Origin of the sequence: Bacillus sp. FSL W8-0629, assembly GCF_038593225.1 — a bacterium.
Taxonomy (GTDB): Bacteria; Bacillota; Bacilli; order Bacillales; family Bacillaceae; genus Bacillus; species Bacillus altitudinis.
In genome coordinates, this window is record NZ_CP151975.1 from 1,232,563 (window position 1) to 1,346,209 (window position 113,647).

Annotated in this window: 124 protein-coding genes, 7 riboswitches and 1 other annotated feature (2 of these 132 running past the window's edge); of the genes, 93 read left to right on the forward strand and 31 right to left on the reverse strand. The window is 41.0% G+C overall.

The annotated features are described in order from the left end of the window. On the reverse strand, positions 1-877 hold the 5' portion of the coding sequence (locus tag NSQ17_RS06260; protein ID WP_342467962.1) for an FAD-dependent monooxygenase. 593 nt of this gene lie to the left of the window's left edge; only the first 877 of its 1,470 coding nucleotides appear in the window; its start codon is at positions 875-877; its stop codon lies beyond the left edge, outside the window. A gap of 221 nt (positions 878-1,098) precedes the next feature. On the opposite strand from NSQ17_RS06260, the gene NSQ17_RS06265 reads away from it, so the two are divergent. After that, on the forward strand, positions 1,099-1,923 hold the full coding sequence (locus tag NSQ17_RS06265) for a methyl-accepting chemotaxis protein (protein ID WP_342467963.1): 825 nt from the start codon (positions 1,099-1,101) through the stop codon (positions 1,921-1,923). A 39-nt stretch (positions 1,924-1,962) separates the two neighbouring features. Here the strand turns inward: NSQ17_RS06265 and NSQ17_RS06270 are convergent, their stop codons facing one another. After that, positions 1,963-2,334, reverse strand: coding sequence for a DUF5412 domain-containing protein (locus NSQ17_RS06270; RefSeq protein ID WP_047945589.1), 372 nt, complete (start codon positions 2,332-2,334; stop codon positions 1,963-1,965). A 244-nt stretch (positions 2,335-2,578) separates the two neighbouring features. Here NSQ17_RS06270 and NSQ17_RS06275 point away from each other — a divergent pair, with 244 nt between their 5' ends. Further along, on the forward strand, positions 2,579-3,202 hold the full coding sequence (locus tag NSQ17_RS06275; protein ID WP_024719586.1) for a poly-gamma-glutamate hydrolase family protein: 624 nt from the start codon (positions 2,579-2,581) through the stop codon (positions 3,200-3,202). On the opposite strand, the gene NSQ17_RS06280 is transcribed toward NSQ17_RS06275, so the two are convergent. Further along, positions 3,193-3,777 carry an ImmA/IrrE family metallo-endopeptidase gene (locus NSQ17_RS06280; protein WP_041507425.1) on the reverse strand — a complete coding sequence of 195 codons (585 nt, stop codon included), beginning with the start codon at positions 3,775-3,777 and terminating at the stop codon, positions 3,193-3,195. The genes NSQ17_RS06275 and NSQ17_RS06280 overlap by 10 nt on opposite strands. A 311-nt stretch (positions 3,778-4,088) precedes the next feature. Between NSQ17_RS06280 and NSQ17_RS06285 the strand changes: the two genes are divergently transcribed. Then, entirely contained in the window at positions 4,089-4,988 is a 900-nt protein-coding gene (locus NSQ17_RS06285) for an N-acetylmuramoyl-L-alanine amidase (protein ID WP_017359601.1), read from the forward strand. Here NSQ17_RS06285 and NSQ17_RS06290 read toward each other — a convergent pair. The 6 genes from NSQ17_RS06290 to NSQ17_RS06315 form a co-directional block, all read right to left on the reverse strand. Continuing rightward, positions 4,977-5,108 (reverse strand): hypothetical protein, encoded by a 132-nt coding sequence (locus NSQ17_RS06290; protein WP_256734188.1) that lies wholly within the window; start codon positions 5,106-5,108, stop codon positions 4,977-4,979. The two genes, NSQ17_RS06285 and NSQ17_RS06290, sit on opposite strands and share 12 nt — an antisense overlap. A 99-nt stretch (positions 5,109-5,207) precedes the next feature. After that, positions 5,208-5,384: a type II toxin-antitoxin system SpoIISB family antitoxin gene (locus NSQ17_RS06295; RefSeq protein WP_008346289.1), complete on the reverse strand. Its 177-nt coding sequence runs from the start codon at positions 5,382-5,384 to the stop codon at positions 5,208-5,210. Next, positions 5,353-6,123, reverse strand: a complete 771-nt coding sequence (locus NSQ17_RS06300) for a type II toxin-antitoxin system SpoIISA family toxin (RefSeq protein WP_024719591.1) — start codon at positions 6,121-6,123, stop codon at positions 5,353-5,355. Before NSQ17_RS06300 ends, NSQ17_RS06295 begins: the two co-directional genes overlap by 32 nt. A 145-nt stretch (positions 6,124-6,268) precedes the next feature. Continuing rightward, positions 6,269-7,267, reverse strand: coding sequence for an inorganic phosphate transporter (locus tag NSQ17_RS06305; RefSeq protein ID WP_024719592.1), 999 nt, complete (start codon positions 7,265-7,267; stop codon positions 6,269-6,271). Between the two features lie 15 nt (positions 7,268-7,282). After that, entirely contained in the window at positions 7,283-7,900 is a 618-nt protein-coding gene (locus NSQ17_RS06310) for a DUF47 domain-containing protein (protein ID WP_017359157.1), read from the reverse strand. Positions 7,901-8,106: 206 nt separating this feature from the next. After that, entirely contained in the window at positions 8,107-8,565 is a 459-nt protein-coding gene (locus NSQ17_RS06315) for an ASCH domain-containing protein (RefSeq protein ID WP_335352879.1), read from the reverse strand. A gap of 227 nt (positions 8,566-8,792) precedes the next feature. Here NSQ17_RS06315 and ggt point away from each other — a divergent pair, with 227 nt between their 5' ends. The 18 genes from ggt (at position 8,793) to NSQ17_RS06405 (ending at position 26,130) form a co-directional block, all read left to right on the forward strand. Beyond that, complete coding sequence (ggt, locus tag NSQ17_RS06320) at positions 8,793-10,547, forward strand: gamma-glutamyltransferase (RefSeq protein ID WP_335352766.1); 1,755 nt, start codon at positions 8,793-8,795, stop codon at positions 10,545-10,547. 262 nt (positions 10,548-10,809) lie between these two features. Next, positions 10,810-11,841, forward strand: a complete 1,032-nt coding sequence (locus NSQ17_RS06325; RefSeq protein ID WP_045034931.1) for a sulfate ABC transporter substrate-binding protein — start codon at positions 10,810-10,812, stop codon at positions 11,839-11,841. A gap of 11 nt (positions 11,842-11,852) precedes the next feature. Then, positions 11,853-12,698 carry a sulfate ABC transporter permease subunit CysT gene (gene cysT, locus NSQ17_RS06330; protein WP_024719596.1) on the forward strand — a complete coding sequence of 282 codons (846 nt, stop codon included), beginning with the start codon at positions 11,853-11,855 and terminating at the stop codon, positions 12,696-12,698. A 5-nt stretch (positions 12,699-12,703) separates the two neighbouring features. After that, complete coding sequence (gene cysW / locus NSQ17_RS06335; RefSeq protein ID WP_335352765.1) at positions 12,704-13,573, forward strand: sulfate ABC transporter permease subunit CysW; 870 nt, start codon at positions 12,704-12,706, stop codon at positions 13,571-13,573. Between the two features lie 15 nt (positions 13,574-13,588). After that, positions 13,589-14,320, forward strand: coding sequence for a sulfate ABC transporter ATP-binding protein (cysA, locus tag NSQ17_RS06340; protein WP_338706157.1), 732 nt, complete (start codon positions 13,589-13,591; stop codon positions 14,318-14,320). A 240-nt stretch (positions 14,321-14,560) separates the two neighbouring features. Continuing rightward, the gene (locus tag NSQ17_RS06345; RefSeq protein WP_008346265.1) at positions 14,561-15,028 is read left to right on the forward strand and encodes a PTS sugar transporter subunit IIA; all 468 of its coding nucleotides are present in this window, start codon (positions 14,561-14,563) and stop codon (positions 15,026-15,028) included. Positions 15,029-15,078: 50 nt separating this feature from the next. After that, positions 15,079-16,452 (forward strand): PTS transporter subunit IIC, encoded by a 1,374-nt coding sequence (locus NSQ17_RS06350; protein WP_035700436.1) that lies wholly within the window; start codon positions 15,079-15,081, stop codon positions 16,450-16,452. 19 nt (positions 16,453-16,471) lie between these two features. Beyond that, entirely contained in the window at positions 16,472-16,750 is a 279-nt protein-coding gene (locus NSQ17_RS06355) for a PTS sugar transporter subunit IIB (protein ID WP_017367077.1), read from the forward strand. A gap of 62 nt (positions 16,751-16,812) precedes the next feature. Then, positions 16,813-17,259, forward strand: a complete 447-nt coding sequence (locus NSQ17_RS06360; protein WP_008346260.1) for a hypothetical protein — start codon at positions 16,813-16,815, stop codon at positions 17,257-17,259. Further along, a complete protein-coding gene (locus tag NSQ17_RS06365) occupies positions 17,256-18,287 on the forward strand; it encodes an alcohol dehydrogenase catalytic domain-containing protein (RefSeq protein WP_017367078.1) in 1,032 nt (343 codons plus the stop codon). Before NSQ17_RS06360 ends, NSQ17_RS06365 begins: the two co-directional genes overlap by 4 nt. 180 nt (positions 18,288-18,467) lie before the next feature. Further along, on the forward strand, positions 18,468-19,451 hold the full coding sequence (gene pdhA / locus NSQ17_RS06370; protein ID WP_008346257.1) for a pyruvate dehydrogenase (acetyl-transferring) E1 component subunit alpha: 984 nt from the start codon (positions 18,468-18,470) through the stop codon (positions 19,449-19,451). Positions 19,452-19,482: 31 nt separating this feature from the next. After that, on the forward strand, positions 19,483-20,463 hold the full coding sequence (locus NSQ17_RS06375) for an alpha-ketoacid dehydrogenase subunit beta (protein ID WP_026050078.1): 981 nt from the start codon (positions 19,483-19,485) through the stop codon (positions 20,461-20,463). Between the two features lie 17 nt (positions 20,464-20,480). After that, a complete protein-coding gene (locus NSQ17_RS06380; protein ID WP_342467964.1) occupies positions 20,481-21,803 on the forward strand; it encodes a dihydrolipoamide acetyltransferase family protein in 1,323 nt (440 codons plus the stop codon). A 12-nt stretch (positions 21,804-21,815) separates the two neighbouring features. Then, positions 21,816-23,198, forward strand: a complete 1,383-nt coding sequence (gene lpdA, locus NSQ17_RS06385; protein ID WP_342467965.1) for a dihydrolipoyl dehydrogenase — start codon at positions 21,816-21,818, stop codon at positions 23,196-23,198. Between the two features lie 31 nt (positions 23,199-23,229). Next, positions 23,230-23,925: an SDR family NAD(P)-dependent oxidoreductase gene (locus NSQ17_RS06390; RefSeq protein WP_024719603.1), complete on the forward strand. Its 696-nt coding sequence runs from the start codon at positions 23,230-23,232 to the stop codon at positions 23,923-23,925. Beyond that, a complete protein-coding gene (locus NSQ17_RS06395; protein WP_193804325.1) occupies positions 23,903-24,688 on the forward strand; it encodes an SDR family oxidoreductase in 786 nt (261 codons plus the stop codon). The genes NSQ17_RS06390 and NSQ17_RS06395 overlap by 23 nt, the downstream gene beginning before the upstream one ends. 92 nt (positions 24,689-24,780) lie before the next feature. Beyond that, on the forward strand, positions 24,781-25,737 hold the full coding sequence (locus tag NSQ17_RS06400) for a sugar-binding transcriptional regulator (protein WP_007498849.1): 957 nt from the start codon (positions 24,781-24,783) through the stop codon (positions 25,735-25,737). Between the two features lie 63 nt (positions 25,738-25,800). Then, entirely contained in the window at positions 25,801-26,130 is a 330-nt protein-coding gene (locus tag NSQ17_RS06405) for a hypothetical protein (protein WP_024719605.1), read from the forward strand. Positions 26,131-26,143: 13 nt separating this feature from the next. Here the strand turns inward: NSQ17_RS06405 and NSQ17_RS06410 are convergent, their stop codons facing one another. Continuing rightward, positions 26,144-27,469 (reverse strand): amino acid permease, encoded by a 1,326-nt coding sequence (locus NSQ17_RS06410; protein ID WP_135008987.1) that lies wholly within the window; start codon positions 27,467-27,469, stop codon positions 26,144-26,146. Positions 27,470-27,798: 329 nt separating this feature from the next. On the opposite strand from NSQ17_RS06410, the gene NSQ17_RS06415 reads away from it, so the two are divergent. After that, entirely contained in the window at positions 27,799-28,749 is a 951-nt protein-coding gene (locus NSQ17_RS06415) for a ring-cleaving dioxygenase (RefSeq protein ID WP_096881317.1), read from the forward strand. A gap of 42 nt (positions 28,750-28,791) precedes the next feature. Here NSQ17_RS06415 and NSQ17_RS06420 read toward each other — a convergent pair whose 3' ends face one another. After that, positions 28,792-30,111 carry a trypsin-like peptidase domain-containing protein gene (locus NSQ17_RS06420; RefSeq protein WP_024719608.1) on the reverse strand — a complete coding sequence of 440 codons (1,320 nt, stop codon included), beginning with the start codon at positions 30,109-30,111 and terminating at the stop codon, positions 28,792-28,794. A 169-nt stretch (positions 30,112-30,280) separates the two neighbouring features. Here NSQ17_RS06420 and proG point away from each other — a divergent pair, with 169 nt between their 5' ends. The 10 genes from proG to NSQ17_RS06470 all read left to right on the forward strand — a co-directional run bounded on the left by proG (position 30,281) and on the right by NSQ17_RS06470 (position 40,676). Continuing rightward, a complete protein-coding gene (proG, locus tag NSQ17_RS06425) occupies positions 30,281-31,105 on the forward strand; it encodes a pyrroline-5-carboxylate reductase ProG (protein WP_017359139.1) in 825 nt (274 codons plus the stop codon). A gap of 189 nt (positions 31,106-31,294) precedes the next feature. Then, positions 31,295-32,119 carry a M55 family metallopeptidase gene (locus tag NSQ17_RS06430; RefSeq protein WP_041092312.1) on the forward strand — a complete coding sequence of 275 codons (825 nt, stop codon included), beginning with the start codon at positions 31,295-31,297 and terminating at the stop codon, positions 32,117-32,119. A gap of 18 nt (positions 32,120-32,137) precedes the next feature. After that, on the forward strand, positions 32,138-33,073 hold the full coding sequence (locus NSQ17_RS06435; RefSeq protein ID WP_008346233.1) for an ABC transporter permease: 936 nt from the start codon (positions 32,138-32,140) through the stop codon (positions 33,071-33,073). Further along, positions 33,070-34,032: an ABC transporter permease gene (locus tag NSQ17_RS06440; RefSeq protein ID WP_024719611.1), complete on the forward strand. Its 963-nt coding sequence runs from the start codon at positions 33,070-33,072 to the stop codon at positions 34,030-34,032. Before NSQ17_RS06435 ends, NSQ17_RS06440 begins: the two co-directional genes overlap by 4 nt. A gap of 7 nt (positions 34,033-34,039) precedes the next feature. Then, entirely contained in the window at positions 34,040-35,053 is a 1,014-nt protein-coding gene (locus NSQ17_RS06445; RefSeq protein WP_072367663.1) for an ABC transporter ATP-binding protein, read from the forward strand. Continuing rightward, the gene (locus NSQ17_RS06450; protein ID WP_178897140.1) at positions 35,050-36,669 is read left to right on the forward strand and encodes a peptide ABC transporter substrate-binding protein; all 1,620 of its coding nucleotides are present in this window, start codon (positions 35,050-35,052) and stop codon (positions 36,667-36,669) included. The genes NSQ17_RS06445 and NSQ17_RS06450 overlap by 4 nt, the downstream gene beginning before the upstream one ends. Before the next feature lie 114 nt (positions 36,670-36,783). Beyond that, positions 36,784-37,725: an LD-carboxypeptidase gene (locus tag NSQ17_RS06455; RefSeq protein WP_178897139.1), complete on the forward strand. Its 942-nt coding sequence runs from the start codon at positions 36,784-36,786 to the stop codon at positions 37,723-37,725. Further along, entirely contained in the window at positions 37,722-38,801 is a 1,080-nt protein-coding gene (locus NSQ17_RS06460) for a dipeptide epimerase (protein ID WP_178897138.1), read from the forward strand. Before NSQ17_RS06455 ends, NSQ17_RS06460 begins: the two co-directional genes overlap by 4 nt. After that, positions 38,801-39,718, forward strand: a complete 918-nt coding sequence (locus NSQ17_RS06465) for an NlpC/P60 family protein (protein ID WP_256689345.1) — start codon at positions 38,801-38,803, stop codon at positions 39,716-39,718. Before NSQ17_RS06460 ends, NSQ17_RS06465 begins: the two co-directional genes overlap by 1 nt. After that, a complete protein-coding gene (locus NSQ17_RS06470; protein ID WP_008346217.1) occupies positions 39,708-40,676 on the forward strand; it encodes an oligopeptide/dipeptide ABC transporter ATP-binding protein in 969 nt (322 codons plus the stop codon). Before NSQ17_RS06465 ends, NSQ17_RS06470 begins: the two co-directional genes overlap by 11 nt. 61 nt (positions 40,677-40,737) lie before the next feature. Here NSQ17_RS06470 and NSQ17_RS06475 read toward each other — a convergent pair whose 3' ends face one another. Continuing rightward, positions 40,738-41,598 (reverse strand): dimethylarginine dimethylaminohydrolase family protein, encoded by an 861-nt coding sequence (locus NSQ17_RS06475; RefSeq protein WP_342467966.1) that lies wholly within the window; start codon positions 41,596-41,598, stop codon positions 40,738-40,740. A gap of 179 nt (positions 41,599-41,777) precedes the next feature. On the opposite strand from NSQ17_RS06475, the gene NSQ17_RS06480 reads away from it, so the two are divergent. The 5 genes from NSQ17_RS06480 (at position 41,778) to NSQ17_RS06500 (ending at position 44,663) form a co-directional block, all read left to right on the forward strand. Then, the gene (locus NSQ17_RS06480; RefSeq protein WP_008346212.1) at positions 41,778-42,299 is read left to right on the forward strand and encodes an acyl-CoA thioesterase; all 522 of its coding nucleotides are present in this window, start codon (positions 41,778-41,780) and stop codon (positions 42,297-42,299) included. 114 nt (positions 42,300-42,413) lie between these two features. Continuing rightward, on the forward strand, positions 42,414-42,740 hold the full coding sequence (locus NSQ17_RS06485; RefSeq protein ID WP_017367090.1) for a PadR family transcriptional regulator: 327 nt from the start codon (positions 42,414-42,416) through the stop codon (positions 42,738-42,740). A 4-nt stretch (positions 42,741-42,744) separates the two neighbouring features. Next, positions 42,745-43,497, forward strand: coding sequence for a hypothetical protein (locus NSQ17_RS06490; protein ID WP_342467967.1), 753 nt, complete (start codon positions 42,745-42,747; stop codon positions 43,495-43,497). Positions 43,498-43,607: 110 nt separating this feature from the next. Then, positions 43,608-44,096 carry a small multi-drug export protein gene (locus tag NSQ17_RS06495; RefSeq protein WP_007498817.1) on the forward strand — a complete coding sequence of 163 codons (489 nt, stop codon included), beginning with the start codon at positions 43,608-43,610 and terminating at the stop codon, positions 44,094-44,096. 21 nt (positions 44,097-44,117) lie between these two features. Beyond that, on the forward strand, positions 44,118-44,663 hold the full coding sequence (locus NSQ17_RS06500; protein WP_041507405.1) for a GNAT family N-acetyltransferase: 546 nt from the start codon (positions 44,118-44,120) through the stop codon (positions 44,661-44,663). 18 nt (positions 44,664-44,681) lie between these two features. Here NSQ17_RS06500 and NSQ17_RS06505 read toward each other — a convergent pair whose 3' ends face one another. Beyond that, entirely contained in the window at positions 44,682-45,725 is a 1,044-nt protein-coding gene (locus tag NSQ17_RS06505) for a trifunctional transcriptional activator/DNA repair protein Ada/methylated-DNA--[protein]-cysteine S-methyltransferase (RefSeq protein ID WP_024719619.1), read from the reverse strand. 199 nt (positions 45,726-45,924) lie between these two features. Further along, positions 45,925-46,034, forward strand: a riboswitch (guanidine-I (ykkC/yxkD leader). 66 nt (positions 46,035-46,100) lie between these two features. On the opposite strand from NSQ17_RS06505, the gene NSQ17_RS06510 reads away from it, so the two are divergent. Together NSQ17_RS06510 and NSQ17_RS06515 are read left to right on the forward strand one after the other, a co-directional pair. Further along, the gene (locus tag NSQ17_RS06510) at positions 46,101-46,430 is read left to right on the forward strand and encodes a multidrug efflux SMR transporter (RefSeq protein ID WP_024719620.1); all 330 of its coding nucleotides are present in this window, start codon (positions 46,101-46,103) and stop codon (positions 46,428-46,430) included. Beyond that, a complete protein-coding gene (locus tag NSQ17_RS06515; RefSeq protein WP_017367096.1) occupies positions 46,427-46,741 on the forward strand; it encodes a multidrug efflux SMR transporter in 315 nt (104 codons plus the stop codon). The genes NSQ17_RS06510 and NSQ17_RS06515 overlap by 4 nt, the downstream gene beginning before the upstream one ends. 33 nt (positions 46,742-46,774) lie before the next feature. On the opposite strand, the gene NSQ17_RS06520 is transcribed toward NSQ17_RS06515, so the two are convergent. After that, a complete protein-coding gene (locus NSQ17_RS06520) occupies positions 46,775-46,960 on the reverse strand; it encodes a hypothetical protein (RefSeq protein WP_024719622.1) in 186 nt (61 codons plus the stop codon). Positions 46,961-47,123: 163 nt separating this feature from the next. Between NSQ17_RS06520 and purU the strand changes: the two genes are divergently transcribed. The 6 genes from purU (at position 47,124) to NSQ17_RS06550 (ending at position 52,693) form a co-directional block, all read left to right on the forward strand. After that, entirely contained in the window at positions 47,124-48,026 is a 903-nt protein-coding gene (gene purU, locus NSQ17_RS06525) for a formyltetrahydrofolate deformylase (RefSeq protein ID WP_007498809.1), read from the forward strand. 43 nt (positions 48,027-48,069) lie between these two features. Continuing rightward, positions 48,070-48,288, forward strand: a binding site (T-box leader). A 56-nt stretch (positions 48,289-48,344) separates the two neighbouring features. Then, positions 48,345-49,442 (forward strand): glutamate 5-kinase, encoded by a 1,098-nt coding sequence (gene proB / locus NSQ17_RS06530; protein ID WP_039168848.1) that lies wholly within the window; start codon positions 48,345-48,347, stop codon positions 49,440-49,442. A gap of 12 nt (positions 49,443-49,454) precedes the next feature. Then, positions 49,455-50,702: a glutamate-5-semialdehyde dehydrogenase gene (locus NSQ17_RS06535; RefSeq protein ID WP_041092333.1), complete on the forward strand. Its 1,248-nt coding sequence runs from the start codon at positions 49,455-49,457 to the stop codon at positions 50,700-50,702. 125 nt (positions 50,703-50,827) lie between these two features. Then, complete coding sequence (locus tag NSQ17_RS06540; RefSeq protein ID WP_024719625.1) at positions 50,828-51,964, forward strand: Rap family tetratricopeptide repeat protein; 1,137 nt, start codon at positions 50,828-50,830, stop codon at positions 51,962-51,964. Next, complete coding sequence (locus tag NSQ17_RS06545; RefSeq protein WP_008346190.1) at positions 51,954-52,088, forward strand: hypothetical protein; 135 nt, start codon at positions 51,954-51,956, stop codon at positions 52,086-52,088. Before NSQ17_RS06540 ends, NSQ17_RS06545 begins: the two co-directional genes overlap by 11 nt. A gap of 176 nt (positions 52,089-52,264) precedes the next feature. After that, the gene (locus NSQ17_RS06550) at positions 52,265-52,693 is read left to right on the forward strand and encodes an organic hydroperoxide resistance protein (RefSeq protein ID WP_007498801.1); all 429 of its coding nucleotides are present in this window, start codon (positions 52,265-52,267) and stop codon (positions 52,691-52,693) included. A 33-nt stretch (positions 52,694-52,726) separates the two neighbouring features. Here the strand turns inward: NSQ17_RS06550 and NSQ17_RS06555 are convergent, their stop codons facing one another. Further along, entirely contained in the window at positions 52,727-53,173 is a 447-nt protein-coding gene (locus tag NSQ17_RS06555; RefSeq protein WP_008346188.1) for a MarR family transcriptional regulator, read from the reverse strand. A gap of 161 nt (positions 53,174-53,334) precedes the next feature. Here NSQ17_RS06555 and NSQ17_RS06560 point away from each other — a divergent pair, with 161 nt between their 5' ends. Beyond that, a complete protein-coding gene (locus NSQ17_RS06560) occupies positions 53,335-53,751 on the forward strand; it encodes an organic hydroperoxide resistance protein (protein ID WP_039170286.1) in 417 nt (138 codons plus the stop codon). A 76-nt stretch (positions 53,752-53,827) separates the two neighbouring features. Here the strand turns inward: NSQ17_RS06560 and NSQ17_RS06565 are convergent, their stop codons facing one another. From NSQ17_RS06565 to NSQ17_RS06575, 3 genes are all read right to left on the reverse strand, one after another. Then, the gene (locus tag NSQ17_RS06565; RefSeq protein WP_008346184.1) at positions 53,828-54,298 is read right to left on the reverse strand and encodes a nucleoside deaminase; all 471 of its coding nucleotides are present in this window, start codon (positions 54,296-54,298) and stop codon (positions 53,828-53,830) included. Positions 54,299-54,440: 142 nt separating this feature from the next. After that, on the reverse strand, positions 54,441-56,729 hold the full coding sequence (gene metE, locus NSQ17_RS06570; RefSeq protein WP_342467968.1) for a 5-methyltetrahydropteroyltriglutamate--homocysteine S-methyltransferase: 2,289 nt from the start codon (positions 56,727-56,729) through the stop codon (positions 54,441-54,443). Positions 56,730-56,884: 155 nt separating this feature from the next. Beyond that, positions 56,885-57,077, reverse strand: a riboswitch (cobalamin riboswitch). A gap of 113 nt (positions 57,078-57,190) precedes the next feature. Next, the gene (locus tag NSQ17_RS06575; RefSeq protein ID WP_007498796.1) at positions 57,191-58,150 is read right to left on the reverse strand and encodes a S8 family peptidase; all 960 of its coding nucleotides are present in this window, start codon (positions 58,148-58,150) and stop codon (positions 57,191-57,193) included. 460 nt (positions 58,151-58,610) lie between these two features. Here NSQ17_RS06575 and NSQ17_RS06580 point away from each other — a divergent pair, with 460 nt between their 5' ends. From NSQ17_RS06580 to NSQ17_RS06620, 9 genes are all read left to right on the forward strand, one after another. Beyond that, entirely contained in the window at positions 58,611-58,913 is a 303-nt protein-coding gene (locus tag NSQ17_RS06580; protein WP_041092341.1) for a hypothetical protein, read from the forward strand. Further along, positions 58,903-59,118 (forward strand): helix-turn-helix transcriptional regulator, encoded by a 216-nt coding sequence (locus tag NSQ17_RS06585; protein WP_169476040.1) that lies wholly within the window; start codon positions 58,903-58,905, stop codon positions 59,116-59,118. Before NSQ17_RS06580 ends, NSQ17_RS06585 begins: the two co-directional genes overlap by 11 nt. Before the next feature lie 199 nt (positions 59,119-59,317). Then, positions 59,318-60,004: a response regulator transcription factor gene (locus tag NSQ17_RS06590; RefSeq protein WP_019743445.1), complete on the forward strand. Its 687-nt coding sequence runs from the start codon at positions 59,318-59,320 to the stop codon at positions 60,002-60,004. 3 nt (positions 60,005-60,007) lie between these two features. Continuing rightward, positions 60,008-61,357 (forward strand): ATP-binding protein, encoded by a 1,350-nt coding sequence (locus NSQ17_RS06595; protein ID WP_100324919.1) that lies wholly within the window; start codon positions 60,008-60,010, stop codon positions 61,355-61,357. Positions 61,358-61,423: 66 nt separating this feature from the next. Beyond that, positions 61,424-62,113, forward strand: coding sequence for a PepSY domain-containing protein (locus NSQ17_RS06600; protein ID WP_041507401.1), 690 nt, complete (start codon positions 61,424-61,426; stop codon positions 62,111-62,113). Between the two features lie 93 nt (positions 62,114-62,206). Beyond that, positions 62,207-62,725, forward strand: a complete 519-nt coding sequence (locus tag NSQ17_RS06605; protein WP_008346169.1) for a PepSY domain-containing protein — start codon at positions 62,207-62,209, stop codon at positions 62,723-62,725. 174 nt (positions 62,726-62,899) lie between these two features. Further along, positions 62,900-63,043 carry a hypothetical protein gene (locus tag NSQ17_RS06610; protein ID WP_008346168.1) on the forward strand — a complete coding sequence of 48 codons (144 nt, stop codon included), beginning with the start codon at positions 62,900-62,902 and terminating at the stop codon, positions 63,041-63,043. A gap of 131 nt (positions 63,044-63,174) precedes the next feature. Beyond that, positions 63,175-63,338, forward strand: a riboswitch (M-box (ykoK) riboswitch). Positions 63,339-63,546: 208 nt separating this feature from the next. Then, a complete protein-coding gene (mgtE, locus tag NSQ17_RS06615) occupies positions 63,547-64,905 on the forward strand; it encodes a magnesium transporter (protein ID WP_007498785.1) in 1,359 nt (452 codons plus the stop codon). Positions 64,906-65,006: 101 nt separating this feature from the next. Then, the gene (locus tag NSQ17_RS06620; protein WP_039170299.1) at positions 65,007-65,405 is read left to right on the forward strand and encodes a lipoprotein; all 399 of its coding nucleotides are present in this window, start codon (positions 65,007-65,009) and stop codon (positions 65,403-65,405) included. A gap of 144 nt (positions 65,406-65,549) precedes the next feature. Here the strand turns inward: NSQ17_RS06620 and NSQ17_RS06625 are convergent, their stop codons facing one another. Then, entirely contained in the window at positions 65,550-66,413 is an 864-nt protein-coding gene (locus tag NSQ17_RS06625; protein WP_039170301.1) for a LysR family transcriptional regulator, read from the reverse strand. A 208-nt stretch (positions 66,414-66,621) separates the two neighbouring features. Between NSQ17_RS06625 and NSQ17_RS06630 the strand changes: the two genes are divergently transcribed. Then, positions 66,622-66,984, forward strand: coding sequence for a cupin domain-containing protein (locus NSQ17_RS06630; protein WP_081105410.1), 363 nt, complete (start codon positions 66,622-66,624; stop codon positions 66,982-66,984). Between the two features lie 258 nt (positions 66,985-67,242). On the opposite strand, the gene NSQ17_RS06635 is transcribed toward NSQ17_RS06630, so the two are convergent. Next, the gene (locus tag NSQ17_RS06635) at positions 67,243-67,572 is read right to left on the reverse strand and encodes a MerR family transcriptional regulator (RefSeq protein ID WP_007498778.1); all 330 of its coding nucleotides are present in this window, start codon (positions 67,570-67,572) and stop codon (positions 67,243-67,245) included. Positions 67,573-67,764: 192 nt separating this feature from the next. On the opposite strand from NSQ17_RS06635, the gene NSQ17_RS06640 reads away from it, so the two are divergent. From NSQ17_RS06640 to NSQ17_RS06650, 3 genes are all read left to right on the forward strand, one after another. Beyond that, entirely contained in the window at positions 67,765-67,920 is a 156-nt protein-coding gene (locus NSQ17_RS06640) for a hypothetical protein (protein WP_008346151.1), read from the forward strand. Positions 67,921-67,958: 38 nt separating this feature from the next. Beyond that, entirely contained in the window at positions 67,959-68,123 is a 165-nt protein-coding gene (locus NSQ17_RS06645; RefSeq protein WP_045034954.1) for a hypothetical protein, read from the forward strand. 357 nt (positions 68,124-68,480) lie between these two features. After that, positions 68,481-68,945 (forward strand): MarR family transcriptional regulator, encoded by a 465-nt coding sequence (locus tag NSQ17_RS06650; protein WP_088004396.1) that lies wholly within the window; start codon positions 68,481-68,483, stop codon positions 68,943-68,945. 30 nt (positions 68,946-68,975) lie between these two features. Here NSQ17_RS06650 and NSQ17_RS06655 read toward each other — a convergent pair whose 3' ends face one another. Continuing rightward, on the reverse strand, positions 68,976-71,399 hold the full coding sequence (locus NSQ17_RS06655) for an EAL domain-containing protein (protein WP_144666436.1): 2,424 nt from the start codon (positions 71,397-71,399) through the stop codon (positions 68,976-68,978). Positions 71,400-71,647: 248 nt separating this feature from the next. Here NSQ17_RS06655 and NSQ17_RS06660 point away from each other — a divergent pair, with 248 nt between their 5' ends. The 4 genes from NSQ17_RS06660 to NSQ17_RS06675 all read left to right on the forward strand — a co-directional run bounded on the left by NSQ17_RS06660 (position 71,648) and on the right by NSQ17_RS06675 (position 75,497). After that, positions 71,648-72,262: a DedA family protein gene (locus NSQ17_RS06660; protein WP_039169164.1), complete on the forward strand. Its 615-nt coding sequence runs from the start codon at positions 71,648-71,650 to the stop codon at positions 72,260-72,262. 78 nt (positions 72,263-72,340) lie between these two features. Continuing rightward, positions 72,341-72,447: riboswitch (yybP-ykoY riboswitch) on the forward strand. Positions 72,448-72,543: 96 nt separating this feature from the next. After that, positions 72,544-73,335, forward strand: coding sequence for a TerC family protein (locus NSQ17_RS06665; RefSeq protein WP_024719637.1), 792 nt, complete (start codon positions 72,544-72,546; stop codon positions 73,333-73,335). Between the two features lie 216 nt (positions 73,336-73,551). Further along, positions 73,552-74,307, forward strand: coding sequence for an RNA polymerase sigma factor SigI (gene sigI, locus NSQ17_RS06670; RefSeq protein ID WP_008346139.1), 756 nt, complete (start codon positions 73,552-73,554; stop codon positions 74,305-74,307). Continuing rightward, positions 74,304-75,497, forward strand: a complete 1,194-nt coding sequence (locus NSQ17_RS06675) for an anti-sigma factor domain-containing protein (RefSeq protein ID WP_144678879.1) — start codon at positions 74,304-74,306, stop codon at positions 75,495-75,497. The genes sigI and NSQ17_RS06675 overlap by 4 nt, the downstream gene beginning before the upstream one ends. Before the next feature lie 39 nt (positions 75,498-75,536). Here the strand turns inward: NSQ17_RS06675 and NSQ17_RS06680 are convergent, their stop codons facing one another. Further along, positions 75,537-75,731: an alpha/beta-type small acid-soluble spore protein gene (locus NSQ17_RS06680; RefSeq protein ID WP_008346135.1), complete on the reverse strand. Its 195-nt coding sequence runs from the start codon at positions 75,729-75,731 to the stop codon at positions 75,537-75,539. Between the two features lie 124 nt (positions 75,732-75,855). Beyond that, positions 75,856-76,572, reverse strand: coding sequence for a DUF1836 domain-containing protein (locus NSQ17_RS06685; protein ID WP_024719639.1), 717 nt, complete (start codon positions 76,570-76,572; stop codon positions 75,856-75,858). Between the two features lie 280 nt (positions 76,573-76,852). On the opposite strand from NSQ17_RS06685, the gene htpX reads away from it, so the two are divergent. The 5 genes from htpX (at position 76,853) to NSQ17_RS06710 (ending at position 80,407) form a co-directional block, all read left to right on the forward strand. After that, the gene (gene htpX / locus NSQ17_RS06690; protein WP_008346130.1) at positions 76,853-77,752 is read left to right on the forward strand and encodes a protease HtpX; all 900 of its coding nucleotides are present in this window, start codon (positions 76,853-76,855) and stop codon (positions 77,750-77,752) included. A gap of 143 nt (positions 77,753-77,895) precedes the next feature. Continuing rightward, the gene (locus NSQ17_RS06695) at positions 77,896-79,242 is read left to right on the forward strand and encodes a TrkH family potassium uptake protein (protein ID WP_007498761.1); all 1,347 of its coding nucleotides are present in this window, start codon (positions 77,896-77,898) and stop codon (positions 79,240-79,242) included. 301 nt (positions 79,243-79,543) lie between these two features. Continuing rightward, positions 79,544-80,071 carry a YetF domain-containing protein gene (locus NSQ17_RS06700; protein ID WP_008346127.1) on the forward strand — a complete coding sequence of 176 codons (528 nt, stop codon included), beginning with the start codon at positions 79,544-79,546 and terminating at the stop codon, positions 80,069-80,071. Then, positions 80,068-80,232 carry a hypothetical protein gene (locus NSQ17_RS06705; protein ID WP_217967280.1) on the forward strand — a complete coding sequence of 55 codons (165 nt, stop codon included), beginning with the start codon at positions 80,068-80,070 and terminating at the stop codon, positions 80,230-80,232. The genes NSQ17_RS06700 and NSQ17_RS06705 overlap by 4 nt, the downstream gene beginning before the upstream one ends. After that, complete coding sequence (locus NSQ17_RS06710; protein ID WP_008346122.1) at positions 80,225-80,407, forward strand: hypothetical protein; 183 nt, start codon at positions 80,225-80,227, stop codon at positions 80,405-80,407. The genes NSQ17_RS06705 and NSQ17_RS06710 overlap by 8 nt, the downstream gene beginning before the upstream one ends. A gap of 33 nt (positions 80,408-80,440) precedes the next feature. On the opposite strand, the gene NSQ17_RS06715 is transcribed toward NSQ17_RS06710, so the two are convergent. Beyond that, positions 80,441-81,460 carry an acyltransferase family protein gene (locus NSQ17_RS06715; protein WP_007498757.1) on the reverse strand — a complete coding sequence of 340 codons (1,020 nt, stop codon included), beginning with the start codon at positions 81,458-81,460 and terminating at the stop codon, positions 80,441-80,443. Between the two features lie 293 nt (positions 81,461-81,753). Here NSQ17_RS06715 and NSQ17_RS06720 point away from each other — a divergent pair, with 293 nt between their 5' ends. From NSQ17_RS06720 to NSQ17_RS06730, 3 genes are all read left to right on the forward strand, one after another. Beyond that, the gene (locus NSQ17_RS06720; protein ID WP_024719640.1) at positions 81,754-83,949 is read left to right on the forward strand and encodes a PAS domain-containing sensor histidine kinase; all 2,196 of its coding nucleotides are present in this window, start codon (positions 81,754-81,756) and stop codon (positions 83,947-83,949) included. A gap of 1 nt (position 83,950) precedes the next feature. Further along, the gene (locus NSQ17_RS06725; RefSeq protein ID WP_058337424.1) at positions 83,951-84,442 is read left to right on the forward strand and encodes a methylated-DNA--[protein]-cysteine S-methyltransferase; all 492 of its coding nucleotides are present in this window, start codon (positions 83,951-83,953) and stop codon (positions 84,440-84,442) included. An 89-nt stretch (positions 84,443-84,531) separates the two neighbouring features. Then, positions 84,532-84,666, forward strand: coding sequence for a hypothetical protein (locus tag NSQ17_RS06730; RefSeq protein ID WP_017359454.1), 135 nt, complete (start codon positions 84,532-84,534; stop codon positions 84,664-84,666). Positions 84,667-84,690: 24 nt separating this feature from the next. Here NSQ17_RS06730 and mtnA read toward each other — a convergent pair whose 3' ends face one another. Together mtnA and mtnK are read right to left on the reverse strand one after the other, a co-directional pair. Further along, positions 84,691-85,752 (reverse strand): S-methyl-5-thioribose-1-phosphate isomerase, encoded by a 1,062-nt coding sequence (mtnA, locus tag NSQ17_RS06735; protein WP_017367119.1) that lies wholly within the window; start codon positions 85,750-85,752, stop codon positions 84,691-84,693. A 6-nt stretch (positions 85,753-85,758) separates the two neighbouring features. Beyond that, complete coding sequence (gene mtnK / locus NSQ17_RS06740; RefSeq protein ID WP_110487286.1) at positions 85,759-86,952, reverse strand: S-methyl-5-thioribose kinase; 1,194 nt, start codon at positions 86,950-86,952, stop codon at positions 85,759-85,761. Between the two features lie 79 nt (positions 86,953-87,031). Further along, a riboswitch (SAM riboswitch) is annotated at positions 87,032-87,191 on the reverse strand. Positions 87,192-87,354: 163 nt separating this feature from the next. On the opposite strand from mtnK, the gene NSQ17_RS06745 reads away from it, so the two are divergent. The 6 genes from NSQ17_RS06745 (at position 87,355) to NSQ17_RS06770 (ending at position 92,390) form a co-directional block, all read left to right on the forward strand. After that, positions 87,355-88,545, forward strand: coding sequence for a pyridoxal phosphate-dependent aminotransferase (locus NSQ17_RS06745; protein WP_268361423.1), 1,191 nt, complete (start codon positions 87,355-87,357; stop codon positions 88,543-88,545). A gap of 44 nt (positions 88,546-88,589) precedes the next feature. Continuing rightward, a riboswitch (SAM riboswitch) is annotated at positions 88,590-88,691 on the forward strand. 98 nt (positions 88,692-88,789) lie between these two features. Further along, positions 88,790-90,007 (forward strand): 2,3-diketo-5-methylthiopentyl-1-phosphate enolase, encoded by a 1,218-nt coding sequence (mtnW, locus tag NSQ17_RS06750; protein WP_342467969.1) that lies wholly within the window; start codon positions 88,790-88,792, stop codon positions 90,005-90,007. Continuing rightward, entirely contained in the window at positions 90,008-90,703 is a 696-nt protein-coding gene (locus NSQ17_RS06755; RefSeq protein WP_342467970.1) for a 2-hydroxy-3-keto-5-methylthiopentenyl-1-phosphate phosphatase, read from the forward strand. Then, positions 90,667-91,299 carry a methylthioribulose 1-phosphate dehydratase gene (locus NSQ17_RS06760; protein ID WP_045034965.1) on the forward strand — a complete coding sequence of 211 codons (633 nt, stop codon included), beginning with the start codon at positions 90,667-90,669 and terminating at the stop codon, positions 91,297-91,299. Before NSQ17_RS06755 ends, NSQ17_RS06760 begins: the two co-directional genes overlap by 37 nt. Positions 91,300-91,315: 16 nt before the next feature. Then, positions 91,316-91,846, forward strand: a complete 531-nt coding sequence (locus tag NSQ17_RS06765; protein ID WP_024719646.1) for a cupin domain-containing protein — start codon at positions 91,316-91,318, stop codon at positions 91,844-91,846. 301 nt (positions 91,847-92,147) lie between these two features. After that, entirely contained in the window at positions 92,148-92,390 is a 243-nt protein-coding gene (locus tag NSQ17_RS06770; protein WP_008346101.1) for an aspartyl-phosphate phosphatase Spo0E family protein, read from the forward strand. Between the two features lie 51 nt (positions 92,391-92,441). On the opposite strand, the gene NSQ17_RS06775 is transcribed toward NSQ17_RS06770, so the two are convergent. Then, on the reverse strand, positions 92,442-93,941 hold the full coding sequence (locus NSQ17_RS06775; protein WP_342467971.1) for an ATP-binding protein: 1,500 nt from the start codon (positions 93,939-93,941) through the stop codon (positions 92,442-92,444). 204 nt (positions 93,942-94,145) lie between these two features. On the opposite strand from NSQ17_RS06775, the gene NSQ17_RS06780 reads away from it, so the two are divergent. Beyond that, positions 94,146-94,601, forward strand: coding sequence for a MarR family transcriptional regulator (locus NSQ17_RS06780; RefSeq protein WP_003211701.1), 456 nt, complete (start codon positions 94,146-94,148; stop codon positions 94,599-94,601). Positions 94,602-94,787: 186 nt separating this feature from the next. Here the strand turns inward: NSQ17_RS06780 and motB are convergent, their stop codons facing one another. The 3 genes from motB to NSQ17_RS06795 all read right to left on the reverse strand — a co-directional run bounded on the left by motB (position 94,788) and on the right by NSQ17_RS06795 (position 99,010). Continuing rightward, positions 94,788-95,555, reverse strand: coding sequence for a flagellar motor protein MotB (gene motB, locus NSQ17_RS06785; RefSeq protein WP_024719648.1), 768 nt, complete (start codon positions 95,553-95,555; stop codon positions 94,788-94,790). Next, entirely contained in the window at positions 95,548-96,342 is a 795-nt protein-coding gene (gene motA / locus NSQ17_RS06790; protein WP_008346088.1) for a flagellar motor stator protein MotA, read from the reverse strand. Before motA ends, motB begins: the two co-directional genes overlap by 8 nt. Before the next feature lie 562 nt (positions 96,343-96,904). Beyond that, on the reverse strand, positions 96,905-99,010 hold the full coding sequence (locus tag NSQ17_RS06795) for an ATP-dependent Clp protease ATP-binding subunit (protein WP_045035131.1): 2,106 nt from the start codon (positions 99,008-99,010) through the stop codon (positions 96,905-96,907). A gap of 244 nt (positions 99,011-99,254) precedes the next feature. Between NSQ17_RS06795 and NSQ17_RS06800 the strand changes: the two genes are divergently transcribed. From NSQ17_RS06800 to NSQ17_RS06825, 6 genes are all read left to right on the forward strand, one after another. Then, a complete protein-coding gene (locus tag NSQ17_RS06800; protein WP_058337417.1) occupies positions 99,255-100,298 on the forward strand; it encodes a hypothetical protein in 1,044 nt (347 codons plus the stop codon). 71 nt (positions 100,299-100,369) lie between these two features. Beyond that, positions 100,370-100,414, forward strand: a riboswitch (PreQ1 riboswitch). A gap of 159 nt (positions 100,415-100,573) precedes the next feature. Beyond that, on the forward strand, positions 100,574-101,230 hold the full coding sequence (gene queC / locus NSQ17_RS06805; RefSeq protein WP_008348090.1) for a 7-cyano-7-deazaguanine synthase QueC: 657 nt from the start codon (positions 100,574-100,576) through the stop codon (positions 101,228-101,230). Then, positions 101,231-101,671: a 6-carboxytetrahydropterin synthase QueD gene (gene queD, locus NSQ17_RS06810; RefSeq protein ID WP_024719651.1), complete on the forward strand. Its 441-nt coding sequence runs from the start codon at positions 101,231-101,233 to the stop codon at positions 101,669-101,671. Continuing rightward, the gene (queE, locus tag NSQ17_RS06815) at positions 101,664-102,395 is read left to right on the forward strand and encodes a 7-carboxy-7-deazaguanine synthase QueE (RefSeq protein WP_342467972.1); all 732 of its coding nucleotides are present in this window, start codon (positions 101,664-101,666) and stop codon (positions 102,393-102,395) included. Before queD ends, queE begins: the two co-directional genes overlap by 8 nt. Before the next feature lie 15 nt (positions 102,396-102,410). Further along, on the forward strand, positions 102,411-102,908 hold the full coding sequence (gene queF, locus NSQ17_RS06820) for a preQ(1) synthase (RefSeq protein ID WP_003211403.1): 498 nt from the start codon (positions 102,411-102,413) through the stop codon (positions 102,906-102,908). A 258-nt stretch (positions 102,909-103,166) separates the two neighbouring features. Then, on the forward strand, positions 103,167-103,385 hold the full coding sequence (locus tag NSQ17_RS06825; RefSeq protein WP_019743915.1) for a hypothetical protein: 219 nt from the start codon (positions 103,167-103,169) through the stop codon (positions 103,383-103,385). Positions 103,386-103,509: 124 nt separating this feature from the next. On the opposite strand, the gene NSQ17_RS06830 is transcribed toward NSQ17_RS06825, so the two are convergent. Further along, positions 103,510-103,698 (reverse strand): DUF2187 family protein, encoded by a 189-nt coding sequence (locus NSQ17_RS06830; RefSeq protein ID WP_003211747.1) that lies wholly within the window; start codon positions 103,696-103,698, stop codon positions 103,510-103,512. A gap of 167 nt (positions 103,699-103,865) precedes the next feature. Between NSQ17_RS06830 and NSQ17_RS06835 the strand changes: the two genes are divergently transcribed. From NSQ17_RS06835 to ptsG, 9 genes are all read left to right on the forward strand, one after another. Further along, complete coding sequence (locus tag NSQ17_RS06835; protein WP_008348081.1) at positions 103,866-104,060, forward strand: hypothetical protein; 195 nt, start codon at positions 103,866-103,868, stop codon at positions 104,058-104,060. 306 nt (positions 104,061-104,366) lie between these two features. After that, entirely contained in the window at positions 104,367-105,020 is a 654-nt protein-coding gene (locus NSQ17_RS06840) for a cell wall hydrolase (protein WP_342467973.1), read from the forward strand. A 114-nt stretch (positions 105,021-105,134) separates the two neighbouring features. Beyond that, positions 105,135-106,451, forward strand: a complete 1,317-nt coding sequence (locus NSQ17_RS06845) for a polysaccharide biosynthesis protein (RefSeq protein ID WP_017359440.1) — start codon at positions 105,135-105,137, stop codon at positions 106,449-106,451. Positions 106,452-106,505: 54 nt separating this feature from the next. Next, entirely contained in the window at positions 106,506-106,994 is a 489-nt protein-coding gene (gene stoA / locus NSQ17_RS06850; protein ID WP_008348077.1) for an endospore biogenesis thiol-disulfide oxidoreductase StoA, read from the forward strand. 295 nt (positions 106,995-107,289) lie between these two features. Next, positions 107,290-109,209 carry a heavy metal translocating P-type ATPase gene (locus tag NSQ17_RS06855; protein ID WP_041507390.1) on the forward strand — a complete coding sequence of 640 codons (1,920 nt, stop codon included), beginning with the start codon at positions 107,290-107,292 and terminating at the stop codon, positions 109,207-109,209. 104 nt (positions 109,210-109,313) lie between these two features. Beyond that, a complete protein-coding gene (locus NSQ17_RS06860) occupies positions 109,314-110,408 on the forward strand; it encodes a Xaa-Pro peptidase family protein (RefSeq protein WP_041507389.1) in 1,095 nt (364 codons plus the stop codon). A 292-nt stretch (positions 110,409-110,700) separates the two neighbouring features. Further along, positions 110,701-111,690 carry a LacI family DNA-binding transcriptional regulator gene (locus NSQ17_RS06865; RefSeq protein WP_342467974.1) on the forward strand — a complete coding sequence of 330 codons (990 nt, stop codon included), beginning with the start codon at positions 110,701-110,703 and terminating at the stop codon, positions 111,688-111,690. 55 nt (positions 111,691-111,745) lie between these two features. Further along, complete coding sequence (locus tag NSQ17_RS06870) at positions 111,746-112,600, forward strand: transcription antiterminator (protein WP_017359435.1); 855 nt, start codon at positions 111,746-111,748, stop codon at positions 112,598-112,600. 202 nt (positions 112,601-112,802) lie between these two features. Continuing rightward, positions 112,803-113,647: the beginning of a glucose-specific PTS transporter subunit IIBC gene (gene ptsG, locus NSQ17_RS06875; RefSeq protein WP_342467975.1), read on the forward strand. It continues 1,255 nt past the right edge of the window; the window shows 845 of its 2,100 coding nt (coding positions 1-845); the start codon lies at positions 112,803-112,805; its stop codon lies beyond the right edge, outside the window.

The following is a 113,647-nucleotide window of genomic DNA, read 5'->3' on the forward strand; positions in this document are numbered from 1 at the left end:
TTGGTTTCGTATAGGGAATTAAATGAGTGATGGCTTCTGCTATCGAGGGATTGGTCAGCCTAGCGGTCTCTACATCAAACTGATCAGCGTCCGTTGTTGGATAATGAGAGCCGCCAGCTGCTGAGAGAAGAACCGCTGCTAAATCATGATCTACACGTTCAAACAGTCCTGTTGGAATTTTTTTATTTGGCTGTCCAACGATGACCATTGGTTCTAGGTTCGGTGCCTCAGATGGTATTTGGTAGTATCTTGTGCTATAGCCAAGAGACACGATTAGCTCATCTGTCTGCGGCAAGGTTCGTCCTGCGCTTTTCAGCCATTTTGGCAATTTAGACATTCTTCCAGACGTATCAATGACTAAGTCCGCACTCATTTTGTTGATGATTCCAGGCTTTATTCTCCGATCTTTGACCTGTAATCCACTTACTTTAGTCGTTTCTTCTTCAAAAAGAAGAGCGATCGCTTCATGTTTTTCTAAAAATTGAACACGATCCTCACGTAACATTCTTTGCATCAGCACCCACTCTAGCATGGCACGTCGTGTGACAGCTGTTTCTTCAGTATCGGTGAGTACTAACTCGCCATCTTTTGTCATAAATCGAGATGTCTGATGCCATGTGTTGTACCCGCCCATTTCGAGTAATTCTTTTGTATAACCAGGAAATAGACGTTCCACTATTTGTTTGCCTAGTGGCAACATTCTATGTGGATGAAAAGCTTGAGGCGTGCCAAGACGATTTTCAGGAGCGTCTGGCAATTCGTCCTTTTCAATGATCAATACTTCAAGGTAAAAACTTGATAAAACCTTTGCAGCGAGCATTCCCGTTATTCCGCCTCCGATGACGATCGCCCGCTCATACTTCATGGGTTGTGTCACAACATGCGCCTCCAGTGAATATATAAAATGGTTACATGACCATTTCATCATATGTTGATTTTCTAAGTATAGCAAATTCTCGTTTTTTTGAATATAGAAAGGAATTGGCATACTTTTTACTCGTAAATATGAAAAAAACTTCAATCTTGATCATTATTTTTAAAAAATAATAATCAAATTTAAGAGGAATGACCGATAAATACATTAAGGGGGTAGAGAAGATGGATATACTACAGAGTATTGTAACAGCAGCACCTTATATGATGAAGATTTTAAAAGATGAAGTGACGATGGGGGTCATTGATCGGGAAAAATTCTTGCTGTATTTGCCATCAAAAGATGTGGATTTTCAAATACGGACAGGAGATCCCATTAAACCAGATGATCAGAATATGAAAAATGCGCTTAGAGGCGAAACATCAAGTACATTTGTACCTGAATCGGTGTATGGGGCGCCTTTAAATGCAATGGGATTGCCGATTTTCGATGAAAATCAACAAGTCATTGGTGCAATCGCTTTAGGTTTTCCGCTTAAAAATCAAATAGAACTTGAGGCGTATATGGAGTCATTGAACGACATCATTCAAAGTATTCAAGAAAAAGTACATGTGGTGGCGGCTCATTCAGAAGAGCTCTCTGCGACAAGTGAGGAAATGACATTCCAAACACAGCAAACACTTGAAAGTTCGAAAAAAACTTCAGATATTACAAAAATGATCAAAGGTATCTCTAAGCAAACGAGTTTGCTAGGGTTGAATGCTTCAATTGAAGCGGCCAGGGCAGGGAAAGAGGGAGCTGGTTTTAGTGTGGTAGCGAGCGAGGTTCAAAAGCTCTCAAGCGAAACCTCACGTGCAACAGAAAACATAGAAAGCTCATTGCAAGGGATTTCCTCTAATATACATACGTTACTTGAGAGTATGGGGCATATGAAAGGGTCATCTTCAGAACAGGCTTTATTAGTGACGGAGTTTAGTGAAATTGTAGACAGGTTGACGACGGTTAGCAAAGAAATGAAAGAATTTATGCAAAAGGTGATGTCAACGTAAAAAACGAATCCAAAAAGGGTTCGTTTTTTTGTTGGCTCGTTATTTTCTATTTTTCTGATCAAAGCGATAATCGTATGTTTCACCTTTGACCACATTTAAAAACTCATGTCCAATTTGAACGAGCTGTGCATTTTTCCATTTGATCAGAGGATCTTTATCAGGGTACTTCCAGTAGATTGTTTTTTTGTGATGGGTGAGTTTGTTTTCAATTTCTGCTCTGACCGCATTCTCTTTTAGCTTTCCTCCGCTATGTCGATATGTGTTAATGGTATAGGTTCCATCAGGTGATGATATCGAGCGAATGAATGTTCCGTGAGACACGCCTTGAAGAGAGAAGCATTTCCAGTAAATAATTCCGGCGAAGCTAAGACATAAGATGGCAAGGATGATGGTGGTTTTCTTTTTAAACATGAATTCCTCCAGGTGTAGATCGCAATATTCTAATATATGAGAGAGATTACAAAAAGATTCATATAGTCCAAAAGTTCTATTCGTTTCAATTATCGGTCATTTTTTCTCAACATTCAACAGTTAGCCCGTAAAGATAAGGAAAATTTAAGGATGCATTCAGATCACACTGGTTATTCGAAAACACTTTACAAAAGAATTTGCGATCAGTAGACTTATGCTCATATAGAGAAATGGGGCAGATGGAATGAATCAAATCATAGATACGTATCAAAATTATGAAGAGCTTTCCGCTCATGAAAGAAAAGGGATCGACTATCAGATTCTTCATCAGCGGAAAGGGGATCAGCTTCTCGTCCTGTCACCTCATGCGGGAGGAATTGAATCTGGCGTGAGCGAGCTGGTCCATGAAGTAGCAACCGATTATTCTATGTATTTATTCGAGGGCCTTAAAGTGAAAGGCAATCATGTTCTTCATATTACGAGCACACGTTTTGATGAGCCGATTTGTCTTTCTCAAGTGCATACACATCATTATACGTTTGCACTCCACGGCTATGGAGAAACAGACGTCCTACAAACTTTAGTTGGCGGTACCGACAGGGAAAAAGCTGCTGAAACAGTGAAGTATCTCACACAAAATGGCTTCCATGCCTTACTTTTATCTGAATCGGATCAATTTGCTGGAACACATCCTCAAAATATTAATAATCAATGCCTCACAGGAAAAAGTGTTCAAATTGAAATTAGCCAAGCTCAGAGAAGAGCTTTCTTTCAAGACTTTAGGCGGAGCCGTAGGCGTGATACACAAACCGAACAATTTTATCAATACACAAATGTACTGAAACAAGTGTTAAGCCTTTATGAATAAACTTCTGACGTCACGTGTGCAGACGCTTTTGTTTGATACGCAGCTTCATTTTCTGCGACCTTGCCTGCTCTCATTAAATAAGAAGTGAATTCTTTTTGAAATTGAATGCCGGCTCTTCGCTGTTCAAATAGAGCAAGCCGTTTTTCAGCAAAATCCCGAGTGACATGAAATGTTTGAGCAATATGCAAAATGGCTTGCTGCCTAAGGTTTGGGAGCGTCATTTGCAGCAGCATAAAAGTCGGAACACAAAAGTGATACATGAATTGTTTTGCTTGAAACTCTTGCAGTTCTCGAAAGAGCTTGTGCATGTTAAAGTGGTTGCCTGTATGCTTCAGCACATGACAAAGCTCGTGGGCGAAATCCTGCCACTGTTCTTCTGACGATAAGGCTCTGTTTAAAATAATACTGTAAAGACCTTGATGTTTGATCATCATGCTGCCAGTATCCTCGTAGTGTACCCATACATGAAATTCAGCGGCGATCCTATGCATGTCTACATAGGCAGGACCGCTTATTTGCAGTTGAGTGTATAACCGTTTAATATCTTCTTCTAAATGGGTTAAAAAATAAGTCATGTCAAAACCTCCATACAAACGTATGTTCTATTTTTGCCGTAAAAGAAAAGTCCATATAGGACTAAATGGCTAATAAAGCTATCGCTTACTTTTTATATCGGCTTGTTTTTAACAATTTTAACATAAAATCAAAGAAAATTGGAAGTTTTTCCTGTTTTTTATTCTATTTTTTTATATTTTACAAAGATAAAACGGCGATTGAATTCAAATTTTACCATAGTCTTATGACGAAAACAAACAAATTTGTCTTACGTTTGCCACCGATTGATGAGCAAGATCAAACATCAATTTAACAAAAAGGAGTGCAAAACATGGTACAAATTTATCAAGATTTTATTCCAGTTGGAAACGGAAATCGGCCAGGATATGCTATGACGCCGCTTTATGTAACTGTGCATAACACAGCCAATACATCTAAGGGAGCTGACGCAAAAAGTCACGCGGCATATGTCAAACGCTCAACAACAGAGGTAAGCTGGCACTTTACAGTGGATGACAAGGAAATTTTTCAGCATCTCCCTTTAAATGAAAATGGATGGCATGCTGGGGATGGACATGGAGATGGCAACCGAAAATCGATTGGCATTGAAATTTGTGAAAATGAGGATGGAAACTTTCAACAAGCTGTCAAACATGCCCAGTGGCTTATTCAAAAGCTTTTAAAAGAACATGGCATTCCATTAGCAAATGTGGTGACGCATCAGCATTGGTCAGGAAAAACATGTCCACGTCTGCTGCTAGCTACATGGGATGAATTTAAAAGAGGAATTGAGACTGCAGGTGATCCGGAAACAGTTATCACATATGTGGTGAAAAGCGGGGATACGCTAACGAGTATTGCCAAAGCCCATGGTGTCACGGTGAGTGATTTACAGACATGGAATCAGATTAGTGACCCAAACATGATTCGAGTTGGACAAGTTCTCAAGATTTATCATGCAGAAGAAAAGCTCAGTTATGAACTGCCGGATGGGGTGTTAAAGGTGACATCACCTCTGACAAAGGGGGAGCATGTACGTCTCGTCCAAAAAGCGCTTGCTGCTGTGTATTTTTATCCTGATAAAACAGCTGTAGATAAGGGCATTGATGGCGTTTATGGGGAAAAAACAGCCAATGCCGTCGCGCGATTTCAACTGATGAATGGTCTAACAAGTGATGGAGTATACGGTCCTAAAACAAAAGTGAAGTTGCTTCAACTATTAAATCAGTGAGTCTTTCTTTTTGGCCGCTTGAATGACGGCTACACTTTTTTCGTGTAATCGGCAGACATAAGGGGATGGCTTAAATTCAGCAAACTGAACATACCTCAATTGTTTAAGTTTCTTTTTCATATTGGCACCTCAATCGTTGCAGCAGTTGGTTTTATTGTATGCAAGTAGATGTGAAAACGGAAGTAGGACGCGGATGAAGTTCCGCGTCCTTTAGTGTAATCAAGCTTTTTTATTTTTATACTCATCTAGGAGCTGTTCATTCTTTTTGAAAATACGCTCCGTATGGGGACTTACTTTGTAATCAGCCATACTAATATGGCGCTTTTTCTTTAAAATCTTAAATGGGTTTTTCTTGCGATTGTTATTATCCCCTTGAAGTGCGTGTTCCATCTTCATCACCTTCCTCTTCGTCAGGCAAGATTAGGTCATAAATCGTTGTAAGTGAAGTCATTAATAAATAGTCGAATTCAGTGACAATTTCCTCAGAGGTCAGCTTAATCACAAAGTGTGCATCCGCTACTGAAAACGGGATGAGAACCAATTTGCCGAAATCATCGTAATACACTTCCTGCCTGTCAAGCTTTGCTTGAATGAGCGCTCTCTGATCAAGTGTCCGCAGCAGGTCATCTTTTTGCTCCTGCGTATCATAAGGACAAAGAACTGCTTGAATATTCATTTTTTCTGCAAAAGAATAGATCAGTCGTTCAATTCCCTCTATATATGCTTCTATACTTCCATAATATACATGGATCGGTTCGTTTTTCAATAGGTATTGGTACGTTTTTAGTTTATTGAGGTAAGAATGAAGCAAGTCGTTATTTTGTTCTAGGAGTTGATGGGTGTCGGTTTCAAGTTCATGATTTCCGAGTTTTTTAATATAGGAGCTGAGGAAAATAAAGGCATCAGTTAATGCGAAAAAAACAGCAATAATCAGGTAGTGCATCCAATCGGTGAAGATTGAAGAAGGGTCATTTGTCCAGTACACAACAGCACCCGCTACATAAATCCAATACCACGTTTTACGAATCGCAAACATCTTTTCTTTTACTTTTTGTTCAAAGCGCCATACCGCAAATACATATACAGCAAGAGCACCTAGCAATAACCAAACAGTCAATTGAAAAAATAATAGCATGTTCTTCTCTCCCATAGACAGATGGATACTTATTTATTTCTATGGATATGTTTGGAAACCCTGCTTCATGAAAAAATGGCTTGCAGAAAAAGACCATTTGAGGATGCAAACAAATAAAAAAGACCTGTTAGACAGGTCTTTTAAATTAAAGAATCGCATTTAACACAAAGTATATAAGTGCCCCTAGAGTTCCCGAAATCGGTAATGTGATCACCCAAGTGACAAGCATACGTTTTGCCGTACCCCAGTTAACTCCTTTTACTCTATGTGCAGAACCTACACCTAGAATAGAAGATGAGATCACGTGAGTGGTACTAACCGGTAAGTGAATAAATGTTGCACCGAAGATAATAGCTGCACCCGTTAAGTCTGCAGATACTCCGTTTACTGGACGAATCTTCATGATTTTACCGCCGACTGTTTTAATAATCTTCCAGCCGCCAATAGACGTACCTAGTCCCATTGCAAGCGCACAAGAGAATTGTACCCAGAAAGGAATGTCGTCTGTTGTATGCAAATTACCTGCAATTAAAGCCATCGTAATAATTCCCATCGCTTTTTGCGCATCGTTTGTTCCGTGGGTATACGATTGCAGTGCAGCCGTTAAAATTTGAACACGTCGGAATTGTTTATTTGTTTTTGCGAGATTGTTGTTTCGGAATAAAATTTTGATAATGGTATACACGATATATCCCAAAACAAAAGCCAGGATAGGTGAAAGCAATAGTGCTTGAATGATTTTAATGAATCCCGAATAGTTTAAAGCGCCAAAACCAGCGGAGGCAATAACAGCTCCTGCAATTGACCCGATCAGTGCGTGTGAAGAACTACTCGGAATCCCGTAATACCAAGTAAGCAAGTTCCAAGTAATGGCTGCAATTAAAGCAGCCAAAATGACGACAGATCCGTTTTGAAGTGTAAAAGGATCTGCGATGTCTTTTGTAATGGACTTTGCCACACCTGTAAATGTCATTGCTCCTAAGAAGTTCATAAACGCTGCCATAATAATAGCATGTCTTGGCTTTAACGCCTTTGTTGAAACTGAAGTAGCAATGGCATTTGCTGTATCGTGGAATCCGTTAATGAAATCAAAAGCAAGTGCACAAATGACAATAAGTATGGTAAGGATGAGTAATGTATCCATGTTTAACTAACCCCGTTACGCATTCTTCATAATGATTGTTTCTAGATTGTTGGCAACACTTTGACAGGAATCTGCGATTTCTTCAAGTGTTTCGTAAATTTCTTTGTATTGAATGACCTTAATTGGGTCTGTTTCTTTTCCAAACAAGTTCTTTAGTGATTTGCGGTGAAGATTGTCACAATTATGCTCAATCTCTTTAATTTTGATTGCGTGCGGATGAATATCTTTCAAGCGATTATCAGCCAGTAATTCAATAGTCGTTAAAATTTCTTTCGCACATTCTCTGATGTAGTGGCTGAATTTGTCGATATGTTCGTCAGAGCTTGTAATTGAATAAATTTCTAAAGTTGCTGAAAAATGCTCAATGCCGTCTAAAACATCGTCGAGGCTATTCGTCAATTGAAGAATGTCTTCACGTTCAATCGGTGTAATAAAGGCTTTGTTCAGCTCTTTAATCATGGTATGAACATGATTATCACCTTTTGTCTCATATTCCTTCAATGTGTCAGAAAATTCTTTCAGAGTGGTTTGATTTGTTACTTTATAGCTAACAAAATACTCAGCAGTTTCATCTAAATTTTTAGCAATTTCCGTTAACAAGACGGAAAACTTGTCTTTTTTCCTTTTTAACATGTAAAAACCCTCCATTGTATAAATGAGACAATGCACACATCAAATAATTATATATTCTTTTGTCGAAAAAAAACAGGTGTAGTCGAAAATTTCTTCACTTTTTCTATTTGATCTTATTCTGACCTAAAGATGTGATCTCAACTCACCTTTTTCAGAAAGGGGAAAAGAAAGCAAAAAAGCGGACCATTTTTGGCACCGCTTAAAAGTTAAGAAGCTGAATAAACAAGCTTAAATCGCTCACAAACAAGAAGCATATCTTCCTTAAATGTTAATCCGTACGGCTCAAGGGCTTCTGTGAAAAATTCTTCATGTTCTTTGTACCAATAGTCATATGAAAGATCGCCTTCACCTTCTGCTTTTGCAAATGATTCAGGAACCTCATTCATTGGCATGATATCTACTTGCGTGATCTCTATGATGGCTTTTGGTTCCTCCTGACTATCCAAAATGACCGCATATTGACCGGGTTTTGGAAGAGGCTCTCGTTCTTTTTCGTAAAAAAGGTATCCAGAACAAGTGGCTGTTTTTTTTCCTTGTTGTACAAGGTCAAGCAAGTGATCTGGATTTGCGCCAAATGCCCAAGCAGAAACAGAGGCGTGATCAGGAGTTTTTTCTGATTTTTCTTCCCAATAAGATTCCCAAAATAAAGTGCTTTTGTGGTTCATTCTTTTTCCCCCTTTGTTATGAGTTTATTATATCGTGAAGTTTCAAACTTGGAAAACGTATGTCTTTATTACTACGAGATGTGCATGTCATATGTTTTGAAAACATGTGTTTTGTTTGGCAGATATAGGATGATAGAATGAAAAATTTTGAAATTTTAGAATAATCTATTGTATTCTGGTCAAGAAGTCGGTAAGGTCAAAGTAAGAATATGGAAGGGGTGTTGTTCATGAAACGCATTTCTCTAACTGTTTTGTCCATATGTCTGTTTGTTTTCTCGTTTTTCCTGCCGGTCAGCCAAGTCACTGCAAACGAAACTCATGGGAATAAAGTAGCTGTTGGCAAAGATGGTATGGTGGCTACTGCACATCCGCTTGCATCGGAGATTGGTGCTGACGTATTGAAAAAAGGTGGGAACGCAGTGGATGCTGCTGTTGCCATTCAGTACGCACTTAACGTAACAGAGCCAATGATGTCTGGAATTGGCGGTGGCGGATTTATGATGGTTTATGATGGGAAGACAAAGGAAACATCCATCATCAATAGCAGAGAGCGAGCACCACAGGGCGCAACACCTGACATGTTTTTAACAGATGATGGAAAAGTGATTCCGTTTGCTGAGCGATCTACACATGGAAATGCGGTAGGTGTTCCAGGGACTGTAAAAGGTCTTGAAGCTGCATTAGATAAGTGGGGTACTCGTTCTATGAAGGAATTGATTGAGCCCTCCATTCACCTTGCAGGAGATGGTTTTGAAATTGATTCTGTCTTGGCAAAAGCGATTGATGATCACCAAGGAAAATTGAAAAAAACGGCCGCAGCGCCAATTTTTCTTCCAAATGATCAGCCGCTCGAAGAAGGAGATCTGCTTGTCCAGCCAGGTCTTGCAAAAACATTTAAACTCATTGCGAAAAAAGGAAGCAAAGCATTTTATGAAGGAAAAGTAGCGAAGGCACTTGCAAATACAGTTCAAGATTTTGGCGGGACGATGACTTCAAAAGATATCAAACGTTATGAAGTCAAGACTGACAAGCCAATCTGGGGAGACTATAAAGGATATCAGCTTGCAAGCATGCCTCCACCAAGCTCAGGCGGGGTGTTTATGCTACAAATTCTCAAAATACTTGACCATTTTAACCTGTCTCAGTATGACCCCAAATCATTCGAAAAATATCAGCTGCTTGCTGAAACAATGCACCTCTCCTATGCTGACAGAGCCGCATATGCCGGCGACCCCGAATTCGTAGATGTTCCACTAAAAGGACTACTAGACGATGATTACATTTCAGAAAGAGCCTCTCTCATTCAATTAGATCAAATGAATCGCAGCCCGAAAGAAGGAGATCCTTGGGCATATGAGGATGAGAAAAATCCATCCCCAATTGTTCCTCAGCCAGAAGATAAAACCATTGGTGAGACGACCCATTTTACTGTTGCAGATCAGTGGGGAAATGTTGTGTCATTTACAACAACCATTGAACAATTATTTGGTACAGGGATTCTTGTTCCAGAGTATGGATTTTTCTTAAATAATGAACTGACAGATTTTGATGCAAGACCTGGCGGGGCAAATGAAGTCCAGCCCAATAAACGTCCGTTATCAAGTATGACTCCGACGATCATTTTTAAAGATGGAGAGCCTGTCATGACTGTTGGGTCTCCTGGTGGAACGACGATCATTGCTTCTGTTTCACAGACGATTCTCAATTTACTTGAATATGACATGGAGCTTCAGGATGCGGTAGAAGAGCCAAGAATCTACACAAACAGCTTAACTTCGTATCGTTATGAAGTAGGTGTCCCTCTAGATGTAAGAACAAAGTTAAATGATATGGGTCACCAGTTTGGCAGTTCCCCTATTGATATAGGGAATGTGCAAGCTTTACTGATTGATCGAAAAGCAGGGACATTTACTGGAGTAGCTGATTCTACGAGAAATGGAACTGCTGTAGGTGTCAATCTAAAGGTAGCTGCAGATCAATAGCATTTCCCTGGAAAAGAAGCGCCTCATCAAGAAGGCGTTTCTTTTTAGTTTTCATTAAAATAAAAACACAGTTGACACCTGTGAATAGTTTGAATAATATATAGACTAACATCAATCATACATAGCTGATCGGACAACCGAAGGCTCTTGGCATTGACGTACAGGACTTTTTTGTACTTCAATCGCTGAGGGCCTTTTTTGCGTATAGAACTGAAAACGGCAAGGTTGGTGTCACTATTCAATGTGAAAGGGAGCGGATAACATGAAAAAATGGATATGGATTTCTATTGCGATGACACTTTTCATCATCACAAGTGCTGCATGCTCAAATGCGAATGAAGCCTCAAATCAAAAGGGAAAGGTTGAGCTGTTGAATGTGTCATACGATCCTACACGTGAATTGTATCAGGAATACAATCAAGCCTTTCAGACTTATTGGAAAGACAAAACCGGTGAGGATGTGACAATACAGCAGTCTCATGGAGGGTCAGGTAAGCAGGGGAGATCGATTATTGATGGACTCGAAGCAGACGTGGCTACACTTGCTCTTGGGTACGACATTGATGCCATTGCAGATCGAGGGCTACTTTCAAAGGATTGGCAAAAAGAATTTCCGAATCAGTCCACACCTTATACGTCTACTATTGTGTTTCTTGTGAAGAAAGGAAACCCCAAAAAAATTAAAGACTGGGATGACTTGATTCAGCCGGGTGTATCTATCATCACACCAAATCCAAAAACGTCAGGCGGTGCAAGATGGAATTATTTAGCCGCATGGGCATATGCCGATAAAACCTTTCATGGGGATGAAGAAAAAACGAAGGATTTTGTGAAAAAGTTATATGAGCATGTCGAGGTGCTCGATTCAGGTGCTCGTGGCGCCACAACAACTTTTGTCGAGCGCGGTCTTGGTGACGTGTTAATTGCTTGGGAAAATGAAGCCTATTTAACACTGCATGAATTAGGCAAAGACAAATTTGAGATTGTCAGTCCCTCCATTAGTATTTTAGCAGAGCCGCCCGTTGCCGTTGTCGACCAAAATGTGAAACGAAAAGGAACAGAGAAAGTGGCAAAGGCTTATTTAGATTATTTGTATTCTAAAAAAGGACAGGAAATTGCGGCTAAAAACTATTATCGCCCAAGAAATCAAGAAGTGCTAAACAAATATAAAGATCAATTTAAAGAGATTGATATGGTGACCATTGATCAGGCATTTGGCGGATGGCGAAAGGCGCAGAAAAGATTTTTTGATGATGGCGGATTATTTGATCAAATATATAGCGGACAAAAATAGGGGGCGACGTGATGAAGAAAGGCTATGCTGCCGCCAATAAAAGAAAACGTGTATTGCCTGGATTCGGGCTGAGTCTCGGAGTGACACTTGTTTATGTCAGTGCGATTGTCGTGATTCCTTTATCTATGGTATTTATTTGGACGGCTTCATTAGGAGCAGAAGGAATTTGGAATGTCTTTAGTGATGCGCGGGTGCTAAAGTCGCTGCAGCTTACGGTTACGACTTCTTTTGCAGCTGCACTCATCAATGCAGGTTTCGGTGTACTGATCGCATGGGTTCTCACGCGGTACTCGTTTCCAGGAAAGAACATCCTGGATGCCCTCATCGATTTGCCGTTTGCTCTTCCAACGGCAGTGGCTGGCATCGCTTTGACGACTCTATATTCTCCGAATGGGTGGATTGGGCAATTTTTGCATGTGAAGGTGGCATACACCCCGCTCGGTATTATTTTGGCACTGATTTTTATTGGCGTTCCATTTGTCATAAGAACGGTTCAACCGGTCATTGAGGGGCTTGAGCAGGAAGTGGAAGAGGCCGCAGCTATACTTGGTGCTACAAGAAAACAGACCTTTTTTCATGTACTGCTGCCTGCCTTGTTTCCAGCGGTGCTGACTGGATTTTCTCTTGCATTTGCAAGAGCACTCGGTGAATATGGCTCCGTTGTGTTTATAGCGGGTAATATTCCGTTTAAAACAGAGATTACACCACTGATGATCATGTCTAAGCTTGAGCAGTATGATTATCAAGGTGCCGCAGCCATTGCCTGTTTCATGCTGCTCTTATCATTTGTCATTTTGTTATTGATTCACGGATTGCAGTGGTTTGTCGAGCGGAAAAAACAAGTGGAAGTGAGGTGAGATGATTGGAAAGGGAGCTTATTAAAGAGCACCGCATCAAGTACAGGAGTCCTGTGACGGAATCAAAAGCGGTGAAGAGTATGTTGATTGGTGTGGTGTATGTTTTTTTGATTTTGTTTTTACTCATGCCGTTGATTGCTGTGTTTTCAAAGGCTTTTGAGAAAGGATGGAGTTCTTATCTTCTTGCCATCTCACATCCAGACACGCTTGCGGCAATTAAATTGACTGTTTTCATTGTGATGATCACATTGCCGCTTCAAATGATTTTTGGGGTCAGTGCTGCTTGGCTCATCACAAAATTTCATTTCCCGGGAAAACGTTTGTTAACGACTGTCATTGATCTTCCGTTTGCGGTGTCACCTGTCATTGCAGGACTTGTATTTGTACTTTTATTTGGTTCAAATGGACTTTTAGGACCGTGGCTTTTAGCAAATGGATGGAAAGTGATTTACTCTGTACCGGGGATGATTCTTGCGACCATCTTTGTGACATTTCCTTTTGTTGCGAGAGAGTTAATTCCGTTTATGCAAAATGAAGGCATTCATGAGGAAGAAGCATCGCTTACGCTTGGTGCCAGTGGGTGGAAGACCTTTTTCCTTGTGACACTTCCAAATATAAAATGGGCCCTTTTTTACGGCGCCATTTTAGCAGGGGCTAGGGCAATTGGTGAATTTGGTGCAGTGTCGGTTGTATCCGGTCATATCCGCGGAATGACGAATACGATGCCGCTTCATATAGAAATTCTATACAACGAGTATCAATTCCAAGCGGCTTTTGCCGTGGCCTCTCTCATGGCGTTTGTTGCGGTCATCACATTAATCATCAAGCAGATCATTCAGCAGAGAGATCATAGGCTTGGCAAGCGTTCAAAATAAATGGAGGGATCAGCCTTGGGGATTACAGTGAAACAAATATCAAAGCAATTTGGGCAGACGAAGGTTTTGCAAAACGTGGATTTGACGATCGGAAATGGGGAATTGATTTCCTTACTTGGACCGTCTGGGTCAGGTAAGACGACTTTATTAAGAATTATTGCAGGGCTTGATGATGCGAATACTGGGCAGATCTTATTTGGAGAACAGGATTATACTCACATTCCAGTGCGAAAACGGCAAATTGGTTTTGTCTTTCAGCAATATGCGCTTTTTCGAAATATGACGGTATTTGATAATGTGGCTTATGGATTGAAGATGAAACCTAGAGGAGAAAGGTTGCCTAAAAAAGACATCAAAGAGCGGGTACATGAGCTGCTGAAAGTCGTTCAATTAACGCAGTATGAACATCGTTATCCAGAGCAGCTGTCAGGTGGACAAAAGCAGCGTGTAGCACTTGCACGTGCTCTAGCCGTTAAACCGAAAGCTCTTCTCTTAGATGAACCTTTTGGTGCACTAGATTCAAAGGTGAGAAAAGAATTAAGACATTGGCTGAAAAAAGTTCATCAAGAATTTCAAATGACGACCATCTTTGTGACGCATGATCAAGAAGAAGCGTTTGATATCGCTGATCGTGTTGTGGTGATGAATGAGGGCAGAATCGAAAAAATCGGCACAAAAAAAGAAATGACAGAGCAGACAGAGAACCTTTTTGTAGCTGAATTTTTAGATATAGGAAGCCATATTTAACAAGAAGTTGATGTGATGTAATGAAAGAGATGCGGCAAAAAGCTGCATCTTTTTTTATAAAAATTTTCCTAGGAACATTGACTTATAATTTCGAATATTATAATATCTTTACAAAGGTAACAGTATTGAACATTTTATAACACATCTGTTTGTAAGCGCTTTACAAAAGGTTCTATTTTAAAATGTTCATTCTATTTGTTACATGTGTTCATATTTATACCAAATGAAAGGGGTGGTTGTTTGAACAGCTTGTTTGAGTTAGATCAACAGCTGATTGAGCTGCAATACGAAGCATCTTCAAGTGAGGAGGTGACTGCCTATTTAGCAGAAAGGTTAGAAACTGGAGGGTATATTAAATCGAGCTTTTTACCAGCAGTGCTTGAAAGAGAAAAAACATATCCGACCGGTCTTCCTCTTGCGACCTTTGGGGTAGCCATTCCCCATACAGATCCTGAACATGTAAACAAACCGGCGATCAGTGTAGCGACATTAAAGGAACCTGTTATTTTTCATAAGATGGGAAGCCCTCATGAGACAGTTCAAGCCAAAATTGTGTTCGTTCTGGCAATCTCTGAACCTAGTAAGCAGCTCGTGATGTTAGAGAAACTGATGACGCTTTTCAGAAAAGAAGAAGTAATGACAAGTTTATCTCACATGACATCGTATGAAGAAGCCGTTGATGTACTTCAAAAAGAATTAAACCAATAGTTATTCAAGACATAATGTAAGCGCTTTATTTAAAATCAGGAGGTGGATGTATGATCAAGCAAGCCGTCGATTTCATCTTAGACTTAGGGCCAACAATTATGCTCCCAATTATTATGACGTTATTCGGTATGATTTTAAGGCAAGGATTTAAAAAATCCTTCCGTGCAGGTATTACCATCGGAATTGGATTTGTCGGGGTCAATCTGGTCATTAATTTACTTGTAAGCGGTCTTGGACCAGCAGCCAAAGCCATGGTCAATTCCCTTGGATTAAAGCTTGATATTTTAGATGTCGGTTGGCCGATTGGAGCCGCCATTTCATTTGGTACACCTGTTGCTCCTTTGATGATTCCTCTTGTGCTCTTGTTAAATGTCATTTTGCTGTCTGTTAACTTTACGAAAACATTGAATGTGGATATTTGGAATTTCTGGCATTTGATTTTCGCTGCTTCTGTTACTTACTACGCTTATCATAATATGTTCTTAGCTCTTGCCGTTGGTTTAATCGTTTCTGCGATTACACTAAAACTCGCCGATTGGACGGCACCGACGATTGAACACCATTTCGGATTAAAAGGCGTATCGATGGCTCATGCTGAAACGGTCAACTTCGCTCCGCTCATGTATGCGTCAAACCGCGTGATTGATAAAATCCCTGGTTTAAACAAAATTCATGCGGATCCAGAAACTTTGAAAAAACGTTTTGGCATCTTTGGTGAACCGCTTGTGATGGGTCTTATACTTGGTATCATTATTGGTCTTCTTGGGGGCTATGATGCAAAAGGTGTCATGACCCTTGGAATTCAAATGGCTGCAGTGCTTGTGTTAATGCCAAGAATGGTTGCTTTATTAATGGAAGGACTTATTCCAATCTCTGAGGGTGCTCGTTCTTATATTCAAAAGCGTTTCCCGGGAAAAAATGTCTATATTGGTTTGGATACAGCGATTGTCATTGGTCATCCAGCGAATATGGCTGTAGCCCTTTTGATGGTGCCAATCACCATTTTGCTCGCTGTCGTTCTTCCTTACAATGGTATGCTGCCGTTTGCAGACTTATCGGTTCTGCCATTTACAGTAGTATGGGCAGTAGCAGCCGCTCGTGGGAATATTATTCGCGGCCTCATTAACAGTATTTTTACCTTAATGATTGTCTTCTTCATTGCAACGAACCTTGCACCACTCGCCACAACAATGGGGAAAGCAGTTGGTTTCGACTTCCCAGAAGGGGCAAATATGATCTCTGGTATCGATCTTGGTTCACACGTCATTCCTTGGATCATGGTGAGACTTCTTGATCCGAGCAATCCTTACTTCATTGCAGCGATTATCTGTGCACTGGCATATGCGCTTCTTTGGTACTGGGTGCGAAATGATATTAAAAAGCAGTATGCAAAAGAAATGGGCTTAGATCAGAAAGATCAATAAACGAGCTGGAGGGATTCTCATGGCAAAAAAAATATTAGTATCTTGCGGAACGGCAGTTGCTACGTCAACGGTTGTGGCAAAAAAGGTAGAAGAGACATTAAAGGAAAAAGGATACGATGTCATCGTTGAACAGTGTAAGGCATCTGAGGTTCCGCAGAAAGCGGAGGGTGCTGATTTAATTGTGACGACAACGCCTGTTAGTGATACAAAAGGAACGCCTGTGATTCAAACGTTATCTTTTTTAACGGGATTTGGCATTGAAGATGATATTGAAAAAATTATCGATCATATTAAGTGAACGATGATTGCGTGGAGGAGCTGCGAAAGCTCCTTCCATGTCATTTGAAAGGGGGAGCTCTCATGCAGCAGCATGCTTATAGCCGAACGTCTGCCATGTTTTCTATTTTCCTTCCGGCCTTGTTAATATGTGTGTTTTTTCTCTGGTCTCTTTATACGTTGATGTCGGCAGGACCTGAGCCATTAGCTGTGTTAGGTGTTTATACGCTGCCTATCCTTATGCTTTCTAGCATCACTGGTCTGAATCAGCCAACGAATATCATGATTAGTGAAGATGAGCTGAAAATAGGTGCTTTTGGCAGGTGGCACACATATGCCGTGTCCGATATTAAAGGAAAATTGTTTTTAAAACCATATCCTCATATCGGGAAAGTATATGTCAGAGTGGGACCTGCGCGAATATTTGGCGGACGCTACTGGATTTCAAGTGAGATGAGTGAGTACAAGCAGCTCGTTCAATCCTTGCAGAGTCTTGCGACATGTGATGAAAAGGAGGATGCGGCTAAATGAAATCAGCTGTCTTTTATTCTTCAGAGGACATTCGTTACGAGGAGCGGAAGCGGCCAGCCATTGGTGATGATGAAGTATTATTAAAAATGCGTGCCTGCGGGTTATGCGGGACGGATATTTATAAAGCGACACATGAGACGGTACCTCCTGGCACAGTGCTAGGGCATGAAATCGCTGGTGACATTATCGAAACAGGCCGTCACGTCACACATGTTCAAACGGGAGACAGGGTGTATGTAGCGCATCATGTCCCTTGTTTTACTTGTGACTTTTGTCAAAGAGGATTTTATACAATGTGCCCGCAATTTGCAGCCACAAATGTAGAGCCGGGCGGTTTTTCGGAATATATTCGTGTTCCCGCTTTACATGTTAAGCATACAATGGGCAAGCTCCCACATGACGTCTCATATGAACAAGGAGCGATGGTCGAACCGGTTGCCTGCTGTCTTCACGGCTTTGAAAGGGCGCCCGTTCATCCTGGAGATTCGGTCTTGATTCTTGGAGCGGGGCAAATTGGCTGCATTCAATTACAGCTTGCCAAATATTATTTGGCTGGAAAAGTGATGATCACAGACGTAAATGAGAACAGGCTCCTTCAAGCAAGAAATCTTGGGGCGGACGTCGCTTTTCATCCAGCATCTGAGCCAGTAGAAAACCGCGTCATGAAAGAAACAGATGGAAAGGGAGCAGACCTTGTCATTATTTCTGTGGGGAGCAGTGCGCTTTTAAAAGAAGCATTTCAAGCTGTCGCAAGAGGCGGAACGATTTTGGTCTTTGCTCACTTTCCGAAAGGGGATGTCTCCATTCCAGCAGAACGTTTTTTCCATGATGAAGTGAAAGTAGTCGGAGCTTATTCCTCGCATCCCTATCATTATCGTGAAGCGCTAGAGCTCTTAAAAGCGAAAGTCGTTCATACAGAAAAAATGGTGACGCATCGATATCCATTAAGTCAGCTTCGTCAGGCGATAGAATGCGCTAGGCATCCAGAAGGTGAAAGCGTCAAAATCATGATGTATCCAGATGAATGAGAATGTACGAGATGGAGAGAAAGAGAAGGTCTTTGGAAAAGGGCTTTGCCTTTCTCTTTTTTTCTGAAAAAAGATGAAAACGCTTAAAAAATAAACGGAAATGCTTGACTTCAATGAGAGTTAAACGTATGATAATTACAAATGTAACACATAAGAACAAATGTAAAGGGGAGAGAAGAAATGCAAAAACAAATCACTTTGCCTGAACAGATTAGTCATGAGAAATTAGCAGATTTATATAAACAAATGTGGTTAGTAAGATATTTTGATGAAAAGGTCGATCAATTCTTTGCTAAAGGATTAATCCATGGAACGACCCATTTATGTGTTGGACAGGAAGCATCGGCTGTTGGATCTATTGCTGTGTTAAAGGATGAAGATAAGATTGTCAGTACACACCGCGGACATGGTCACTGTATTGCAAAAGGTGCAGAGGTCAATAAAATGATGGCTGAACTGTTCGGACGTGAAACAGGTTACTGCAAAGGAAAAGGCGGTTCCATGCATATTGCCGACTTAGAAAAAGGAAACCTTGGGGCAAATGGAATTGTTGGCGGCGGTATTCCGCTTGCAACAGGTGCGGCGCTCACGTCCAAGATGAAAAAGGAAGGCTTTGTGGTCCTTTGTTTCTTCGGAGACGGCGCCACAAATGAAGGCAGCTTCCATGAAGCGCTGAATCTTGCTTCCATTTGGGATTTACCTGTTGTGTTTATTTGTGAAAACAACCAATACGGCATGTCTGGTCCTGTGAAAGAAATGATCAACATTGAAGACATCTCAACAAGAGCAGAAAGCTACGGAATGCCAGGGAAAACAGTTGATGGAAATGACATGGTTGAGATTATGAATACAGTAGATGAAGCGGTCAGCCGTGCAAGAGCTGGAGAAGGGCCATCACTCATTGAAATGAAAACGTATCGCTGGAAGGGTCACTCAAAGAGTGATGCGAAAAAATACCGTACACGTGAAGAAGAGACAGAATGGAGACAAAAAGACGGAATTAAACGCTTTAAGTCACTCTTAATGGAGCTAGATGTTCTGACAGAAGAGCAGGCTGCTCGTTTACAAGAAGAAGCGAAGCAAGAGATCGAGGCATCTGTTGAATTTGCGAAAAATAGTAAAGAACCATCAATTGACACACTATTAGAGGATGTATACGCCTAATTAGGAGGGGAATCACGTGACAAACACAACAGTGAGAGAGATTTCATATTTAGAAGCCGTTCGAGAAGCAATGAGTCAGGAAATGAGAAAAAATCAAGATGTCTTCATTTTAGGTGAAGATATCGGCGTATACGGTGGCGCATTTGGTGTCACGCGCGGGATGATCGAGGAATTCGGTCCAGAACGCGTCCGCAATACGCCGATTTCAGAGGCTGCCATCGCAGGAGGCGCAGTCGGAGCGGCTTTGACAGGGATGCGTCCGATTTTAGAACTACAATTCTCTGACTTTATTACAATTGCAATGGATCAGCTTGTAAACCAAGCAGCGAAAACACGTTACATGTTTGGCGGAAAAGGGAAAGTGCCGCTTGTTGTCAGAACACCAGCAGGTTCTGGGACAGGTGCCGCAGCGCAGCACTCCCAAAGCTTAGAAGCGTGGATGGCTCATATTCCTGGACTAAAGGTGGTTCAGCCTTCAACAGCTTATGATGCAAAAGGACTTTTAAAAGCAGCAATGGATGATGACAACCCTGTCATTTTCTATGAACACAAGCTTTTATATAAAACAATTGGTGAAGTACCAGAAGAGCAGTATTCGATTCCTTTAGGGAAAGCGGATGTGAAGAGAAGCGGAAAGGACGTCACAATTGTCGCAACAGCCATTATGGTGCACAAAGCGCTCGAAGCAGCGAAGGAACTAGAAGCGGAAGGAATCGATGTCGAGATCATTGATCCGAGAACGCTCGTCCCATTAGATGAAGAAACCATTATTGAATCTGTGAAAAAAACAGGCAAATGTATCGTTGTGCATGAGGCAGTGAAACGAGGCGGCTACGGCGGAGAGATTGCCAGTATGATAGCGGAAAGTGAAGCCTTCGACTATTTAGATGCACCTATTAAACGACTTGGCGGTCTTGCCGTCCCAATACCGTACAACCCAACGCTGGAAAAAGCAGTCATTCCACAAGTGCCAGATATTATTGAAGCAGCAAAAGAGCTCGTGCGCTCTTAAGTAAAGGGGAGAAGATCATGCCAAAAGAGATATTTATGCCGAAGCTAAGCAGTACGATGGAGATCGGTACCTTGCTTCAATGGTTTAAAGAAGAAGGAGATTCGGTTGAAATCGGTGAGCCTCTATTTGAGATTATGACAGACAAAATCAATATCGAGGTTGAAGCCTATGATGATGGCGTTTTTCTAAAGAAATATTACGAAGCAGATGATCAGATTCCAGTTAATGCTGTCATTGGATATATCGGAGAGGCTAATGAGCAGGTACCGAGCGAGCCGCCAGCGCAGTCAGATGAAGCATCTTCTGAAGACAGCGGAACGTCATCACCATCTGAACCATCTGTTTCGACTGAAGCTGAACCAGCGGTGGGTGAGAAAGTACGCGCAACTCCTGCAGCGAGAAAAACGGCAAAAGATCACCAAGTAGCCATTCACGAAGTATCTGGTACAGGACCAAAAGGCAGAATTCAAAAACGGGATGTCGAAGCGGCCCTTCAGACGAACGAGGAAGGCCAGCGAGTATCACCACTTGCAGGAAAAATGGCTGCTCGTGAAGGGATCGACTTAACGAATGTTGCTGGTTCTGGCGCTCACGGCAAAATCATGAAGAGTGATGTGACAGCAGCAGGCGCACAAAAGGCAGAGGCTGCTCCAGTGAGAACACAAAAACTAGCCGGGATGAGAAAAGTGATCGCAGATCGCATGTCACAAAGTGCCTTTACAGCGCCGCACGTCACATTAACAAGTGAAATTGATATGACAAAAGCAAAAGAAGTGCGCAAACAGCTGCTCCCAGCGATTGAAAAAGAGACAGGCTACAGATTGTCGTTTACAGAAATCATCATCCATGCGGTCAGCAGTGTCCTCACGCGCCATCCGCAAATCAATATGACGTTTGAACAAAATGAGCTCCATTTCCATGAGGATGTGCACATTGGTCTTGCGGTTGCTGTGAAAGACGGCTTAATGGTTCCGGTCATCTCTCATGCAAATCAAAAAGGGCTGAAACAGCTCACAAAAGAAGCAAAAGAAATTGGTCGAAATGCACGCGATCAAAAGCTACTGCCAGACCAGTTGAAGGGGTCTACATTTACCATTAGTAACTTAGGGATGTATGCCATTGACACGTTTACCCCAATTATTAATCAGCCGGAAGTGGCGATTTTAGGTGTTGGACGCATTCAAGAAAAACCTGTAGTGATCGATGGAGAAATTCAGGTGCGGCCAATGATGGGCGTCAGTTTATCATTTGATCATCGAGTGGTAGATGGTGCACCAGCAGCAGCCTTTTTAACAGACCTTAAAAAAGTGCTTGAACAACCATTTGAATTGCTAATGTAGGAGATGAATCGGATGACAAAAACGTATGATCTAACAGTCATTGGCGGAGGGCCTGGCGGATACACTGCCGCCCTTCAAGCCGCTGAACGTGGACACAAGGTTGCATTGATTGAAGAGGATTTTCTAGGGGGGACTTGTTTAAATCGAGGCTGTATCCCTTCAAAGACACTGCTCAAACATGCAGAAGTCATTGAATCCATTGAGAAAGCAAAAAGCTGGGGAATCGAAACAGGTGAGATGGTTCTTTCCTTCGATAAAATGAGAAAACGTAAAGATGATGTCATCGAAAAACTCAGGGGCGGAATCGCCTTTTTATTAAAGCAAGGAAAGATTGATGTATATAACGGCAGAGGCACAGCTGTGACAAAAAATCGCATTGACATTGAAAAACAAGATGGGTCAGAAACGATTGAAACAAAAGAGCTGATCATTGCCACTGGCTCATCACCTGCTATTCCGCCTATTCCAGGGCTCAAAGAGATTCAATTTGACACAAGTGATACGATCTTTGACATCCCAGATATTCCTGCATCTGTCGTCATTATTGGCGGGGGTGTAATTGGTCTTGAGCTGGCATGCATTTTCCAGAGTCTTCAATCAAAAGTCACCATTATAGAAGCCGCTCCGTCGATTATTCCGCAGGAAGATGAAGAAGCGTCGAAATTACTAGAAAAAGAATTGAAGAAAAAAGGCATCCATATCGTAAAGAAAACGACGGTGACAGAGGTAACAGAAAGTGAAGGAGTCAAAGCGATTCATGCGACAGACGATAAAGGAGAGACGCACATCTTTACGGCTGAAAGACTGCTAGTTTGCGTCGGAAGAAGACCAAATGTCTCTGCTGTCAGTCAGCTGGATCTTCAGCTAGATGGTCCTTTTATTAAAGTAAACGACGAGATGAAGACAAGTGTTGAAGGTGTATATGCAATTGGAGATGTAGCCGGCGGCTATCAGCTCGCTCATGCGGCGATGGCAGAGGCAGCCGTTGCGATCAGCAATATATGCGGCGAGCCTGAAAGAATGAATCACGACATCGTTCCTAGATGTATTTATACATTGCCAGAAGTAGCGAGTGTGGGACTGACTGAGAAAGAGGCAAAAGCCAAAGGGCTGAACGTACGGGCAGAGCGATTTGATTTAGCTGCAAGCGGAAAAGCGTTGGCAGCAGGTGTTCAAACCGGTTTTATTAAACTCGTGTACGATACCGTATATGGTGAAGTCATTGGCGCTACAATGGTTGGTCCGCACGTAACGGAGATGATATCAGAGGCTTCTTCATTTATGTATTTAGAAGGAACAGCTGAAGAGATGGCCAAAATGATTCATCCGCATCCAACCATCTCAGAAGGCTTTTATGAAGCAGCTCTTGATATTGTAAGTAAGCTGAGAAAGTAAATGCCAAACAAGGGATAGGGAGGAGATCCGTGTGCACGTCCAGCTTCATCAGAAAGTGGCACTTGTGACAGATAGCACAGATGGATTTGGAGAAGCCATCTGCCTAGCTTTGGCCCAGGCAGGTGCACATGTTTTCATACACGCTTTTCGTGATGAATCAAAAGCAAAGTCGATAAGCGAAGACATTGAAAAATTAGGCGGCCAATCGACTGTTGTCATCAATCCGCTTGAGACACCGCGTGATGCTACGCTTATGCTAAGACAAGTCATCGATACATGCGGCAAGCTTGATATTTTAGTCAATCAAGCCGAGCAAAAAGCAGATGAGGAGATTGATGACGTAAGTCCTGAGATATGGGTCGATGAAGTGGAAAGATCCGTAAATACAGTCTTTCTTTCCAGTCAAGCCGCTGTGTGGCATATGGTGGATCAGAAGCAGGGCTGCATCATTAATATTTCCTCATCAGGCAGTATAACAGGTGATGGCGGGATCTCACATGCTACATCAAATAGTATGTTGAATGCCATGACAAAAGGATTAGCGCGCGAATTTAAAGACAAAGGCATCCGGGTATTGGCACTACTTCCACCGCCTCTCCATTTGCTTCCTGACAAAGAGCAAATCAAGGAGACGGTGGCTCATATGACGGTTTTCTTAAGTACATCGTACGGTGCATTTACAGATGGAGCAGCGATTATGCTCGATGGGGGTGAGAGCGCTGGCTAATCAACAAAAACCAGTTCTCATCGTAGGTGGCGCCCAAGGGATCGGCAAAGAAATTGCTCAGCGTTTTTTAAAAGAAGGGCATCGTGTAGCTGTGTCAGATATAGATGAACAGGGACTTTCGCTTTTAAAACAACAGCATCCTCAGCTGCTGACGTTCCAAGCTGACGTTTCATCGTGGGAAAGTGTTCAGCAAATGGCGTCAGCAGCTGAAAGGGAGTTGGGTGGCATTGGGCATCTTGTCTATTCAGCAGGAATGACGAAATCCCTTCCTTTTTTAGAGGTTGATTTTTCACTTTGGAAAAAGACACTGGCTGTGAATCTATATGGTCTTTTCTACTGCATTAAAGCATTAGCACCCTATCTATGTGAGCGGAAAGAAGGCAGCGTTGTCATTATTGGATCAGGATCTGCGATAACAGGCTCTGGCGGCGGCATCCAGTATTACGCGTCAAAAGCCGGGGCATTTGGTCTCATGCGTTCGCTTGTAAAGGAATTGGGTTCCCATCATGTCCGCATCAATGTCATTGCACCGCGCGTCATTGAATCTCAGATGCTTGATACGCTCTATCCGACTGAGCTTGAGAAAAGTCAGCTTCGATCCCTTATTCCTATCGGGAGATTAGGAAAACCAGAAGATATTGCTGGAGTCACTTTATTTCTCGCAAGTGACGAGGGAAGCTATTTGCACGGACAGATACTCTTATTAGATGGCGGGAGAACGTATCAGCCTAAATATAGCGAGGGAAAAAGAGCGGAGCGTTAATCGCTCTTTTTTTATTTTCATAACAATTGTTCCAATTAGAAACGAATGTTTGGTATACTGGTAATCATAGTATATTAAAAGGATGATGTCACATGCTGAATTGGGAAGAAAGACGACAGCTCGTCAAGGTTGCTCATCTTTATTATACAGACGGGTGGACGCAGCAGGAGATTGCAAAAAAGCTCAATGTCTCAAGACCAGTCATTTCAAAGCTCTTACAAAAAGCAAAAGATGTGGGAATCGTTGAAGTGTACATTAAAGACGAAAGTATTCATACAGTGGAACTTGAAAAGCAGCTGGAAACGACCTTTCAATTAACGGATGCTGTCGTTGTCCCAAGTGTCGGGACAATGTCTGAGATGGTCAAACGGGCAGTCGGTCAAGCGGGCGCCTATTATCTTTCTAAAAACATGAAAGGCGCTGAGAAAATCGGTATTTCATGGGGAACCACACTTGCCGAGCTAGTGAAGGAATATCCATTTGAGCGAAGAAACGATGTCAAAGTCATTCCTTTAGAGGGCGGAATGGGCAGGCAGGCGGTCGACATTCACGCGAATCAGCTGGCATATGAGCTGGCAAAGAAGATGAATGGTACGTGCTCCTATTTATATGCACCTGCGATTTTAGAAACAGAAGAATTAAAAGAGCGGCTGATGGCGATGCAGGACATAGAAGCTGTGCTTGAAGAAGGCAGAAATGTTGATATTGCCCTGATCGGTATTGGGAATCCGCATAAAGGCTCTACATTGAAAACAGTCGGTTATTTAAAAGAAGAGGATTTGTCTGGTTTAAGACAATCAGGAGCTGTTGGTGATATTGGTTTTCGTTTCTTTGACGGGGAAGGGAAACCAGTCCAAGATGAGCTGAACCAAAAGGTGATTGGATTATCGTTAGAACAATTAAAGAGCGTGAAAAAAGTCATCGCAGTTGTGGAAGGAACCCATAAGGCTGAAAGTATTTTAGGGGCTTTAAACGGCGGCTTTATTCAGGTGCTCGTCACCGATGAATTGACTGCGGCAGCTATTTTAAAGGAAGCATCTGTCCAATAAACAGCTGACAGCCATCGTATTGTATAAAAAGAGCAACATCAAACGAGAAAGGAGCTGTGTATCTTGAAGCAAACCGAAATGGAAGCAAACCTACACTGTACTCGGTGCCAAGAAGAGACCCTCCACAGCATCGTTTATGTGAATGATCAGATGAAAAGCGTTGAGTGTACAGAGTGTCATCAGAAGATCAGTGTGCAAGTCGACATCATGAAGGAATTTTACAAAGAAGTGTATGAAAAAATTGCCACAAAGCCGAAGCGGATGACGCAGGAGTATAAGGCGAATCTGAATGGATTTATTTCAAGACTCCCCATCCGGGTTTTAAGTAAGCCATACCGGCTGATGAGATATTTAAACGAATCTTATAAGGTCATTAAGCAATATAAAAAATAAAGCAGAGGCTGTCTTAGCGCTCTGCTTTATTTTGTGTTTTTTTCATGTAGTAATAAATCGGCAGTCCAGCAATGCCGATCAGCATGGAGATCAGGCAGCTTTGCCAATCGGTGATCATGGTGCTGATTAAGACAAAGAAAGAGCCGGTAATCGCAATGATCGGTGTGAGCGGGTAAAGTGGTACGCTATAAGCGCGCTTCATTCCCTTGTTTTGTTTTCTTAGCTTAAAGACAGCGAAAAAGGCCATCACATAAAAGATGTAAATCATGAAAATCGAAACCTCTGACAGCTTCTCGGGATTACTGACGATCATAAACACAATGGCAATCAAAATCTGTACAAATACAGCGATCCAAGGTGTTTGAAAAGTAGGATGAATGCGTGAAATGGCTTTGGCAAACGGAATTTGTTTTCGTTCTGCCATCGCAAAAATGACACGCGGGAACGAAAGAACCTTTCCATTCAAACAGCCAAAGATACTAATGATGATTCCGATACTAATAATTTTACCGCCAATTGGACCAAAGAGCATTGTAGCAGCTGTGCTTGTTGCATTTTCACCTAGTTGAACGATTTGATCAGCTGGTAACACATGCAAAAGGGCGATGTTAATAAAGAGATAACATGCTGTGACAATTAAAATACCGCCTGCCATCGCGCGAGGAAGCAGTTTCTCTGGATTTTTCATTTCACCGCCAAGCGCTGCAAGCAAAATCCAGCCATCATAGGCGAATAATGTTGCCAAAATTGCTGCACCGAAGTTCATTTGTGCGATACTCTCATTGACGGCTGTGAAAATATGTTCATTTCCTTTCCATAAGCCAAACACAATAATTGCTGCAATTGGAACAAGCTTTCCGATCGTGGTCAGTCCTTGGACAAAACCACCGTATTTCGTTCCCATGATGTTGATCACACATAAAAAAAGAACGGTGATAATGCCAATGGTTGTAGCCCATAAAGAAGAAAGAGAAAATAAATTAGCTAATAATGAACCAAAATAAAGACCAAGAGCACCAATAATCGCTGGTCCGTAAATAATAATTTGCACCCAGCCACATAAGTAGCCCCAAAATTCACCGTATATTTCTTCAAGATAGGCATATAAACCGCCAGTACGTGGGATTTGCGTACCAATTTCAGCGACTGTGAGTCCGCCTGCAAGGGTTAAGATCCCGCCTAACAGCCATGCGAATAAGGCGATGCCTGAGCTTCCTGAATAAGAAAGGACGTTGCCAGGCTTCATAAAAACGCCAGATCCAATAATTGTTCCGATGACAAGAGATAGGGCAAAAAATAAGCCGATGTCTTGTTTTAACGCTGGTTGTTCTTTGTTCATTACACACGACCTCCTGCATCACTTTCGTACGTTACTGTGACATGTATTTTGTTCATTGTAATACGATTTTAGGAAAACAAGAATTAAAAAAATTTTCTGATTTTCGTATTTGTATTTAAAAGTGTTCGTTTATTGGAGATATTAGGATGAATGTTATCTTAAAAGCGAACAATATAAGAATATTTTTGATGTAATGTTAATTTAATGGGCGAAAACCGAACATCCAATAAAGATGCAGCCGAATGGTTGACTTTTCTTCTAAAATGACCTATTTTATTCATAAGGATATTATCTTGAATTCGAGATATTTTATAATAGGAGTGAACACAATGAAAATAAATGGGATTCACCACGTATCAGCACTAACAGCAAATGCTCAGAAAAACGTTGATTTCTACCGCCAAATCCTTGGCTTAAAACTGGTGAAAAAAACAGTCAATCAAGATGATCCATCGATGTATCATCTATTTTATGGAGATGAGGTCGCCTCACCTGGTACAGAGCTGACGTTTTTTGAAATACCGATGCTCGCCCGCCGGCTGGACGGAACAAATGCGATCTCACGCACAGGGTTGATTGTCACTTCAGAAGAGGCACTCACCTTTTGGGAAAAGCGCTTTGAAGAAAAAGGTGTAAAGAAAGAAACAGCTTCTTTAAGAGGCGGCAGACCTGCTTTGAAATTTACAGATCCAGAAGGACAGCAGCTGTTTTTGACTGTAGAACCAAACGTGCAAGATGGAGCGAAGCCACCAGTGCATGATGAGATTCCTGCTGATTTTGCGATCAGAGGTTTGGGACCAGTAGAATTAACAGTCGCAGAAGCAGATAAAACGATCAGTGTGTTAACGAGCATCCTTGGTTTCACAGAAAAAGCACGTGAACAATCAAATGATGGGGAAATCGTGACGATTTTTGAATCAGGACAAGGCGGAGCTGGAACAGAGATTCATGTCATTGAAAAAGCAGAAGGACCTGCTGAGCGATCTGGCAGAGGGAGTGTTCATCACGTAGCTTTTCGTGTAGCGGACGCAGAAGAGCTTGAAAAATGGCATGATAAAATAGCCAAAGCCGGTTTCACCAACTCTGGTGTTGTAGAACGTTTTTATTTTAAAGCCCTATATTTTAGAGAGCCAAACGGCATTTTGTTTGAAATCTCAACAGACGGTCCGGGATTTACAGTGGATGAAAGCGTGGATGAACTTGGTGATCAATTAGCACTTCCGCCATTTTTAGAGCACAAACGAGCAGAAATTGAACAAAGATTGGTCCCAATCAAGTGAACATGAAAAAAGCAGCTCAATTTTTATGAGCTGCTTTTTTCGTTAAGAACTGACTTGCTTTGATTCAGATTGCGTTAATGTCACTTGTTTTGTTTCTTCTTTTCCATTACGAACGAGTGTGATGCTGATGGTATCTCCTACTTTTGCATTCGTGTAAAGCTCGTGGCGTAATTCACTGCCGGTTGTCACTTTTTTGCCATTGATGGCGGTGATAACATCCTCTGCCTTTAATCCAGCTTTTGCAGCAGGTGAGCCAGCAGCGATTTCTTTTACGTACACGCCTTTATCCAGCTGACTGCTTGTCAGTCCAAGCGTTTCCTTCTGATAAGCATCTGGTACTTGTTCGAGATCAAGCATGCTGATACCGATATAAGGTCGTTCGATTTTTCCTTTTGTGAGAAGCTGCTCTGCAATTGGTTTGACATCATTGATTGGGAGCGCAAACCCGATACCTTCCACACCTGTTTCAGAAATTTTCATACTGGTGATCCCCACAACCTTTCCGTCTGTTGTTAAAAGCGGTCCGCCGCTGTTACCGGGGTTAATGGCGGCATCTGTTTGAATGACATTAATACTGCTTTCGCCAGCTGATGTATCCATAGAAACTGTTCGATCGACACCGCTGACAATTCCTTGTGTCACTGTTCTTGATAAATCTTCACCAAGCGGGTTTCCGATTGCGATGACGGTTTCTCCTGCACGAAGGGATGAGGAGTCTCCAAGTTCAGCGACTTTTGTAACGCCGCTGCTGCTAATTTCCACGACAGCAAGATCAGTCAGCGGGTCAGAACCAACCACTTTTCCTGCTACCGTCTTGCCATTATGCAAGGAGACTGTTAATTTATTTGCTCCTTCAATCACATGGTTGTTTGTTAATACATAGGCTTTACTGCCGGATTTTTTGAAAATAACCCCTGATCCGGTACCGCTTTCTTGTTCTTGACTGCTGCTGTTTTGATTTTGCTGTGATCCATCAAAAGGTGTGTTCATATCGCCAAAATCTGTGGTTGTTTGACTTTGTGTTTGATAGTTTGTAATGCCGACGATGGCTGGTGATACGTTTTCGACCATATTTGAAATACTGCTGGTCGAATTCGATGTTTGTGACGCTGTTGTTTTTGACGAATTTGTACTTGTATCATTTGTCGATACAGCGGCTGTTTTCGTTGACGAATCAGTTGAACTATTTTCTGAATGCTGAGCATATGGAGTTAGAACGTAAACACCTAACGCTAACGTACCTCCTACAATCCCGCTGACAAATGGCTTCAGCCAGCCACTTGGCTTCTTCTGCTTTTGTTTCGGTTGTTCAATGGTTTGTAATTCATAAGAAGTGTGTTTTTCATCTTTGTGATGTGTCATCAAGATCACTCTCTTTCATCGATTTTTACATGTATGTGTTTAAGGTGAATGACCGTATGTGGTGGATACTGACTTTATCGTAAGAAAAAAGTGTGGGATAAAAATGAAAACATTGTGGGAAATTGTTAAAATAAGTAGTGAATCTAAGCAAAATAGAGGAGATTAAACTGTGGAGACTATTGGAATCATTGGATATGGAAGCATGGCAGATATGATGGTACAAAAATGGCTGGACAAAGGTGTACTTCATGCCAGTCAGTTTATGATCCATACAAGAAGTGAAACGGAGCGGCTGCAACAGCTGAAAGAGAAGAACCAGCATGTCAACATTTGCTCTTTAGATGACATCTCTGCATCATGTGATGTCGTGTTTGTTTGTGTACCACCGCTTGCTGTACTTGACGTATTAGATCAGCTGAGCCCCGCAAAGACATCTCTTCATATCGTATCAGTGGCAGCGGCTGTCACGTTAGACAAATTAATGCAACATACGAATCAGCCGGTTTCTAGATACATTCCCACTTTGACATCAGCCGTAGGGACGGGTGTATCCCTTGTGGCGCATGGTGAAACCACTGGACAGGAGGCACAAGAACGACTCCACCGCCTGCTTTCAGCTTTTAGTATCGTCAGGGAAGTAGAAGAGGACCGGTTTGATGCGGCGAGTAATTTGACAAGCTCTTCTCCGGGCTTTATTGCAGCAATCTTTGAAGAAATGGCGAGAGCCGCTGTTCGGAATAGTGAGCTTTCTTTAGAAGAAGCCTATGAATTTTTAACATATGCGCTGCTCGGTACAGGACAAGTTCTTGTTGAACACGGACTGACATTTGCTGAAACGGTGAATAGGGTCGCAACAAAAGGCGGGATTACAGGAGAAGGCGCTGCAGTCATCCAGCAGCAGGCACCGCAAATGTTCGATGACTTGTTTACACAAACGATGAAAAAATATGCGCAGCTAAAATCGCAAATCGATGAAGCAGACAAACACCACTAAAGACATAGCTAGTGGTGTTTTTTCTGTCAAATAAATCCTTTATCATCAATGCTTTTGACCTGTATTACCTGAGTCTAATTTCCTTATTTTCAGACATTGTATTGAAAAATCAATCAAGTTCTCATATAATTTTTTAGAAAATTTAGAAAAATATACACAAATTTTAAGTTTAATTAAAGGGGGATGGGGATGAAGCTCTATGTATCAGTCGATATGGAGGGAATTACTGGTCTAGCTGATCATACATTTGTTGATAGCCGCCAGCACAATTATGAGCGCGGGAGAAAAATCATGACAGGTGAAGTGAACGCCTGTGTAGAAGCTCTTCTTACACATGGGGCGACCGATATTTTAGTGAATGATAGCCATTCTAAAATGAATAATCTGTTGATTGAAGATTTGCATGAGGAAGCATCTCTCATATCAGGCGATGTAAAGCCTTATTCAATGGTCCAAGGATTAGATCAAACGTATGATGCCGCTGTTTTTTTAGGCTACCATGCGAGGGCATCAATGAAAGGTGTGATGTCTCACAGTATGATTTTTGGTGTCAGACATTTTTACATAAATGATCATCCAGTTGGTGAAATGGGCTTTAATGCGTATGTCGCAGGCTATTATGGTGTTCCAGTCATTCTTGTATGCGGAGACGATCAAGCGGCACTTGAAGCCGAAAAGTTAATGCCTGGCGTGAAAACAGTGGCGGTGAAAGAAACCATTTCAAGATCTGCTGTGAAATGCTTAACACCAGCGAAAGTAAGCACCCTCATCTCGCAGCAAGTGGAAGCTGCCATGAAACAAATTCATCAAATGAAGCCGCTCACGCCTCCTGAGCAGCCAGTGCTGAAAATCGAGTTTGCCAATTATGGACAAGCCGAATGGGCGAATTTAATGCCGGGTACGGCCATCATCGAAGGGACAACAACGGTGACGTACCAAGCAGAGAATATATTAGAAGCCTACCAAGCGATGCTTGTCATGACAGAGCTTGCCGCACGTACAACATTTTGTTAAGCGAGGGGGAGACAGCAGATGGCCAGCTTTTTGCTCAAGCGTTTGATTGCGATGATTGCCACGATTTTAACGATTACGACGTTAACGTTTATTTTAATGAAGGTCATCCCAGGATCGCCCTTCAATGAAGAACGAAATACAAACGAAACTGTCCAGCGAAACCTCGAAAGCTACTATCACTTAGACGAACCACTCTATGTTCAATATATGATCTATTTAAAATCCATCGTTACTTTTGATTTTGGTCCTTCCATTAAAAAGCCTTCTGAAAGTGTCAATGATTTATTGGCGAGAGGTTTTCCAGTCTCATTAGAACTTGGTCTTATCTCTATTTTGATTGCTGTCATCTCCGGCATCTTGCTCGGAATCATGGCTGCCCTCCGGCATAATGGCTTGATTGATTATATCGCCATGACGATTGCTGTTTTCGGTATATCCATACCAAACTTTATCTTTGCTACCTTATTAATTCAACAGCTTGCTGTGAATGTAAAGCTCTTTCCTACAGCGATGTGGACAAGTCCAATGCATATGGTGCTTCCTACCATTGCACTGGCGGTAGGTCCAATGGCTATCATTGCCCGGTTAACGAGATCGAGCATGATAGAAGTGCTGTCGCAGGACTATATTCGAACTGCAAAAGCGAAAGGACTTTCCCCTTATAAAATTGTGTTTAAACATGCCCTGCGGAATGCGCTTTTACCTGTTGTCACGATCCTCGGCACACTTGTCGCAAGTATTTTAACAGGCAGTTTTGTGATTGAAAAAATATTTGCGATCCCAGGAATGGGAAAATATTTTGTCGAGAGTATTAACAACCGTGACTATCCTGTCATCATGGGAACCACTGTTTTTTACAGCATCATCTTAATTACCCTTCTTTTCATTGTAGATGTGACATATCGTCTGCTTGATCCAAGGATCCAGCTGCATCAGAAAGGAGGAAAGGCATGAGTATACATCTCCAGCATGATCAAACGAATCAAGCGCATGAAGTGCCAGATGAATGGTTTGCTCCTAAAGAACAAAAGACATCTGAAGTCCATGCCATTAAAAGACCCTCGCTTTCGTATTGGGCAGATACTTGGCGACGGTTAAAACAAAATAAACTCGCTATGTTTAGTTTATCGGTGCTGATTTTCCTTTTCGTCATGGCTGTATTAGGCCCACTCCTGGCACCGAATAGTGTGACAGAACAGCGGCTTTCCATGCAAAACTTGCCACCTTCAGCTGCTCACTGGTTTGGAACAGATGAACTTGGACGTGATGTGTTTACACGTACTTGGTACGGCGCACGCATTTCATTATTTGTGGGCGTGATGGCCGCTCTCATTGATTTTGCAATCGGTGTCATCTATGGCGGTATTGCAGGCTATAAAGGCGGGAAGTATGACCATGTCATGATGCGGATTGTCGAGGTGCTTTACGGTCTGCCGTATTTACTCGTCGTCATTTTATTGATGGTTCTGATGGGGCCTGGGCTTGTCACTATTATTGTGGCGCTCACTGTCACAGGATGGATTGGGATGGCAAGAATCGTGAGAGGTCAAGTCCTTCAGCTGAAAAGCCAAGAATATGTCCTTGCCTCGAAAACCTTTGGCGCAAAAAGTCTGCGCATCATCCGCAGAAATTTACTGCCGAATACGATGGGACCGATTATTGTGCAGATGACGCTAACTGTACCAACAGCGATATTTGCTGAAGCGTTCTTAAGTTTTCTTGGTTTAGGGATTCAAGCGCCGTTTGCAAGCTGGGGTGTGATGGCCAATGATGCCTTGCCGACAGTGCTATCAGATAATGGTCACTGGTGGCGTTTATTCTTTCCGGCATTTTTTATTTCGCTGACGATGTTTTGCTTTAATAATTTAGGTGATGGCTTGCAAGATGCGCTTGATCCGAAGATGAAGAGGTGATGGCGTGATGAAAAAAATGCTTCGGATTATCGATCTGCATGTTAGCTTTCGGACATATGGCGGTTCTGTTCAAGCGGTACGCGGGGTGAATGTGGATGTGTATGAAAAAGAAACCCTCGCCATAGTAGGAGAATCAGGCTGCGGAAAAAGTGTGACGTCTCAAAGTATCATGCGGCTTCTCCCTGCATACAGCGCACAAGTCGATCAAGGGGAAATTTGGTTTCGTGATCGCAACTTGCTGTCATTATCTGAAAAAGACATGCGAAGCATACGTGGTGTCGATATCTCCATGATTTTTCAAGATCCTATGACGGCACTCAACCCGACGCTGACAATTGGAGATCAGCTGATGGAGGCTGCAAAAGTGCATCGGAAGCTGACAAAAAAAGAAGTGAAAGAAGAGGCGCTTCGTATGCTTGATTTGGTGGGGATTCCGCAGCCGAAAGAGAGGCTGAAGCAATATCCGCATCAATTCAGCGGTGGCATGAGGCAGCGGCTCATGATTGCAATGGCTCTTATTTGTGAGCCGAAGGTGCTGATTGCAGATGAACCGACAACTGCACTTGATGTCACCATACAGGCGCAGATTTTAGAACTATTTAAAGAGATTCAGAAAAAAACAGGCGTGACGATTATTTTAATCACACATGACCTAGGGGTCGTAGCACAAGTCGCTGATCGAGTGGCTGTCATGTACGGGGGGAAAATCGTTGAAGTTGGGACAAGGCGAGATATCTTTTACAGTCCACAGCATCCCTATACAAAAGGGCTGCTGCAATCCGTTCCAAGGCTGGATATGAAGGATGAACTCATTCCTATTGAAGGAAGCCCGCCAGATTTATTTGCTCCGCCAAAAGGTTGTCCATACACCGATCGATGTCCGTCTGCGATGAAAGTGTGTGATCATATTATGCCGCATGAAACGCAGCGTTCACCTACACATGCAGTACATTGCTGGCTTCAAGATGAACGAGCGAAGCAAACGGTTTTATCTTCAACACAAAGGGGGAGTTTTTCATGAGAAAAACAGGTTGGATTCTCAGTATGTGCTTTATCACAGTGATGCTGCTTGCAGGATGTACAGCCAATGAGCAAGCAGGCAAAGGATCTTCAAGCAAGGGTGAAGAGAAAGTTTTAACATTAAATAACGAAAACGAACCGACATCATTTGATCCGCCCATTGGTTTTAATAATGTGTCCTGGCAAGGGCTCAATAACTTAATGGAAGGATTAACGAGACTGAATGAGAAGCACGAGCCATCTGCTGCCATGGCAGAAAAATGGGACATCTCAAAGGACGGAAAAACGTACACGTTCCATTTAAGGGACGGGATAAAGTGGTCAAATGGTGATCCAGTCAAAGCAAGTGACTTTGAATATGCGTGGAAGCGGCTGCTAGATCCAAAGACGGGCTCTTCTGCGGCATTCTTAGCTTATATGATTGAAGGGGGCGAAGCGTTTAACAGCGGAAAAGGGAAGAAAGAAGATGTAAAAGTCAAGGCTGTTAATGATCAAACGCTAGAGGTCAAGCTAGCATACCCGCAGAAATCTTTCTTAAATATGACGGCAAACCCTGCCTTTTTCCCAGTGAATGAGAAGGTAGCGGAAAAGGACCCAAACTGGGCCAAGGATGCGAAAACCTTTGTCGGCAATGGACCGTTTAAGCTGACAGAGTGGAAGCATGATGAAAGCTTTACAATGGAAAAAAATGACACATATTGGGACGAACAAACGGTCAAGCTAGATCAAGTGAAATGGCTCATGATCAGTGATCGAAACACAGATTACCAAATGTATCAATCAGGAGATTTAGATACGGCCTTCGTTCCCGCAGAACAAAGTGAAGACCTGTTAAAAAGCAAAGATGTGCAAATTGAGGATCAAGCAGGGCTGTTTTTTTATCGTCTAAATGTCAACATGGAGCCTTTTCAAAATAAGAACATTCGCAAAGCCTTTCAAATGGCGATCAATCCTCAGGATATTGTAGAGTATGTGACGAAAAATGAAGAGAAGCCAGCACGTGCCTTCGTTTCACCAGGAATTTTAGATTCAAAGGGTGAAGATTTCAGAGAAGCTGGCGGCGACCTTGTCAAACATGATACGAGTGAAGCTGTAAAACTATTAGAAAAAGGGTTGAAAGAAGAGAACTATTCAAAGCTGCCGCCTGTCACATTAACATACAGTACAAAGCCTGAAAATAAGAAGAAAGCAGAAGCCATTCAGCAGCAATTAAAAGAAGCGCTAGGGGTAGATGTGAAGCTTGCAAACATGGAAGCAAATGTGTTTACAGAAGATCAAAAGGCACTCAAATTCCAATTCTCGCAAAGTTCATTTCTAGCTGACTATGCAGACCCTATCAATTTCTTAGAGAGCTTCCAAACAGGAAATGCGATGAACCGGACAGGTTGGTCAAATGATACGTATGATCAGCTGATCAAAAAGGCGAGTCAAGAAGCAGATGAACAAAAGAGAAATCGTATGCTGCATGATGCCGAGGCACTTCTGATGGAAGAAGCACCGATCATTCCCATTCATTTTTATAACCAAGTCTATTTACAAAAAGAAGGCGTAAAGGGCATTGTCCGCCATCCTGTTGGTTACATTGATTTGAAATGGGCACAGGTAGATGGAGAGTAAATGAAAAAATGAGAGAACGGGACGCTTTGAAAAAAGCGTCTGTTCCTTTATTTGTTCATGTTATGAAGAAGATGCCCATAGATTGAAAGAAACGAAGAGAAAGAGGGGATTGGCATGAACCAGCTGCCAGTGGCACTTCAAACAGGAGATACAGTGGGAATCATTGCACCAGCAAGCCCGCCTGATGAGCTGAAATTAGCAAGAGGTATTTCTTTTTTAGAAAGCTTAGGGCTAAAGGTGAAAAAGGGGAAGTATATCAACTCCCGGTATGGTTATTTAGCAGCTCATGATCATGAACGAGTGGAAGATATTCATCACATGTTTCAAGATCCAGACGTGAAGGCAGTGATTTGTGCTTGCGGAGGATACGGAACAGGAAGAATTGCAGAAGCCATTGATTATGACTTGATTCGCCGGAACCCAAAAATCTTTTGGGGATACAGTGATATTACGTTTTTACATACAGCCATTCAGCAGCAGACGGGTCTTGTGACCTTTCATGGTCCAATGCTCTCCTCTGATGTGGGACTTGAAGAGGTTCATCCGTATACAAAGGATACCTTTTTACAGCTATTCACTCCAAAAGCCTTTTCGTATACGAACCACCTGTCACCTCTTCACACTTTTTATCATGGCACGGCTTCAGGCGAAATCACCGGAGGAAATCTTGCCCTTATTGTCACGACACTTGGTACACCTTTTGAAATTGATACAAAGGGGAAGCTTTTATTGATAGAAGATATAGACGAAGAACCATATAAAATCGATCGAATGATGCAGCACCTAGCCTCTGCAGGAAAATTACATGATGCGGTGGGATTTATCATTGGTGATTTTCATCAATGTGAGCCGAAAAAGAAAGAGCAGTCGTTAACGCTGGATCAGTTATGGGAGACGTATATTGTCCCGCAACAGAAACCTGCACTTGGCGGCTTTCGGATCGGTCATTCCTCTCCAAACTTCGCCATTCCAATCGGCGTGCAGGCTACATTAGATGCTACAGGGAAAAAACTGCATATTTCCCCAGGTGTTGCAGCGAAAGAGGCGATCAAATGAAAATCGTAGATGTTCGCACATGCAGAACGAGTGTACCGCTAAAGAAGCCTTTCAAAACAGCATTAAGAACGGTGTATGACGCCGCATCTCTTATTGTGATCATCACCTATGATCAAGGTGATGTCAGCTATGGAGAGGCAGTGCCGACATCGGTCATAACAGGTGAAACACTGGAAAGTATCGACTATGCTATTTGCGCTGTGATGAGGCCGATCTTGATTGGGGCCTCATTGTCACAATATGAACAAATCTTTTCAGCGATCGACCGTGTACTTGCAGGAAACACGAGTGCAAAGGCTGCAATAGATATGGCGATTTACGATGGTTTAGCGAAGCAGGCTGGCCTGCCACTTTATCAATATCTTGGTGGTTATCGTGATCAGCTGGAAACGGATTATACGGTTAGTGTCAACCGTCCGCTAGAAATGGCAGAGGATGCGAAGCAATATGCAGCTGAAGGCTTTCGTACCTTAAAGATCAAAGTGGGAAAAGATGATATAGATACGGATATTCAGCGGATCAAACGGATTCGAGAAAAAGTCGGGCCTGATATTCAAATCAGGCTTGACGCCAACCAAGGCTGGACATGGAAGGAAGCGATTGTCGCCATTCGAAAAATGGAGGCACTCGATATTGAACTAGTCGAGCAGCCAGTGCCTAAAGAAGACATCGAGGGTCTGCGCCGGGTGACGGAAGCAACAGACACATTAATTATGGCAGATGAAAGTATTTTTAGCATCCATGATGCCATCAAGGTGTTAGAAACGAGAAGCTGTGATCTCATCAACTTAAAATTAATGAAAACAGGTGGTATCAAAAAAGCGCTGAAAATCAATAGTTTAGCAGAAGCATACGGCGTCAAGTGCATGGTTGGCAGTATGATCGAATCAAAACTAGGGATTACCGCAGCCGCTCATCTTGCTGCAAGCCAACCGAATATTACCCGTTACGATTTTGATGCGCCGCTTATGCTCAAAGAGGACTTAATAGACGGAGGAATTATCTATCAAGGAAAAGATATTCTCTTTCCGCCGCATCATGGGTTAGGCATTCAAGAAGTGAAAGGGGTCTTGTGATGTTATATGAATCAAAGGTTCCAGTCGCAAATATATGGACAGCACCGCAGTCACCGAGAGAAATGGATCGACACGTTCTTCAAAGTTCCGTCCAGATCAAAGAATGGATTGATGAGCAAACATATGAACAGAAATTGGCCTTATGTGAAGAAAACCTTATTCAAACCCAAGTACTGCTTGGCGAACGAGTCATTGGGCTGGAGGAGACAGATGGCTGGATGAAAGTTGTCATCCCGCAGCAGGCAAGCCGGAAACACCCGCAAGGCTATCCAGGTTATATCCCTGTAGAGCAATTAAATGAAGTATCAGAGAGTGAACCACCTGCTAGTCCCTTGATTGTTTGTCAGAAAAAAGCGGTTTTATATCAAAACGGAACACCGGATATGGAGGTTAGTTTTTTAACAGAACTAGCACCTGTTGAAGAAACGAGCGATTCCTTTGATGTTCTAACTCCAGTAGGAAGAAGAGAAATCAAAAAAGAAGATGTGCGCCGTGCTTCATCACCTTCTTCTATGAGCGGTAAGGATGCCTTAGCTATAGGAAAACAATTTATTGGACTGTCATATTTGTGGGGCGGCATGAGCAGCTATGGCTACGACTGTTCGGGTTTTGTTTACAGCATGTACAAAGCGTGTGGATGTTTATTACCGAGAGACGCAAGTGACCAAGCAGTTCAAGGAACTCCAGTCGCATCAAACCATTTGGCGCCAGGTGATCTCATGTTTTTTGCCAATGACAATGGGAAGGGAGCAGTTCGCCATGTAGGGATGTATGCTGGAGATGGCATGATGCTTCACTCACCTAAAACGGGCAGACAGATTGAACTTCTTTCTCTTTCTGGTACTTCATATGAACAGGAATGGGCAGGAACAAGGCGGTATTTGAAAGCTGAGAGGGGGAGATGTGATGGGAAGTGAACCACTTCTGCAAGTCAACAACTTAAAAAAGCATTTTCATCTATCGAAAGGAAGAACGTTAAAAGCATTAGATGGTGTCACCTTTCAGCTGAAACAAGGCGAAACCTTTGGTCTTGTTGGTGAGTCAGGCTGCGGTAAATCTACACTTGGAAAAGTGCTCATGCGGCTTTATGACCCGACAGAAGGTGAAGCTTTGTATGAAGGGAAAAGTCTCCATCACTTATCGAACCGAGAATCATTTGATTTCAATAGGCAAATTCAAATGGTGTTTCAAGATCCGTATTCTTCTTTAAATCCTAGGCTCTCTGTAAAAGATATTATGCTAGAACCGATGGAGATCCACCAATTGTATGGCAGTCAAAAAAAAAGACTCGAGCGTGTGAAGGAACTGCTTGAAGCGGTGGGGCTAAGTCATGATTTTGCTACACGCTATCCTCACGAATTCAGCGGAGGTCAGAGGCAGAGAATAGGGATTGCTAGAGCACTAGCCTTATCGCCAAAGTTTATCGTGGCAGATGAGCCGATTTCTGCACTTGATGTATCCGTTCAAGCTCAAGTCGTGAATTTGCTGAAAAAACTGCAAAAAGAAGAAGGATTGACGTTTTTATTTATTGCCCATGATTTATCGATGGTCAAATATATTAGCGATCGAATCGGTGTCATGTACTTAGGACATCTCGTGGAGATGACCAGCAGTGATGCTTTATATAAAACACCGCTTCATCCATATACACAAGCATTGCTGTCTGCTATCCCGATTCCAGATCCTGATGTGGAAGATAAACGCAAGCGGTTTATTTTAAAGGGAGAAATTCCAAGTCCAGTGAATCCGCCAAGCGGCTGCGTATTTCGGACAAGATGTCCTGCTGCAATGGATGTATGTGCGGACAAAAAGCCAGTATTACAAGCAGTCGAAGAAGGACATGAAGTGGCTTGTCATTTATATGATAGGAAGTAGATAGAGGGAAGAAGGTAAGCATTTAAAAAGCCAGCGAGTAGACAAGCTGGCTTTTTGGCTTTTATGAACGCCTAATAGGTAATGTACAGCATCTAAAAGAGCCGCCGGATTTAATGATTTCTGAAAAATCTACTTCAATGACGGTGTAGCCGTGGGCTGTTAATGCAGCATTTGTTTCTTGGTTGATTGGTAAGCTGATGACTTTTTTCTGTCCAATGGACAACACATTTGGTCCAAGTGTGAACTGCTCTTGCTCACTTATTTCAATGAGATCATAATGCTTTGTGAGCATATGAAGATCCTTTTCCGTAAAAGCTTCAGGGTAAATCAAGATCTCATGATGAGACAGAATATTCATCACACAATCAAGATGCAAAATGTGAGAAGGAAGATGAATAGGAATGATGTCGTGATTCGGCAGTTCTTTTTTGAGCTGCTGGATGGCGGCTAGATTTGTTCTTTTGCTGATCCCCACAAATACACGGGTTTGGTCTACAAGCACATCGCCGCCTTCAATCGTTCCATCATCCAGCGTGATGGTTGTCCATCCTTTTGTCTGTGCCCATTCATTTAAGGAATGTTCTTCTCCTTGTCTGACAGGGGCTGCCATGTTTGAAACAAATAAAGTCTGTCCAATTGTAAATCCAATATCCCGAGTGAAGACTTGTTCAGGGAAACGTTCATTTGCAGGAAGAAGGACAGGCCGGACATGATGGTTTTTCAGCGTTTGGATGAATTGCTTATGCTGCGTGAGGGCTTTGATTTGAGAAATATTTTCTCTTGCAAAATGCTTTTGGGTTTCATTGATGATCTGTTTAATTTCCATATAAATTGGACTGCATAAGAGGACTTCTTGTAAATCATCATATTCACTCATACATTGCGGCGTTTTATACACTTTCTCTGATTTCATAGAATCCATCAAAGGGCCTCCTTGTTTATCGATAGTTATATTATTCCTCCTTCTAGTAAATGTTGAAACATTTCCGAAAGAAAATCTCTCATGAGAGACTAAAGCAAAAAGTTTAGACAAACCTAATAGAATAGTGTTTAATAAAAGTCGTTCCGCATCAACGAAAACAGCAAGAAGGAGCTATGACGATGAGTGAAGAAAATTTCAAATACTGCAAGGAATCGAAAGTTGTGAAAACCAGCAGGGTATTCCCCCTCGATACGAATAACCACCAAACGTTATTTGGTGGGAAATTAATGAGTTATATAGATGACATTGCTTCCATCTCGGCAGCAAGACACAGCCGTAGTGAAACAGTCACCGCATCAATGGATTCAGTTGATTTTTTAGAGCCGATTGGACAGAAAGAGTCCGTCTGCTTAGAATCTTATGTGACATGGGTCGGCACATCTTCTATGGAAGTATTCGTCAAAGTCATTAAGGAAAACTTGATGTCTGGAGAGCGCAGACTCGCAGCAACTTCATTTCTTACCTTTGTCTCGCTTGATGAAAACGGGAAGCCAAAACGAGTTCCACAAGTCATGCCGGAAACAGAGGAAGAAATCATGCTTCATCAAACAGCGAAGCAGCGGGCAGAGGAAAGAAAAAGCCGCCGGAAGCATAGTAAAGCTTTGGCTGACGCACTTGGGACGGATAAGCCTTGGGCGTAAAAATCACCCTTTAAGCGGTGATTTTTTTCTGAGTCGGTATCTTGCATGGCAAGATAGTGTGTGGTAAGATCAAACTATCTTGTCATGCAAGGTACTGAAAGCGGAGGATCGATGATGACACAATCAACACAAATGCTAAAAGGAATTTTAGAAGGATGCCTGCTGTCGATTATTTCTGAAGGTGAAATTTATGGCTATGAAATGACAAAGAAGCTTGCTCACTATGGGTTTGATCAAATTAGTGAAGGCAGTATTTATCCGATCTTGCTGCGCATGCAAAAAGAACAACTGGTTCATACGTCCACAAAAGCATCGGCGAGTGGACCGAAAAGGAAATACTATACGCTCACACAAAGAGGCGAAGAAGCGCTGACGGATTTTACCATGCGATGGAATGAGCTGTCAGGGAATGTAGAGCGATTATTACATAAAGGGAAGTGAGAAGATGGTAACAAAAGAAACGAGACATATCTTATTAGAGCTGCAACTCTATCTCATATCAAAAGGGAAAAATCAGGACGAGATCGACGAAGTGATGGATGAATTAACGACACACGCTGTCGAAGCTGAGAAAGATGGGAAAACAGGGGAAGATGTATTTGGCGGAGATCCACGGGGCTTTGCTGACGAGCTAGCGAAAGAGCTCTCTAGAAATCATAAAGACTGGGTTCCGTTTGTCAGTGCTTTTTTAATTGGATCTCTTTTTTACATGATGTTAGCAGATGCCATCAGTCAAAGTTTATCGTATTCTTGGTATGCACTCATTGGTTATCCGCTAATCATAGTGGCCAATGTGATCATGACCATTGTGATGTTTAGAGCTTCTGCCTTTCAAACAAGCGGGAGGGCATTCTTTTACTTTTGGATATTAGGTGTTTTTCAGATGACAGCCTTGATCACAGTGAAATTATTGGACCAAAAACTTGGTACTCCTTTACTTGTGCTGACCTCGAGCCAAAGATGGGGCGTCATTCTTCTGTTGCTGCTGTGTATTGTCTTATTGAATGCCATATTAAAGGCGAATATGATGTCGCTCATTCCGTTGATCTTCTTTGGACCGCAACTCCTATTCGAATGGCTTGGATGGACATCACCTCTGATACTTCTTTTCACAAGTCTGGTATCCATTGTGATTTTAGTCTTGCTCACAATCGCTTTTTTACAGAAAACAAACAAGAAAAATGAACATTTAATGTAGATAGAGCACATCACTTGCGATGTGCTTTTCTTTTTCTAAAAAAATGTAGATATGGGATCACATTTTTCTTTACAATGAGAAGAGGACAAAAATGAAAAGGGGTTCTGTGATTGGATATTGTATGGGGGTATGTACTCGTTTTTATATTGGCTGCTTTACCTTTCTTTGAAGTGGTTGGTGTCGTTCCGCTGGGGATTTTAAGTGGTCTGCATCCTGTGACAACGGCAGTTATTGGATTCGTCGGCAACTTTCTTACCGTCTTGCTACTCATCGTCTTCGTGGACCGATTTAAAGCGTGGTGGCTGAAGAGGAAAGAGGAGAAACATGATGAAAAAGGAGAGAAAAAACAGCTGAAAGCCAGAAAGGTTTGGGAACGGTACGGTCTCCCTGGTCTGGCACTTATTGGTCCTTTTATTATTGGCAGTCATTTAGCGGCTTTTATGTGTATGAGCTTCGGTACGAAAAGAAAACAAGTCACTGTGTGGATGACGGTCAGTTTAATCATGTGGACCGCATTAGCTGCTAGTTTAACGGGTGCGGGGTTCCATTACTTTGCCCCAGATTCAAATGGGTTGTTCGGAGATATTTTTAGCAAGTAAGCAGGGGAGAGAGGATAACAAATGACACATCAAACACGGATCGTGCTTGAAACAGAGCGCCTCAGACTGAGAACAATGGATGAAGACGATGCGCCTTTTTTATATGAAAAGCTGTTCCAAGATGAAGAGGTCATGAAGTATTATCCTTCACTAAAGGATGAAAAGCAGACAAAAGAGTGGATTGCTTGGAATCAAAAGAATGACCGCACATTTCATACATCCCTGTGGATCATTGAAGAAAAAGAAACGAAGGAACCACTTGGTCAAAGCGGAATTGTTCTCCAAAACGTCGAAGGACAAACAGAGCTTGAAATTGGCTATATGCTAAAGAGATCGGCATGGGGAAAAGGATATGCTGTTGAGGCTGCAAAAGGCTGTCTTGCGTATGGTTTTGACGAAATGAAGGTGAGGCGAATGGTCAGCTTAATTCGCCCTGACAATGAAGCGTCAGTCAAGGTCGCAATGAAAATGGGGATGAAAAAAGAAAAAACCATTTCAAAATGGGATCAAATGATTGATGTTTACAGTGTTACTCGTGACGGAAAAAGCGGCTCGCTTGAATCATAAGGAGAGCCGCTTTTTCTTTTATAGACGCTGTTCTAACTGAAGTAAATATTTCTTTCGTTCGATTCCCCCGCCGTATCCGCCAAGTTCACCGCTTGTTTGAATGACTCGGTGACAAGGAATGATGATGGCCAACTGATTGGCACCATTTGCATTTCCAACTGCCCGAACCAAATGGGGATCGCCAAGCATGATGGCAAGATCTCGATACGATCTCGTTTCGCCTGGCGGAATCTGTAATAGAAGATCCCATACCCTTTTCTGAAAAGGGGTGCCATGTATAGCAAGTGGCACAGTAAACTGCGTGAGTTTCTTTTCAAAATATAAGGCCAATTCCTTTGCTAATTGCTGATGGACGTTTGTTTCTCCAACTAAAATACGGGCATGATGTTTTTTTCTGATGTTCTCAATTTCTCTTTCTAATCCTCGCCTGTCCATAAATTCAAGCAAATACACATGGGTTGCATCTGAAATGCTCATCATCCGCCCAATCGGAGTAGAAATAAAATTCGCATGCAAAATATTGACTTGCGCCTTTTTGGGTGGATTCCCCATGATTTTCGTAAAGGCGTCATTGAAGGCACTGGAAGACTCGTAACCGAAGGTGACTTGCTGATCAATGACTTTTTTTCCGTTCAGAATCTCTTTAAACGCTAGCCCCATTCGGCGTGATCTAGCATATTGAACAAAGGTCATTCCATAGATTTCTTTGAATTTTCTCCGAGCTGTTGCAGAGTGAATCCCTAATTGGCGAAAATCTTCTTCTTTCCACCGTTTCTCAGGACTCTCTTCAACTGCTGATACAAGTGTTTTGACTTCTTCTGGAATGCTGTTAGGATATGTTAAAGGCGTGCATCGCTTACACGGCCGATACCCTGCAAGCAGTGCCTCCTCTGCTGTAAAGAAAAACTCGCAGTTCTCATATTTTGGTTTTCTAGCAGTGCACGTGGCATGGCAGAAGATGCCGGTTGTTTTAATACCAGCAAAAAACGTGCCATCATATTGCGGATTCTTATCAACAAGTGCTTGATAAAATTCGTGTTTTTGTTCGTCGGTCATCATCATTTGATCCACCTCTTGTTTTATTATATCAGTGATGTGGTCGTTCCTCTTTCTAACATTTAGTATACTTCGCTTTCATCCACTTTCTTTCGAAAAATGAACAAGTATATTTGAAGGGAAAAAGCAAAGTGGTAGACCGGCATATCAGGGTGTGATACACTTTTTCATACAGAATCGGCTGTATGCTAGATCTGATTATCATGAATTGGTTTTCTAGGGTTCCGTGCGGGCAGCGCAGTCTGGACCGAGAGAAAACACATAGGGTCTAGACAATAGACCGTATGGACACGGAGGGATAAAAGCCCGGGAGATTTGATCAAACGATCGATTTCCGGGCTTTTTTTATTGCTTGGAATCGGTAAGAAAGGAAGAGATCGAATGAAATGGGGAAATGTTTTGATTGCAGCCGTATTTGAAGTCGGCTGGGTAATGGGGTTGAAATATGCCGGCTCTATATTGGAATGGAGCGCAACCATCGTTTGTATTGTCGTCAGCTTTTATTTACTCCTGAAAGCCACGACTGTACTTCCAGTTGGCACACTTTACGCCGTTTTCACCGGACTTGGAACAGCCGGTACGGTCATAGTAGGGATGGTCATGGGTGAGCCGGTACAGCTAGTAAAATTACTTTTGATCATGGTGCTTTTAAGCGGTGTATTAGGACTCAAATTGACCACAGGTGAAAAGAAAGGGGAGGCTGAATCGTGAGCTGGCTTTTACTCATTGGAGCAGGCATCTTAGAAATGCTTTGTGTCACCATGATGAATCAATTCCAGAAAGATCGCCATGTCAAATGGATTTTCTTCATAGCAGCTGGCTTTTCGCTTTCCTTTCTGATGCTGTCTCTTGCGATGAATACAATTCCGATGGGAACGGCGTATGCGATTTGGACAGGAATCGGAGCAGCTGGAGGAGCGATTGTTGGGATGCTGTTTTATGGTGAGTCGAAAGACGCAAAACGTATTTTCTTTATCGCACTCATTTTATCAGCAGCGGTCGGGTTGAAAATCATTGAATAAGAAAAGGCTGGCAAACATGTGCCAGCCTTTTTGCTACATCGAATGATGATTGGAATCGTTTTCATTTTTGCGGTAAAGCTGACTCACAAGCAGAAAACATACACCAAATGTAAGTAAAGGAATGAGTCTTTCTCCGGTCATAAATAGATAAATGCCCGTGATTAGACATACGATGCCGAGCCAAAAGCTCACTTTACCAAACAAAGTCATGCTTTTCATCTCCATCACTCCTTTTGTGATAAAAGGTCTATTCATATTATATCACGCCAGGTGCAGAATTGAATGAATATTCAATAAAAAATACGCCGCTTAATTGCTTTTTCTCTTTCCAGTCCAGTATAATATTTCATTAGAATGAAAAACGTAAATGAGGTCATAAGACATGAGAACATTGATTACAGAGAAACTTGAATTACACAGACAAAAGCATGAGCAAAAAGGAAGGCTTTTAGTCAGCTGCCCGGATCAGCCTGGTATTGTGTCAGCTGTTTCTACTTTTTTATTTGAACATGGAGCAAACATCATTGAATCTAGTCAATACACAACAGATCATGAGAGCGGCCGGTTCTTTTTAAGAATTGAATTTGATTGGAAAGACATTTCTGCCAACTTAGATCAACTGAAAAGCAGTTTTGAGCCAATTGCGCAATCATTTCACATGACATGGAGCATGTCGCGTGCAAGTGATCTAAAAAAGCTGGCAATCTTTGTGTCCAAAGAGCTTCATTGTTTACATGAACTTTTATGGGAATGGCAAAGCGGTAATTTAATGGCTGAAATAGCGGTTGTCATCAGCAATCATGAAACGGCAAAAGATACAGTCGAAGCACTCGGCATTCCATTCCACTTCGTGAAAGCAAATAAAGACATTCGCCAAGATGCAGAAAAACAACAGCTTGCATTATTAGAAGAATATGATATTGATGCGGTTGTGCTTGCTAGATACATGCAAATTTTGACGCCAGCCTTTATCGAACAGCACCCGAACAAAATCATTAATATTCATCATTCCTTCCTGCCAGCGTTTATCGGTGCAAACCCATACAAGCGGGCATACGAGCGGGGAGTCAAATTAATTGGCGCGACTTCCCATTATGTCACCAATGATTTAGACGAAGGGCCAATCATTGAACAGGATATTGAGCGGGTAGATCATAGAGATGATGCAGAGGCATTAAAAAATATTGGCCGCACGATTGAGCGCAGTGTGCTTGCCCGAGCTGTCAAATGGCATCTGGAAGATCGAATCATTGTTCATGAGAATAAAACGATTGTGTTTAATTGACCGCTTGACTTTTCTGAAGCAATTGGTGATAATATAAAAAAATTAACGAGCGTTGAGAAGGAATAGTAAGCAGGACCTGCTGTGTAAAGAGAGCAAATGATACGCTGAAACATTTGCCGCAGACAGCTGCTGAACCTACCCTTTGAGCCTTAGAGGAAAAATCTAAGCGCATGCCTGGCGTTACAGGAGTTGAGTGGAATAAGCAGACGTATGCTTATTCAATGAAGGTGGTACCACGGAAAATCCCTTTTTCGTCCTTTACATAAGGAGAAAAAGGGATTTTTTATGTGGTGAAAGGTATAGCGGAGGGAATCAATGATGAAAAAGCAAAGGATCGTCATAAAAATTGGTAGCAGTTCATTAACAGAGCAAAAGGGAGCCATTGATGAACAAAAAATGCAGGATCATGTCAAAGCCATCGCAAAGCTAAAAGAGGCAGGCCATGAAATCATTCTCATTTCGTCAGGTGCCGTTGCGGCGGGATTTGGCAGTTTAGGATATCCGTCAAGACCTGTGACCTTAAAAGGGAAGCAGGCTGCTGCTGCTGTTGGTCAAGGTTTGTTAATGCAGAAATATACAGAACTATTTTCACAGTTTCAGATGACGCCTGCACAAATGCTTTTAACACGTAATGACTTTTCAGATCGTACAAGATATCGAAATGCTTACGCAACGATGATGGAACTGCTCGAAAGAAAAATTTTACCGATCATTAATGAAAATGACTCTGTGTCCATCGAGGAGCTTACCTTTGGTGATAATGACATGTTATCAGCACTGGTCAGTGGCTTAATTCATGCAGACCAATTGATCATTTTAACAGATATCAACGGAATTTATGATGCCAATCCAAATGAGAATCCTGATGCGAAGCGGTTTGATGTGCTGACTCACATTTCAGATGAATTGTTCTCATATGCGAAGAGTACGGGTTCAAAGGTTGGAACAGGCGGGATGAAATCTAAGCTTTCAGCTGCACAAACAGCTCTCTCCCTTGGCGTTAAAGTCTTCATTGGCACAGGTACAGGGGAAGACAAGCTTCTTCACATTCTCGCTGGTCAAGGGGACGGCACATATATTGGTGAACAAGACTTATCATCAGTCAATAACCGTCGCCAATGGATTCAATTCCACTCACCAGTCTCTGGGAAGATCATGATTGATGCGGGGGCAGAGGCGGCGATTTTGCATAATGGAAGGAGTCTTCTTCCAGCTGGTGTCATTGATGTAGCTGGTGAATTCTCTAAAGGAGAGGTCGTCGAAGTCGTTGGTCCAAACGGATTAGTCGGTAAAGGACAAACATTGTATGATTCAGATGAGCTTCTTGGCATTAAAGGGATGCGAAGTCATGAGCTTTCTCATGAAAAACCTGAAGTCATTCACCGAGATCACTGGGTTCAGCACGTACAAAACTGAGGAGGGAAAACGATGAATGAAGTTCTAGAAAAAGCAAAAAAGGCAAGCGCAGCCAAAGATCAGCTGCTATTAAAAACAACTGAACAAAAGAATGCTGCATTAGACGCTATTGCAAAAGCATTAAAAGCATCTTCAGCTTATTTAATTGCCGAAAACCAAAAAGATGTTCAGGCGGCTATAGACAAAGAGTTCACGCCATCTGTGATCGACAGAATTACATTAACAGAAGAGAGAATTGAAGCGATTGCAGACGCTACGCATCAACTCATTCAGCTCAAAGACCCAATTGGTGAAACATTAGAGACCATTCAAAAAGAAAACGGGCTTCTCATTGAAAAAGTACGTGTGCCTCTTGGAACGGTTGGGATGATTTACGAAGCAAGACCAAACGTGACAGTCGATGCGGCCACTCTTTGCTTGAAAACTGGAAATGCTGTGATTCTTCGAGGAAGTTCATCGGCCATTCATAGTAATAAAGCGATTGTGAAAGTCATTCATGAAGCGCTGCAACCAACGGATATTCCCGTAGACAGTGTACAATTGATTGAAGATACAGGCCGTGAGACGGCTAAAACCCTGTTCACTTTAAATGACTATCTAGATGTCCTTATTCCACGCGGCGGGAAACATTTAATTGATCTTGTTGTGAGAGAGTCTACTGTTCCAGTACTTGAGACGGGTGCAGGGAATTGTCATATTTACATTGATGAAACAGCCCAAAAAGAAATGGCTGAACAAATTGTTCTGAATGCGAAAACACAAAGACCATCTGTTTGTAATGCCATTGAGAGCATTGTCATTCATGAAACATGGGCAAAAGAACATGGCGCTTCGCTTTTTGAAGCACTTCAGACACATGGTGTAGAAATACGGGGCGATGAAGCAGTATGTGCACTTGCACCTAGTGCCACATTAGCGACGACCACTGATTTTGAAACGGAATTTTTAGCGCCGATTGTCAGTATTAAAACCGTCAAGACCATGGAAGAGGCGATACAGCATATTCAAATGTATAGCTCTAAGCATTCTGAAGCGATCATTACGGAAAACGAGCAGCATGCGGCACTTTTCTTAACAGCCGTTGATGCTGCCGCTGTGTATCATAATGCATCTACCCGGTTTACAGATGGCTTTGAATTTGGCTACGGAGCGGAAATCGGCATTAGCACACAAAAATTGCATGCTAGAGGACCAATGGGTCTGCCAGCCCTAACCTCTGAAAAATTTGTCATTCGTGGTCAAGGACAAATAAGAGAATAACCCATCCAAAAAGAGAGTCTTATCGCACAAGGCTCTCTTTTTCCTTTCATTTTTGTATTTCTTCGGTCAAGTATGATAAAATATGGTAATGTTTTATATTTTGAGAAGATTGGAGAAGGCAACGTATGGCGAAAATCATTCCCTCTTCGGATATTGGAGTGAAAATCAACAAGTGGTATGAATTAATCCGCAGATTTGATTCAGAACAAGCAGAACAGTTAAAGCAGGAAATTCGCACCTCTCTTGATTCAATGGAAGAAGATCAGAATTTGCTTCTCTATTTTTCTTTAATGGAATTCAGGCATGAGGTCATGCTCGATTATTTAAAGCCATTAAAGGAAGGAAAGCTTCGCGCCAACTTTTCCGAGCTTTCGAAAGAAATAGATGAGCATCAAACGCATGTCACAGGCATGCTTGAATATTACTATCATTTCTTCAGAGGCATGTATGAGTTCGGCCGGAGAGAGTACATTGCTGCCATATCGTCCTATCAAAAGGCAGAGCATAAGCTTTCTTTTGTATCCGACGATATTGAACGTGCAGAATTTCATTTTAAAATGTCAGAAATATATTATCACATGAAACAAACACACATTTCGATGCACCATGCCAAACTAGCGCTGGATGTCTATATTCAGCACGAACTATATGCGCTTCGTACCATTCAGTGTGAATTTATTGTAGCCGGTAATTATGATGATATGAGAAGGCATGAAAAGGCATTGCCACATCTCGAAAGAGCACTTGCAAGATCAAGAGACTTTCAGAATGTGCGTTTTATTGCTTCTTCTTTGTTTAATATGGGCAACAGCTATTACAGAATGGGAGACTTGAACCGCGCACTCGACTTAATGAAAGAATCCATCTCATTATTTGATCAAAACCAATCTGATCATCTTCGTCGATCGATAGACCCTCTTTATACAGCCGCTCAGATCTTATACAAACAAGGTAAAAACGATGAAGCATTATATTACAGAGAAGAATGTATGAAACGAGCAGAAGCTCTGCAGGATGACATTCATATTCAGAAGACCATTTTTTTAGAAGCGTTGTACTTACGACAAGATGCAGAGCATATTAAACGGATTTTCCATTTTTTAGAATCTTCCTATGCATATCCAGATATAGAAGAGCTGGCTTTAGACACCGCAAAGTATTATAATGAAATGGAGGATTATGAAAAATCTTCCATGTTCTATGGGGAAGCGGAACATGCTCGTATCTATATTCAGAGAGGGGATTGTTTATATGAATTTTAAAAAATGGGCAGTCGTCTGTACAAGCATCACGATCTTGGCATTATGGATCACATCACCTAATGCCGACCCCGATAACAGAAACCATACGCTAGAAAAACCGAATCCGCAGCATATCACGATCTGAAAAGCCCTTTTTAAAGGGCTTTTTTTATTGACCGCTTCAATCATCGTAGGTTGCACATTCATAAAAATAAAAAATGGAGGAAAGATGAAAGTGAGTGTTTTTCATTGACTCTTGAATTTAAATTGTGTACAATTCAATTGTAGAAAATATTAATAGAGCGAAAGAGGGTTATATTCATGTCAGAAGTTTTATTTACTGCAACGGTATCAGCTGTAGGAGGAAGAGAAGGTAAGGTTGTGTCAACAGATGGTGTACTAGAGCATGATGTAGCAATGCCAGGAACGCCAAGAGCGAAAAAGCTTGAGAAAGCAACGAATCCAGAGCAATTATTCGCAGCGGGCTATTCTGCATGTTTTGATTCAGCCCTTCAAATGGTCGCAAGACAAGAGCGTATCCGTTTTGAAAGTGAAGTAACGGCACATGTAAGCTTAATCAAAGACAGTTCAGACGGCGGTTTCAAACTAGGTGTTAAATTAGAAGTAAAAGGAACTGGAATTGAGCAATCTGCACTTGATGAACTTGTTCATAAAGCACACGGCGTTTGCCCATACTCAAAAGCAACGCAAGGAAACATTGAAGTAGAATTAGTAGCTGTCGCTCAATAATAGACATCAAAAAAAGGCTGAGGGAATATTCCCTCAGCCTTTTGATTGTGTTAATTTTTGCAGAAGCTCATGTAAAGAAGCGCGAAGTGTTTTCAGCTCTTCTTCTGATCTGCCTGTTCCAGACAGCATTTGAAATGGAATCGAAGTGGCCTTCTCTTGTAAAGCTTCTCCGTATTCTGTTAAACGAATTTGGACCGAACGCTCATCCTCTTTCGAACGTTCACGGATGATGAGTCCATTTTGTTCCATTCGTTTTAGCATAGGTGTGAGTGTACCGGAGTCTAAATATAAAAGCTCTCCCATTGTTTTCACATTTAATGTCCCATGCTCCCATAACAAAAGCAGTGCCAAATATTGCGGGTATGTGATATTTAACTCTTCTAATAATGGTTTATATTGCTTCGTCATTTCTCTTGAACTTGCATATAACAAGAAACAAAGCTGATTTTCCAGCTTCATATGTTCAAATTCATTTGTCATATCTGTCACCAACTATTTTTTGTCATACTTATCATTGTATAAGATTTTCTTCCTTTTTAAAATAAATACAGATTAAAAATGAAAAATTCTTCAATGTGCCATAAATGTTTGAGCAACGAATAGAACGTGAAAGGTATAAGTAGAAGAAGGAGGAGATCAAGATGAAACCATTATTTACTGCAAAAGTAAAAGCACAGCACGGAAGAGCAGGACATGTTCGTTCTGATGATGGTGTGCTTGACCACAACATTGTGATGCCAAACGCAAAGAAAGATGGAGAAACTGGTACGAATCCTGAACAATTATTTGCAGCGGGTTATGCGGCCTGCTTCGGAGGGGCGCTTGAACAAGTCGCCAAGAAGCAAGGTGTCGAAATTGAATCAGAAGTAGAAGGACATGTCAGTCTATTAAAAGATGAAAGTGATGGCGGTTTTAAACTTGGCGTGAAGCTGATTGTTTCCGCTAAAGGGCTTGATCATGACAAAGCGAAAGAGCTTGTTGAGGCTGCACATGAATTCTGTCCATATTCAAAAGCAACAAGAGGAAACATCGAAGTAGAGCTCGAAGTGGCGGACTAATGAAAAGAAAAAAGGGCTAAAATTTAGCCCTTTCTCAAGCATCTACTGACACCTGCTGTGGAGCAGGTGTCTTTTTTTAATATTCTTTCTTTTTGTCGTATGTGTCCCATGCTTCAAATGGAGCAAGGGTTTTTTGAAGGGTCAGCTGGTAAAATGGAATGTTTCTTGATTCGTATTCTTTGTTGATTTCTTCATAAATAAAGGAGTCATCAAAACCAGAAGTCGCTGCATCCTTGTGTCCAGCGGCAAAATATACGGCCTTTGGTCTAGCCCAATAGATAGCACCAAGACACATTGGACAAGGCTCACAGCTTGTATACAAAATACAGTCTTCTAATTGGTATGTATGTAGTGTTTGGCACGCCTTTCGAATAGCTGTCACTTCTGCATGTGCAGTTGGATCATTACTCGTTGTGACATTGTTGCTTCCCTCTGCAATAATCTGACCGTCTTTGACAATGACCGCTCCAAAAGGGCCGCCTGTGCCACTATTTACTCCTTCTACTGCAAGATCAATTGCGCGTTGTAAAAAAGCTTCGTGATTCATTGTCTTCCTCCCTTTGTTCGACTGACTTCTCTAGTATAAACGAATCATGATAGAAAAGGAATCATTGTAGGAGGAGATTGAACAGGACAATTTGCGCATAAAAAACCCCTGCCAAATGTTCAGCAGGGGAAGAGTGAGTCCATTATGCGTGCTGCGCTAGCTTTTTACGAGCGACTTCAGCAGCTGTCACCATGTTTTTCAAAGCAGCAATGGTTTCAGGTTCTTGTCTTGTTTTCAGTCCACAGTCAGGGTTGACCCAGAAGCGATCTGTCGGACATACGTTCAGTGCATCATCAATGATTTTACTCATTTCTTCAACAGATGGAACGCGCGGGCTGTGAATGTCATACACCCCAAGTCCAAGGCCTTTCAAATACGGGTGTTTTTCTAAATAATCGAGGAACCCGCCATGGCTGCGTGAATGTTCAATCGTAATCACGTCTGCATCAAGGTCTTCAATCGTATCAACAATATCCTCGAAGTTACTGTAGCACATATGTGTATGAATTTGCGTTTCATTTTGAACAGACGATGTCGATAGACGGAATGACTCTGCTGCCCAGTTTAAGTATGCTGCCCAATCACTCTCTTTTAAAGGAAGACCTTCTCTTAGCGCAGGTTCATCCACTTGAATCACTTGAATACCCGCTGCTTCTAACGCTTCTACCTCTTTACGTAAAGCAAAAGCGATTTGGAAGGCAATGTCTTTACGAGAGATATCTGTTCTTGGGAAAGACCAGTTTAAGATCGTGACAGGCCCTGTCAGCATTCCTTTGACTTTTTTCTCCGTTAAGCTTTGAGCGTAAACCGTTTCTTTCACTGTCATTGGCTCTGTAAATTCTACATCTCCATAAATGATCGGCGGCTTCACGCAGCGTGACCCATAAGATTGAACCCAAGCGAATTTTGTAAAGGCAAATCCAGCGAGTTTTTCACCGAAGTATTCAACCATGTCTGTACGTTCAAATTCTCCATGAACGAGTACATCTAGGCCAATCTCTTCTTGAATATCAATCCATCTTTTTGTTTCTTTTTTAATAAATTCATCATACTCTGCATCTGTCCACTCATTTTTGCGCCATTTTTGACGAGCACTGCGCACCTCAGCTGACTGAGGGAAGCTTCCGATTGTTGTGGTTGGAAGAAGCGGCAGTTCAAGAGATTCATTTTGAATGCGTAGTCGTTCTTCAAAAGCAACTGGACGTTTAAAATCTTTTGATGAAAGATTGTTGCGCTCTGCTGTCAGGTCCGCATTCGTTCCTTTCGCGAATTCTTTTAACGTCAGAAGTGCTTCATTTGCTGCATGGATGTCTGCATCAATGGCAGCCGCTCCTTTTGATAAGCCTTCTTTTAATAGCGTTAATTCAGCCAGTTTTTCAGTGGCATAAGAAAGTCCGTTTAATAGTTTATCTTCAAGCTGTTCGCTCGGATGTTTTGCAACTGGTACATGTAGCAGGCTGCTTGAAGGTTGCAGCCATACTTCTTTCGGCTGCACGTCAGCAATCACTTCAGAAATAAACGATAATCTTTCTCCTAGATCTGATCTCCAAATATTTCTGCCGTCGATGATACCGGCTGCTAAAATTTTATCTTTTGGGAAGCCGTGTTTTTTCAATTGTTCAAGGTTTCGTCCTTGATCATGGACAAACTCAAGACCGATGGCTTCAACAGGATACGTCACAAGCTCTTCATAGGCATCTACTGAGTCAAAGTATGTTTGAAGGAGAACGTTTAAGGCAGGTACAGCTTCTTTAATCGTTTGATAGATGGCTTTTACTGCTTTCACGTCTTCACTTGAAGCTGTGACTAAAGCAGGCTCATCAATTTGAACCCATTTTACACCGGCTTCTTCAAGCTCTTTTAACAACTGAGTATAAAGCGGCACTAGGCGTTGCTGAATCTCTTTTACTTCATTTGGTTCATAGCCTTTAGAAAGAGAAACAAATGTATAAAGACCAAGAACGACAGGTTTTGTTTCAACACCAAACGCTTTTTTCACCTTTTCGTATGCTTCAAGCGGTTTGTTATGTGTGAGTTTGAATTCTGTGCTTTTTTCGTATTCTGGAACGATGTAGTGATAGTTTGTATTAAACCATTTTGTCATTTCACTTGAGACAGCATCTTTTGTTCCTCTTGCCATCGCAAAGTATGTATCTAGCGGGTCTTTCAAGCTGCGGAAGCGCTCTGGAATCCAATTGAACATAACGGCAGTATCCAGCACGTGATCGTAGAAGGTGAAGTCCCCAGAAGGAACAACGTCAATTTGTTGATCAATTTGAGTTTTAATAGCGGCTAAAAATTGTTCATCGAGTGTGCTTAAGAGGGTTTCTCGGTCAGTTTGACCTTTCCAATAAGACTCAAGTGCTTTTTTCCATTCTCTGTTTAAACCAATTCGCGGAAAACCTAGATTACTTGTTTTAACAATTGTCAATTCCAATTCCTCCTCTAAATATAAAAAGACACTCACACTCATGGTCAAGATTGATGAGGGCAAATGTCTGGTTTAAAAAGACAAAATGTGTGTGCGAAAGAAGGCGTAAGTATCAATGACGAACGCTTTTCCGACATCTCCTATCAACCGTAGGGGGTTTGATGTGATAGAGCGGCTGGTATCCTGGCTAGTGAATCTGCAAGCTTTTCATCCTTCCCATCCTCACGACAGTGGATTATTAACGAAAAGCTCTCCTCACTTACAGTGGCGGGACCGCGCCGGATTTTCACCGGTCTTCCCAATTAAAATTCGACGTGTGATCGAATTACCGACTCTCAAACTATGAATTTATTGTGTTCGATTATATAACGTTCACTTCATTTCGTCAAAGTAAATTTTGAATAATTTTAATTAAAAAAATCCTGAGAAAATTCTATCTTTTCTCAGGACCTAACATGTACCTATAGAGACAAAAGTTCTGCTTCCAATGTTTTCTCAAGAAGCACATCTGGTGCAGTTAAATATAAAAACCCGTTTCCTACAAGGGTTTTCGATTGTTTTAGCGGAAGGGTTCTTCGTACGAGCTGAGCATATACCTCAGGTTCTGTCAGCTTACGCTGGAACGCTTCTTCTTCGGCATTTTTAATAATGGCGAGTGCACCGCTCACATGAGGGGCAGCCATGGAAGTGCCTGTTAGTCTTCCGTATTTATGGTTAGGGAGAGTGGATAAAATGTCTTCACCTGGAGCGACGAGGTCGATTTCTTTATTCGCATTGGAGAATTCAGAGGATTCTCTTGCAAGAGAGACAGAGCCGACGGCAATGACCTCGTTGTATGCAGCTGGGTAGGAGAACTCTTCAGTACGCTCGTCTCCGTCACCTTCATTTCCTGCTGCGCAGACAACAAGCACACCGCTGCTTACCGCATGTTGGATGGCCTTTTGTAGTTCTGGTTCATTGCTTGGCCCACCGAGAGACATGGAAATAATATCAACCTTCTGTTCAACCGCATAGTTAATGCCATTGATAATCCATTCGTATTTCCCGCTGCCATTTTTCCCTCCAAGAACTTTCACGATCAACAGCTTGGCTTCAGGCGCAACACCTAAAATGCCACCATTTTGATCCGTTGCTGCAATCGTTCCTGATACATGGGTACCATGCCCGTTGTAGTCTTTTACATTCTCAGCATCGCCATTGTCATCATCGGTAAAGTTTTTTCCTCCGATAATCTGATCTTTTAAATCGGGATGCTCCGTGTCGCAACCTGTATCAAGGACAGCAATGGTTATGCCTTTTCCTTTGAAGCCACTTGACCAAAGTTCGGGTGCTTTAATCTCCTGAATACTTTCCGGCGTCTCTTTCGCTTCCATCACATTGGCTTTTACTTCATACGGAATTAAGCGAATTTCACCTTTCATAAGAAAGCCCTCCTTATTTTGTTTTCAAAGTAGATTCAGGTTGCGTAATGTTATTGTATAAAACAAATGTTTGATCGGAAAGGGTCAATTGTAATAATTTTTCAAATAATCAAATAATTATTTATTGTGCAGTTCTCCTCATATCTTGCCGAAAGAAGTCACCTTTTGAGGAAAACTCTTAGTATCATATGAAAAAGAATGAAATGTTGCATAGTGAGCTTGCACCTGTACAGATGAAAATGGGTGAAAAGAACTAAAAAAGGCAGATCGAATAAACAATCATATAAAGAGATAGAGGATGACAGAAAAGAAAAAGGTACATGGCATGTGCAGATAATTGTTTTTTCATTATAATGATCGAAAGAATATAGAATGTAAAAAGTATTTGACATTTTTTAAGCGGATGATATGATTGAAATGTAAAAAGTATTTGACATTTTGATTGGGAGGGGACTAACCGTTGGATGTTGTCAAAGTTGTGTATTCAGTCATCTTATTAGTGGTCGGACTGTTCATTTTTATCGCGCCCATGATTCAAAAGGGTGATGAAAGAAAGAGATTTATCTACTCAAAAGCTCAATCGTATGCATTTATGGTGGTCATTGGTATGCTTTTATTAGAAGTCGCAGAGTCTATATTTTTAACGACCCAAGGGAACAATTCTGATAAGGGGTTTGGGATTTCTCCCATCATGTTCCTAACTGTGATTTCGGTCATATATTTAGTTACATTACTCATATACAGAAAAAAATATGGTGATTAAATTGCAAAATCATATAAGAGAACTAAGGAAATCCATTAAATTATCCCAAGAAGAACTTGCTAAACGGTGTAAGGTCTCGAGACAAACCATCAATGCCATTGAAAACGATAAGTACGACCCTACTTTACAATTAGCCTTTGACATCGCCTCTGTTTTGAATACGACTGTAGATGAGCTTTTTGTCAGTCAACCTAAAAAGAAGTAAGGGACCAGCCTCAGAAAAGAGGCTTTTTTTGTTGATTTCTGTAATGTGAAAGGGTCAGCTGAAAATAAAAATCAACCATATTACATAACAATTCCTTATTCATGAAAAATAAGATATGAAGATTGTGACTGTTCCAATGGAGAAAGGCAACATATAATAATGGAAAGACAAGCTTGCCTTTCAGATAGGAGAGATAGAGATGAACAAAGGGAAGATACTCGTGGTAGAAGATGAAAAGAAAATTGCAAGAGTGCTGTCATTAGAACTTGAATATGAAGGATATGAGGTCACAGTCCAAGATACAGGGATGAAAGGACTCCAGGCACTCGAGGAGGAGAGTTTTGATTTAGTGCTTCTAGATGTCATGCTTCCAGAATTAAGCGGACTTGAAGTGCTTAGAAGGGTTCGAAAGACAAATACGGCAACACCGATCATTTTGATTACCGCAAGAGGAAGTGTTCCCGATAAGGTCAGCGGTCTTGATCTTGGGGCAAACGATTATATTACAAAACCCTTTGACATAGAAGAATTATTAGCGCGAATTCGTGCACAGCTGAGGTTCAATCACAATGCGCAAGAGGAAAAGGAAATTGAGCTAAGTATTGCAGATTTAACGGTGAATGAGAAAACAAGAGAAATTCAAAGAGGCGATCAGACGCTTGAGCTGACACCGAGAGAATATGACTTGCTTGTTCATTTATTGAAACATCAGCAGCAAGTGCTCACAAGAGATCAGCTTTTAACAGCTGTTTGGGGTTTTGATTATTTTGGTGACACGAACGTGGTTGATGTCTATATTCGCTATTTAAGAAAAAAAATCGATTACCCGTTTGAAAAACAATTGATTCACACAGTGAGAGGTGTGGGTTATGTGATGAAAGGATAAAGCATGAGATTAAAAAATAAGATCCAGCTTTATACATCGTTGTCCTTGTTTTTAATGGTGCTGCTGTTTCATACAGCGATTTATTTTATTTTTTCGATGACCTTGACGCAAAAAGATATGTCCAGACTGTCGGAAGTAGCTGAAAATATTGCTATTGCACTAAAGAAGTCAGAAGAAGAGGGGCTTCCATCTTCAGAGCTTCTGAAAGCGTATCTGCCTCAAAATGGTATGATCCGTGTCGTCACAGAGAAAGGTGAATCAAAGCTGACCGTCACGAAGGAATCTACGTTTAGCTCACTTCCTTTTACATACGAATCTGGTCAGACAGCAGAAATTCAAGAATACAATAAGCATATGATTGCGTTCGCGGCTATCCCTGTCATTTGGACAAATGGGGACATTGTGTCGCTGCAAGTATATGAAGAAATTGAAAATACAGAAGAGAACTTGGCGTTATTAAAAATGATTTTAATCGCTACTGGCGTTTTGTTTATTGTGCTTTCTTATTTTGCAGGCCACATTTTAACGAAACAAATTGTCCGCCCAATTAGTCGAATGACCAATACGATGAAAGCAAGTATGAGAGAAAAGGCATTTAAACGAATTGAATTAACAGGCGATTCAAAGGATGAACTGTATCAAATGGGTCAAACCTTTAATGAAATGGCCGAAATTCTCGAGAAACATTATGAGAAAGAGCAGCAATTTTTGCACGATGCTTCTCATGAATTGAAAACACCCATTACCGTCATCATGAGCTACAGCAATTTACTAAAACGCTGGGGGCAAAGCCGGCCAGAGGTCGTAGAAGAATCCTCTCAAGCCATTCATGATGAGGCAAAAAAAATGAAAAGGCTGACAGATCAACTACTCACACTGGCGAAAAATGGGCAGCCGCTTTACTTGGACATGAAGCCGGTTGATCTTGGTCAAATGTGCAGCCAAGTTGGCCATACACTTGAAGTGGCAACCAATCGAACCATCCTTACTCATGTACAAACAGATCAGCCTGTGATTGCTGAAGGAGACGAAGAGAAGATCAAACAGCTTTTGACCATCTTGATTGATAATGCGGTTAAATATAGTGCAGAGCCAGTTGATGTGAACTGCGGACGAGCAGGAGAGAAACCGTTTATTTCGGTTGTTGACAAAGGAATTGGCATAAAAGAAGAGGATCTGCCGAAAATCTTTGACCGCTTTTTCCGTGTGGATGAAGCGAGAAACAGTGAGACGGGCGGGACTGGACTTGGCCTGTCAATTGCGAAGCAAATTGCTGAAGAGCATGGGGCTGAGCTAAAGGTAGACAGCCGTATCGGTGAAGGAACCGTGATGACCATTCTTTTTCAGAAATAAGTAGGTCTTTTCTCATCAATTTCTCATTTCCTCCTTATAAAATAGGAAATAGGAAGGAGGCGCTGCATGTCTAAAAAAATGAAAATGCTGCTTACACTCACAGGATGTCTTTTCATTCTTGTGGCCTTTGCAATGCTCATGATTCAAACCATTGACCAAAAAATATTAAGCGAAGCAGACATTAAAAAAATCATCGCAAAAGACTACAATGGAAACATCACAAATATTGATCTGATCAATCATAAACAGGACTATACATTGACGCTTGAAAATTCAAATGGCATCTATCAAATCATTGCATCTTCCTCAAGCGGTCAAATGAAAGAGATGAAACAGTTAAAGAGCTATCAAAAACCAAATGAGAAAAATGCCGAACTCCAAGCAGAAGAAGTGGCAGTGAAAAAAGTGAAGGGTACCGTGATTCAAAAGAAAGAAAAATCGGATCGCTTTATCTTTACGATTCAATCAAAAAAAGAACTGTATCAAGTGGATGTTGAGAAAGACACGTTCAAGGTGATTGAAGCAGAAAAGAAAAAGCCAACCTCTAAAGAAAAGAAGCTGACAAAAATAACGGTAGAAGAAGCCATTCAGATTGCCGTAAAAGAAGTGGGCGGCACAGTGGATGATGCAGATCTTGAAACTTTTAGCGGAATGCTCGTGTTTGAGGTAGAGCTCGATTTGCCGGATGGAAGAGAGGCAGAGGTGTTAGTGAATGCCTATACAGGAGATATTGAAGGCATTACGTACGAAAACTAATCATTTTCTCATGATTTTCTCATGTTCCTTTCCTTCCTTTATCATCTTGTTTTTTTAAGATAAAGGAGAAATCAAACAGAGGAGGAATGAAATATGATAAAAAAAGTACTAGTAGCTACAGCATTCACAGGAGCCCTTGTCGCAGGTGGTTTCACCCTTCAAGCGCAAAATACCAATCAAACGGCAAATGCCGAACAAGTGGTGCAAAAGAAATCTTCATTTGTCTCAAAGAAACAGGCTGAAAAAGCAGCATTAAAAGTTGTGAAAGGCTATGTAGATGATGTAGATCTTGAGCGTAAAAAAGGGAAATGGGTATATGAGGTCGAGATTAAAAAAGGCGGCTTTGAATATAAAGTATATGTCGATGCCAAAACAGGCAAAGCGCTCAATGATCCAGTCAAAGAAAAGAAACAAAATGTAAAAATCACCAAAAAACAGGCTGAACAAATTGCCCTTGCAAAAGTAAAAGGAACAGTCACAGATTCAGAATTAGATAAAGAAAATGGTGTGTACTTGTATGAAATTGAAATTACGACACCAAGCGGCGAAGAAGTTGATTTTGAGATTTCCGCTAAAACAGGCAAAATCCTCAAGCAAGAATGGGACGATTAAGGTATAAATGAACCTTTGAGCGTGATAGAAAACCTTTGCAGCCCTAGGAAGGACGAGTACTGGCGCGGGGCGAATTTGACATTCGTGAGCACCAGCACGCACTCGCTGAACCTTACACTTTTATGTGTAAGGTTTTTTCATTGGGACAAACTACTGAAAAGGAGGCGAGAGAATATGATGAAGAAAAAAGAAGAAGAACAGACGATGGATCGTGCGGAATATGTTCCCCATCCTGATGGAGAAGGATATGCTTTGTTTTTGCATGATTCTTTTCATCTCCTCTCCCAAGAGGATATGAATCAGCCAGAAGAGGAATAGAAGACATGAAAGGGCGATGGTCAACTTGTCTATCGCTCTTTTTTTGAAAAGTAAGCGAATACATCAGAAAACTTGGCATCTTGCTTATTGACATCATTGCGCTTTTTCTGTAATCTCAGTGTGTCAACAATATGAGACTTCGTTAGGTGAGGCTCCTGTATGGAGATACGCTGCTGCCCAAAAATGTCCAAAGACGCCAATGGGTCAACAGGAATCATCGACATAAGGTGATTTTTAATGCAGCTGGATGAATCCTATGCCATACAGTGCTAAAGCTCTACGATTGAAGGAGCAAGTGTTTATTTGTCATGCTTACAAAGCGCCTTCATTCGGTTGAAGGTGCTTTTTTATGAGAAAAGGAGGTGTGGGGATGGATCATCCCGATTCGAGACACATAGAGAGTATGTCAAAAGATCAGATTGACGCATCAGATAGCGGAGATCCTGACCCCCCGCACAATCTAAGGGATTCAGGTGTCTCCTGATTTTGGGGAGGTAACAGCGATGATACAGAACATTACGTACGATGAACTCATTTTACGCATCATTATTTTACTAAGAGATGGAAAACGTAAAGAATTTAAAAACATTATGGAAGAACTTCAGCCTTATGATATGGCCTACTTATTCAAGGAGCTTCCAGAAAAACACCGCGGCCGCTTTCTCAGCTTTTTAACAGTTGATGACGTGACGGAAATGATGGGTGAACTGGAGCGGGAATATCAAGAGATTGTTCTTGAAAAAGTAGGGAAAGACAAAGCCACCTTCGTCACAAACAAAATGGATAACGATGATCTAGCCAACTTGTTTGATGAGATGGAGGATGAGCTGAAGGATCAGCTTTTATCTAACATGGAAGCAGAGGAATCCAAGGCCGTCCAGCTTCTCATGAATTACCCTGCTGAGACAGCAGGCCGGATCATGACCAATCGGTACGTTTGGATTCCGCAGCATTATACGGTTCAGGATGCCGTGGTGAAGCTGAAAAGCTTTGCTGAAATTGCAGAATCGATCAACTACTTATATGTCATAAATGATCAAAAACAGCTTGTAGGGGTACTCTCATACAGGGATCTTATTTTAGGTGAACCGGATGAAAAAGTGCAGGATCTTATGTTTACAAGAGTCATTGCCGTTGGTGCCTTTCAAGACCAGGAAGAAATCGCAAAGCTCATTGAGCGATATGATTTCCTTGCCATCCCTGTTGTAGAAGAGAACAATGTCTTAGTCGGAATTGTGACAGTCGATGATATCATTGATGTTGTGATTCAAGAGGCAGGAGAAGACTATGAAAAGTTTGCTGCCTCTGGTAAAGATATCACGTTCGACACACCGGCATTTGTGGCGGCATATCGCCGTCTTCCATGGCTCATTTTGCTCCTATTCATTGGGCTGATTTCAGGCAGTATCTTAAATTATTTTGAAGATACCCTGCAGCAAGTTGTTGCTTTAGCATTCTTCATGCCGATGATTGCAGGTATGACAGGGAATACAGGGACACAGTCTCTAGCGGTTGTCATTAGAGGATTGTCAAAAGAAGAATTAACGAAAAAAACCATTATGCGCTTGATTTTCAGAGAGCTGAGAACAAGTATTTATATTGGGATTGTTTGTTCAATCATTATTACGGTCGTTGCCATGGTATGGCAGGGCAATATGATTTTAGGTTTTGTTGTTGGTTCCTCGCTTCTTGCAACACTGATTATTGGGACGATGGCAGGTACGGTCGTGCCGATTATTTTACACAGATTAAACGTCGACCCAGCCATTGCATCTGGACCGCTGATCACAACATTGAATGATATTTTATCCTTACTCATCTATTTTGGAATTGCAACAGCATTTCTTCATACACTGATGTAGTCAAAAGACTGTAAAATGTAACGTTTTACAGTCTTTTTTGAATAAAGATTGCATATAGCGCTTCCATCCTTTACATTTTAAGGAGAAGGTGGGAGAGAAAAATGAAGAAGTTTTTATTCATTTTCATGTGCATTGTTTTGCTAAGTGCATGTTCAAGAGAAGACGAGGGGAAAGACAGAAGACTGGTAGCGTCAGAGCATATGCTTGAAGCGATAACTGAAGGAAATAAACGAAAAATGGACAACGTCTATGTCGAAGGCGCAGTCCCAAGCCCAAGTGACATTCTTAAATCGAAAAAGGAATGGGGAATTGAGACGCTTTCTTATGAAGATTTTCAATTGGAAGAAGCCAGCATCCACGTCTTTCATGCAAATTATAAAGATGTAAACACTGGAGAAAAAAAGGCGCTTGCCTTTCGGGTGAAAGAAGATCCTGAAAAAGGCGGCGTACGAATTGACTTTGTAGGGGTTGTTGAAGGAACTGACGCTTCATCTAAATAAAAAGAATCGTTCATATGCTTTATGATAAATCAGGCATAAGTTGAGATAATGTAAAAGGATAGAAGAGCTGAAAGAATGTCGCTCTATCTATCCTCTTTTTTATCACACATGATCTTATTTATGAAAACAATGATCTGTCTCAGATCACATATTCGTAATGCCTATTAACTCCATAAATTGTGACAGAGCACTGGTCATGTACGAATCACGTCGCCTGATCAACACAGTGGGCACGATCCGATGTGGTTCCGGTAATGGATGACAGGTAAATTTGCCTTCCCCCCGAGATTCAACCATAGATTTTGGTAATATAGTCACTCCCAGCCCGCTTTCAACACATTTAAGGACGCCCTCTAACGTACCATATTCCATTACCTTCATAGGAGGATAGCCGTTGTTCTCTAGCCACTTTTGCCATCGTCCTAAATAAATACAATGGGCGAATGACGAGAGCAACGGCTCATGTAAAATAGATTCTACCTGGAATTGCTCCGTGGAGTAGCTTGTAATGAGAACGAGGGATTCTTCCAATACAGGATACTCGATGATTTCTGGATGAAGAATTGGCCCATCTACTAACGCGCTGTCTACTTTGTAGTTGAGGATAGCGCTAACTTGGTCGACTGTAGGTGCCATATACAAGCTCAATTCTACTTGTGGAAATTTTTTGTGATATTCTGTGAAAATGCTGGGCAATCTTGTAGATGCGGTGGACTCTATAGATCCAATGTGTAAAGATCCCCGCGGAGTAGAGGAAAGCTTTACTGCTTCTATCGCTTCTTCGTAATCGTATAGTAATTTATTTACATAGGGCAGTAGTTCACGTCCTGCAGGCGTTAAAGATATTTTCTTATGATATCGATAGAGAAGAGGTACACCTAACTCTTGTTCAAGACGTTGGATTCTTGCGGTGACATTGGACTGCACATAATTTAATTTTTGAGCAGCTTTTGTGATGCTTTGTTCAATGGCAACGGCTTTAAATACTTCCAAAGATTTAATATCCAAACTAACTCTCCTTTTTTGCATCACAAATTGTGATGATCTATATGCTATTTTTTGATTTTATGTGATCCAAAGAAGTATGTAAACTAAATGATAGAAGAGGTTGATGCTCATTGCGGCGTCCCTTTTATCTGATCGAGAGGAGAAAATGAGAATTTTTTAGCTGTGGCAACTAAAACAGACGTTTCCATTTAATAAGGAGGGGAATCGATTGATTTCAAAGGTAAATATCGAAGAAAAATTTTCGCAAATAAATGATTATTGGAATCCTAGAATAGGTGGAGAGTTGAACGACTCATACATGAAAATGGTGAAAATGAAGGGTGAATTCATTTGGCATCACCATGATGATGAGGATGAAATGTTCTTTGTGTGGAAAGGCAATCTAGTCATCCGTTTTAGGGATAGGGAAATAACGCTTCATGAAGGAGAATTTCTTGTGATTCCAAAAGGAGTTGAACATCAGCCGATTGCTGAAGAAGAAGTTCACTTGCTCTTAATAGAACCCAAAACGACGCTAAACACGGGGAATGTGCTCAATGAGCGAACTGTTTCGATTCCTGAACAAATTTGAAAAACTAAATCGTTAAAGATCAAGTATCTTAGGTGATAAATAGTTGAATGGTTGTTTTAGCTAATAACGAGGCTGCAATTGCTGCCTCGTTTTGTTGCTTCAATGATTCAAGATGAGCTGTAACGCATTTCCTTTCGCTACCTGAAATAGACTCTTCAGCAAGAATCGGTCTTTGGGTAAGTTCGTGCTTTCATCGATTCATATTCAGGACGATCAGATGCTAAGTCTATTTTGCCGAGTAAGCGATTGTTATTTAGTTCATCGATTCTTGTACCGGAAGTGCGCGTTGATCTGTCCTTCCAGCATTTTTTTCTTATATTGTCCGCTTTTTAATGCCTGTTCTTTTTTCTTCATGTCTTTTAAAATTTCCGCTGTCTGCACACCATCTTCCCGTTTATTGGCGATATCCATTAAACGTTCTACATCAGAAAAAGAATATTTCCGTGTGCCTCTTGTTGAGCGCTGGGGGTAGATGAGTTTACGTTCCTCATAATATCGGATTTGCCTGACGGAAAGTCCTGTTAATTCACTGACAATCCCAATTGAAATGACTTTTTTATCTTTATAAGATACATCTTCCTGCGTCATATCCTCACCCCTGCAAGTCTTTTCTTCATATTATATCCAACAGTCAGTAAAAAAACCTAACGTTTGTTAGATAATATAACACAAAAATGAAAAAATCGAAAAACAATGGAAGGAAAATTAACATATAAAGTGCAAATCATATCACGTGAACATATGATAAGAAAAAGAAAAAATAAGGAGGAGGCGCACTTGATGGAGAAAACACAGATCATCCGTATGGCAAAAGAAATCATCGCATTAGATGTGAAGAGGGATGAACTGCTGGAGCAGTTCATGCAAGCTGCAGGTCAGAATGCACATGCTCTTCTTAGAGCCGTACAAAATGATTTGTATAAAAAGTCCTCATAAGCACCCGATCCATATCCATTGATAGGAGGGGAGAAGTCATGCGGAGTATATTAAAAGAAGCTTTAGCGAAAGAAAGACATTATTATACGAAGCAGCTTTGCTCACTTGGGGTGTATAGCCCTGATATGACCAAGAACATGACAATTAGTGACTTAAAAAAAGAGTATCATTTCTTTTTCAACAAAACCGATCGCTATCTTTAACATCCCTTATCATGTGCGTTGTCACATGAAGGGTTCTTTTTTTGTGTGTTTAATATTATAGCAATATTGGATTTTGTAGAAATTTGACGAATCAAATGTAAGAAAATATAGAGCCTTTACAGATTATGTTAAAATTTGTCGTAACATGATGGTTTGCTGGAAAAGCTTTTTTTCGAGATGATTGTGAAAAATAAGAAGGATTTTAAAAGTTTATATCGAAATCTTATACATAACACGAATGGAGTCACTTATGTGGTTGAAAGGGTTTTCAAAAACGTACTTCTATTTTTTACGAAAGGCTCCAACTGCACCGCAAGAAAGCCTTGAAGTTAAAAAAATATTATAAGAGGTAGATATGTGATGAGACTATCGTTTAATGAAGAAGAAGTAGAACGTTCAATGACGCTTTACAAAGTTTTTGCAAGGGCATTTAAAAGCGTTTCCGAACACAGTATTAGAGACAGCAAGGAGCATGGATTCAATCCAACTGAATTTGCCGTTCTCGAATTACTGTATACGAGAGGTGCTCAAAAACTTCAGCAAATCGGCTCAAGACTCCTGCTTGTCAGCGGGAATGTTACGTACGTAATTGACAAGTTAGAACGAAATGGTTTCATTGAAAGAGAACAGGACCCAAAGGATAAGCGGTCAGTTTATGCCCATTTAACGGATAAAGGGCGCAGTTATCTGGATAAAATTTATCCAATCCATTCTCTTCGAATTGCGCGGGCGTTTTCTGGTCTTTCGCGTGAAGAACAGGAGCAATTAATTAGTCTGCTGAAAAAAGCAGGTATTCACAGTCAGCATTTGTTATTTAGATAAAACGAAAAGGTGCCATGGTTGGCACCTTTTTTATGTATCCAGCTGATGAGCAGGATAGGCGATAAATTTTTCAATATCACTAGCTGGAAGTGGCTTGGCATAATAAAAGCCTTGTAGATCGTCACAGCCCTGCGCAGATAAAAGTTGCGCTTGTGCAAAAGTTTCAACACCTTCAGCAATGACTTCTAGAGATAGCTGGTGCCCCATTGCAATAATAGCCCCTGTGATTTGTTCAGACTTTGAATCGCTCAAAATATCCTCGATAAATGATTTATCAATTTTCAGCCGGTGAATCGGCAAATCCTTCAAATAGCTTAAAGAGCTGTGGCCTGTACCAAAATCATCAATACTAATACGGACGCCAAGTTGTTTTAGAGATGTCAGTACTTGTTTTGACTGCTTGATGTTGTCCATTGTCATGCTTTCTGTCACTTCAAGCTCAAGAAGTGATGGTTGAAGGTCGTATTTTTTTAGCGTTAGCTTGATCAAATCAATTAAGTCTTCAGAGTTAAACTGCTTAGCAGATAAATTGACCGCTACAGGGATTTTCAATTGCTTGTCATACCACAATTTTGCCTGCTTACATGCTGTGTCAATGACCCACCTTCCAATATCGATAATCAGGCCCGATTCTTCAGCAAGTTCAATGAAAGCCTCTGGTGATTTTAGAGAACCGTCTGGTGCTTTCATTCTTAAAAGGGCTTCAACACCTGTCATCTGTCTTGTTTTGGCGCTGATTTGCGGCTGATAATGAAGCACAAACTGCTTTCTTTGAATGGCATCTCGTAGCTCCAGTTCGCGATTGAGTCTGTCCTCACTCAATCTCTCCATAGATTCAGTAAAGAATTCATAGCGGCTTTGTTTATGTTTCTTTGATAAATACATGGCCATATCTGCTTTTCTCATCAATTCCATACCATTCTTTCCGTTTTGCGGAGAGATGGCGATTCCAATACTAATGGATGTAATGAGCTGATGGTTTTGAATGAAAAAAGGACGTTCAAATTGGCGAATGATGTTTTTCAAAAGCTGTTCAATTTTATGTGTGTTATGCTCCATGTGAGGAAAGATCATTAAAAATTCATCCCCGCCAATTCTTGCAATAAAGCCATTGTCAGGCAAACATTTAGTTAGTCTGTTTGCGGCGGCTTTCAACAGCAGATCGCCTATGTTATGACCAAGGGCATCATTAATAATTTTAAACCGATTTAAATCAAGAAAAAGAACTGCCGTTGACGTTTTTGTCTCTTCTTGAGCGGATAATACATCATTTAAATGATTAATGCCGTGACGACGGTTCGGAAGTTCAGTTAATGCATCATAATGTGCCATCACATGAATTTCTTTTTCAGCAATCTTCTGCTGTGTTAAATCCTTTAAAACGAGATAAATGCTGTCAAGTGTATGGTTGACGTGTACGGGTATGTATGTAACATGATAATAATAAAAACGATCTGCTGCTTTCAGTTCTGCTTCACGCGTAATTGCTTTTTTTGATTGATAAATAAAGTCTTCCCACATCTCAGTCGGCATGACGTATTGACTCACATCATCACCAATCCAGGAATTGCACATTTTCAAAATGTGTTTGCCTGGGTCATTCGCCGATATCACTTTTCGATCAACAGATAACACGATAATACCATCTATATTATGTTTGATCAGTGATTGGAACCGCTGTTCATTTTCTTTTAGCTGATCTGATTGTGACATAATCCGTTGATCAATATAGGCGCCGAAAATCATGAGTGATTGGACGATAAGCGTCATCAGGCCGATCAAAATGGACAGGCTAAATGGTGACATTTCAAGAGAACCACCCGTAGCGACCTGACCATCTGAATGAAAAAACATCGTCGAAGACGCCATGCCAGTGTAATGCATGCCCGCAATAGCACCGCCCATCATCAGTGCACCCGCTATTTTTAACAGCTGATCCTCCCGCCTTTTCTCAGAGCGATGGAGCCGGAAAAAAAGGTGTAATGAAAAGAATGAAGCGAGCGCACCAATAAAAAACGAAAGAAAAAAGAGAACAGGGTCATAGCTGATGGTGACATTCGCCATTGATTCCAATCCGAGATAGTGCATGCTGCAAATAGCTGAGCCCATCGTGATCGAACTAATCAAAAGTCGCCTTGTGGAAAGTTGCTGCTGAATACATATTGAAAAAGCAATGAAAGAACCGATAAAAGAGGCCAAAATCGATAAAATGAGTAAGGGTGTTTCATATGTGATACCAGAGCGTAGATGAAACGCCATCATGCCAATAAAATGCATTGACCATATTCCCATCCCCATGATCATCGCACCAATGATCAACCATACTCTTTTCTTTGCGCCGCTCGACTGGATCACCCGGCTGGCTAATTGAAGAGCTGAGTAGGAGGCGACAGCGGCGACAGCGACTGACAGAAAGACAAGCCATCCGTTGTAGCTTCCTGTTAAATGTGTCATGTAAGAAAACCTCCTGTATCTAAAAACAGACATATACTTAATATATCGGATCAAGTGGCGCCTGTGTTCACTTTTCCTTTACTTAAAAAGGGCATTCAGCATTTTTTTTGAACATTTTTTATAGTAAAATCAAATTTAATGTAAAAAAACGAAGAAAAGTGAATCGTTTTTGGTTTTTTATTCGTTTAATAGGTGGCACGGTACGATTTGCAAGCATAGCCTGTCAAACTGATTATGTGTGAAAGGGATTGATAAACATCGAAGATTTTATTATTTCATTAGCTGATGCCTTTAAGAATTTGTCGTACTTCGGCATCTTTCTTGCATTATGCATTGAATTTGTTCCTGCTGAAGTGGTGTTGCCTCTTGCAGGTTACTGGGTTTCAAAAGGGGACATGGCCTTCATCGGTGTTGTGGCTGCCGGTTCTATTGGCGGTGTGGCAGGCCCCTTGACCTTGTACTGGTTAGGGCGTTATGGAGGGAGACCCTTTTTAAATAAATATGGGAAGTATTTCTTTGTTAAACCTGAGTCACTTGATAAGTCGGATGCCTTTTTTGAAAAGCATGGCGGATTTGTTGCGTTTAGCGGCCGGTTTATTCCAGGGGTCAGAACCCTTATTTCCATTCCGTGCGGGATTGCGAAGATGAATGTGTGGGTTTTTTGCCTGTATACGTTTTTGGCGATTACGCCGATTACATTTGTGTACGTGTATTTAGGATTTGTCCTTGGAGAGAACTGGCAAGAGGTTGGAACCATTTTAGAACCATATGTATTGCCGATTGGAATTGGTGTGCTCTTGTTGTTTGTTGTCTACGTGTGGCTCAAACGAAGAAAAAGAAAAACAGAAACACCAACGGCTTAATCAGTGGGTGAAGATGAAGAGTCACCTGTTGACAATCCGGGGTCTGTTGATTATGATATAAGTAATCTAAATATTCTTAATCCCACCAAAGGGGAGTAGCGTCCGGTTATCACCGGAAACAAAGTCGTCATTACATGGAATCTCATTCCATCGGCTTTGTTGGCATGATTTACATATTACATGTCTAGCAAGACCTTTGCCATTACAGGCAAAGGTCTTTTTTGCATTCATAAGCCTTTGTCTGTTGTGGGACAATAGATAAAAAATAAGGAGGAATGATGATGGATGCAGCAATTATTTTAGAGTACGGGTGGGTTCTTCTCGTATTGATTGGGTTAGAAGGGATTTTAGCGGCTGATAATGCGCTGGTTATGGCTGTGATGGTCAAACACCTTCCTGAAAAACAAAGAAAAAAGGCATTGTTTTACGGACTTGCGGGAGCATTTGTCATGCGATTTGGTTCTCTTTTTCTTATTTCGTTTTTAGTAGATGTGTGGCAAGTTCAAGCGATTGGCGCAATTTATCTTCTTTATATTTCAATTCACCATATTTTAAAATCGCACGTATTTAAGAAAAAGGAAGCAGACACAAACATGAAACAAAGCGGCTTTTGGGCAACCGTCGTAAAAGTTGAGCTTGCTGACATTGCATTTGCAGTAGATTCTATTTTAGCAGCCGTTGCATTAGCTGTGACTCTGCCAGCAACAAACCTTCCACAAATTGGCGGGCTTGATGGCGGTCAATTTATTGTCATTCTATTAGGCGGTATCATTGGTCTAGTGATCATGAGGTTTGCGGCGACTGTATTTGTGAAACTGCTTAAAACGAGACCAAGCCTAGAAACAGCAGCATTTGTCATTGTCGGATGGGTTGGCGTGAAGCTGACGCTCTATACACTTTCTCATCCAGCTATTGGGGTCGTGTCCTCTCATTTCATTCATTCAACATTATGGAAAATCATTTTCTGGACGGTCCTTCTCGCGATTGCAGCATTTGGTTGGTTTCTATCAAGTCCATCAAGAAAAGGCGGCCAGCAAAACGAGGAAAAACAAGAGATTCGGCTGGAAGAGTAGGTTTTTTGAAAGAAATATCATTTCATTTTCATAACACGTATATTACAAAAAAGGGGGGGATACCCCCTTATTTCTTTGCTTTTAAACGAAACGTTGTAAAGTAGATAAAGAAATACATGTCACAATTGAGTAACAGGAAATGAATTCCTCATTTCTTCCTTTGCGCTTCCCTCATAAATTAGCTATCATAAATTGAGTAATATAGGGAGAACTGAGGTGAAACCATTGCTTAGCCTTTTGTTTAAAAAGGGAAAGAAAAAGCAGACATTAGAGCAGTCGGCAATCAACATCCAACAGGGTGATACCGAGCTGCAAAATGCATTAATAGAGCAATACAAACCATTTGTCGCTAAGACGGTTTCATCCGTTTGTAAACGATATATAGATGAAAAAGATGATGAATTCAGCGTAGGCTTAATTGCCTTTAATGAAGCGATAGAAAAATACTCTGCCGAAAAAGGCAACTCACTCCTTGCATTTGCGGAGTTAATTATTAAAAGAAAAGTAATCGACTATATTCGAAAAGAAGCAAGAAACGCGCCAACGGTTCAAATGGACCTTCAAGAAAGTGAGAATGGCGAATACTCACAAAGCATGATTGAAGCAGAGCTTTCTGCAAATGAATATAGGCGTTTAATTGAACAAGAACATAGAAGAGAAGAGATTGAACATTTTAAAGAACGATTGAAAGTATATGGTCTTACGTTTCAAGAGCTGCTTGAGCATTCACCAAAGCATGCGGATGCGAGACAAAATGCCATTAAAGTGGCCCATACACTCGTTAAGCACGATGAACTGAGAACCATTTTATTTCAGAAAAAACAATTGCCAGTCAAACAGCTGGAAAAGCTAGTGGAAGTCAGCCGCAAAACGATTGAGAGAAATAGAAAATATATTATTGCGATGGCGATCATTATGACAGGTGATTATGTGTATTTGAAAGATTACCTTAAAGGGGTGCTTAATTCATGAGAAGAGGCATTATAGTAGAGAAAAACAAAAAATATGTCACACTGCTGACCCCTGATGGACAATTTCTGCGGACAAAGTATGAACAGCAAGACTATGAAATCGGTCAAGAAGTGACGTTTCCGAATGAATCACGTCTCGAAAGAAAAAGAGCCGGTTTTTTTGACCTGCTTCGTTTACGTCCGTTAAATGCAGGAATTCTATCAATTGCAGCAATTATTGTCGTGATTTTCACTATGATGCCATCTTTCTCAAGTCAAAAAGCATATGCATATATGACGATTGACATTAACCCAAGCTTTGAGCTGAAACTCGATCACAACTATCAAGTGATCGGTGTCACTCCGCTGAATAAAGATGCGAAGCAAGTACTGGCCAGTATGAAAGATTTAGAAAAAAACGACATGACCAAAGTCGTGCAGGAAATCATCGATGATTGTGATAAAAAAGGATACGTGAACCACTCTAAAAGCATTTATATTTCAACTGTTTATGAAAACAAGCAGGATCATACATACAAAACAAACGTAAAAAGTAAAATCAGCACCATCTCGGGGGAATATCAAAAGCGCAATTATAAGCTGGAAACTGTGGAAGGTGACCTGGAAACAAGAGAAAAGGCACAAAAAGAAGGCATTTCAACAGGAACTTATATTAGAAATCAAGAAATGCAAGACAACGAACAAGAGGACGTTAAAAAAGATGATGAAGATCCAGCAGATGACGAGGCTGTCAAAGAAGAAGAGCCGAAAAATGCTGATGAAGATCAAAAAGACGAAGACAAAAAAGAAGACATAAAGACAGACGATAGCGATGAGATGCAGCCGGATAAAGAGGCTCTTGAAGGCGAAGACAAAGAGCAGAAGGAAGTTGAGAGGGAAGAGCAAGGAGCTGTTCAAAAGCCTCACCAAACAAGCCCTAATCTTGACAACAAAGAGAAAAAGGGAAAAGAAGAAAAGGATCGCTCTTTTGAAAAAGACAAAGAGCAAAAAAAAAATCACTCAACTGATCCAGATGAAAAAAAACATCCAAACGGCACATCACGTGGTGATGCTGAAAAGCATGTAAAAAAAAACGACAGTGGTCAGAATCGTCCGTACGGCGAACGTAACAGAGATGGCGTCAAACAAAAAGGAAAAAACACATCGCCCTCATACCGTGAAAAACGGGATGAGCCTACATATGAACAGTAAAAAAACGCCAGAATAGATCCGGCGTATTTCACCATGTCTTTATTTAGTTGAATGGCCCATTTGAGATTGCGCCTGCTGTACGAGTCTTTTTGTCATCTCGCCGCCAACAGAACCGTTTGAACGTGCGACTGTATCTGAACCGAGATTCACGCCAAATTCTTGAGCGATCTCGTATTTAAATTGATCTAAAGCTTGTTCTACTCCAGGAACAAGAAGTTGATTTCGATTTGCCATCACATATTCCTCCTTTCACCTCATGTTTGTTGCGCCTTCTTATTTTGAAAAAAACAGCCTGCAATTATGCTGGCAATTGCTGCACAAAAAAGCCGAGGTGATGAAAGTCACCTCGGGCTCAGTTTTAAGCCTTTTTCAGCTGAAGCGTATTAAACATCATTTCTTGCGCTGTGCTTTGCAAGTGAGAAGTGAAAACGGAGAAAACGGTAGAACTGATAATGCCTTTAATCAAATGCCATTGCGGCTTCGTCAATTCTGTAAACTCTTCGTGGAGCTTGTCCGTCTGCTCTTCTGTCATTTCTCGTAAATTCGTTTCCTTTAATGGAAAATGTGTATGGTGATAAATAAAATCAAGGACGTGCGCATATGCTTCATAAAAACGGATGGGGCTGATAATATCATCCGTTCGATCTGTGATCGTATTAAATAAGGCAGATAAGATCGTACGAATAGCATCAAAATCAAATACTGATTTTAAATCCCGGACAATTAATAAAATAACGACTTGATCAATGGAGTACTTCTTGCCAAGCTCTGGATGGCCGATCATATCTTTAATATCGCGCTTGATCCAGTTTTGAATGGCTGTCGATTTAAGTGAAGTCAACTCACACAAGTTGCCAAGCTCAACGATTTCGTTCGTTGAAAGCCCGTGCTCTGATTTTTGCTTCCGCCGTTCGAGTTTTTCAAAAAACGAAGGGATTTTTAATTCATCATATTCATGTTCCTTATCGCTTTTTACAGATAAATTCAAAAGCTGAAGCGGAGTCAGATCTCCCTCGCCTTTTAGAGAATACAGAAGTCTCGTCATGTCAATTCTCGTTAATTTAAAAGTCACCATGTTCCACCTCATTTTGTACGTCAAAAACGTGATTATTGATCTAATTCAACATCATAATCTCTTTTTAATGAAAATGCAAAATAAACTAAAATAGGACCGATGCGTCACAATTTGTTCACTTGTTTGCGGATGCAAGTAGCGTAATCATTGAAATGACGAGGTTTTAGCCAGTATGATAAACATAGTAAAACGATTCCTTTTTCCTTGCAATTTGAGACGTTTATTTTTATAATTTTATTAATAAGTTCAAATGAACTTAATATGACAGCGGAGGTTATGTATGGGTAAAAGAATATTTCTGTTTATATTAACGAACATTCTTGTTATCACTACGATTGGTATTGTCCTATCGGTTATTAGTGCAGCAACTGGTGTTGGTTCTTATATAGGAGCAGACGGAAGACTTAATATCCTTTATCTTCTTGTATTCAGTGCAGTTGTTGGTTTTGTAGGCTCGTTTATGTCACTAGCGATGTCTCGCTGGATGGCAAAAATGATGATGGGTGTGCGTGTGTTAAATCCAGAAAAGGATTCATTAACATATGATGAGCAGCAGCTTGTTGACCGCGTTCACAGACTATCAAGAGCAGCAGGCCTTTCTAAAATGCCTGAGGTCGGTATTTACCAATCATCTGAAGTAAATGCATTTGCGACAGGTCCTTCTAAAAGAAGATCGCTTGTTGCCGTATCAACTGGATTGCTTCATGAAATGGATGATGCAGCAGTTGAAGGGGTTATCGCTCACGAAGTCGCTCACGTAGCGAACGGTGACATGGTTACAATGACGTTACTTCAAGGAATCGTCAACACGTTTGTTGTCTTCCTTTCAAGAATTGCGGCATGGATCGCAAGCCGTTTCGTTCCACGTGAAGAGCTTGTGCCGATTGTTCACTTTATCGCTGTGATCGTCTTCCAAATTATTTTCTCTATCTTAGGAAGCCTTGTCGTATTTGCTTACTCTAGACATCGTGAATTCCATGCAGACCGCGGCGGTGCGGACCTTGCAGGAAAAGATAAAATGATTCATGCGCTTCGTTCACTAGAGGCGTATACATCAAGAATCAAAGATGATGATCAAGCAGCTGTTGCTACACTGAAAATCAGTGGTAAAAGAAAAGCTTCTCTTTTCTCAACACACCCTGATTTAAACGAAAGAATTAGAAGACTAGAAGCAAAATAAGAAAGATCAAAAGACATTCTGCGTAAGGATGTCTTTTTCTTTTTGATGAAAAAGTAAATAAAGCACAAAATACCTTTAAAATCTTTTTTCTTTTCATTAAAATGATATAGTATTCGAAAAGAAAGATAAAAGAAGGAATAACCATGAATCCAATGAAAAAACTAATCGACCGGCTGTCGGCTTTTCAGTTGATTGCCCTTTATTATTTTCTTGCTGTGACCGTGTCATTCATTCTACTCAGTCTACCAGTGGCTCACCAAGAAGGAGTCAAATGGACATTTATTGATGCGCTGTTTACAGCTGTGAGTGCTGTCAGTGTCACGGGTCTGACTGTTGTCGATACGTCACAAACATTTAGTGTGACCGGGATGTGGATCCTTGCATTTGTTTTGCAAATCGGGGGTATCGGCATTATGACCCTTGGTACATTCGTCTGGCTGGTTATGCGAAAAAGGATCGGCATTAAAGAAAGAAAATTAATTATGGCAGACCAAAACCAGAGCAACTTATCAGGAATTGTAAAACTCATGAAGCAGGTCTTATATTTAATCTTGCTGATTGAGTTTGTAGGCGGTCTGATTTTAAGTATGTATTTTTTAAAGTATTACGATGTGCAAGGCGCTTTTTTACACGGATTTTTCTCTAGTATCAGTGCCACAACCAATGGAGGCTTTGATATTACAGGGAATTCGTTAATTCCTTATAAAGATGACTATTTCGTCCAATTTATCACGATGCTGCTCATCATTTTTGGCGCTATTGGCTTTCCGGTACTTGTCGAAGTAAAGGATTATTTATTCAATCAAGACCGAAAACATGCATCGTTTTCATTGTTTACGAAAATTACAACAATCACGTTTGGCCTCCTTGTTGTCGTTGGGGCAATTGGGATTTATGCACTTGAAGCCCGGTTTACTTTTCTAGGGAAGAGCTGGCATGAAATCTTGTTTTATTCTTTGTTTCAATCAACAGCTACTAGAAGTGGCGGGCTTTCGACATTAGATATTACGCAATTGACAGAGCCGACACTGTTATTTTTATGTTTGCTGATGTTTATCGGGGCATCTCCAAGCTCGGTAGGGGGCGGAATTCGGACAACCACGTTTGCCCTTAATTTACTTGCTTTGTTTCATTTTGCGAGAGGGAATAAGTCCATTAAAATCTTTAAAAGAGAGCTTCATCAAGCGGATATTAATAAATCCCTCATGGTGACGATGATGGCCTTTATTTTAGTGTTTGGTGCTACGTTTCTGTTAACTTTATCAGACCATCATACACTTCTTGAAACTTTATTTGAAGTTTGTTCTGCCTTCGGAACAACAGGACTGTCGCTCGGAATTACGTCTGACTTGTCCGTATTTGGTAAGTGTATTATTATGGTCGTCATGTTTATAGGACGGATTGGAATTCCAAGCTTCTTGTATTTAATTGGCCGCCGGGAAAGTGAAGCGAATTATCATTATCCGAAAGAGCGTGTGATCATCGGCTAACCAGCATTCCTACTGAATGCTGGTTTCAGCGTGTAGACAAACCCTCGCATTCTTTGTCAGTCCTGCGTGCTGGTGCTCACGAATGTGACATTCGCTCCGCGCCAGTACTCGCCCTTCCTAGGGCTGCAAAGGTTTTCTATCACGCTGAAAAGAAGACAAAGAGTTAAAATAACGATCATTTTAACTCTTTGTCGACAATCAGACCAGCATTCCTACTGAATGCTGGTTTTTTTATTTCCATTATATAACTGGCTAAATCACAAAGGATGTTCGCAATCTATAGGTAAGAGGTGAAAGAGACGTGCTGGATGTGTTATGGAAAGCAATTGTAATGCTGCTCGTTGGTACTTTGCTGCTGAGAATAGCAGGGCCTAAATCCATTAGTCAATTAACGGTTCAACAGACAGTCATCATGATTTCGATTGGATCGATTATTATCCAACCCTTTATTGAGCATAATTTACTTGAAACCATTTATGCGGCCGCCATTTTTATTGTGGCGCTTGTGATTATGGAAAAGCTGTCGATCCAATTTGATTTTTTTGAAAAATTGGTTTCAGGGAAGTCTGTGGTGATTTTAGAGGATGGGGAAATGCTTGAACACAAGCTGAAAAAAACGCGGCTGACAAGGGATCAATTCAAAATGCGCTTAAAGCAGCAGGGCATCACAGACATTTGCAGTCTCAAAAAAGCAACACTAGAAGCGAATGGGCAAATTGGATATGAGTTAAAGCCTGAGGAAAAACCAGTGACAGTCAAACAAATGAAAGAGCTGTTTGATCAATTGAGCGAAGAACTAAACATGTTAAAAAGGAATGATGACAAATGAAAAGAAAAACAGCAAAAAATGAAGCACTCACGAATAATATGACGCCTACAGAAAGCATGGTACACGATCAAGGACAAACACAATTTGACGAGCAATCAGAAGACCGCCAAGCGAACCGAAATTCTCATCAAGGTAAACAGGGGGGAGCATCTCGTGACTAAAAAACATGTGAAAAGTAAAGATATGAAAGACCATAAAAAACCGATGAACCCCGATATCTTGGAAGAGGAATTTGGCAGCGAGCTAGGAGATATAAACAGCAGTAAATGGATTGATACCTTAATGAAGCCTAAAAAAAACGATGAATGTCACACTGAACAGAAAAACAAAAAATAAATAGAAAAAAACGATCCTGAGAGATCGTTTTTTCTATTTAATATAACTGTTTTGTCTGCCAGTAATGGTTCGCATCAGACTGGTCATTTTGAGCTCGATGACTGGTTGTGCAACAGTTTTAACAAATGTGCTAGATAAGGTAAAGGTTAAGAGGACCGTAAGCAGCAATAGAATCAATACACTTGCCGTATTTAGAGCCCAATCATCAAACCAAGTCGTTCTTAAAAGCTTAATCACAAAGCCGTGAAGTAAATAGACATATAACGTTCTTGTGCCCCATTTGGTAAAGAAGAACCGGCGTGTAGGGACTAATGCAAAGAAACTAAAGGTAGCAGCAAATGCAAGTAAATACCATGCCATTCGTTTCATAGCTGCAATGAGTCCTTCATCTCCAAGAGAAGCGTACGATTGTGACCCAAATAAAAAGGAATAATCGAATTCATAAAAATAGCAAAACATGAACACGGCCATCAGTACAAGAAGTGCAGTCAGTTTCCCTTTGCTTGTTCGGATAAATTCAAAGTGCTGCTTTTTTAAATAAAAGCCAGCTAAAAACATCGGCAAAAAGACAAACGTACGAGATAGGCTGAGTGTATCGCTAATGCTGTCCACGTAACCGACAAGTAACGCCATCGATAAACTAACAATCATTGCCCAGTGGAATGGCAGTTTTGAAAAAGGAATGAGTAGTAAGTTCCAAAAGAATAAACTGATTAAAAACCATAAAGACCATTGCGGATCAATCGGATTTAAGTTAGAGATGCTTTGATCCTGTAAGAAATAATAATACACAGAATAGATGACCTGAAAAATCAAATATGGGATGATCAGCTTAACTGCGACTTTTTTCATAAAACCTGGTTTTCTAAAACCTTTGGCAAAGAAGCCAGACACCAATATAAAAGCGGGCATATGGAATGTATAAATAAATTTATATAAGTAGAGTATCCAGTCATTATCATGTATGAATGACCGTAACAAATGACCAAAAACAACTAGAAAAATCAGAAGAAATTTTGCATTATCAAAATAACTGTCTCTCGTTGACGTCATAACATCACCTTTCCTGCTTCTTTTCGAACATAAACGTTCTAAGTGCACTGTTCCCTCATTTGCCCCATTTTAAAATACAAATTGGCTCATTTCGCTATTTGATGTGAAATTGTAGAACGGTTGTAAAAGAAGCGTAAGAAAAGAGAATCGTTATACAATCGTGTCATCCAAATGAAACAAATGAAGCAAGCCTCGTGTAAAAAGTTCTCTTTTTTTATGAGTCGAATGAAGGAACAATGAAAATCTTGTAGAAATATTGTAGAGGAATGAGGCTGGAAAAGGAGTGTAAGAGAATGACTGAAACGCTCGATGGTGCGAAAAATATCAGAAAATTAGAAAAAGAGAACGAATATTTGCGAAATGAATTGATACAGCACAAAATGCTGTTAAATAAGACGTTAGATGCGATTTTTATATTTGATCAGCACCTCAACATTATCCAAGCCAATGAAGCGACATGCAGGCTTGTACAAACACCGAAAGAAGACCTCCTCAATAAATCCGTTCTAGATTTCCTATACGGCATCCCGAAAAACAAAATTGACTGCTCGCTTGAGATTTTTTTTAGAAAAGGAACGTTAAAAAGAGAGATCTCCATTCAACTTGAAAATGGAGAGACAAAATATATTGAATTTGTGGCGGAGCACGACGTGGTGAATCAACAATATATTGTCGTCATGCGTGATATTTCTTCAAAGAAAATATTAGAGCGAGAACGTTCGATGAATGAGCAGCTGTTTAAAGATTTATTTGATCGAGCGATTGACGGTATGGTCATTTTTGATCAGGATGGTTGTATGATTGACGCCAATCACTCTTTTTGCCAGAGCTTTGAACTTCAAAAAACAGATTTAACAGACCGCTACTTAAATGAATTTGTTGAAGAAGAAAACCTTCCAGCGCTCCAGCAGCTCTTAACTTCATTGAAAGAAACAGGGAAAGCAAAGGGAGAACTTCCTGTTACCCTTCAATCTGGGCAGCACAAATTATTCGAACTGACCATCACATCCAATGTGATGAGTGGTTTTTACATGTCCATCATGCGTGATATTACAGAAAAAAGATTAATGGAAGAAAAGCTGCTAAAAAGTGAAGAACGTTTTAGAGAAATATTCGAAAATGCGATGGATGCCATCATCATTTGGGCGGATGATGGAGAAATTGTCAGGGCAAATGAATCAGCCTGCCGAATTTTTGAATTACCGATGCATCAGCTGATTGGCAAGAAACTCATGGATTTTCTAGTCAAATCTGATCGCAGATACCGGCCGACAAGAAGACGGTATATCAGGAATCTTGAAATCAGAGAAGAACTTCTCTTTAGAATGGCGAATGGCCAATTCAAAGAGCTTGAGTTCACCTCTAAGCATGCGGTATTAGAAGGACAGCACTTAACCATTCTACGGAATGTCAGTGACAGAAAGCGAATGGAAGAGGAGCTGCGAGAAAGTGAGCTCAAATTCCGTAAAGTATTTAATGGCTCTATGGATGGCATTGTTCTTTTCGATAATCAATACCGGATTATTGATGTGAATCCATCCGCAAGTGAACTGCTTGGCCTCAAAGATGATCACTTAACGGAAATGAACCTTTTTCATATCCTTGCGCCATATCAAATTGAAAATTTGGCACAGCCAGCTCAGGCGATGTCATTAGATGAGATGGACAATGAAGTTCCATTTGTGCTGAACCATCCAGATCAACGTATTTTGGAGTTTTCTTTTAAACGAAATATTATTCATAACATGAATTTGGCCATCTTTAGAGATGTGACTGAGCGCAAGGAATTAGAGGAGCGGGTAAGAAAATCGGATACGCTTCATGTTGTCGGAGAGCTTGCCGCTGGAATTGCCCATGAAATTAGAAATCCAATGACGGCTTTAAAAGGTTTCATTCAGCTGCTCAAAGGAAACATTGAAGGGGAGTATTCGCTCTATTTTAATGTCATCACATCAGAGCTAAAAAGAATCGAATCCATCATTACAGAATTTTTGATTTTAGCGAAACCGCAGGCCATCATCTATGAAGAAAAAAATGTCGTGCAAATTGTCAAAGACACGATGGACCTTCTTCACGCACAGGCCAATCTTGGCAATGTACAAATGCATTTAGATGTGCTCGATGATATTCCGCTCATCTACTGTGAACAAAATCAATTGAAGCAAGTCTTTATTAACATTTTAAAAAATGCGATTGAAGTAATGCCTCAGAAAGGAAATGTATACGTGAGCATTCAAAGGAAGGGGGAGGAGCACATTGTGATTTCTCTTCGTGATGAAGGCTGCGGCATGACAGAGGATAAACTAAAGCGTCTCGGAGAACCATTTTATACAACAAAAGAAAGAGGCACTGGACTTGGGTTAATGGTTAGTTATAAAATTATTGAAGAGCATCAAGGAACCATTGAAGTAGAGAGTGAAGAAGGGGTCGGAACAGTGTTCCATCTCACGCTTCCACTCCGGCAGCAGAAACAAGAAGGGGAGCTTTAATGTGTATTATACAGTCTATACCGCACCAATCGGGGCATTATATATACTAGAGAAAGATGGTGCCATCATTGAAGTGAAGTTTGATGATGAATCGTTTTTGGTCAAAGAGCAGAGAGACCGTTTTAAACAAGAAGACACGCCTGTATTAAAAGAAGCGAAAAAACAGCTGGATGAATATTTTAAGGGCGATCGGAAAGTGTTCGATCTCCCGCTCAAGCAAGCAGGCTCTCCGTTTCAAGAGCAAGTGTGGGAGGCACTTTCTACTATTCCGTATGGTGAATCAAAAAGCTATGCTGATATTGCAGAAGCGATCGGCAATCCAAAGGCTGTCAGAGCCATTGGACAAGCTAATAGACGCAATGCATTGCCTATTTTTATCCCGTGTCACCGGGTCATTGGAAAAGACAGGACTCTGACTGGTTATGCAGGGACGAAGACAGGGATGAAAGCGATCTTATTAGAATTAGAAGGCATCCCATTTGTTCAAAAATAAATGAATTGACCTGTTCCAAATGTTTAGTGAGCGACATATCCTTTTATTAAGCTAAAAAAGTTGGTCTAGGGAAAAAGGAGGCTGCTAACATGTTATGGGGCAAAAAAGATAAAATGTACGCCGTCACATCACTATGTGTCAAAATGAACGTGTTGACAGAAGAACAGAAAAAAGAAATATTAGCAAAAACGAACGAAACAAAAAAGCGCGGTGCTCTTAAATGATAAGAACTCCGCGCTTTTGTTTGATTAAAGTGACACGCTTTCGGTGAATAGTGCATCAATCTCTTCTGTATAGTTGGAAGTGATAATGCCTTTTTCTGTAATGATCCCGGAAATGAGATGATGAGGAGTGACATCAAAGGCAGGGTTAAATACCTGCACGTCAGGAGGCGCAATTTGGATGCCGTTTAATTCCTTTACTTCCTGTGGGTCGCGTTCTTCAATCGGAATATCTGACCCATCCTGAGTTGACACATCAAAGGTCGAAAGAGGCGCAGCCACAAAAAATGGAATTTGAAAGTGTTTAGCTAAAATAGCCAGACTTAACGTTCCAATTTTATTTGCTGTATCACCGTTTCTAGCGATTCGATCTGCACCAACAATAACGGCAGAAATTTGTTTTTCTTTCATCGTATGGGCTGCCATATTATCCGTGATAAGCGTCACATCTACGCCACCCTGCATCAATTCCCATGTCGTCAGACGAGCGCCTTGAAGGACAGGACGTGTTTCACATGCGTAAATGTGAAGATCGAGGTTTTTCTTTTTTGCTAAATAAAAGGGTGCAAGCGCTGTTCCGTACCGGCTTGTGGCAATGGAGCCTGCGTTGCAAATGGTCATAATTCGATCACCAGATTTAAAGAGCTGAAGAGCATTTTGACCGATTTGCCGGCATGTTTCTTCATCTTCGATTTGAATTTGAATGGCTTCATGGACAAGATCAGTTTTGGCTGCATTCACCGAAGCAGCACGCTCAATGCGCTGATAAAGCCGGTCTAATGCCCAGGCAAGATTCACAGCGGTTGGACGAGCACTGTTTAAATATTCTTTCAGGCGAGCGACTTCTCGCTTAAAGAGATCAATGTCTTCTGTATCAATCTCTTGTGCACTGAGTGCGAGCCCAAAAGCCGCTGTAATGCCAATAGCAGGTGCTCCGCGTACTTTTAGTGTCACAATGGCATCATACACATCTTCTTTTGTATATAAATGCTCAAACACGGTTTCAGCGGGTAATTTTTGCTGATTCAAAATGTTGATACGGTTTTCTTCCCATTCGACGGAACGGGGAACTTCAAATTCTTTAGACAAAACTCGTCACTCCTTTACAGTTTGCTGGAATAATGCGACGAGGTCAGACGCTGTTTCCACTGCTTGATATTGTTTGATGAATGTTTTTCCTAGTGTAAGTGCTGCTTTTTTCTGCTGAAGCCTTCTAGAATGTGATGGAATCGCATCGAGATCAGCCGCATGCGCAAGACCGATGGTTCGGCGAACAAGCTCACAGCCAGCAAAGCCGGTGGCTTCTTTTAAAATACGGTCAAACGTTGTTTCTAAAAAGCTGTCCGATACACTAAACGCTTCAATACTGTCTTCTTTCCATGCTTTTGTGAACACTTCTTTGAATGTTGTCCACACATTGACGACATGATCAAAAAGGTGCTGCTGATCCTGCTCATTCTCATGAGATAAAGCATTTATGAACAGATTGGCAATAAAGTGACCGATATCGAATCCGAAAGGACCGTAAAAAGCGAACTCTGGATCAATGATTTTCGTTTCCGTTTCGTTTGCAAAAATACTGCCTGTATGAAGATCTCCATGTACCAGTGTTTCAGCAGAGGTTAAGAAGATCCGTTTCAATTCGGCTGCTTTTGCTTGCAGTTCAAGATCAGCCCATAGTGCTTGTGCTTCTTCTCTTAATTCCTCTTCGAAGTCATTCGTTTCGCTGTCAAAGAAAGGATCTGTGAAGACGAGTTTTTCTGTAATGTCACAAAGATCAGGGTTCGTAAACTGCTTCACGAATTGTTTTTTGATTTTAGGATTTGTGGCAAAGTCAGACGTGTAAAATAGTGTTTTGCCTAAAAATTCTCCGACATGATCTGATAAATACGGATAATGTTTTCCGGCAATTAGCCCTTTTCTGACGATTTCAAGGTGTGATAGATCTTCCATTGCTGTGACAGCAAGAGCTGTATCCGAATAATAGACGGTTGGTACGAGATGTGGTGCATACTCTGATTGCTTGATGAGTGCTGCACTTTCAATTCTTGCACGATCTAATGTCAGCGGCCAGCTTTCTCCAACGACTTTTGCGTAAGGAAGGGCCTGCTTGATAATCAGTCCTTTTGCTTGTTTGTGATCATAAATATGAAAGACGTAATTTAAATTTCCGTCGCCAATTTCAGTACAGGTCAAATGACTGCTCTCCTGAATCAATCCGAGTCTAATGGCAAGTGCAACTGCCGAACTTTCTGTTAATTCTTCATATGATGCCGTAAGTGTAACCAATTGTTTCCCCTCCAAATCATATAAAAAAGCCTCTTTCTCCTGAGAGAAAGAGGCTTGATGGCGTGTATGCTCGAAGCCTCTCTTATCTCTCAGCACATACGTCTGATGGAATTAGCACCGTGCCCTATAAGACAATTGTCTTGGCGCTGTACTTGCTGCGCCCCACTTCACAGTGGTATTAACGGTCGGTTGCTGTTGGGGTCAAAAGGCCAAATCCCTCGCCCAACTCTCGATAAGAGAAATCAATATGTAATTGTTTCATGTCTGCTTGCATTTCTTAATTCTAGATATTATCAGAGCTGCAGTTCACATGTCAATCTTTTTTCAAAATTGCTTTACAATTCATAAAACAATCCATTACAGTGATTGTATTGTCACGTAACTTGAATAGAAGGTGAAAAAATGGAATTCCAACAATCGGATGTATTGAAACATTTACCGAAACAATTTTTTGCGTCGCTTGTACAAAAAGTACAGAAAAAAGTGCAGGAAGGGGCAGATGTGATTAATTTAGGTCAAGGAAATCCTGATCAGCCCACTCCTCCACATATTGTGAAAGCGATGCAGGAAGCGGTAGCAAAACCTGAAAATCATCAATACTCCTCATTCCGCGGGACAGCGAAACTAAAAAAAGCTGCAGCTGCTTTTTATGAAAGAGAATATGGCGTCACGCTTGACCCAAAGACAGAGATTGCCATCTTATTTGGAGGGAAAGCGGGACTAGTCGAATTGCCGCAATGTTTGCTGAATCCAGGTGATACGCTGCTTGTTCCAGATCCAGGATATCCTGATTACTGGTCAGGCGCTGTGCTTGCCGGAGCTCGCATGGTCACAATGCCTCTTCTTGAACAAAATGATTTTTTACCTGACTACCACCAATTGTCAGAGCAGGATAAGAATCAAGCAAAATTGATGTACTTAAATTACCCAAATAATCCGACTGGTGCGACTGCAACCCGGACATTTTTTGAAGATACTGTTGCGTTTGCGAATGAAAATAAGATGTGTGTAGTCCATGATTTTGCATATGGCGGCATAGGATTTGACGGCGAAAAGCCCCTTAGTTTCCTGCAAATAGACGGAGCAAAAGAGACAGGTATTGAAATCTATACATTGTCCAAAACGTATAATATGGCTGGTTGGAGAGTCGGTTTTGCAGCAGGGAATGCCTCTGTTATCGAAGCCATTGAGCTTTATCAGGATCACCTGTTTGTGTCACTGTTTAAAGCAACTCAAGATGCAGCAGCAGAAGCACTTTTAAGCGATCAAACGTGCGTACAAGTACAAAATGATCGGTACGAAAAAAGACGAAACACTTGGATTGCTGCATGCAAAGAGATTGGCTGGGACGTCAGTGCGCCAAAGGGCTCGTTTTTTGCTTGGTTAAAGGTGCCTGAAGGGTATACATCTGAAACTTTTTCTGATGTATTATTAGAAAAAGCACATGTTGTTGTGGCACCCGGGAATGGCTTTGGTGCTCACGGTGAAGGCTACGTCAGAGTCGGACTTTTAACAAGTGAGGAGCGGCTAAAGGAAGCAGCTGATCGTATCGCTGCCTTGCAGTTATTTGAAAAAAAGCCATTGACAACGTAAAAAAATGGTGCGATAATTCAGGCAATATTTAAGAAAATTGAATATTCTTATCAAGAGTAGGCAGAGGGACTAGCCCAATGAAGCCCGGCAACCGACTTCCATGAAGCACGGTGCTAATTCTTGCAGCAAGCGCTGAGAGATAAGATTCGGATGAATGAGACGAAACCTCTTTAACGCGCTGATCAAGCACTTAAAGAGGTTTTTTATTGACCATATACAGGACGCAATCGAAAGGGGATTCCTAGTGAGTGAACTACTGGCAACATACGTACTAACACATCGAGAGGATGAACAAATAGACCGAAAAGCAGAGCAGATCGCACTTGGGTTAACGGTCGGGTCATGGACGGACTTGCCGCAGCTCAAAAAGGAGCAGCTGAAAAAACATAAAGGCCGTGTGGTGAGCGTAAAAGAACAGTCTCCCGCAAATGGTGGTCTGTATCAAACAGAGGTGACCATTGCTTATCCTGAGGCGAACTTTTCAGCTGATATAATAGCGGTGTTGACGACGATTTTTGGAAAGCTTTCACTGGATGGGAAAGTAAAGCTCGTCGATATCGAATTTTCGGAAAGGTTTAAAAGCTGTCTGCCAGGACCGGTATTTGGCATTGAGGGGATACGAAAGAAAGTAGGCGTGTTTGATCGGCCACTATTGATGAGTATATTTAAAGGCGTGATCGGCCGTGATATGGAGGATTTAAAAGAACAGCTCCGCTTACAGGCTTTAGGTGGAGTAGACTTCATCAAAGATGATGAGATTTTATTTGAAAGCCCATTAGCCCCTTTTGAAGATCGAATCAAGGAAGGAAAAAAGATATTAAAAGAAACATATGAAGAGACAGGACATCGCACGCTTTATGCTGTTAATTTAACTGGTAGAACTTTTGATTTGAAAGATCGAGCAAGAAAGGCAGCCGAACTCGGGGCTGATGCGCTTTTATTCAATGTTTTTGCCTATGGACTTGATGTCATGCAAAGCTTGGCTGAAGATCCAGAGATCCCATTGCCGATCATGGCACATCCGGCAGTGAGCGGTGCAATGACATCATCTCCAGACTATGGATTCTCGCATTCTCTTCTTTTAGGCAAATTAAATCGATATGCTGGTGCTGATTTAAGTCTTTTTCCCTCTCCTTATGGATCAGTCGCCCTTCCGAAAAAAGATGCCATTGGCATTTTCGAAGAATGTGTGAAAGAGGATACAGTTCAACAAACATTTCCTGTCCCTTCAGCAGGCATTCACCCGGGAATGGTGCCGATCTTAATCAAAGATTTTGGACTTGATCATGTCATTAATGCAGGCGGGGGAATTCACGGACATCCGCGGGGAGCAATTGGAGGAGGGAAAGCCTTTCGTTCGATCATTGATGCGGTGGTCAAAAAAGAGTCTATCGAAGAAAAAGCATCAACTTGTCAAGACTTACAAGCAGCACTTGATCTTTGGGGAAGGGTAGCAGAATAAATGAAAAAACCAATTGTATGTTGTGATTTTGATGGCACGATTACGAAAAATGATAATATCATTCGCATCATGAAGCAGTTTGCTCCGAAAGAATGGACGAAATGGAAGGATGGTGTTCTAGCAAAAGAGATCACGATCCAAGAAGGCGTCGGGCAGATGTTTCAGTTACTGACGAGTGATCAGAAAGAAGCCATTCGGTCATTTATTTTAGAGGATACAGAGATTCGTGAAGGATTTGAACAGTTTGTCGATGATGTCAAAAAAGCAGACATTCCTTTCTATGTACTCAGCGGCGGTATGGACTTTTTTGTCTATCCAATCCTTGAAGGGATTGTCGAACAAGAGAATATTTATTGTAACCATGCATCATTTAAAGAAGATCATATTCAAATTGAATGGCCGCATGCCTGTGATTCAGAATGCCAAAATGGCTGTGGCTGCTGCAAGCCTTCCATTATTCGAGAGCTGACGCAGGGAGATGATTTTATTATCATGATTGGTGATTCAGTGACTGATATTGAGGCAGCGAAACATGCGGATCTCACGTTTGCGCGTGATTATTTACTGAACGAATGTAAAGAGCTAGGGCTCGTACATAAAGAGTATGAAACATTTGTTGATCTAAAAGCGCAATTTGATCAAATAAAGGAAGTGAAGGAATGGCAGACGAGAAGAGTAAACGCTGGAAGGAACTAGCAGACGTCAAACGTGAATTGGCACAAAGAGACTGGTTTTACGGAACAAGCGGCAATTTATCGATAAAAGTGTCGGATGATCCCATCACGTTTTTGGTGACGGCAAGCGGCAAAGATAAACGAAAAGAAACCGATGAAGATTTTGTTCTTGTTGATGCAGCAGGTCAGCCGGTTCATCCGAATGAGCCGCTCAGGCCATCAGCTGAAACACTGCTTCACACATACGTTTATGAGCGGACGAAAGCAGGATGTTGTCTACACGTCCACACGATCGATAACAATGTCATTTCTGAGCTGTATGGCGATAAAGGAGAAGTTCGTTTTAAAGGTAACGAAATCATTAAAGCGCTTGGTTATTGGGAAGAGGATGCAGAAGTTGCTGTTCCTATTATTGAAAACCCAGCTCATATTCCGCACCTTGCAGAGCAATTTGCAGTGCACCTGACGGACGATGCTGGTGCTGTACTCATTCGTAATCATGGCATCACCGTTTGGGGGAAAACCGCATTTGAAGCCAAACGAGTCTTAGAGGCTTATGAATTTTTATTTACCTATCATTTGAAAGTAGCGCTTTATCAAAAGCAGCTTGTTAAATAAAAAGGAGGAAACACACATGGCGACCATTTACATTCATAATGAAGAGAACACGTTACTTGAGAACGAACAAGAGGTCCAGGCATATTTAGAACAGCAAGGGGTCATTTATGAACATTGGGATATTGAAAAACTACCAAAACAGTTATCAGAAAAGTACGATTTAACAGATGATGAAAAGGAAGAAATTTTAACTGTGTTTCAAGAGGAAATAAAGAGTATCTCCGAGCGAAGAGGATACAAAGCGCAGGATGTGATTTCATTATCAGATGCGACCCCTAACCTGGATGAACTGCTTCAAAACTTTAAACGTGAGCATCATCATACGGATGATGAAGTCAGATTTATCGTGAGCGGTCATGGAATCTTTGCCATTCAAGGCAAAGACGGCGTCTTTTTTGATGTGAGACTGAATCCAGGTGATTTAATTTCTGTGCCCCCGAATATTCGTCACTACTTTACACTTCAAGAAGATCGTCAAGTCGTTGCAGTTCGCATATTTGTCACAACTGAGGGCTGGGTGCCAATTTACGAAGAAGAAACGGTTTAATAGTGGGAGCTGATCATTTCGCATGAGGCGGAAGATCAGCTTTTTTTTAGGAAAATAGACATAAAATGAGAGAGAAAATAGTTGATTTTGGTCTTCTGCATAGGATAAAATTCTGTTTAATCAATGTGTCAGTCCTGTCCAATTTTGAAGTTTACCCCCAGAATTCATTGGGTAAAAGGTCTTTAGGCTGTAAAAAATTAAATAAAATAAGCATATTTAATTTAATTTACAAATAAAGTATAATTTTGGTGTCGGATCATTTAGAGCGTAGACAGACGAATTCATAGCGGGAGCTGAGATCATGAATATTTATGTACGGAAAGAACAGCTATTAATGTCAATTGATGAAAAGAGAAGACAAATGGTAGAAGCTGCTCAAGTAGAAGGCTATACAGGTGAGACGACAATTAAATATAGTCAAGAACTGGACAACCTGATGAATGAGTATCAGTATCTTCTTTTTCATGAACAACAATCTGTTGCTTCCTTTCATGATCTTGTGTCACAAATGAGTCTCCTTTCTGTCAATCGTCCTTCTTATTGACATCAAAAAACCGGTCTTGCCATTAGCAAAACCGGATGAATGCTTCAGCTATTAGTGTGCAGAAGGGAGCATGATGATCACGGTTGTTCCTTTATTCACTTCGCTCTCGATATCGATTGTGCCCCCATACATCGAAATGATTCGTTTACACACAACAAGCCCAAGACCTGTTCCTTTTTCTTTCGACGTAATAAAAGGGAGGAAGATATGTTTCAGCATCTCTTCTGGTATACCTTCACCTGTATCTTTCACTTTTATGATGACCTGTTCTTTTTCAGCCTCAATGACAATCTTCAAATGACCGCCATTTGGCATCGCTTCTAACGAGTTTTTCGCTACATTCAATACCACTTGTTTAATGTGATCCTTCGTGCAATACACGCCAACATCTTGAATGGTGTTGATTTGCAAATCAACCTCGACATTATAAAGGTTCGCCTCAGAAAATATAATGGGCATGATCTCACTCACAATTTCTTTCACAGAATTATTTTGCCACTTTTCAGCCGTTGGTTTTCCTAGCACAAGAAACTCACTGACGATTTGGTTAATCCGTTTAATTTCTTCCTCGATGACAGAAAAATAAAGCTGATCCTCTTCTGAACGATACTTCTTTTGCAAAAGTTGAATAAACCCGCTAATGCCTGTTAATGGATTGCGAATTTCATGCGCTGTACTTGCCGCAAGTGTTCCAATGAGTTCAAGTTTTTGTGCTTCATTTTGGTGGCGTTCCTGCTGGGTTTGTCGTCTTAAAATGATATATTGGACGAGTGTGAATAAGATATTTAAGAGAATAAATGCACTGGATAAAGGAAATAGCATCACAGACAGTACTTCACTTGTTGTCGCACGCTGCGGAAAAACCTCCAGCTTCCAGCTGTTTTCATCTAAATATGTAGACACGGTGCTATCACTTTCAGATGCTGGCTGTGGACCACTTGTAAACACAACGTCTCCATTTTGATTCAGCATCTTAAAATGAAGCTCTGGGTTTAATACATTCATAATATTTCTTAAATAATCAATTTGAATCGCAGCGACTAGCACATCCGTGACTTCGTCGTTTTCATTCAAAACAGGGACACAAATGGAGAGAATCCGCTGCTTAGTAATGCGGCTTACATAGTTATCTGTGATGACGGTCTGTTTTGTGACTTGAATACGTTTAAAGTAATCTCTAAATGACAGGTTGATTTTTTCCTTTAATGGTGTGGTGCTGGCTGTGACATTTCCTTTTTGGTCTAGGAGATACAGGCCTGAAAAACGAGGTTCTTGTTTATAGATTTTCTCTAGGATGTTTTGTACTCTTTTCGTTTCAAGCGGCTGGTCAAATCCCATGGCAAGGGAAGTTAATCTTGCTTCTGTTTCACTGATTAAATAATTCATTTGGTTTTTGTGAATATTTAACATAAGTGTAGCGGTTTGTTTGTTTTTTACATCAATTTTCTCAGTTTCTTTTTCGTAGATAAAATAACTAATGATGAGGGTTGGAATCACGACCAAAATAAGGTAAAGCTTGATCTTCTTCCAAAACCCTTTCAGTATACTCATGATTCATCGCTCCAACGTATTACCTAATAGACTTATTATAGCATTGAACCTATCTTTATTACGATGACTTGTGAGATTTTTAAAAAATTAGGTGATTCGTTCTGGTCTCTTTTTCATGCTAAAAATGGATCAACATGTTGACATTTTACTTATTGTTTATTAATGTCACATTAGTGGGTTGCATTTCATAAAGGATGATAAAAAATGGAAAATCATAATGTTGAGAAATCTTTGAAATTATTTATTGTACTATCACGTGCCTATCGCTCCATTAATCACCACATGAACAAACATATTGTGAAACATGGTCTGAATCCGACTGAATTTGCTGTATTAGAATTGCTGTATCATAAAGGTGATCAGCCGCTTCAGCAAATAGGTGATAAGATCTTACTCGCAAGCGGAAGCATCACGTATGTGGTTGATAAATTGGAGAAAAAAGAACTCCTTAGCCGGAAAGCTTGTGCAGAAGACCGCAGGGTGACATTTGCACATATTACGGAGCAGGGAAGAGCTTTACTTGATGACATCTTCCCAGATCATGCAAAAGAGATTCACGAGATGATCAGTGTGCTTAGTGAAGAGGAAAAGGATGCCTGCATCGATATGCTCAAACATGTAGGACTGCGTGCCAAGCATTTATATGATCATAAAGAATAAACACATAAAAAAGGAAGCCGTTGGCTTCCTTTTTAGTATGTAGACTAATCCTCGCATATGGTGTCAGTCCTGCGCACCGATAAACGACAAGCGCTTTCAATCGCGCTCATAAGAAAGACAAAGGGCTAAAATAAACATCATTTTAGCCCTTTGTCATGATCTGAAAGGAAGCTGCTGGCTTCCTATTTATTTTGCTTTTTTCTCAATTGGCAAAATAAGAACTTCGACGCGTCTGTTTTTACTTCTGCCTTCTGCGGTATCGTTAGAGGCAATCGGTTTAAATTCACCGTAACCTTTTGTGCTAAAGTTCTCTTGGTCTAGGTTGCTGTTTTCAAGGAGAATATTTAAAAAGTTGACCGCACGAATGGCGCTTAAATACCAGTTGGATTCAAATTCAGAATTCCGAATCGGAACGTTATCTGTATGTCCGCTAATGACGATGTCACGAGCAGGGTTAATGACGAGCAGCTTGGATATTTCTTTGGCTAACGGAACATCCTGCGAGCGGATCACCGCTCGCCCAGAATCAAAGAAGATGCTGTCTTCAATTGTAATAAGCAGACCTTCATCCGTCAGCTTTGTTTCAAGCTTAGAACCAAGTTTTTTATCCGCAATGAATGAATCTACTTGCTTTTTAACCTTTGTTAATACCGCTTGGTCACGAGCTTTCGCTTTTGCTTCTTCTTCTTCATCTTCTGCTGATTTTTTGGTTTGATTGCTGTTTTCTGTTTCTTCGGTGCTCTGCATGCTTGATTGGTCCATTACGCCAGTGCCGCCAGTAAAGACAACATTAAACGATTTAGCCATCTGTTCATATTTTGCCGCATCAATGGAGCTAGATGCAAACAGCACAATGAAGAGGGCGAGAAGAAGCGTAAGAAGATCGGCGTAAGGGATCAGCCAAGACTCATCTACATGGTCTTCATGATCATGTTTTTTACGTTTCCTAGCCATTCTGTTTTTCTCCTTCTTCAATGACAAGATTTGCACGTTCTTTTGCTGGTAAGTACATCAGAAGTTTTTGCTCAATGACCTTTGGAGACTGGCCTTCAAGGACAGAAAGAATCCCTTCAATCATAATGAGACGAAGCTTTACTTCTTCCTTTGATTTACGCTTCAGCTTGTTAGCAAATGGATGCCACAACACATACCCTGTAAAAATCCCAAGCAGTGTGGCGACGAAGGCAGCACTAATCGCATGTCCAAGTGCTTCAATGTCTCCCATGTTTGCAAGTGCGGCAATAAGTCCGACAACGGCACCAAGTACCCCTAGAGTCGGAGCGTATGTACCAGCTTGTGTAAAGATTAATGCGCCTGATTGATGTCTCTCCGACATGGCATCGACTTCTTCTGTTAAGACGTCGCGAATAAATTCAGCACTTTGACCGTCAACTGCCATGCTTAAGCCGTTCTTTAGAAAATCGTCATCGACTTCCTCAAGATTTGCCTCTAATGCCAAAAGACCTTCACGACGAGCAATTTGTGCCCAGTTTGAAAATAGAGGAATCATTTCTTGTATCGTTGGAAGCTTGCTATCTTTGAAAATTTTGCCGAATAATTTTGGTGTTTTCTTAATTTCACTAGATGGGAAGGCAATAACAACAGCTGAAATTGTCCCAACCACAATGATCAATATAGCCGCCGGGTTGATAAGAGCGGTTAGACTCACACCTTTCAAAACCATACCGACACTCAGTGCAATAAATGCTAAAATAATACCAATTAACGATGTTTTGTCCATTATCTCACCAAATCCTTTAACTATCTTTTTCTATAGTTAATATCGGTGTCTTCTAGAAGGGTTTTAGTCAGAATATAAAATTAAGACAGTTTATGTGAAGAAATTTTGACGAAAGCGCTTTCTGAAAGCCGTAAAAAAAGAAACTCCCTCATATAAAAGGGAGTTTTCAGCGTGTAGACAAACCCTCGCATTCTTTGTCAGTCCTGCGCTCTGGTGCTCACGAATGCCAAATTCGCTCCGCGCAAGTAGCTATCCTTCCTAGACTGCAAAGGTTTTCTATCACGCTGAAAAGAAGACAAAGGGCTAAAATCAAGTTCATTTTAGCCCTTTGTCAACAATCTGGAAACTTCATCTTTTTTGAGCTGTTTCATCTAAGAGCAATTCTTTTAATTTTTCTTCATGTATGATTTTGATCAAATCGTAGTTCCAATTGATCATGTGATCCATGTGATCCACCTCTTTTTCTTTTATCGTAAAGGAAAAGAGGCGGGGGAGCGTCGGCGCTCAGATGGAATTTAGACACTGCAACATGATGGAGCTGAAGATCCTCCTTAGGATGTACTTAGCTCTTTTTCACAACAATTTCGTCATGTTCAACATCGACTGTAAATCCAGTAAGTTGTTCTTCTTCAAGCAAGATGTCCGTCATTTGATCCTCAACATGTTCTTGAATCGTTCTTCGTAACGGACGAGCCCCAAATGCTGGATGATAACCAAGTTCAGCGATTTTTTCTTTCGCTTCGTTTGTGACGTGAACAGTTAGATTTTGTTCTTTTAACTGCTCTGACAAATCTTTGAGCAGAAGATCCACAATTTTGACTAAATCGTCTTTATCTAATGAATCAAACTGAATGATGCTGTCAAAACGGTTCAAGAATTCCGGTTTGAAATAAGCGCTCAATGAATCAATCAATGATTGTTCTTCGATGGCTTCTTCTTGTTCAGACTGGAATCCGACTTTGACTGCTTTTTTATCTGTGCTGCCAGCGTTACTTGTCATAATGATGACTGTGTCTTTAAAGCTGACGGTTCTGCCTTGGCTGTCTGTTAGACGGCCATCTTCCATGATTTGAAGGAACATATGCTGGACATCAGGGTGCGCTTTTTCGATTTCATCAAGCAAAATGATGCTGTATGGTTTTCTGCGAACCTTTTCCGTGAGCTGTCCGGCTTCATCATGTCCAACGTAACCAGGAGGAGAACCGATGATTTTGGACACGGAGTGTTTCTCCATGTATTCACTCATATCTAAACGAATGATCGCTTCTTTTGAGCCAAATAATTCTTCCGCTAATGTTTTAGACAATTCGGTTTTCCCGACGCCTGTTGGCCCAACGAATAGGAAGGAGCCAGTTGGTCTGTGTTTTGATTTTAAGCCGGCTCTGCTTCTTTTTACGGCTTTCGCCACTTTTTCAACCGCATGTTCCTGACCAATGACGCGGGCTTTTAAGCGGACATCAATTTCTTTCATTTTTGTTTGTTCGTCTGCTTGTAGTTTGCCGACAGGGATACCTGTTTTTTGTTCTACAATCGACTGAATGTCCTCAGCTGTGACGACATGTTCTTTGTCATTTGTTTTGTTTTGCAATCTCGCTTCAATCGCTTCTTCTTCATCTCGAAGCTTCGCTGCTTTTTCATAGCGTTCTTCATTTAAAGCGGCTTGTTTTTCAGCGGCAATTTGCGCAAGACGGTTTGTTAATTCATCTTCACTTGCTGCATCAATGGAGAGATTCGCTTTTGAACCTGCTTCATCCATTAAATCAATGGCTTTATCTGGCAAGTGGCGGTCTTGAATATACCGCGAAGATAATTGAACACACGCTTTAATGGCTTCGTCAGAATAGGTGACGCCATGATAGGCTTCATACTTATCCTGAATGCCTTTTAAGATCTCGAATGCTTCATCCTGTGTTGGCTCATCAACGATGACAGGTTGGAACCTGCGTTCAAGGGCAGCATCTTTTTCAATCTGACGATACTCTTTTAATGTTGTCGCACCTACTAGCTGCAGTTCCCCTCGAGCTAGAGCTGGTTTCAAAATGTTTCCGGCATCCATTGACCCTTCGGCAGAGCCTGCGCCTACAAGAAGATGAATTTCATCAACGAATAAGATGATATTTTTACGGCTTTGCAATTCTTTGATCAATTGCTTCATCCGTTCTTCAAATTGACCACGTATACCTGTGTTTGCCACAAGTGAAGAGACATCTAATAAATAAACTTGTTTGTTCTTTAATTTATTTGGTACATCTCCATTTGCAATTTTTAGTGCTAGTCCTTCGGCTATGGCCGTTTTACCAACACCAGGTTCACCAATGAGGACAGGATTGTTTTTATTTCTTCTATTTAAAATCTCAATGACTCTTGTGACTTCTTCATCACGGCCAATGACAGGATCGATTAAACCAGCATGTGCGCCATCCGTTAAGTTCCGGCCAAGCTCGTCTAGCAAGCCTTTTTGTTTAGGACGCTCTTGGCTCGTCGCATGTCCTGCTTGCTCAGAGAAGAATGAGCTGCCTCCGAAAAGGTTAGGGCCCATTTTCATTTTTGACTGTTCCATCAAAGAGGTATAGCAGTCTTCACATAAAACCATTTGGCTACGGGACGAATTTACTTGCATATTCAGGCGAATAGTTGCTTCATTTACTTGACAATGTTGACAACGCATAGCCATGACCTCCTTAAAATAAAGTTTGACTTTATTTGACCAATGAATGTTAAATAAAATGGTCTGTTGTTTGACCATCTTTGACTATAGTATACTCTGACCTATTTTGACTTTCAACTGTTTTGCTCATAGCTGAATGAAAAATCCTTTTTTGCATTTAATCATGGTTTGTCCTTCTTTTCAAGGAACTTGTCTCATAGGATAAAAAAGAGACAATCGAAAGTGATGGGTGCGGAGGGGTCATATGAAACGTTCAAATGAATCCGCTTTTCAGCTTGCCTTTGTATATGTAGGAACAGTGGTTGGAGCTGGGTTTGCGACAGGAAAAGAAATCGTAGAATTTTTTGTTCGTTTTGGCTGGATTGGATTGATCGGGATTTTGATTAGCGGTGTTATTTTTACCGGCCTTGGCGCAAAAATGATGCTTATTTCCAAACGAATTGAAGCGGAGTCTTATCAAGATATGAATCGGTTTTTATTTGGAGCTGCTGCGAGTCGATATATTAACATCGTCATGTTTTTTATATTACTAGGTGTGACGTCAGTGATGATTTCTGGAGCAGGCGCTATTTTTGAAGAACAACTTGGCATCTCAAAAGAATATGGTATTTTTTTAACGATTATTTTAAGTGTCATTGTCCTTTTTAAAGGTTCAAAAGGGTTATTTGGTGTCAATGTACTTGTCGTTCCAATGCTGATTTTCTTTTCGCTGATTGTGTTTCTAGACTCATTTGTGTTTAGTAGCGGTGAAAGCCACGTTCTGGGGCTGCAAATGGGAGAGGGCGAATGGATGTTGTCTGCGATTTCATATGGTGCATTTAATTTAGCGCTGTCTCAAGCCGTATTAGTGCCGGTTGCAAACGAAATGACATCCGAAGCCGTTATAAAAAGGGGAGCGGTGCTTGGAGGTCTGATGCTGACACTCATTCTGCTCGCCTGCTTTTTATCCCTTTCTTCATTAGAAATGCTGGAGGCGTATGATATTCCGATGGCCCAAGTGGTGTATCAAGTCGCAAACTCCATTCATCTCATCTATTTATTCGTGATCTTTGGTGAAGTCTTTACATCCGTTATAGGAAATTTATACGGTCTCGAAAGACAGGTGAGGGCGTATATCCGATTGAACAGTATGTATACGATATCCTTTATTCTGCTTTGCTGTTATGTCATCAGTAAAATTGGATACGGCACACTCATTTCAACGGTTTACCCTGTTTTTGGCTATGTCAGTATCTTTTTTATCCTCTTTCTTTGTCTGAAAAAAGTGCCTGCATCACGTGATAAGTAAAGAAGGGATAGCTTGTACACCAATTATGTGGTACACTATCCTCTGTGAAAATTGAACAAAAATCCGTGAAAACGGGAGAGGTTCTAGCAAAACCCTCTATAAAAAACTAAGGACTTGCCGTATCCTTGGATGTGGCATTTTTTATTTTTTATGGCTGGGACACCTCATACACATGTAAAGGTGTCTTTTCTTTTGAGAAAAATAGGGGTTTTCATGAACCTTTCAGATGCAGCTTTGTGCGGAGGTACGGGTCTGCAAAAGGAGGAAAAGGAAAAATGAAAAATGAAAAAGCGGTCGTTGTCTTTAGCGGGGGACAGGACAGTACGACATGTTTACTATGGGCACTTCAACAATTTAAAGAGGTTGAAACGGTAACCTTTCATTATAATCAGCGTCATCAAGAAGAAATTGATGTTGCCAAAAGAATTGCTGACAAGCTAGGTGTGAAAAATCATCTATTAGATATGTCTCTTTTAAATCAGCTTGCACCCAATGCCTTAACAAGAGATGACATTGATATTGAAGAAAAAGAAGGAGAACTGCCTTCCACATTTGTTCCGGGGAGAAACTTAGTTTTCTTATCCTTTGCATCCATTCTTGCGTATCAAATTGGAGCACGTCATATTATCACGGGTGTGTGCGAGACAGACTTTAGCGGCTACCCAGATTGTCGAGATGAGTTTGTGAAATCTTGTAACGTCACCGTGAATTTGGCAATGGAAAAACCATTTGTCATCCATACGCCGCTCATGTGGCTGAATAAAGCTGAAACGTGGAAGCTGGCTGATGAACTGAATGCGCTAGATTTTGTGAAAAATGAAACACTCACTTGCTATAATGGCATCATTTCTGATGGCTGCGGGGAATGTCCTGCATGTAAGCTTCGAAAAAATGGCTATGACACTTATATGGACATGAAGGAGGCGAACTAAATGCTTTCTCAAATCTATCCACAGACGAATCATCCATTTTCGTTTGAATTAAATAAAGATATGCATGTATCAGCTGCCCATTTTATCCCGAGAGAAGATGCTGGCGCTTGTAGCCGTGTACATGGTCACACGTATACGATTAACATTACGATTGCAGGAGATCATCTAGATGATTCAGGTTTCCTTGTGAATTTTAGCACGCTAAAAAAACTCATTCATGGACAGTACGACCATACACTGCTCAATGACCATGAAGAATTCTCATCGAATGATCCATACGCGATGCCAACCACTGAGGTTGTCGCAAAGACTGTGTATGATAAAGTGGCCGCATATTTAACGACTTTAGCGAACAAACCAGTATGTGTTCAAGTTTTTGTCAGAGAGACACCAACAAGCTACTGCATTTACCGTCCGAAACGAGTTGAGCTCAATGACTAAAGCGATTCCTGTCTTAGAAATCTTTGGTCCGACCATTCAAGGAGAAGGAATGGTCATTGGCCAAAAAACCATGTTTGTCAGAACGGCTGGCTGTGACTACTCTTGCAGCTGGTGTGATTCATCTTTTACATGGGATGGATCAGCGAAGCATGATATTCAGTGGCTTCAGGCAGAGGACATTGTAAAAGAGCTGAAGAAAATAGGTGGAAAAGCATTTTCTCATGTCACCATTTCAGGTGGGAATCCTGCGCTTTTAAAACAAATGGAATCACTTATTGATTTATTGCATGAAGAAGGAATTGATACGGCGCTTGAAACGCAGGGAACGATGTATCAAGATTGGTTTTTGAAGATAGATGATTTAACCATTTCTCCAAAACCACCAAGTTCAAATATGAAAACAGATTTTACGAAACTTACGCGTATCATAGATGAATTGAAAAAGGGAAACAGATTGCAACATGCAAGTCTGAAGGTCGTGATCTTTGATGATCTTGATCTAGCCTATGCAAAGGATGTTCATGCGAAATATCCAGAACTCCCCTTTTATTTGCAGGTGGGAAATGATGATACAACAACAGCTGATGATGCGTACCTATTGACGCACTTATTAAAGAAATACGAAATGCTTGTAGATCAAGTAGCGCAAGACCCTGATTTGAATCGTGTGAGAGTCTTACCACAACTGCACACGCTATTGTGGGGAAATAAACGAGGCGTATAGAAAGGAAGAAACAAAATGACGACAAGAAAACCAGAAGAATTAGAAGGTGTCACTTTACTAGGAAACCAGGGGACCAATTACTTGTTTGACTATGCACCACAAGTGCTTGAAACGTTCCCGAATAAACATACGAATAGAGATTATTTTGTGAAATTCAACTGCCCAGAATTCACATCACTTTGCCCGCAAACAGGGCAGCCAGATTTTGCGACCGTGTATATCAGCTACATCCCAAATGAAATCATGGTCGAAAGTAAATCATTAAAATTATATTTGTTCAGCTTCCGTAACCACGGTGACTTCCATGAGGATTGTATGAATATTATCATGAACGACCTCATTGAATTAATGGACCCAAGATATATCGAAGTATGGGGCAAATTTACACCAAGAGGCGGTATTTCAATTGATCCGTATACGAACTACGGAAAACCTGGGACAAAGTATGAAGAGATGGCATCGTATCGTATGATGAATCACGATATGTATCCAGAAACGATTGATAATCGCTAATAAATAAGAAAAGACATGTGGATGACATGTCTTTTTTTATGGAATAGATTATGATGGCACATAAAAAAAGAGAAGAGTCATGTCACTCTCCTCATACCAATAGGAATAGAACTTGCTAGGACGGCTGGGGGCTACCAGCTCGTATGTATAGTATACACGACAGAACGTATGTTTGTAAAGGTGTATCATGCTTTTATTCTTCATATATTTACTTTAAGATAAAATTGAAACGAGCGAATGAAAATGGAGGCGTTTGTGTTGGCAAACAAAGAAGACAAAACAGAGAAGCTGCTAATGGAATTAAGGGAAGAGCTTCAGATGCTTGAACATCAAAACAAAGAACGATATAAATGGAGTGCCTCCACATTACTTGGAGTGATCGCCCTTTTAATTGATAAAGGCGTGATAACACCTGAAGAAGTTGACATGTACAAATCAAAAGCGGAAATGCAAACCTTTCACGCGCAAAAAGACTGACGCCACTTTATATGGTTGTCAGCCTTTTTCATATGTGATTGTCAAAAGAGAACAGAGCTGTGACACGAGTCAGCTTTGCTGTGTATATCTTTATGTAACGGTAGTCTGAATTGAGGATTGCAAATTAATGTACGGAGTCTTTGATGATTTTATAGTTTTTATGATTAACGACTGTTAGTGAATCCAGTTCTAAATCTCTATAGTTGTCCATAATGGTGACATCCACAATAACAGAGTTTTCATTCACTTTTTCAACTACACCTGTTAAACCATTTCTAAATTCGATCACATTCCCAATTTTTGCAATCTTCAACCGATCCCTCTCCTTTAAAAACAGATTTCATTCCCTATTAAAAAGTATTTTGCAATATTTTCATACCAATGTAAAGGATAAAGACGTTTTTCTTTCGTTTTCGTTGTACGCTTTGAAAACGAATGGTATATTTAATATTTGATCAAGGCTGAAAAGGAGCGGTTTCTTTGACTGAAGAACACATCAACACAATACTAGAATCATTACGGAATGGTACTGAAAAACAAGTGACCATTCAAAAGGATGATTTCTTAACATTTCGTTCTGTATTGGTCAATCAAGATGATTTTAAACATTTTCGCGGAATCGCCAAGCATGGTGGAGATGTTATTTTTGAATATCTTAAAGAAGCAAGAAGCTAAAGCTTTTTCTCATTCATGAGAAAAAGCTTTTTATTTTGGTTCTTTTGTCACACTTCAAACCAGCTTGATACATATGAAAAGAAAATGTAATAACCCATAATCAGGAGCATAAGGATGATTATAGGCTAAAAAGAGACTATATTAAACGCTTACATTACCAGTTCATGCGTATTTCAACTAGGACATGCCATTTAATGACGGAATTTGGACAGGCATGAAAATCTTTGTGCGTGAAAATAGAAGAAGCTCTTGTTAGAGTGGACAAGTATCTTACGGCCTACATTAATTAAGGGAGGAATGAGGCGAATGATCAAAATTCATACAGCTCTTTTTGCCATCCTTATGCTCATCTCAGCGATCAAGATGGACAATATACAAGAGCAAGAGGGCACATTAAGTCAGAAACTTGAACAAGCACCTGAAAAGCATCAGCTTTCATATATAGATCAAGATAATAAGCATACCGTGATTCCAGCGTTTTCAGAGGAGAAACATCAGCCGAAAGTGAAAATGCTAAGCACATCAACAGAGGAAAAGGCATCAAAACCGAAGCCGAAGAAAAAGGAAACGTCAAAGCCAGCAAGCTCAAGAAATCAATCACACTATTCTAATGAAGAAATGGACTTGCTTTCTCGGTTGGTACATGCCGAAGCAAAAGGTGAATCTTACGCAGGGAAAAAAGCTGTAGCAAGCGTCGTCTTAAACCGCGTGGAACACCGCTCTTTTCCTGACAGTGTCAGAGGCGTGATTTATCAGCGAAATGCCTTCCAGCCCGTGTCAAATGGAAGTATCAATGATAAGGCAGACCAGGATTCCGTAAAAGCTGTGAAGCAGGTTGTCAAAGAAGATGACAGAACAACAAAGGCGATTTATTTTTATAATCCAAAAACGGCGACAGATAACTGGATTCGTTCTCGTAAAATTGTAGAACGCATTGGCCGTCACGTGTTTGCAGTGTAAAGAAAAGCAGCGATCAATCAGTCGCTGTTTTTTTTGTCTTCAATTATTAAAATATTTTCAGGACTTGTCTCATAGAATGTGAAAAGAATTTGCTTTTAGACAAGGGGAGGCTACATGAATCGATTTGTAAAAGGGGTCATTCTGCTATCTGTCGCAGCTTTCATTGCTGAGTGTATCGAGTTTTTAGTCAATATGATTTTAGCGAGAGAGCTTGGAGAACATGGAATGGGTTTATATATGAGCATCCTTCCCATCATCATGCTTGTGCTTGTGATCGCCAGCTTAGAGCTGCCAGTCTCCATTTCTAAATTCATTGCAGAATCGCATGAGCGGCTTCATAAAAGTATGCTTCGCCATGCATTTAAAATGACGCTTGTGGTGACATGCACCACAACGGCAATAGCAGCCATTGTACTGCCTTTCATTCCTGTATTTCAATCGTATCATCCGCTGATGAAGGGCTTGGTTCTGTCACTCATTCCAATCATCGCATTTACGTCCATTGCACGCGGCTATTTTATGGGCAAGCAGCAAATGGGTAGAATTGCTCTAGCCAATATGCTGAAAAAAACGATCCAGCTTATCTGTTTGTTTTTGTTTTTTCATTGGTATTCGTTTGATATTGAAACAGCGGTGCTTATCGCGATTGGTGTGATTGTTGCAAGTGATCTCGTCGTCTTTATCTATTTATATTCCCAATACGTCATGGCAAAAAATGCTGTGAATGTCAGATCGGTTGAGTTAAGAGGGATTGACGTCAGAAAACGTTTGTTAGCAGTCTCCATCCCGACAACAGGTATGCGTATCTTTCATGCCATTGCCAATGCGATTGAACCGTTTTTAATCAAAGGAGCCCTCGTTGCAGCGGGCATTTCTGGTACGCTTGCTGTTGATCATTACGGAATGCTTGCTGGCGTAGCGATGTCGATTGGTTTTTTTCCGGCGTTTATCGCTCATTCCATTATGATTGTGATGATTCCGAATGTATCAGAAGCCTATGCCTTGGGGCAGTATGATCTCGTGAAAAAACGTGTCAGACAAGCGATTCTCATTACGTTTGGCTATGGGGTGCCAGCCGTGATGATCATGTATTATTTCGCTTATCCGCTCACGCAGCTCTTTTTTGACTCACCTCAAGCAGCCGTCTACTTGCAGCTGCTATGGCCTTACTTCTTATGCCACTTGTTCGTCATGCCGTTTCAAGCGTGTTTAATTGGTATGGGTCTCATTAAAGATGTGTTCCTACATAATATATGGGTGCACGTGGTGTCGTTCTCTATGGTGTATTTTCTAGGATCCATCGAATCCTTAAATATGATGGGCGTTATCTTAGGAATGAACACGGGGATGCTGCTTTTAACGGCTTTGCATTATGCGACGATTTGCAAGGAACTCGGCGTCTCCATGTTTCTTACATTGAAAAAAGCTTGAATGTCATGTGCAGCTAGCGGGCAAGCTATAGGAAAATCAGGAAGGAAGATGCTGATGAATCGTAAATATCTACCCGCCAGTCTTCTCATGATGACCCTTCTTTTATTTCTGATGAACATAGAGGCTGAAGCAAAAGAGCCTGTAATGGCGCCGAGGATAGAAGCTCCTACATTAACAGGTGAAACGCAGGTGATCCCGGTGAAAGGGAAGCGGACCATTCTGCATTTTTGGACAACGTGGTGCCCGTCCTGCAAAATGGAGCTGCCAGCCTTTGAACAGATCGTAAAAGAAAATCAAAGTGATGTAGACATACTGACTGTGAATTTACTTGGTGCTGAGCAAAGCAAGCATGCAGTTGCCCAATTTGTGAAAGACAGAAAGTTCACATTTCCGATCGTTCTCGATGAGCACGGCGAAATGATGAAGAAATACCAAATCATTACGATCCCGACGACTTTTTTCATCAATGAAAAGGGTGAAGTGGTCAAAAACCATGTAGGTCCGCTGACGAAAAAACAAATCAAAGAGTGGACAAATTCGTAGAACACAAGCTTTCTGTAAAGAACCAATGGGCGATCCGTTGGTTCTTTTTTGTGTTCAATTACCTTTCAGATGAATAAAATGTGCTCAGAAAGAGGAAGAAATGTCGGACACTAATAATGATAATTATTATCAAAAAGAAATTATAATAATTATTAATTGAAAATTGATCAGAACCTGTTATAATGAGTTACAGACCTATAAAAAGCTTGAAATAGCAGAAAATATAGATGATAAACGGAACGGGCAACGATTGATAATGTGAAAATCATTATCAATTAGAGAGGAGAAAGTAATCATGAATGAGAATACAGCACTTTATCAAACGACAGATCAAAAGGGATCCAACTCGCTCTTTCAAAAATGGGCACAGCACGGAGAATTAATCGCAGCAGGCATTTCGGGGATTCTCATCTTGATTGGATGGTTTCTAAAGGATGAAACGATGTGGAGTATTCCTCTTTTCATTCTTGCTTTTGTTATTGGTGGTTTTGCAAAGGCAAAGGAAGGAATTGAAGAAACCATTTCATCCAAGACATTAAATGTAGAACTTTTAATGATATTTGCTGCGATAGGCTCAGCGATCATTGGCTACTGGGCAGAGGGCGCCATTTTAATTTTTATTTTTTCGCTCAGCGGTGCGCTAGAAACGTATACGTCAAATAAAAGTAAAAAAGACTTAACGGCCTTAATGAGTATCGCTCCAGATGAAGCCACTTTAATTGAAGAAGATGGCACCACCATCCAAATCGCTGCTTCTTCACTTACGCCAGGCGACCGTATTTTAATCAAAGCGGGAGAACGAATTGCAGCAGATGGTGTGATCATGAGCGGAAGAACAAGTGTAGACGAATCTGCCTTAACGGGTGAATCGGTGCCTCAGGAAAAAGGGCAAGGAGAAGATGTGTTTGCAGGAACAGTGAATTTAAATGGTTCATTAACAGTAGAAGTAACAAAACATAATGAAGAAACACTTTTTCATAAAATCATTAAGCTTGTGGAATCTGCACAAGAAAGTGTATCGCCAAGCCAAGCATTTATTGAAAAATTTGAAGGTGCATATGTAAAAGGTGTGCTCATCACTGTAGCGATTTTAATGTTCCTGCCTCATTTTGTACTTGGCTGGAGCATGAGTGAAACGTTCTACCGTGCGATGGTGTTTATGGTAGTTGCCTCGCCTTGTGCACTTGTTGCCTCAATTATGCCAGCAGCTCTTTCACTCATCTCAAACGGTGCAAGAAACGGTATGCTTGTAAAAGGAAGTGTCTTTTTAGAAAAACTGGGCACAAGTACGATGATTGCATTTGATAAAACAGGTACGATTACAAGTGGAAAACCAGCTGTTGAAAAAGTGGTCTTGGCAAAAGGGCAAGATGAATCGACCTTTTATCATGCACTCTATCAAATTGAAAGTCAGTCAAACCATCCATTAGCTAAAGCCATTTCTGATATGGCAAAAGAGCATCATACAGAGCGGGCAGCCCACGTAACCATTGAAGAAACATCAGGTTTTGGTGTGGAAGCACAATTAAATGAGGACACATGGCGGATTGGGAAGAAAGATTTTGCCGGAAAAGCTTCAATGGATCGTGATATTGAAGAGAATGGTGATGTTCTTTCATCCAAAGGATATACAGTTGTCTATGTTCAAAAAAATCAAGAAGTCGTCGGCTGTCTCGGTTTGAAGGATCAAATCAGACCTGAAGCCAAAAAAATGATTCAGGAGCTGAATGATTTAGGCATCCAAACCGTCATGCTCACAGGGGATCAACAAAAAACAGCTGAAGCGATTGCAGAGGAAGCAGGCATCCAAACCGTTGTCGCTGAATGTCTTCCAGATGAAAAGGTACACGAAGTCAATCAACTGAAAAAACAAGGTAATTCGATCATTATGGTCGGAGATGGAATCAATGATGCACCTGCACTCGCCACAGCGGATGTTGGCGTCGCAATGGGCGGAGGCACAGATGTTGCTTTAGAAACAGCAGATCTCATTTTAATGAAAAATAACTTAAACAATCTAACAAAGATGATCCGTCTTTCAAGAAAGATGAACCGAATCATTAAACAAAACATCATCTTTTCATTAACAGTTATTTGTTTGTTAATCTGTGCGAATTTCTTACAAGTTCTTGATTTACCTTTTGGTGTCATTGGGCATGAAGGCAGTACGATTTTGGTTATTTTAAACGGACTTCGTTTGCTTCGTGCTTCTTAAGCAAATCACAAAAGCGCACTGGCTTTAGGTCAGTGCGCTTTTGTGCGAAATACAGTGAAAACTGATACAATAGATCAGTAGTCAAACGTGTGAGGAGGATCACGATGAATCGAATGAAAAACTTGTCTTCTTGGCTTAAGAAAAAAGACATTCAAGGTGCATTTATACATACAAAGGAGAATGTATTCTATCTATCTGGATACTTCACAGAGCCGCATGAAAGAGTGATGGGGCTGTTTGTTTTTCAGGAAGCAGATCCATTTTTCATTTTGCCTAAGATGGAAGTTGAGCAAGCAAAAAATGCGGGATGGGCTGGAGATCTCATTGGATATGAAGACCATGAAAACCCCTTTGATTTCATACAAAAGGCACTAGAAAAACGAGGAGTAAAAGCGACTCGCCTAGCGATTGAAAAAGAATCCATTCCTTTGCAAAGAGCAGAGCAGCTTCAAGCTGTCACTGGGGCAGAAACATTCGTCCGGGCAGAAGATGTGCTCAATCAGCTAAGACTAATTAAAGACGAAGCTGAAATTGAAACATTGAAAAAAGCTGCTCAATTGGCAGACGAAGGCGTCAAAATTGGGGTTCATGCCCTAAAAGAAGGGGTGACGGAAACCGAAGTTCTTGCTGTCATCGAATATGAACTGAAGAAAAAAGGCATTCAGGGCATGTCCTTTTCAACCATGGTACTATTCGGAGAAAAATCAGGAGAACCTCATGGAAATCCGGGGCAGGCAGCCTTGAAAAAAGGTGATTTTGTTTTATTTGACCTCGGCGTGATTGTGGATGGCTATTGTTCAGATATTACAAGAACCTTCATCTATCAAGAAGCGTCTGAACAACAAAAAGATATTTACAACACCGTCTTGAAAGCCGAATTGGCAGCACTTGATATGAGCCAGCCGGGTGTGAGGATTGGTGACCTTGACTTAAAAGCAAGAGGGCTGATCGCAGAAGCAGGATATGGCGATTACTTCCCGCACCGTCTAGGGCATGGACTCGGGGTTTCTGTTCATGAGTTCCCTTCTATGAGTCAAGCAAATGATGACCTTCTAAAAGAAGGGATGGTCTATACGATCGAGCCGGGTATTTATGTACCAGGAGTCGGCGGGGTTAGAATTGAAGACGATGTTCTCATTACAAAAGATGGCCCAGTCACCTTAACCAATTATCCAAAAGAGTTGACGATCATCAAGTAATGAAAAAAATCACGATGAACGTCCAAGTATTGGGAGCGTCATCGTGATTTTTTTGTCACTCTTTGCGATCCTTATCAACAAAAAAATCATCAATTGATTGAAACGGCTTGATTTTATGTTCTTTTCCTAAAGGATGTAGTGCGAATCGAGCAGAAAACAAAATAGTCAAACATAATATGATCCATATGATAATACCCATCTTGAATTCCCCTTTCCACCCAGTGATTTGTTCAGCTCACATACATCTTAAAGTATGAAACGCTTACCATATCAAGAGAAAGTAGGAGAAAAAATGCCTAACATAAGGGATATTGCGAAAAGAGCGGGTGTATCTGTTACCACCGTATCACGAGTGATGAATGATCATCCTTATGTCAAAGAAGAAAAGCGAGAGCGCGTACTTAGTGCGATGAAAGAGCTCAAATATACACGGAATATTCAGGCAGTGCATTTAGCAAAGGGCTATTCCAATATGCTTGGAATTGTACTTCCGACAATTGATCACTCCTATTTCAGCGGAATTGTCACAGGGATTGCAGAGAAAGCACAGGAGTGCGGAATGCATTTTGCCTTGTTTCAAACAGGATATGACCCATTAAAGGAAAAAGAAGCATTAATGAGCTTAAAAGAGCAGCGTGTGGATGGTTTAATCTTTTGCTCAAATGCGTTAATTGATCGAGAAATTTTAAAGTGGCAGGAATCTGGTCCTATTATCTTTTGTCATCCTACTCCGCATGATACATGTTCATCGGTATCGATTGCGCATGATCAGGCTTTTAAGGAAGGGCTTGAACACTTAGCGGCATGCGGTCATGAGCGAATCGCAATCGTTCTTGCTAGAACAGAAGGGGAGAACAGCCAAGTTCGAATTCAGACTTATCAAGAAATGATGCAGTCGCTTGGGCAGGACATTGATGAAGAATGGGTCATTGAAGGAAAACTGACCATTTTTGATGGCAAGCAATTATTTACAGAATGGAAAGAGATGAAAAATCGTCCGACAGCCTTACTGATTACAAACGATGATGTCTCAGCAGGTTTTTTACTAGAGGCACAGCGTCACCAAATAAACGTTGGAGAATCACCAGCCATACTTGGCTTTCAAAACGATCAATTGAGTGAAGCATTGGGGATTTCTAGTATAGATATTCCTCTCAAACAAATGGGGCAGGAAGCATTTGACTTGTTCAACCAAGTATTACAAGGTGAGGCACCAGAAAAAAGGGTGCTGTCATATCGACTCGTTGAGCGCACAACGACTATTTTGAAAAACAATCGTTGACGCACGTTTCATCTGTTTTGTACGATAAGAAGGATTGAATAAGAAGGAGGTGGGGATGTTCATGGAATCCTTCACCGTTGATAAAGCGTTAAATAATAATGTCATCATCGCAAAACACCCTTCTTTAGGCGAAGTGGTCCTGATTGATAAAGGGATCGGCTTTGGGAAAAAATCGGGTGACGTTCTCGATCAAGCGGCATTTGAGAAAATGTTTGTGTTAAAGAATACAAAAGAGCAAACAGAATACAAACAATTGCTGCACCACATTAATGAGGACATGATTGAGCTTGCCAATGACGTCATTTATCATATACGAGAAAAAATGGGGCATCGTTTAAATGAGCATATTCATATTGCACTGACAGATCATATTGCCTTTAGTTTTAAACGAGTTAAGCAAGGCTATGATATCACCAATCCTTTTATGCTTGAAACGAAATCCTTATACCCGAAAGAATATGAGGTCGCAAAGGAAGTCGTGGAACTGATAAATGCGCGGCCAGATGTTGAAACAAAGCTGCCCGAAGGAGAGATTGGGTTTATTGCGCTCCACATTCACTCTGCTTTAACGAACCGGCCTTTATCCGAGGTCAACCGTCATTCGCAGCTCATGACACAAATGGTCCAAGTCATAGAAGATGCATTTCATATGAAAGTAGATAGAGAAAGTATTCATTATTTACGCTTACTGCGCCATATTACGTTTTCGATTGAGCGTATTAAACGGGAAGAATCATTAGAGGAGCCAGAAAAGTTGCTTCATCTATTGAAAAATGAATATCCTTTATGCTACAATACTGCTTGGAAAATGATCAAAATTTTGCAACATGCATTGAAAAAGCCTGTACAAGATGCCGAAGCTGTCTATTTGACACTTCACCTGTACAGATTGACGAATAAAATTTCATAGTTTCCTTGAAACGTGTAACTGATTCGATCAGGCATGAGTGACTTAAGGTAAATACAGGATAAGATCCTGTTATTTGCGCAACCTTATATCACCATGTCTTTTTTGTGTTCTGAAAGTGAAATGTAAACGGTTAATTATGAAATGTACGTCAGTGTGTAATTGAAATGCATGTTGTAAGCGAAAACAAAAGGAGGTTCAACCAGTGTTTAAATCACTTTTTGGTGTGTTGCAAAAAATTGGACGAGCACTTATGCTTCCAGTTGCGATCCTTCCTGCTGCTGGTATTTTACTAGCACTCGGAAATGCGATGCAAAATCCAGAGCTGATTGATGTCGCTCAATTTTTAAGCAATGATACAATTCAGCTTGTTGCTAGTGTTATGGAGAATGCGGGGAATATTGTCTTCTCGAATCTTCCACTCCTATTTGCTGTAGGGGTTGCCATCGGTCTTGCCAATGGAGACGGTGTGGCAGGGATTGCCGCGATCATCGGTTACCTTGTCATGAACGTAACGATGAGTGCCGTATTAATGGCCAACGGTTCCATTCCATCCGATTCAATCAAATTGGCTAAGTTCTTTAAGGAAAGTCATCCAGCGTATGTGAATATGCTCGGCATACCGACCTTGTCTACCGGCGTGTTTGGCGGGATTATTGTCGGGGTATTAGCCGCTTATATGTTTAATAAATTTTACAAAATTGAGCTCCCGCAATATCTTGGCTTCTTTGCTGGTAAGCGTTTTGTTCCAATCGTTACGTCGATTTCAGCACTTATTTTAGGGCTTTTGATGCTCGTCATTTGGCCGCCAATCCAAGGTGCATTGAACTCATTTTCAACTGGACTGCTTGCAGCGAATGAGCCGCTAGCTGCCTTTGTATTCGGTGTCATTGAACGCTCATTAATTCCGTTTGGTCTGCACCACATATTCTACGCACCATTCTGGTATGAATTTTTTAGCTATAAGAGCTTATCAGGAGATATTATCCGTGGTGACCAGCGTATTTTCATGGCGCAAATCAAAGATGGTGTTCAGCTGACAGCTGGGAC

Excerpts from the sequence above, each read along its gene's own strand:
- NSQ17_RS06265 (WP_342467963.1), top strand. The coding sequence starts at position 1,099 with ATGGATATACTACAGAGTATTGTAACAGCAGCACCTTATATGATGAAG.
- NSQ17_RS06270 (WP_047945589.1), bottom strand. The coding sequence starts at position 2,334 with ATGTTTAAAAAGAAAACCACCATCATCCTTGCCATCTTATGTCTTAGC.
- NSQ17_RS06275 (WP_024719586.1), top strand. The coding sequence starts at position 2,579 with ATGAATCAAATCATAGATACGTATCAAAATTATGAAGAGCTTTCCGCT.
- NSQ17_RS06280 (WP_041507425.1), bottom strand. The coding sequence starts at position 3,777 with ATGACTTATTTTTTAACCCATTTAGAAGAAGATATTAAACGGTTATAC.
- NSQ17_RS06285 (WP_017359601.1), top strand. The coding sequence starts at position 4,089 with ATGGTACAAATTTATCAAGATTTTATTCCAGTTGGAAACGGAAATCGG.
- NSQ17_RS06290 (WP_256734188.1), bottom strand. The coding sequence starts at position 5,108 with ATGAAAAAGAAACTTAAACAATTGAGGTATGTTCAGTTTGCTGAATTT.
- NSQ17_RS06295 (WP_008346289.1), bottom strand. The coding sequence starts at position 5,384 with ATGAAGATGGAACACGCACTTCAAGGGGATAATAACAATCGCAAGAAA.
- NSQ17_RS06300 (WP_024719591.1), bottom strand. The coding sequence starts at position 6,123 with ATGCTATTATTTTTTCAATTGACTGTTTGGTTATTGCTAGGTGCTCTT.
- NSQ17_RS06305 (WP_024719592.1), bottom strand. The coding sequence starts at position 7,267 with ATGGATACATTACTCATCCTTACCATACTTATTGTCATTTGTGCACTT.
- NSQ17_RS06310 (WP_017359157.1), bottom strand. The coding sequence starts at position 7,900 with ATGTTAAAAAGGAAAAAAGACAAGTTTTCCGTCTTGTTAACGGAAATT.
- NSQ17_RS06315 (WP_335352879.1), bottom strand. The coding sequence starts at position 8,565 with ATGAACCACAAAAGCACTTTATTTTGGGAATCTTATTGGGAAGAAAAA.
- ggt (WP_335352766.1), top strand. The coding sequence starts at position 8,793 with ATGAAACGCATTTCTCTAACTGTTTTGTCCATATGTCTGTTTGTTTTC.
- NSQ17_RS06325 (WP_045034931.1), top strand. The coding sequence starts at position 10,810 with ATGAAAAAATGGATATGGATTTCTATTGCGATGACACTTTTCATCATC.
- cysT (WP_024719596.1), top strand. The coding sequence starts at position 11,853 with ATGAAGAAAGGCTATGCTGCCGCCAATAAAAGAAAACGTGTATTGCCT.
- NSQ17_RS06350 (WP_035700436.1), top strand. The coding sequence starts at position 15,079 with ATGATCAAGCAAGCCGTCGATTTCATCTTAGACTTAGGGCCAACAATT.
- NSQ17_RS06355 (WP_017367077.1), top strand. The coding sequence starts at position 16,472 with ATGGCAAAAAAAATATTAGTATCTTGCGGAACGGCAGTTGCTACGTCA.
- NSQ17_RS06360 (WP_008346260.1), top strand. The coding sequence starts at position 16,813 with ATGCAGCAGCATGCTTATAGCCGAACGTCTGCCATGTTTTCTATTTTC.
- NSQ17_RS06365 (WP_017367078.1), top strand. The coding sequence starts at position 17,256 with ATGAAATCAGCTGTCTTTTATTCTTCAGAGGACATTCGTTACGAGGAG.
- pdhA (WP_008346257.1), top strand. The coding sequence starts at position 18,468 with ATGCAAAAACAAATCACTTTGCCTGAACAGATTAGTCATGAGAAATTA.
- NSQ17_RS06380 (WP_342467964.1), top strand. The coding sequence starts at position 20,481 with ATGCCAAAAGAGATATTTATGCCGAAGCTAAGCAGTACGATGGAGATC.
- lpdA (WP_342467965.1), top strand. The coding sequence starts at position 21,816 with ATGACAAAAACGTATGATCTAACAGTCATTGGCGGAGGGCCTGGCGGA.
- NSQ17_RS06395 (WP_193804325.1), top strand. The coding sequence starts at position 23,903 with ATGGGGGTGAGAGCGCTGGCTAATCAACAAAAACCAGTTCTCATCGTA.
- NSQ17_RS06400 (WP_007498849.1), top strand. The coding sequence starts at position 24,781 with ATGCTGAATTGGGAAGAAAGACGACAGCTCGTCAAGGTTGCTCATCTT.
- NSQ17_RS06410 (WP_135008987.1), bottom strand. The coding sequence starts at position 27,469 with ATGAACAAAGAACAACCAGCGTTAAAACAAGACATCGGCTTATTTTTT.
- NSQ17_RS06415 (WP_096881317.1), top strand. The coding sequence starts at position 27,799 with ATGAAAATAAATGGGATTCACCACGTATCAGCACTAACAGCAAATGCT.
- NSQ17_RS06420 (WP_024719608.1), bottom strand. The coding sequence starts at position 30,111 with ATGACACATCACAAAGATGAAAAACACACTTCTTATGAATTACAAACC.
- NSQ17_RS06430 (WP_041092312.1), top strand. The coding sequence starts at position 31,295 with ATGAAGCTCTATGTATCAGTCGATATGGAGGGAATTACTGGTCTAGCT.
- NSQ17_RS06435 (WP_008346233.1), top strand. The coding sequence starts at position 32,138 with ATGGCCAGCTTTTTGCTCAAGCGTTTGATTGCGATGATTGCCACGATT.
- NSQ17_RS06440 (WP_024719611.1), top strand. The coding sequence starts at position 33,070 with ATGAGTATACATCTCCAGCATGATCAAACGAATCAAGCGCATGAAGTG.
- NSQ17_RS06445 (WP_072367663.1), top strand. The coding sequence starts at position 34,040 with ATGAAAAAAATGCTTCGGATTATCGATCTGCATGTTAGCTTTCGGACA.
- NSQ17_RS06450 (WP_178897140.1), top strand. The coding sequence starts at position 35,050 with ATGAGAAAAACAGGTTGGATTCTCAGTATGTGCTTTATCACAGTGATG.
- NSQ17_RS06455 (WP_178897139.1), top strand. The coding sequence starts at position 36,784 with ATGAACCAGCTGCCAGTGGCACTTCAAACAGGAGATACAGTGGGAATC.
- NSQ17_RS06460 (WP_178897138.1), top strand. The coding sequence starts at position 37,722 with ATGAAAATCGTAGATGTTCGCACATGCAGAACGAGTGTACCGCTAAAG.
- NSQ17_RS06465 (WP_256689345.1), top strand. The coding sequence starts at position 38,801 with ATGTTATATGAATCAAAGGTTCCAGTCGCAAATATATGGACAGCACCG.
- NSQ17_RS06470 (WP_008346217.1), top strand. The coding sequence starts at position 39,708 with ATGGGAAGTGAACCACTTCTGCAAGTCAACAACTTAAAAAAGCATTTT.
- NSQ17_RS06475 (WP_342467966.1), bottom strand. The coding sequence starts at position 41,598 with ATGGATTCTATGAAATCAGAGAAAGTGTATAAAACGCCGCAATGTATG.
- NSQ17_RS06480 (WP_008346212.1), top strand. The coding sequence starts at position 41,778 with ATGAGTGAAGAAAATTTCAAATACTGCAAGGAATCGAAAGTTGTGAAA.
- NSQ17_RS06485 (WP_017367090.1), top strand. The coding sequence starts at position 42,414 with ATGACACAATCAACACAAATGCTAAAAGGAATTTTAGAAGGATGCCTG.
- NSQ17_RS06490 (WP_342467967.1), top strand. The coding sequence starts at position 42,745 with ATGGTAACAAAAGAAACGAGACATATCTTATTAGAGCTGCAACTCTAT.
- NSQ17_RS06500 (WP_041507405.1), top strand. The coding sequence starts at position 44,118 with ATGACACATCAAACACGGATCGTGCTTGAAACAGAGCGCCTCAGACTG.
- NSQ17_RS06505 (WP_024719619.1), bottom strand. The coding sequence starts at position 45,725 with ATGATGATGACCGACGAACAAAAACACGAATTTTATCAAGCACTTGTT.
- NSQ17_RS06510 (WP_024719620.1), top strand. The coding sequence starts at position 46,101 with ATGAAATGGGGAAATGTTTTGATTGCAGCCGTATTTGAAGTCGGCTGG.
- NSQ17_RS06520 (WP_024719622.1), bottom strand. The coding sequence starts at position 46,960 with ATGAAAAGCATGACTTTGTTTGGTAAAGTGAGCTTTTGGCTCGGCATC.
- purU (WP_007498809.1), top strand. The coding sequence starts at position 47,124 with ATGAGAACATTGATTACAGAGAAACTTGAATTACACAGACAAAAGCAT.
- proB (WP_039168848.1), top strand. The coding sequence starts at position 48,345 with ATGAAAAAGCAAAGGATCGTCATAAAAATTGGTAGCAGTTCATTAACA.
- NSQ17_RS06535 (WP_041092333.1), top strand. The coding sequence starts at position 49,455 with ATGAATGAAGTTCTAGAAAAAGCAAAAAAGGCAAGCGCAGCCAAAGAT.
- NSQ17_RS06540 (WP_024719625.1), top strand. The coding sequence starts at position 50,828 with ATGGCGAAAATCATTCCCTCTTCGGATATTGGAGTGAAAATCAACAAG.
- NSQ17_RS06545 (WP_008346190.1), top strand. The coding sequence starts at position 51,954 with ATGAATTTTAAAAAATGGGCAGTCGTCTGTACAAGCATCACGATCTTG.
- NSQ17_RS06550 (WP_007498801.1), top strand. The coding sequence starts at position 52,265 with ATGTCAGAAGTTTTATTTACTGCAACGGTATCAGCTGTAGGAGGAAGA.
- NSQ17_RS06555 (WP_008346188.1), bottom strand. The coding sequence starts at position 53,173 with ATGACAAATGAATTTGAACATATGAAGCTGGAAAATCAGCTTTGTTTC.
- NSQ17_RS06560 (WP_039170286.1), top strand. The coding sequence starts at position 53,335 with ATGAAACCATTATTTACTGCAAAAGTAAAAGCACAGCACGGAAGAGCA.
- NSQ17_RS06565 (WP_008346184.1), bottom strand. The coding sequence starts at position 54,298 with ATGAATCACGAAGCTTTTTTACAACGCGCAATTGATCTTGCAGTAGAA.
- NSQ17_RS06575 (WP_007498796.1), bottom strand. The coding sequence starts at position 58,150 with ATGAAAGGTGAAATTCGCTTAATTCCGTATGAAGTAAAAGCCAATGTG.
- NSQ17_RS06585 (WP_169476040.1), top strand. The coding sequence starts at position 58,903 with ATGGTGATTAAATTGCAAAATCATATAAGAGAACTAAGGAAATCCATT.
- NSQ17_RS06590 (WP_019743445.1), top strand. The coding sequence starts at position 59,318 with ATGAACAAAGGGAAGATACTCGTGGTAGAAGATGAAAAGAAAATTGCA.
- NSQ17_RS06595 (WP_100324919.1), top strand. The coding sequence starts at position 60,008 with ATGAGATTAAAAAATAAGATCCAGCTTTATACATCGTTGTCCTTGTTT.
- NSQ17_RS06600 (WP_041507401.1), top strand. The coding sequence starts at position 61,424 with ATGTCTAAAAAAATGAAAATGCTGCTTACACTCACAGGATGTCTTTTC.
- NSQ17_RS06605 (WP_008346169.1), top strand. The coding sequence starts at position 62,207 with ATGATAAAAAAAGTACTAGTAGCTACAGCATTCACAGGAGCCCTTGTC.
- NSQ17_RS06610 (WP_008346168.1), top strand. The coding sequence starts at position 62,900 with ATGATGAAGAAAAAAGAAGAAGAACAGACGATGGATCGTGCGGAATAT.
- mgtE (WP_007498785.1), top strand. The coding sequence starts at position 63,547 with ATGATACAGAACATTACGTACGATGAACTCATTTTACGCATCATTATT.
- NSQ17_RS06620 (WP_039170299.1), top strand. The coding sequence starts at position 65,007 with ATGAAGAAGTTTTTATTCATTTTCATGTGCATTGTTTTGCTAAGTGCA.
- NSQ17_RS06635 (WP_007498778.1), bottom strand. The coding sequence starts at position 67,572 with ATGACGCAGGAAGATGTATCTTATAAAGATAAAAAAGTCATTTCAATT.
- NSQ17_RS06640 (WP_008346151.1), top strand. The coding sequence starts at position 67,765 with ATGGAGAAAACACAGATCATCCGTATGGCAAAAGAAATCATCGCATTA.
- NSQ17_RS06645 (WP_045034954.1), top strand. The coding sequence starts at position 67,959 with ATGCGGAGTATATTAAAAGAAGCTTTAGCGAAAGAAAGACATTATTAT.
- NSQ17_RS06655 (WP_144666436.1), bottom strand. The coding sequence starts at position 71,399 with ATGACACATTTAACAGGAAGCTACAACGGATGGCTTGTCTTTCTGTCA.
- NSQ17_RS06665 (WP_024719637.1), top strand. The coding sequence starts at position 72,544 with ATGGATGCAGCAATTATTTTAGAGTACGGGTGGGTTCTTCTCGTATTG.
- NSQ17_RS06675 (WP_144678879.1), top strand. The coding sequence starts at position 74,304 with ATGAGAAGAGGCATTATAGTAGAGAAAAACAAAAAATATGTCACACTG.
- NSQ17_RS06680 (WP_008346135.1), bottom strand. The coding sequence starts at position 75,731 with ATGGCAAATCGAAATCAACTTCTTGTTCCTGGAGTAGAACAAGCTTTA.
- NSQ17_RS06685 (WP_024719639.1), bottom strand. The coding sequence starts at position 76,572 with ATGGTGACTTTTAAATTAACGAGAATTGACATGACGAGACTTCTGTAT.
- htpX (WP_008346130.1), top strand. The coding sequence starts at position 76,853 with ATGGGTAAAAGAATATTTCTGTTTATATTAACGAACATTCTTGTTATC.
- NSQ17_RS06695 (WP_007498761.1), top strand. The coding sequence starts at position 77,896 with ATGAATCCAATGAAAAAACTAATCGACCGGCTGTCGGCTTTTCAGTTG.
- NSQ17_RS06705 (WP_217967280.1), top strand. The coding sequence starts at position 80,068 with ATGAAAAGAAAAACAGCAAAAAATGAAGCACTCACGAATAATATGACG.
- NSQ17_RS06715 (WP_007498757.1), bottom strand. The coding sequence starts at position 81,460 with ATGACGTCAACGAGAGACAGTTATTTTGATAATGCAAAATTTCTTCTG.
- NSQ17_RS06720 (WP_024719640.1), top strand. The coding sequence starts at position 81,754 with ATGACTGAAACGCTCGATGGTGCGAAAAATATCAGAAAATTAGAAAAA.
- NSQ17_RS06730 (WP_017359454.1), top strand. The coding sequence starts at position 84,532 with ATGTTATGGGGCAAAAAAGATAAAATGTACGCCGTCACATCACTATGT.
- NSQ17_RS06745 (WP_268361423.1), top strand. The coding sequence starts at position 87,355 with ATGGAATTCCAACAATCGGATGTATTGAAACATTTACCGAAACAATTT.
- NSQ17_RS06755 (WP_342467970.1), top strand. The coding sequence starts at position 90,008 with ATGAAAAAACCAATTGTATGTTGTGATTTTGATGGCACGATTACGAAA.
- NSQ17_RS06760 (WP_045034965.1), top strand. The coding sequence starts at position 90,667 with ATGGCAGACGAGAAGAGTAAACGCTGGAAGGAACTAGCAGACGTCAAA.
- NSQ17_RS06765 (WP_024719646.1), top strand. The coding sequence starts at position 91,316 with ATGGCGACCATTTACATTCATAATGAAGAGAACACGTTACTTGAGAAC.
- NSQ17_RS06770 (WP_008346101.1), top strand. The coding sequence starts at position 92,148 with ATGAATATTTATGTACGGAAAGAACAGCTATTAATGTCAATTGATGAA.
- NSQ17_RS06775 (WP_342467971.1), bottom strand. The coding sequence starts at position 93,941 with ATGAGTATACTGAAAGGGTTTTGGAAGAAGATCAAGCTTTACCTTATT.
- NSQ17_RS06780 (WP_003211701.1), top strand. The coding sequence starts at position 94,146 with ATGGAAAATCATAATGTTGAGAAATCTTTGAAATTATTTATTGTACTA.
- motB (WP_024719648.1), bottom strand. The coding sequence starts at position 95,555 with ATGGCTAGGAAACGTAAAAAACATGATCATGAAGACCATGTAGATGAG.
- motA (WP_008346088.1), bottom strand. The coding sequence starts at position 96,342 with ATGGACAAAACATCGTTAATTGGTATTATTTTAGCATTTATTGCACTG.
- NSQ17_RS06795 (WP_045035131.1), bottom strand. The coding sequence starts at position 99,010 with ATGCGTTGTCAACATTGTCAAGTAAATGAAGCAACTATTCGCCTGAAT.
- NSQ17_RS06800 (WP_058337417.1), top strand. The coding sequence starts at position 99,255 with ATGAAACGTTCAAATGAATCCGCTTTTCAGCTTGCCTTTGTATATGTA.
- queC (WP_008348090.1), top strand. The coding sequence starts at position 100,574 with ATGAAAAATGAAAAAGCGGTCGTTGTCTTTAGCGGGGGACAGGACAGT.
- queD (WP_024719651.1), top strand. The coding sequence starts at position 101,231 with ATGCTTTCTCAAATCTATCCACAGACGAATCATCCATTTTCGTTTGAA.
- queE (WP_342467972.1), top strand. The coding sequence starts at position 101,664 with ATGACTAAAGCGATTCCTGTCTTAGAAATCTTTGGTCCGACCATTCAA.
- queF (WP_003211403.1), top strand. The coding sequence starts at position 102,411 with ATGACGACAAGAAAACCAGAAGAATTAGAAGGTGTCACTTTACTAGGA.
- NSQ17_RS06840 (WP_342467973.1), top strand. The coding sequence starts at position 104,367 with ATGATCAAAATTCATACAGCTCTTTTTGCCATCCTTATGCTCATCTCA.
- NSQ17_RS06845 (WP_017359440.1), top strand. The coding sequence starts at position 105,135 with ATGAATCGATTTGTAAAAGGGGTCATTCTGCTATCTGTCGCAGCTTTC.
- stoA (WP_008348077.1), top strand. The coding sequence starts at position 106,506 with ATGAATCGTAAATATCTACCCGCCAGTCTTCTCATGATGACCCTTCTT.
- NSQ17_RS06855 (WP_041507390.1), top strand. The coding sequence starts at position 107,290 with ATGAATGAGAATACAGCACTTTATCAAACGACAGATCAAAAGGGATCC.
- NSQ17_RS06860 (WP_041507389.1), top strand. The coding sequence starts at position 109,314 with ATGAATCGAATGAAAAACTTGTCTTCTTGGCTTAAGAAAAAAGACATT.
- NSQ17_RS06865 (WP_342467974.1), top strand. The coding sequence starts at position 110,701 with ATGCCTAACATAAGGGATATTGCGAAAAGAGCGGGTGTATCTGTTACC.
- NSQ17_RS06870 (WP_017359435.1), top strand. The coding sequence starts at position 111,746 with ATGTTCATGGAATCCTTCACCGTTGATAAAGCGTTAAATAATAATGTC.